This is a genomic window from Paenibacillus sp. YAF4_2 (assembly GCF_052113225.1).
In the GTDB taxonomy this organism is placed as follows: domain Bacteria; phylum Bacillota; class Bacilli; order Paenibacillales; family Paenibacillaceae; genus Pristimantibacillus.
Map to the genome: position 1 here is coordinate 57672 of NZ_JBFRCT010000009.1, position 115343 is coordinate 173014.

General features: G+C 47.1%; 112 protein-coding genes, 1 tRNA gene, 1 riboswitch and 1 other annotated feature (2 of these 115 cut by a window edge). Of the genes, 95 read left to right on the forward strand and 18 right to left on the reverse strand.

The window, feature by feature from the left end; translation table 11 throughout:
* The 4 genes from AB4Y93_RS20450 to AB4Y93_RS20465 all read left to right on the forward strand — a co-directional run.
* Positions 1 to 165, forward strand: partial view of an ABC transporter permease gene (locus AB4Y93_RS20450; protein WP_441895000.1) — the 3' portion only. It extends 132 nt beyond the left edge of the window; the window shows 165 of its 297 coding nt (coding positions 133-297); its start codon lies beyond the left edge, outside the window; the stop codon is at positions 163 to 165.
* Positions 165 to 458: a hypothetical protein gene (locus AB4Y93_RS20455; protein ID WP_441894697.1), complete on the forward strand. Its 294-nt coding sequence runs from the start codon at positions 165 to 167 to the stop codon at positions 456 to 458. Before AB4Y93_RS20450 ends, AB4Y93_RS20455 begins: the two co-directional genes overlap by 1 nt.
* A 133-nt stretch (positions 459 to 591) precedes the next feature.
* Positions 592 to 924 (forward strand): PadR family transcriptional regulator, encoded by a 333-nt coding sequence (locus AB4Y93_RS20460; RefSeq protein ID WP_441894698.1) that lies wholly within the window; start codon positions 592 to 594, stop codon positions 922 to 924.
* Entirely contained in the window at positions 921 to 2246 is a 1326-nt protein-coding gene (locus AB4Y93_RS20465) for an FtsW/RodA/SpoVE family cell cycle protein (RefSeq protein ID WP_441894699.1), read from the forward strand. Before AB4Y93_RS20460 ends, AB4Y93_RS20465 begins: the two co-directional genes overlap by 4 nt.
* 54 nt (positions 2247 to 2300) lie before the next feature.
* Here the strand turns inward: AB4Y93_RS20465 and AB4Y93_RS20470 are convergent, their stop codons facing one another.
* Positions 2301 to 3791, reverse strand: a complete 1491-nt coding sequence (locus AB4Y93_RS20470; protein WP_441894700.1) for a glycoside hydrolase family 43 protein — start codon at positions 3789 to 3791, stop codon at positions 2301 to 2303.
* Between the two features lie 176 nt (positions 3792 to 3967).
* Between AB4Y93_RS20470 and AB4Y93_RS20475 the strand changes: the two genes are divergently transcribed.
* Complete coding sequence (locus AB4Y93_RS20475) at positions 3968 to 4870, forward strand: ArsR/SmtB family transcription factor (RefSeq protein ID WP_441894701.1); 903 nt, start codon at positions 3968 to 3970, stop codon at positions 4868 to 4870.
* 94 nt (positions 4871 to 4964) lie between these two features.
* Complete coding sequence (locus AB4Y93_RS20480; RefSeq protein WP_441894702.1) at positions 4965 to 5255, forward strand: DUF3817 domain-containing protein; 291 nt, start codon at positions 4965 to 4967, stop codon at positions 5253 to 5255.
* A gap of 76 nt (positions 5256 to 5331) precedes the next feature.
* On the opposite strand, the gene AB4Y93_RS20485 is transcribed toward AB4Y93_RS20480, so the two are convergent.
* Genes AB4Y93_RS20485 through AB4Y93_RS20495 form a run of 3 tightly spaced genes read right to left on the reverse strand, consistent with a single transcriptional unit; the run spans position 5332 to position 7962 of the window.
* Positions 5332 to 6180 carry an ABC transporter permease gene (locus AB4Y93_RS20485; protein WP_441894703.1) on the reverse strand — a complete coding sequence of 283 codons (849 nt, stop codon included), beginning with the start codon at positions 6178 to 6180 and terminating at the stop codon, positions 5332 to 5334.
* Complete coding sequence (locus AB4Y93_RS20490; RefSeq protein ID WP_441894704.1) at positions 6164 to 6967, reverse strand: ABC transporter permease; 804 nt, start codon at positions 6965 to 6967, stop codon at positions 6164 to 6166. The genes AB4Y93_RS20485 and AB4Y93_RS20490 overlap by 17 nt, the downstream gene beginning before the upstream one ends.
* Positions 6964 to 7962 (reverse strand): ABC transporter ATP-binding protein, encoded by a 999-nt coding sequence (locus AB4Y93_RS20495; protein WP_441894705.1) that lies wholly within the window; start codon positions 7960 to 7962, stop codon positions 6964 to 6966. The genes AB4Y93_RS20490 and AB4Y93_RS20495 overlap by 4 nt, the downstream gene beginning before the upstream one ends.
* Before the next feature lie 324 nt (positions 7963 to 8286).
* On the opposite strand from AB4Y93_RS20495, the gene AB4Y93_RS20500 reads away from it, so the two are divergent.
* Complete coding sequence (locus AB4Y93_RS20500; protein WP_441894706.1) at positions 8287 to 9210, forward strand: EamA family transporter; 924 nt, start codon at positions 8287 to 8289, stop codon at positions 9208 to 9210.
* 49 nt (positions 9211 to 9259) lie between these two features.
* Here the strand turns inward: AB4Y93_RS20500 and AB4Y93_RS20505 are convergent, their stop codons facing one another.
* On the reverse strand, positions 9260 to 9775 hold the full coding sequence (locus AB4Y93_RS20505) for a hypothetical protein (RefSeq protein ID WP_441894707.1): 516 nt from the start codon (positions 9773 to 9775) through the stop codon (positions 9260 to 9262).
* 173 nt (positions 9776 to 9948) lie between these two features.
* Here AB4Y93_RS20505 and AB4Y93_RS20510 point away from each other — a divergent pair, with 173 nt between their 5' ends.
* Genes AB4Y93_RS20510 through AB4Y93_RS20520 form a run of 3 tightly spaced genes read left to right on the forward strand, consistent with a single transcriptional unit; the run spans position 9949 to position 13854 of the window.
* Entirely contained in the window at positions 9949 to 10278 is a 330-nt protein-coding gene (locus AB4Y93_RS20510) for a hypothetical protein (protein WP_441894708.1), read from the forward strand.
* Positions 10275 to 12029, forward strand: a complete 1755-nt coding sequence (locus tag AB4Y93_RS20515; RefSeq protein ID WP_441894709.1) for an ABC transporter ATP-binding protein — start codon at positions 10275 to 10277, stop codon at positions 12027 to 12029. The genes AB4Y93_RS20510 and AB4Y93_RS20515 overlap by 4 nt, the downstream gene beginning before the upstream one ends.
* Positions 12013 to 13854 (forward strand): ABC transporter ATP-binding protein, encoded by a 1842-nt coding sequence (locus AB4Y93_RS20520; protein WP_441894710.1) that lies wholly within the window; start codon positions 12013 to 12015, stop codon positions 13852 to 13854. Before AB4Y93_RS20515 ends, AB4Y93_RS20520 begins: the two co-directional genes overlap by 17 nt.
* Before the next feature lie 289 nt (positions 13855 to 14143).
* On the opposite strand, the gene AB4Y93_RS20525 is transcribed toward AB4Y93_RS20520, so the two are convergent.
* Positions 14144 to 15274: a glycoside hydrolase family 88/105 protein gene (locus AB4Y93_RS20525; RefSeq protein ID WP_441894711.1), complete on the reverse strand. Its 1131-nt coding sequence runs from the start codon at positions 15272 to 15274 to the stop codon at positions 14144 to 14146.
* 153 nt (positions 15275 to 15427) lie between these two features.
* Here AB4Y93_RS20525 and AB4Y93_RS20530 point away from each other — a divergent pair, with 153 nt between their 5' ends.
* The 6 genes from AB4Y93_RS20530 to AB4Y93_RS20555 all read left to right on the forward strand — a co-directional run bounded on the left by AB4Y93_RS20530 (position 15428) and on the right by AB4Y93_RS20555 (position 21476).
* On the forward strand, positions 15428 to 16264 hold the full coding sequence (locus AB4Y93_RS20530; protein ID WP_441894712.1) for a helix-turn-helix domain-containing protein: 837 nt from the start codon (positions 15428 to 15430) through the stop codon (positions 16262 to 16264).
* A gap of 96 nt (positions 16265 to 16360) precedes the next feature.
* Positions 16361 to 16858 (forward strand): hypothetical protein, encoded by a 498-nt coding sequence (locus AB4Y93_RS20535; RefSeq protein WP_441894713.1) that lies wholly within the window; start codon positions 16361 to 16363, stop codon positions 16856 to 16858.
* Positions 16859 to 17004: 146 nt separating this feature from the next.
* Positions 17005 to 17955 carry a hypothetical protein gene (locus tag AB4Y93_RS20540; protein WP_441894714.1) on the forward strand — a complete coding sequence of 317 codons (951 nt, stop codon included), beginning with the start codon at positions 17005 to 17007 and terminating at the stop codon, positions 17953 to 17955.
* A 249-nt stretch (positions 17956 to 18204) separates the two neighbouring features.
* Positions 18205 to 19641 (forward strand): ABC transporter substrate-binding protein, encoded by a 1437-nt coding sequence (locus AB4Y93_RS20545; RefSeq protein WP_441894715.1) that lies wholly within the window; start codon positions 18205 to 18207, stop codon positions 19639 to 19641.
* A gap of 89 nt (positions 19642 to 19730) precedes the next feature.
* Positions 19731 to 20621 (forward strand): carbohydrate ABC transporter permease, encoded by an 891-nt coding sequence (locus tag AB4Y93_RS20550; RefSeq protein WP_441894716.1) that lies wholly within the window; start codon positions 19731 to 19733, stop codon positions 20619 to 20621.
* Positions 20622 to 20642: 21 nt separating this feature from the next.
* Positions 20643 to 21476 carry a carbohydrate ABC transporter permease gene (locus tag AB4Y93_RS20555; RefSeq protein ID WP_441894717.1) on the forward strand — a complete coding sequence of 278 codons (834 nt, stop codon included), beginning with the start codon at positions 20643 to 20645 and terminating at the stop codon, positions 21474 to 21476.
* 105 nt (positions 21477 to 21581) lie between these two features.
* On the opposite strand, the gene AB4Y93_RS20560 is transcribed toward AB4Y93_RS20555, so the two are convergent.
* The 3 genes from AB4Y93_RS20560 to AB4Y93_RS20570 form a co-directional block, all read right to left on the reverse strand.
* On the reverse strand, positions 21582 to 22229 hold the full coding sequence (locus AB4Y93_RS20560) for an SIMPL domain-containing protein (RefSeq protein WP_441894718.1): 648 nt from the start codon (positions 22227 to 22229) through the stop codon (positions 21582 to 21584).
* Positions 22230 to 22523: 294 nt separating this feature from the next.
* On the reverse strand, positions 22524 to 23819 hold the full coding sequence (locus AB4Y93_RS20565) for a UDP-glucose dehydrogenase family protein (protein WP_441894719.1): 1296 nt from the start codon (positions 23817 to 23819) through the stop codon (positions 22524 to 22526).
* Positions 23816 to 24808 (reverse strand): sugar phosphate nucleotidyltransferase, encoded by a 993-nt coding sequence (locus AB4Y93_RS20570; RefSeq protein ID WP_441894720.1) that lies wholly within the window; start codon positions 24806 to 24808, stop codon positions 23816 to 23818. Before AB4Y93_RS20570 ends, AB4Y93_RS20565 begins: the two co-directional genes overlap by 4 nt.
* A 191-nt stretch (positions 24809 to 24999) precedes the next feature.
* Here AB4Y93_RS20570 and AB4Y93_RS20575 point away from each other — a divergent pair, with 191 nt between their 5' ends.
* The 11 genes from AB4Y93_RS20575 to AB4Y93_RS20625 all read left to right on the forward strand — a co-directional run bounded on the left by AB4Y93_RS20575 (position 25000) and on the right by AB4Y93_RS20625 (position 35879).
* Positions 25000 to 26025 carry a glycosyltransferase family 4 protein gene (locus AB4Y93_RS20575; protein ID WP_441894721.1) on the forward strand — a complete coding sequence of 342 codons (1026 nt, stop codon included), beginning with the start codon at positions 25000 to 25002 and terminating at the stop codon, positions 26023 to 26025.
* A gap of 1 nt (position 26026) precedes the next feature.
* A complete protein-coding gene (locus AB4Y93_RS20580; RefSeq protein ID WP_441894722.1) occupies positions 26027 to 26716 on the forward strand; it encodes a glycosyltransferase family 2 protein in 690 nt (229 codons plus the stop codon).
* A gap of 296 nt (positions 26717 to 27012) precedes the next feature.
* Positions 27013 to 27852 (forward strand): DegV family protein, encoded by an 840-nt coding sequence (locus AB4Y93_RS20585; protein ID WP_441894723.1) that lies wholly within the window; start codon positions 27013 to 27015, stop codon positions 27850 to 27852.
* A 138-nt stretch (positions 27853 to 27990) separates the two neighbouring features.
* Positions 27991 to 28332, forward strand: coding sequence for a hypothetical protein (locus AB4Y93_RS20590; RefSeq protein WP_441894724.1), 342 nt, complete (start codon positions 27991 to 27993; stop codon positions 28330 to 28332).
* 120 nt (positions 28333 to 28452) lie between these two features.
* Positions 28453 to 29709 carry an FAD-binding protein gene (locus tag AB4Y93_RS20595; RefSeq protein ID WP_441894725.1) on the forward strand — a complete coding sequence of 419 codons (1257 nt, stop codon included), beginning with the start codon at positions 28453 to 28455 and terminating at the stop codon, positions 29707 to 29709.
* A 127-nt stretch (positions 29710 to 29836) separates the two neighbouring features.
* Complete coding sequence (locus AB4Y93_RS20600) at positions 29837 to 30316, forward strand: hypothetical protein (protein ID WP_441894726.1); 480 nt, start codon at positions 29837 to 29839, stop codon at positions 30314 to 30316.
* 352 nt (positions 30317 to 30668) lie between these two features.
* Positions 30669 to 31376 carry a class I SAM-dependent methyltransferase gene (locus tag AB4Y93_RS20605; RefSeq protein ID WP_441894727.1) on the forward strand — a complete coding sequence of 236 codons (708 nt, stop codon included), beginning with the start codon at positions 30669 to 30671 and terminating at the stop codon, positions 31374 to 31376.
* Between the two features lie 57 nt (positions 31377 to 31433).
* The gene (locus tag AB4Y93_RS20610) at positions 31434 to 31859 is read left to right on the forward strand and encodes an HIT family protein (RefSeq protein WP_441894728.1); all 426 of its coding nucleotides are present in this window, start codon (positions 31434 to 31436) and stop codon (positions 31857 to 31859) included.
* Positions 31856 to 32614, forward strand: a complete 759-nt coding sequence (locus AB4Y93_RS20615; RefSeq protein ID WP_441894729.1) for a hypothetical protein — start codon at positions 31856 to 31858, stop codon at positions 32612 to 32614. The genes AB4Y93_RS20610 and AB4Y93_RS20615 overlap by 4 nt, the downstream gene beginning before the upstream one ends.
* Positions 32615 to 33027: 413 nt before the next feature.
* Positions 33028 to 34488 (forward strand): CoA-acylating methylmalonate-semialdehyde dehydrogenase, encoded by a 1461-nt coding sequence (locus tag AB4Y93_RS20620; RefSeq protein WP_441894730.1) that lies wholly within the window; start codon positions 33028 to 33030, stop codon positions 34486 to 34488.
* A 32-nt stretch (positions 34489 to 34520) separates the two neighbouring features.
* The gene (locus AB4Y93_RS20625; protein WP_441894731.1) at positions 34521 to 35879 is read left to right on the forward strand and encodes an aspartate aminotransferase family protein; all 1359 of its coding nucleotides are present in this window, start codon (positions 34521 to 34523) and stop codon (positions 35877 to 35879) included.
* Between the two features lie 104 nt (positions 35880 to 35983).
* On the opposite strand, the gene AB4Y93_RS20630 is transcribed toward AB4Y93_RS20625, so the two are convergent.
* Positions 35984 to 36059, reverse strand: a tRNA-Thr gene (locus AB4Y93_RS20630).
* 79 nt (positions 36060 to 36138) lie between these two features.
* Entirely contained in the window at positions 36139 to 36351 is a 213-nt protein-coding gene (locus AB4Y93_RS20635; RefSeq protein ID WP_441894732.1) for a YrzA family protein, read from the reverse strand.
* A gap of 167 nt (positions 36352 to 36518) precedes the next feature.
* A riboswitch (cyclic di-GMP riboswitch) is annotated at positions 36519 to 36605 on the forward strand.
* An 88-nt stretch (positions 36606 to 36693) separates the two neighbouring features.
* On the opposite strand from AB4Y93_RS20635, the gene AB4Y93_RS20640 reads away from it, so the two are divergent.
* Positions 36694 to 38472, forward strand: coding sequence for a methyl-accepting chemotaxis protein (locus AB4Y93_RS20640; protein ID WP_441894733.1), 1779 nt, complete (start codon positions 36694 to 36696; stop codon positions 38470 to 38472).
* Between the two features lie 91 nt (positions 38473 to 38563).
* Here AB4Y93_RS20640 and AB4Y93_RS20645 read toward each other — a convergent pair whose 3' ends face one another.
* Positions 38564 to 39079, reverse strand: a complete 516-nt coding sequence (locus tag AB4Y93_RS20645; protein WP_441894734.1) for a DUF6886 family protein — start codon at positions 39077 to 39079, stop codon at positions 38564 to 38566.
* A 136-nt stretch (positions 39080 to 39215) separates the two neighbouring features.
* Here AB4Y93_RS20645 and AB4Y93_RS20650 point away from each other — a divergent pair, with 136 nt between their 5' ends.
* The 11 genes from AB4Y93_RS20650 to thiI all read left to right on the forward strand — a co-directional run bounded on the left by AB4Y93_RS20650 (position 39216) and on the right by thiI (position 48811).
* Entirely contained in the window at positions 39216 to 40169 is a 954-nt protein-coding gene (locus tag AB4Y93_RS20650; RefSeq protein WP_441894735.1) for an ABC transporter ATP-binding protein, read from the forward strand.
* Positions 40162 to 40920 (forward strand): ABC transporter permease, encoded by a 759-nt coding sequence (locus AB4Y93_RS20655; protein ID WP_441894736.1) that lies wholly within the window; start codon positions 40162 to 40164, stop codon positions 40918 to 40920. The genes AB4Y93_RS20650 and AB4Y93_RS20655 overlap by 8 nt, the downstream gene beginning before the upstream one ends.
* Positions 40921 to 40965: 45 nt before the next feature.
* Complete coding sequence (locus AB4Y93_RS20660) at positions 40966 to 41361, forward strand: GntR family transcriptional regulator (protein WP_441894737.1); 396 nt, start codon at positions 40966 to 40968, stop codon at positions 41359 to 41361.
* A gap of 4 nt (positions 41362 to 41365) precedes the next feature.
* Positions 41366 to 42064 (forward strand): ABC transporter ATP-binding protein, encoded by a 699-nt coding sequence (locus tag AB4Y93_RS20665; protein ID WP_441894738.1) that lies wholly within the window; start codon positions 41366 to 41368, stop codon positions 42062 to 42064.
* Positions 42061 to 42816 carry a hypothetical protein gene (locus AB4Y93_RS20670; RefSeq protein ID WP_441894739.1) on the forward strand — a complete coding sequence of 252 codons (756 nt, stop codon included), beginning with the start codon at positions 42061 to 42063 and terminating at the stop codon, positions 42814 to 42816. The genes AB4Y93_RS20665 and AB4Y93_RS20670 overlap by 4 nt, the downstream gene beginning before the upstream one ends.
* Before the next feature lie 189 nt (positions 42817 to 43005).
* Positions 43006 to 43914 (forward strand): prenyltransferase, encoded by a 909-nt coding sequence (locus AB4Y93_RS20675; protein WP_441895002.1) that lies wholly within the window; start codon positions 43006 to 43008, stop codon positions 43912 to 43914.
* Positions 43915 to 43954: 40 nt separating this feature from the next.
* The gene (locus tag AB4Y93_RS20680; protein WP_441894740.1) at positions 43955 to 44686 is read left to right on the forward strand and encodes a DUF6081 family protein; all 732 of its coding nucleotides are present in this window, start codon (positions 43955 to 43957) and stop codon (positions 44684 to 44686) included.
* Between the two features lie 215 nt (positions 44687 to 44901).
* Positions 44902 to 45501: a nitroreductase family protein gene (locus AB4Y93_RS20685; RefSeq protein ID WP_441895004.1), complete on the forward strand. Its 600-nt coding sequence runs from the start codon at positions 44902 to 44904 to the stop codon at positions 45499 to 45501.
* Positions 45502 to 45639: 138 nt separating this feature from the next.
* The gene (locus tag AB4Y93_RS20690) at positions 45640 to 46329 is read left to right on the forward strand and encodes a lytic transglycosylase domain-containing protein (RefSeq protein WP_441894741.1); all 690 of its coding nucleotides are present in this window, start codon (positions 45640 to 45642) and stop codon (positions 46327 to 46329) included.
* A gap of 99 nt (positions 46330 to 46428) precedes the next feature.
* A complete protein-coding gene (locus tag AB4Y93_RS20695) occupies positions 46429 to 47589 on the forward strand; it encodes a cysteine desulfurase family protein (protein ID WP_441894742.1) in 1161 nt (386 codons plus the stop codon).
* 1 nt (position 47590) lies between these two features.
* On the forward strand, positions 47591 to 48811 hold the full coding sequence (gene thiI / locus AB4Y93_RS20700) for a tRNA uracil 4-sulfurtransferase ThiI (protein WP_441894743.1): 1221 nt from the start codon (positions 47591 to 47593) through the stop codon (positions 48809 to 48811).
* A 25-nt stretch (positions 48812 to 48836) separates the two neighbouring features.
* On the opposite strand, the gene AB4Y93_RS20705 is transcribed toward thiI, so the two are convergent.
* Positions 48837 to 49547, reverse strand: a complete 711-nt coding sequence (locus tag AB4Y93_RS20705) for a TerC family protein (protein WP_441894744.1) — start codon at positions 49545 to 49547, stop codon at positions 48837 to 48839.
* Positions 49548 to 49703: 156 nt separating this feature from the next.
* On the opposite strand from AB4Y93_RS20705, the gene AB4Y93_RS20710 reads away from it, so the two are divergent.
* From AB4Y93_RS20710 to AB4Y93_RS20740, 7 genes are all read left to right on the forward strand, one after another.
* The gene (locus AB4Y93_RS20710; protein ID WP_441894745.1) at positions 49704 to 50369 is read left to right on the forward strand and encodes a TerC family protein; all 666 of its coding nucleotides are present in this window, start codon (positions 49704 to 49706) and stop codon (positions 50367 to 50369) included.
* Between the two features lie 158 nt (positions 50370 to 50527).
* Positions 50528 to 51016 (forward strand): hypothetical protein, encoded by a 489-nt coding sequence (locus tag AB4Y93_RS20715; RefSeq protein ID WP_441894746.1) that lies wholly within the window; start codon positions 50528 to 50530, stop codon positions 51014 to 51016.
* Positions 51017 to 51063: 47 nt separating this feature from the next.
* A complete protein-coding gene (gene typA, locus AB4Y93_RS20720) occupies positions 51064 to 52908 on the forward strand; it encodes a translational GTPase TypA (protein ID WP_441894747.1) in 1845 nt (614 codons plus the stop codon).
* A gap of 28 nt (positions 52909 to 52936) precedes the next feature.
* Positions 52937 to 53251, forward strand: coding sequence for a YlaH-like family protein (locus AB4Y93_RS20725; RefSeq protein WP_441894748.1), 315 nt, complete (start codon positions 52937 to 52939; stop codon positions 53249 to 53251).
* Positions 53248 to 53520 (forward strand): hypothetical protein, encoded by a 273-nt coding sequence (locus AB4Y93_RS20730; protein ID WP_441894749.1) that lies wholly within the window; start codon positions 53248 to 53250, stop codon positions 53518 to 53520. Before AB4Y93_RS20725 ends, AB4Y93_RS20730 begins: the two co-directional genes overlap by 4 nt.
* A gap of 20 nt (positions 53521 to 53540) precedes the next feature.
* A complete protein-coding gene (locus AB4Y93_RS20735; protein WP_441894750.1) occupies positions 53541 to 54587 on the forward strand; it encodes an LCP family protein in 1047 nt (348 codons plus the stop codon).
* 72 nt (positions 54588 to 54659) lie between these two features.
* The gene (locus tag AB4Y93_RS20740) at positions 54660 to 54842 is read left to right on the forward strand and encodes a hypothetical protein (protein ID WP_441894751.1); all 183 of its coding nucleotides are present in this window, start codon (positions 54660 to 54662) and stop codon (positions 54840 to 54842) included.
* 46 nt (positions 54843 to 54888) lie between these two features.
* On the opposite strand, the gene AB4Y93_RS20745 is transcribed toward AB4Y93_RS20740, so the two are convergent.
* Positions 54889 to 55431: a YhcN/YlaJ family sporulation lipoprotein gene (locus tag AB4Y93_RS20745; protein ID WP_441894752.1), complete on the reverse strand. Its 543-nt coding sequence runs from the start codon at positions 55429 to 55431 to the stop codon at positions 54889 to 54891.
* Positions 55432 to 55548: 117 nt separating this feature from the next.
* Here AB4Y93_RS20745 and AB4Y93_RS20750 point away from each other — a divergent pair, with 117 nt between their 5' ends.
* The gene (locus tag AB4Y93_RS20750) at positions 55549 to 56880 is read left to right on the forward strand and encodes a PhoH family protein (RefSeq protein ID WP_441894753.1); all 1332 of its coding nucleotides are present in this window, start codon (positions 55549 to 55551) and stop codon (positions 56878 to 56880) included.
* A 381-nt stretch (positions 56881 to 57261) separates the two neighbouring features.
* Positions 57262 to 58542, forward strand: coding sequence for an extracellular solute-binding protein (locus AB4Y93_RS20755; protein WP_441894754.1), 1281 nt, complete (start codon positions 57262 to 57264; stop codon positions 58540 to 58542).
* Here the strand turns inward: AB4Y93_RS20755 and AB4Y93_RS20760 are convergent.
* A complete protein-coding gene (locus AB4Y93_RS20760) occupies positions 58514 to 59614 on the reverse strand; it encodes a coiled-coil domain-containing protein (RefSeq protein ID WP_441894755.1) in 1101 nt (366 codons plus the stop codon). The genes AB4Y93_RS20755 and AB4Y93_RS20760 overlap by 29 nt on opposite strands.
* A gap of 93 nt (positions 59615 to 59707) precedes the next feature.
* Here AB4Y93_RS20760 and AB4Y93_RS20765 point away from each other — a divergent pair, with 93 nt between their 5' ends.
* Complete coding sequence (locus AB4Y93_RS20765; RefSeq protein ID WP_441894756.1) at positions 59708 to 60862, forward strand: class I SAM-dependent methyltransferase; 1155 nt, start codon at positions 59708 to 59710, stop codon at positions 60860 to 60862.
* Between the two features lie 68 nt (positions 60863 to 60930).
* On the opposite strand, the gene AB4Y93_RS20770 is transcribed toward AB4Y93_RS20765, so the two are convergent.
* Complete coding sequence (locus AB4Y93_RS20770) at positions 60931 to 61167, reverse strand: DUF2626 domain-containing protein (RefSeq protein ID WP_441894757.1); 237 nt, start codon at positions 61165 to 61167, stop codon at positions 60931 to 60933.
* A gap of 266 nt (positions 61168 to 61433) precedes the next feature.
* Between AB4Y93_RS20770 and AB4Y93_RS20775 the strand changes: the two genes are divergently transcribed.
* From AB4Y93_RS20775 to ftsZ, 23 genes are all read left to right on the forward strand, one after another.
* Positions 61434 to 62084: an RsfA family transcriptional regulator gene (locus tag AB4Y93_RS20775; protein WP_441894758.1), complete on the forward strand. Its 651-nt coding sequence runs from the start codon at positions 61434 to 61436 to the stop codon at positions 62082 to 62084.
* Positions 62085 to 62415: 331 nt separating this feature from the next.
* Positions 62416 to 63351, forward strand: a complete 936-nt coding sequence (locus AB4Y93_RS20780; protein WP_441894759.1) for a ketopantoate reductase family protein — start codon at positions 62416 to 62418, stop codon at positions 63349 to 63351.
* 30 nt (positions 63352 to 63381) lie between these two features.
* The gene (locus AB4Y93_RS20785) at positions 63382 to 63777 is read left to right on the forward strand and encodes a DUF3397 domain-containing protein (RefSeq protein ID WP_441894760.1); all 396 of its coding nucleotides are present in this window, start codon (positions 63382 to 63384) and stop codon (positions 63775 to 63777) included.
* A 209-nt stretch (positions 63778 to 63986) separates the two neighbouring features.
* Positions 63987 to 65624: a bacillithiol biosynthesis cysteine-adding enzyme BshC gene (gene bshC, locus AB4Y93_RS20790; RefSeq protein ID WP_441894761.1), complete on the forward strand. Its 1638-nt coding sequence runs from the start codon at positions 63987 to 63989 to the stop codon at positions 65622 to 65624.
* 37 nt (positions 65625 to 65661) lie between these two features.
* On the forward strand, positions 65662 to 66924 hold the full coding sequence (locus AB4Y93_RS20795) for an adenosylhomocysteinase (protein WP_441894762.1): 1263 nt from the start codon (positions 65662 to 65664) through the stop codon (positions 66922 to 66924).
* 252 nt (positions 66925 to 67176) lie between these two features.
* Positions 67177 to 68370, forward strand: a complete 1194-nt coding sequence (locus AB4Y93_RS20800; RefSeq protein ID WP_441894763.1) for an ornithine--oxo-acid transaminase — start codon at positions 67177 to 67179, stop codon at positions 68368 to 68370.
* Entirely contained in the window at positions 68367 to 69269 is a 903-nt protein-coding gene (gene rocF, locus AB4Y93_RS20805) for an arginase (RefSeq protein WP_441894764.1), read from the forward strand. Before AB4Y93_RS20800 ends, rocF begins: the two co-directional genes overlap by 4 nt.
* A gap of 78 nt (positions 69270 to 69347) precedes the next feature.
* Positions 69348 to 70397: a DUF4349 domain-containing protein gene (locus AB4Y93_RS20810; RefSeq protein ID WP_441894765.1), complete on the forward strand. Its 1050-nt coding sequence runs from the start codon at positions 69348 to 69350 to the stop codon at positions 70395 to 70397.
* A gap of 131 nt (positions 70398 to 70528) precedes the next feature.
* Complete coding sequence (gene mraZ / locus AB4Y93_RS20815; protein ID WP_167277708.1) at positions 70529 to 70966, forward strand: division/cell wall cluster transcriptional repressor MraZ; 438 nt, start codon at positions 70529 to 70531, stop codon at positions 70964 to 70966.
* Positions 70967 to 70996: 30 nt separating this feature from the next.
* The gene (gene rsmH / locus AB4Y93_RS20820; RefSeq protein WP_441894766.1) at positions 70997 to 71947 is read left to right on the forward strand and encodes a 16S rRNA (cytosine(1402)-N(4))-methyltransferase RsmH; all 951 of its coding nucleotides are present in this window, start codon (positions 70997 to 70999) and stop codon (positions 71945 to 71947) included.
* Between the two features lie 19 nt (positions 71948 to 71966).
* Entirely contained in the window at positions 71967 to 72353 is a 387-nt protein-coding gene (gene ftsL, locus AB4Y93_RS20825) for a cell division protein FtsL (RefSeq protein ID WP_441894767.1), read from the forward strand.
* 9 nt (positions 72354 to 72362) lie between these two features.
* Positions 72363 to 74570, forward strand: a complete 2208-nt coding sequence (locus tag AB4Y93_RS20830; protein WP_441894768.1) for a penicillin-binding protein — start codon at positions 72363 to 72365, stop codon at positions 74568 to 74570.
* A 101-nt stretch (positions 74571 to 74671) separates the two neighbouring features.
* Positions 74672 to 76609: a stage V sporulation protein D gene (locus AB4Y93_RS20835; protein ID WP_441894769.1), complete on the forward strand. Its 1938-nt coding sequence runs from the start codon at positions 74672 to 74674 to the stop codon at positions 76607 to 76609.
* A 126-nt stretch (positions 76610 to 76735) separates the two neighbouring features.
* The gene (locus tag AB4Y93_RS20840) at positions 76736 to 78223 is read left to right on the forward strand and encodes a UDP-N-acetylmuramoyl-L-alanyl-D-glutamate--2,6-diaminopimelate ligase (protein WP_441894770.1); all 1488 of its coding nucleotides are present in this window, start codon (positions 76736 to 76738) and stop codon (positions 78221 to 78223) included.
* Positions 78220 to 79632, forward strand: coding sequence for a UDP-N-acetylmuramoyl-tripeptide--D-alanyl-D-alanine ligase (locus AB4Y93_RS20845; protein WP_441894771.1), 1413 nt, complete (start codon positions 78220 to 78222; stop codon positions 79630 to 79632). The genes AB4Y93_RS20840 and AB4Y93_RS20845 overlap by 4 nt, the downstream gene beginning before the upstream one ends.
* A 4-nt stretch (positions 79633 to 79636) precedes the next feature.
* Positions 79637 to 80593, forward strand: a complete 957-nt coding sequence (mraY, locus tag AB4Y93_RS20850; protein ID WP_167277725.1) for a phospho-N-acetylmuramoyl-pentapeptide-transferase — start codon at positions 79637 to 79639, stop codon at positions 80591 to 80593.
* A gap of 128 nt (positions 80594 to 80721) precedes the next feature.
* Complete coding sequence (gene murD / locus AB4Y93_RS20855) at positions 80722 to 82143, forward strand: UDP-N-acetylmuramoyl-L-alanine--D-glutamate ligase (protein WP_441894772.1); 1422 nt, start codon at positions 80722 to 80724, stop codon at positions 82141 to 82143.
* Between the two features lie 47 nt (positions 82144 to 82190).
* Positions 82191 to 83288 carry a stage V sporulation protein E gene (gene spoVE / locus AB4Y93_RS20860; RefSeq protein ID WP_441894773.1) on the forward strand — a complete coding sequence of 366 codons (1098 nt, stop codon included), beginning with the start codon at positions 82191 to 82193 and terminating at the stop codon, positions 83286 to 83288.
* A 256-nt stretch (positions 83289 to 83544) separates the two neighbouring features.
* Positions 83545 to 84450, forward strand: a complete 906-nt coding sequence (murB, locus tag AB4Y93_RS20865; RefSeq protein WP_441894774.1) for a UDP-N-acetylmuramate dehydrogenase — start codon at positions 83545 to 83547, stop codon at positions 84448 to 84450.
* Positions 84451 to 84465: 15 nt separating this feature from the next.
* Positions 84466 to 85734, forward strand: coding sequence for a UDP-N-acetylglucosamine 1-carboxyvinyltransferase (gene murA / locus AB4Y93_RS20870; protein WP_167277735.1), 1269 nt, complete (start codon positions 84466 to 84468; stop codon positions 85732 to 85734).
* A gap of 90 nt (positions 85735 to 85824) precedes the next feature.
* Positions 85825 to 86592, forward strand: a complete 768-nt coding sequence (locus AB4Y93_RS20875) for a cell division protein FtsQ/DivIB (RefSeq protein ID WP_441894775.1) — start codon at positions 85825 to 85827, stop codon at positions 86590 to 86592.
* Between the two features lie 214 nt (positions 86593 to 86806).
* A complete protein-coding gene (gene ftsA / locus AB4Y93_RS20880) occupies positions 86807 to 88054 on the forward strand; it encodes a cell division protein FtsA (RefSeq protein ID WP_441894776.1) in 1248 nt (415 codons plus the stop codon).
* A gap of 17 nt (positions 88055 to 88071) precedes the next feature.
* The gene (ftsZ, locus tag AB4Y93_RS20885; RefSeq protein ID WP_441894777.1) at positions 88072 to 89205 is read left to right on the forward strand and encodes a cell division protein FtsZ; all 1134 of its coding nucleotides are present in this window, start codon (positions 88072 to 88074) and stop codon (positions 89203 to 89205) included.
* 99 nt (positions 89206 to 89304) lie between these two features.
* On the opposite strand, the gene AB4Y93_RS20890 is transcribed toward ftsZ, so the two are convergent.
* The gene (locus AB4Y93_RS20890; protein ID WP_441894778.1) at positions 89305 to 89688 is read right to left on the reverse strand and encodes a hypothetical protein; all 384 of its coding nucleotides are present in this window, start codon (positions 89686 to 89688) and stop codon (positions 89305 to 89307) included.
* Positions 89689 to 90102: 414 nt separating this feature from the next.
* Here AB4Y93_RS20890 and spoIIGA point away from each other — a divergent pair, with 414 nt between their 5' ends.
* The 12 genes from spoIIGA (at position 90103) to AB4Y93_RS20950 (ending at position 100998) form a co-directional block, all read left to right on the forward strand.
* On the forward strand, positions 90103 to 91026 hold the full coding sequence (gene spoIIGA, locus AB4Y93_RS20895) for a sigma-E processing peptidase SpoIIGA (protein ID WP_441894779.1): 924 nt from the start codon (positions 90103 to 90105) through the stop codon (positions 91024 to 91026).
* A gap of 50 nt (positions 91027 to 91076) precedes the next feature.
* Complete coding sequence (gene sigE / locus AB4Y93_RS20900) at positions 91077 to 91799, forward strand: RNA polymerase sporulation sigma factor SigE (RefSeq protein ID WP_167277749.1); 723 nt, start codon at positions 91077 to 91079, stop codon at positions 91797 to 91799.
* 105 nt (positions 91800 to 91904) lie between these two features.
* Positions 91905 to 92687, forward strand: a complete 783-nt coding sequence (gene sigG / locus AB4Y93_RS20905) for an RNA polymerase sporulation sigma factor SigG (protein ID WP_167277752.1) — start codon at positions 91905 to 91907, stop codon at positions 92685 to 92687.
* Between the two features lie 152 nt (positions 92688 to 92839).
* Positions 92840 to 93118 carry a PRC-barrel domain-containing protein gene (locus tag AB4Y93_RS20910; RefSeq protein WP_441894780.1) on the forward strand — a complete coding sequence of 93 codons (279 nt, stop codon included), beginning with the start codon at positions 92840 to 92842 and terminating at the stop codon, positions 93116 to 93118.
* 33 nt (positions 93119 to 93151) lie between these two features.
* Positions 93152 to 94006 carry a peptidoglycan editing factor PgeF gene (gene pgeF, locus AB4Y93_RS20915; RefSeq protein WP_441894781.1) on the forward strand — a complete coding sequence of 285 codons (855 nt, stop codon included), beginning with the start codon at positions 93152 to 93154 and terminating at the stop codon, positions 94004 to 94006.
* A 4-nt stretch (positions 94007 to 94010) separates the two neighbouring features.
* A complete protein-coding gene (locus AB4Y93_RS20920; protein WP_441894782.1) occupies positions 94011 to 94739 on the forward strand; it encodes a YggS family pyridoxal phosphate-dependent enzyme in 729 nt (242 codons plus the stop codon).
* A 3-nt stretch (positions 94740 to 94742) separates the two neighbouring features.
* Positions 94743 to 95204, forward strand: a complete 462-nt coding sequence (locus tag AB4Y93_RS20925) for a cell division protein SepF (protein WP_441894783.1) — start codon at positions 94743 to 94745, stop codon at positions 95202 to 95204.
* Positions 95205 to 95232: 28 nt separating this feature from the next.
* The gene (locus AB4Y93_RS20930; protein WP_091183423.1) at positions 95233 to 95484 is read left to right on the forward strand and encodes a YggT family protein; all 252 of its coding nucleotides are present in this window, start codon (positions 95233 to 95235) and stop codon (positions 95482 to 95484) included.
* Between the two features lie 13 nt (positions 95485 to 95497).
* On the forward strand, positions 95498 to 96277 hold the full coding sequence (locus AB4Y93_RS20935; protein ID WP_441894784.1) for an RNA-binding protein: 780 nt from the start codon (positions 95498 to 95500) through the stop codon (positions 96275 to 96277).
* Positions 96278 to 96378: 101 nt separating this feature from the next.
* Entirely contained in the window at positions 96379 to 96909 is a 531-nt protein-coding gene (locus tag AB4Y93_RS20940; protein WP_441894785.1) for a DivIVA domain-containing protein, read from the forward strand.
* Positions 96910 to 96975: 66 nt separating this feature from the next.
* Positions 96976 to 97252: a binding site (T-box leader), on the forward strand.
* Between the two features lie 147 nt (positions 97253 to 97399).
* Complete coding sequence (gene ileS / locus AB4Y93_RS20945) at positions 97400 to 100489, forward strand: isoleucine--tRNA ligase (RefSeq protein WP_441894786.1); 3090 nt, start codon at positions 97400 to 97402, stop codon at positions 100487 to 100489.
* 239 nt (positions 100490 to 100728) lie between these two features.
* Positions 100729 to 100998 carry a DUF5665 domain-containing protein gene (locus AB4Y93_RS20950; protein ID WP_441895005.1) on the forward strand — a complete coding sequence of 90 codons (270 nt, stop codon included), beginning with the start codon at positions 100729 to 100731 and terminating at the stop codon, positions 100996 to 100998.
* Between the two features lie 41 nt (positions 100999 to 101039).
* On the opposite strand, the gene AB4Y93_RS20955 is transcribed toward AB4Y93_RS20950, so the two are convergent.
* Positions 101040 to 101750: a TraR/DksA C4-type zinc finger protein gene (locus AB4Y93_RS20955; protein WP_441894787.1), complete on the reverse strand. Its 711-nt coding sequence runs from the start codon at positions 101748 to 101750 to the stop codon at positions 101040 to 101042.
* A 167-nt stretch (positions 101751 to 101917) separates the two neighbouring features.
* On the opposite strand from AB4Y93_RS20955, the gene lspA reads away from it, so the two are divergent.
* The 11 genes from lspA to AB4Y93_RS21010 form a co-directional block, all read left to right on the forward strand.
* Positions 101918 to 102439, forward strand: coding sequence for a signal peptidase II (gene lspA, locus AB4Y93_RS20960; protein WP_441894789.1), 522 nt, complete (start codon positions 101918 to 101920; stop codon positions 102437 to 102439).
* Positions 102420 to 103364 carry an RluA family pseudouridine synthase gene (locus tag AB4Y93_RS20965; protein ID WP_441894790.1) on the forward strand — a complete coding sequence of 315 codons (945 nt, stop codon included), beginning with the start codon at positions 102420 to 102422 and terminating at the stop codon, positions 103362 to 103364. The genes lspA and AB4Y93_RS20965 overlap by 20 nt, the downstream gene beginning before the upstream one ends.
* 131 nt (positions 103365 to 103495) lie before the next feature.
* On the forward strand, positions 103496 to 104731 hold the full coding sequence (locus tag AB4Y93_RS20970) for an LL-diaminopimelate aminotransferase (RefSeq protein ID WP_441894792.1): 1236 nt from the start codon (positions 103496 to 103498) through the stop codon (positions 104729 to 104731).
* Positions 104732 to 105247: 516 nt separating this feature from the next.
* The gene (gene pyrR, locus AB4Y93_RS20975; RefSeq protein ID WP_441895006.1) at positions 105248 to 105793 is read left to right on the forward strand and encodes a bifunctional pyr operon transcriptional regulator/uracil phosphoribosyltransferase PyrR; all 546 of its coding nucleotides are present in this window, start codon (positions 105248 to 105250) and stop codon (positions 105791 to 105793) included.
* Positions 105790 to 106695, forward strand: a complete 906-nt coding sequence (locus AB4Y93_RS20980) for an aspartate carbamoyltransferase catalytic subunit (protein WP_441895007.1) — start codon at positions 105790 to 105792, stop codon at positions 106693 to 106695. The genes pyrR and AB4Y93_RS20980 overlap by 4 nt, the downstream gene beginning before the upstream one ends.
* A 31-nt stretch (positions 106696 to 106726) precedes the next feature.
* Positions 106727 to 108019, forward strand: a complete 1293-nt coding sequence (locus tag AB4Y93_RS20985; protein ID WP_441894793.1) for a dihydroorotase — start codon at positions 106727 to 106729, stop codon at positions 108017 to 108019.
* Positions 108020 to 108050: 31 nt separating this feature from the next.
* Entirely contained in the window at positions 108051 to 109196 is a 1146-nt protein-coding gene (locus AB4Y93_RS20990) for a carbamoyl phosphate synthase small subunit (RefSeq protein ID WP_441894794.1), read from the forward strand.
* Complete coding sequence (carB, locus tag AB4Y93_RS20995; protein ID WP_441894795.1) at positions 109183 to 112401, forward strand: carbamoyl-phosphate synthase large subunit; 3219 nt, start codon at positions 109183 to 109185, stop codon at positions 112399 to 112401. The genes AB4Y93_RS20990 and carB overlap by 14 nt, the downstream gene beginning before the upstream one ends.
* A gap of 126 nt (positions 112402 to 112527) precedes the next feature.
* Positions 112528 to 113253 carry an orotidine-5'-phosphate decarboxylase gene (gene pyrF / locus AB4Y93_RS21000; RefSeq protein WP_441894796.1) on the forward strand — a complete coding sequence of 242 codons (726 nt, stop codon included), beginning with the start codon at positions 112528 to 112530 and terminating at the stop codon, positions 113251 to 113253.
* Positions 113254 to 113256: 3 nt separating this feature from the next.
* Positions 113257 to 113904: an orotate phosphoribosyltransferase gene (gene pyrE, locus AB4Y93_RS21005; RefSeq protein ID WP_441894797.1), complete on the forward strand. Its 648-nt coding sequence runs from the start codon at positions 113257 to 113259 to the stop codon at positions 113902 to 113904.
* Between the two features lie 149 nt (positions 113905 to 114053).
* A protein-coding gene (locus tag AB4Y93_RS21010; RefSeq protein ID WP_441894798.1) for a methyl-accepting chemotaxis protein crosses the window boundary here: on the forward strand, positions 114054 to 115343 show its 5' portion. The gene runs 435 nt beyond the window's last position; the window shows 1290 of its 1725 coding nt (coding positions 1-1290); it begins with the start codon at positions 114054 to 114056; the stop codon falls past the right edge of the window.

Consider the following 115343-nt stretch of genomic DNA (forward strand, 5'->3'; position numbering starts at 1 on the left):
TTGCTGCTTATTTTGTTTGTCATATCGTTCTTGATTAATGGAATTTTATTTGGATTTAATGATATGGATTTGCCTTTGCTCCATTTTACTGGAGGGCAGGTCGTTGAACAAAATATGGTCCTTCATTTGTGGAAGACCTATTTGCTGAATGGGATATCTACGTGATGTATGTTACGATTGCCTTTATGATCTCGTCTGCTTTCCGCAGCAGTGCGATGGCGATCGGATTCTCCATCGGCATTGTGTTTGCAGGCAATATTCTTCTGAATGCGCTGCAGCGCTACGAGTGGAGCAAATATCTGTTTTTCGCTAATACGGATCTAACTCAGTATATGGAAGGGAGACCTTTCCACGACGGAATGACGTTGTCCTTCTCCATTGGAGTGCTAGCGGTATATTTCTTATTGTTTAATCTGGTTTCCTGGCTAATGTTCACACGGAGAGATGTGGCAGGGTAATAATAATGGCGCTGGAACTGGGGATTACCCCGGTTCCAGCGCCTTTTTTGTTTTCCGATGGTTGAATATGGCATTTTATTCCGTTATACTAATACCTAGATATACGATGCATCGAATAACTAGGGAGGACGATATGGCGATTAACAAGGAGCTAATGAAAGGAAGTACAGTGATTCTAATCTTGAATATTCTCGATAAGAAAACGATGTATGGTTACGAGATCACGAAGGAGCTCGAGCAAAGCTCGGGCGGACTTTTTCAATTAAAGGAAGGTACCCTTTACCCTATACTCCATGCGTTAGAACAGGACAAGCTTGTTGAGGCTTACTGGGATGAACAGACCGGACGCAAGCGGAAGTATTACCGGATTACGGACAAAGGCCGACTTCAAATGCAGGAGAAAAAACGGGAATGGGTTCTATTCCGTTCGACAGTGGATCTCGTGCTGGGGGAGGGCCATGCATGATTGCTTCCTATCGTTTGAAAGTAGCGGAATATTTGGACCAGGTATGTTTGCCGGTCAAAGCAAAAGAGATGCATCCAGAGATTAAGCTGGAAATCGAGGCTCATCTGGAGGCGATTATCGAGGAATTATTGGCTGAGGGGCTGTCAGAAGAAGCTGCGCTGGATCAGGCGATCGCCCAGATGGGTGACCCGAATAAGCTAGGGGTTCAATTCCATAAAGTACATAAGCCGCAAACAGACTGGAACCTGCTTGTATTGGTAGGGTTGCTTCTCGGAACCGGAATGGTTGCGATGTTTGCGATGAGGAAGGCAGTAACGACAATTGTTGTTCATTTTGTAGGGAATACTTTATTTTATGGAGTATTAGGTTTACTTGTAATGGCAGCCATCTATTTCTGGGACTATCGCAAGTTGAACCGTTGGTCGCTTGTTCTTTATATAGCAACGGCATCAGGTCTATTACTGACCAAGAGATTTGGCTTGCAGGTAGATGGAGATGAAGCATGGATCAGAGTAGCAACGATGACTATTAATGTGTCGATGGTTTCCATTTATGCCTTTATACTCGCCATAGCAGGCATGATGAAACCAGCTCTTGATAATCAGGTTTCCTTACTGAAGAGAAGTATGGTCTATATTATTGAATTATTACTGTATGTTCTTGTACCTGCATGGATTTATTTAACGATCAGTCATATTTCAATGTTTGTATTGTACATGATCGGCTTATCAGTACTGCTCTTGATCTCTAGAAGATGGAAAACCTGGTTGTCGTATATCACAGTAATGACGGCTTGTGGATCTGTCTTGGTACTGCTGGATAATAAGTTTAGCTATACGGTAGAACATATCTTGCATCAAATCAATTCTATTGATTCCAACTATATCGCAGCTCGCTCAATGGAAGCCATTCGATCAGCTGGATTAATGGGAAATGGATTTGGCATCAGCATGGATCAAATTCCATTTTTCTATAGCAACATGATGTTTACTTATTTGATTTATAGTCTTGGTTGGATAACAGGGGTGTTAGTAGCTTCGCTTATTGCTGCGCTGATGGTTAGAGTGTGGATTGTAACGAGAATCGTAGCCGACCCTTATGGTAGAAATGTTATCGCTGGCTCGTTTGGGATAATCGCTGCCCAATATGTACTGAATATGCTAATGACTGCAGGTCTGCTGCCTGTTATGGATATAACTATGCCAATGATCAGTTATGGCGGATTTAACCTTGTCTTGAACTTAGTCGTAATCGGGTTTATTCTCAGCGTATACCGGCGGAAAAATATGATCCCATCCGTTGCCTTGCATCAGCGAGTATAAATGAACCAAATTATTCAAGGGGGTAGAACATTATTGTTCTACCCTCTCATTTTACTAGTTATATTTGCATTCAAACTTCGTAAACTCCGCCAAAGAGCCTTCCCCGCAAGCATATAAACCAATCAATACGCCAGTAAAGCCCCCAGCAATCTCCGAAGATAAATATTTTGTTTGAGCTGTACCAAGTAGGATGTCTTTGCCGTCAACATGAAGGTAGAAGCTGTAGCGTTCAGGGGCTGCACGTACAACCAGAGTGGCATGATTGCTGCTTCCTAGATCTACTTCATGCTCGATGGATTTGATATCTCCGATATTCAGGCGTTCAATCACCTTATATCCGTTCTCTGTTTGGCGAATAGCAAGATCATAATGATGATTTTCATCCATATAAAGCGTGATACCGGCTTCACCACTATTAAGAGTTATATCGCAAGAGATTACAGCATTAAAGTCTCTTTGGCGTATGCCAATGAAGGTTGGGGATGCTGGCATATCAAGCGTCACTTTAGTGCCTTTTAGCTGAAGCTTATCGTGTTCTAACAAATAATTCTCTTTCGCTGGATGACGAAGAAAGCACCAGTCCAGATTCCAATCTGTATTCTCAAAAGAATAGAGCTTTTTCTCCTGCTGGATGACTGTGTCTGAGATTCGATCGGTGTCGAAGCTCATGAGCGTGGTGCCTTGATGTCCGGCTGTAAACCAACCATCCTCGCCAAAGGTAATAGGCGTTAGGAAGACTTCACGACCTAGATGATGATAAGTAAGCCACTGCCCGATTTGACGGAAGCCGAGGTGGAAGAGCCACCAATTACCTTCGTTGTCCTGTATCAGGTCACCATGGCCAACCCCCTGCAGCTCGTAGCCACCTAAATTACGGTTGGTCAATACGGGATTCATTGGATAGGCTTCGAATGGGCCGGAAGGGGAGTTGCCCCGCGCATACGTTTCCATATGGCCATATTCGGTTCCTCCTTCTGCTGCGAGCAGATAGTAACGTCCATTGATTTTATACAGATGAGGGCTTTCCAAATAACGTCCACCTGTTCCTTGCCATATAGAACGGCTTGGCGATAGCTTATTCCCCGATTCGATATCAATTTCACACTGAACAATGCCGCCGATCCCTTCATCGTCCGTCCCATTGCTCATAAAGAAGGTTTTCCCATCCTCAAAATACAAATCCGGATCGATTCCTCCTTGGTCGACATAGACCGGGTCGGACCATTCGCCATAAATATCGTCGGTCCATACATAGAAGTTCTGACGTGTAGTGTCGTTCGTTGTGGTCATATAGAACCGCCCGTTATTGTGGCGAATAGTAGGAGCAAATACACCGCCTGAGCTGCTTACGGTTTCCAGCTGAACCTGGCTTTTGCGAGTTAAGCAATGACCGATTTGTTCCCAATTAAGAAGGTCTTTACTTTGGAAAATCGGAACGCCAGGAAAATATTGAAAGGAACTGCAAACTAGATAATAGGTGTCTTCCACTTTGCATATGCTTGGATCCGGGTAGAAGCCTTTTATGACGGGATTATTGTATCTCATTGCTGCACCTCTTTTTTTTCTGAATTCATGTATATAAGAATTGATTGCTGACAAGTTCATATAGGAATTAAACAATACTGCTCAATTTGTTGCAATAGTATGGGGTTGAAGGATGCGATAAAATCCATTAAATTAATATTTATATGAATTTAACTGGTGTCAGGAGATATGTGGTTATGATTAAGGCAAACGGAGATTCGAGATTCTTGCCGTTATACGAGGCGCTTGCCAGCGAAGTCAGATGGAGAATGATGGACCTCATTGCTGATAAGGAAATGAATGTGAAGGATATTGCGGCTGCATTAGAGCTAAGCCCTTCAATTGTCACCATGCACTTACGTAAACTCGAGAAAGCTGAACTTATCGGAAGTCGTAGGGTGCGTCTAAACGGAGGAACACATAAATTATGTTTTCTCAAACAAAAAAGCATCGAGATCGAGCTTCCATCCGCAACCCGGAATGCAAGGATTAGAGAGCAGATGATTTCTGTCGGGCATTATACGGCTTTTGATGTTCATCCTACCTGCGGGCTTGGGACGCATGAGAAAGAAATCGGTGTTTGGGACGATCCGCGTTACTTTCTTGATCCTGAGCGGGTTCACGCGGCTATTCTTTGGTTTGGAAGAGGTTATGTAGAATACAAAACACCGAACTATCTGCTTTCCGGTCAAAAGGCTGAAGCTATCGAAATTTCGATGGAAATCGCTTCAGAAGCGCCGGGCTTGAACGATTATTGGCCATCGGATATCCAGTTCACATTTAACGCTATCTCACTTGGGACTTGGACAAGTCCTGCAGACTTTGGTAGAGCTGCACGCGGCAAATATACGCCAGAATGGTGGCACCGTAATGTGAACCAGTATGGGTTATTAAAGACGATTCGTATTGATGCCTTCGGTACGTTTATGGATGGAGAGCGGATGTCGGATGTGACTGTCGCGGATATCAAGCTGGAGGAGCCGTTCTGGACGCTTCGTTTCACGGTGGATGAGGAGGCTGTGAACGTAGGGGGATTAACGATCTATGGTGCTGGATTCGGCAATCATGATCAGGATATTGTCATTCGTGTACACCTTTAGATGAAACCTACTTACACTTGTACACGTAAAGAAGGCTGGTGCTATACAAATCGTTGCGAATTCATATCATGAAACGTTAGGACGTGTCTGCAAAATGAGAAAATCAGCTAAAACATGGTTTCGATGGATCAGCTATTTGGAAGGGGCCTCCTTCCTTATTTTATTATGTATCGCGATGCCTCTTAAATATATGTATGATCGTCCGGAGGCCGTAGCGGTAACAGGCGGTATTCATGGTTTCTTATTTTCACTCTACTTAATAGCAACTGTGGTGATGGCTGTGCTATTCAGATGGAAAATTGTGCGTATAGCTGGAGCTGTTGTGGCTGCCTTCCTGCCGTTTGGTCCATTTGTTCTGGAACGCAGAATAAAAGCGGAGGGTTAAACTTTTGCGAGTTCTCCATTGTGAAACTTAAAAAAAGCCATCATCCTGGGAAACCCCAGTTTGATGGCCTTTTCTGTTAGCGCCTGAGTCCTATCATATTGCCTGAAGTGTATCTTCTTAAGCCTTTATAGAAGATAAGGATGCCTCCTGCGCATAAAGCGGACGCCATTCCAACAGCTCCGAAGAGGAAGTTCAGGTCGATCTCACGGATCAGCGACACTGGCATACTGCTTATAAAACCAGCGGGAATGACCGTAAATAATACAAGCCGGCCAAAGCCCTTGAAGATACCTGTAGGGTAGGTGGCAAAGGTGAGCAGCGCATTATACAATTGAAAACTTAGTCCTTCCGTGTTACCAAGCCAGAAGGAGAGGCAGCCCGTAATGACACAAAAGAAGATAAAGATCAGTGCGGAGAGCAGCAGAGCTGCCGTAAATTTGATAGTCCCTAGCAGAGTAACGTTCCCAAACGCTAGGAAGATAAATATGGCAAACAGGAGATCACCTATTGCGCTCACTGACATGCGGCTGATCAGCACATTCAGCAATACCGGCTTCGGCTGGGCGAGATAAACATCTAATTGCCCGGTTACGATCAGACTGGCAAGGCGTGTAGCATTGCCGAAGAAAATCGACATGATTCCAAAGCCTCCAGCCGCTGCTGCCCACATCATCATCACATCCTGCATCGTCCAACCGTTAAGCACGGAGAAGCGCTGGAAATACATATCCCAGAAAATAATCCAGACAATGTTGTTCACAATCATGGTTCCGACAGTCAGCAGGAAGCTGAGTCGGAACTCCATCGCTCCTGCCAGATTCAGCCTCCAGCTTGCCGTTGTAAATCGGAATAGGCGGCGAAGCCTGCCTGGCTGATCATGCTCGGATATTCCCACCGTATATCTATTGTTATCCGCCATTGACATTCAGCTTCCGCACCCCCTTTCGATAAACAAGCCATACAACGAGTCCGATAAGGGCTGCCCACAGCCACTGCACGGCAAGCATGCCAGCGATCTCGCCGTGATGCATGCCAACAGCTGTTCGAGCCGGGAAATAGACGATGGCTTGAAAAGGCAGCCAGTGTCCAATCTGCTGGAGCTTATCTGGGAACAGCTCCAGCGGCATCAGCATACCGCCAACTGTAAATAAAATTTTGTTATAGACGAACTCAAGCCCTCTTGTCTCCTCGACCCAAAAGGCACTTAATGCAACAAGCATACCGAGCATAAAATTAACGGTAAACCCGCCAAATGCCATGAGAGGCAGCCATGCGAGACCTGCACCAACAGGCAGAGAGCCGACCATCAAGAAGGCAATCGTAGAACCAAGCAGCAAATTGATTACAAATCGGATGGCAACCTCGCTCATATACTCGACATAGTGAAACGCGAGAAAGCTGACCGGTCTGATGAGCTTGAAGGCGACGTCACCACTTTTAACTTCTTCTTCGATTCGTGTACAAAGGCTTGGTGTAGCAAGCACCATCGATTCGGTGAAGACAAGATACCACATCATCTGCTTGAAGGAGTATCCGTTAATAGCGGTTGTACCTTCACCCGCAAATGTCGTTTGCCACAGCTGCATGAATATATAAAGGATGAGGAGCAAGAACAAGGAACGTATGACAAAATCGACGACATAAGCGAGCTGGCTGCGCAGCGTGATTTTGCCGATGAAAATATATTTGGCCGGTTTCGAGAAGCTGATCACATGACCACCTCTTTCGTACGAAACGTCCCGTACATTCGGGAGATAATATCCTCCATCGGCGGGTCCTGCACTGTCATATCGACAATGCGATGGCTCGCCATCAAGGCTGACATGACTGATTCAATCGTTGTATGCCCAGTATCAACGCTGAGCGTGAGCCGTGAGCCGCTGCGGGTCAAGACAGCTACACCATCAAGCGAGAGCTTACCAGGGTCATTTTCCAGCACAAGCTGTACGGTTTTATGAGTCAGAAATTGCTGTTTCATGAATTCAACCTGTCCGTCAAACACGATCCCACCATGATTAATGACAATAGCACGGTCACACAGCTTTTCCACGTCGCCGGCATCATGGGAGGTCAAGAAAATCGTAGTACCTTCCTCGCGGTTCATCTCCACGATCAGCTCCCGAATACGCTGCTTGACGACTGCATCAAGACCAATAGTTGGCTCATCAAGGAACAAGGCCTGTGGGCGATGGAGCAGGGAGGCGGCGATTTCACATCGCATCCGTTCACCAAGCGACAGCTTCCGCACGGGTGTATGCAAGTATGGACCAAGCTCGAAGCGCTCGATCAGGCTGTCACGCCGCTGCATATAATCATTCCGACGCAGCTCGTAGATCCGACTCATTAATTCGAACGTATCCAGCGGCGGGAGATGGTACCACAGCTGCGACTTCTGCCCGAACACGGAACCGATGCGGTAAGCAAGCTTTGACCGTTCCGTCCATGGACAACAGCCCAGAACTTCAGCTGTGCCAGAGGACGGGTGGAGGATGCCGGTCAGCATCTTGATCGTGGTTGACTTACCGGCGCCGTTTGGTCCAAGGAAAGCAACCGTTTCTCCTTGTTCAACAGAGAAAGTAATGCCTTCTACTGCGGCCTTGTTTGCAAATTGTGGCTTAAATAATGCCTTAAGGCTGCCCGTCAGACCAGCTTGCTTTCTCTTTACTTGGAATACCTTTTCCAATTGCTCTACCTGAATGGACCGCACCCTACACACCCCTTTTTGTTTTAACCCGCTAAAGGGGAAAAGACCTCCGGTCTGTTTCGCCCTATGAACAGGCGGAACTTTCCGAAGGTCTTTTATTCCTCACGGTGTAGCTTGGCGCCTCGCGCACAAGCCGGCTTCGCTTGGTTCGCCATCCTGATGGAGTCGGATCCCTAGAAGCCCTTCCGAAAAACTATTTTCCATATATTAACACGGTGTGTCAGGTGTGGCAACAGCTATTTTTTAAACGATTATTTATAACTGTGCATTGCAACAATTCCTTATCCTGACTAAGATTAGAAGAATGGAAAGGGGATTACTAGAGTAATGTGGATTTTATTTGCGATATTAGCGGCGTTATGTTTTGGATTAAGAGGAATCTTATATCATTATACTAGCCAGCTGCCGTTAAGCCGGACGGTGCTGCTATGTGGCGCATTTACAATGGGTGCACTGATCTGCGGTATAACCGCTGTTATATCCGGCCAGCCTTGGACGACATCGGCCCTTGTTGGTATCCAGATGGGGGTATTCTCCTTCGTCGCGAATGCGAGCATGTTTAAGGGATTTGCTGTCGGAAAAGCCTCACTTGTTGCAATCATTACGGCACTACCAGCTGTATTGGTTGTCATGGGGGCGTACGTGTTATGGGGAGAAGCGCTTAGTACGATTCAATTGGCTGCTTTCGCTGTGATTGTGGCTGGCATCTTGCTTGTCCGCTATTCCAATGACTTATCGCTAAAAAATCTGCAGGGAGCACAATGGGGGCTGTTGTCCCTCCTCATGTTCGCCTGCAATGATCTGTCTGGCTCTTGGTCCACCAAGCTGGACGCGCCGCTCTTCCCAACCTTGTTCTTTATGTTTGCTTCCGGCTCCACCTGTTATGGTGTATGGTGGCTTAAGGATCGGCTTACCATGAAGCGGGTCAGCCTAGCTATGGCTGCATCTACAGCTGACGTAACTGTCGCCGCCGCAGTGGAGAGCCAAGTTGCAGTTAAAGCTTGGAGCGAGCGTCGGACCTTTTTTACAGGAATGTTGGTGGGAACGACGAATGCGGTGGGCATGATGATGATCGTAACAGCTTTTGACTTCGGCAAAGCTGGACTCGTATCCGCCGTAACGGCATTAAATGTGCTGATCGTCCTGCTCTACACTCGGTTTGTGGTAAAGGAGCAGTTTTCGCGTATCGAAGTGACAGGGATGGCTTGTGCTTTTGGAGGAATTCTCTTTTTGCGTTTATTTGGAAGTTAAGAGAAATAGTTAAGAGAAATAAAAAAATCGCCGGCTAGGGGCGATTTTTTTATTTCTCAGGGATTGGTTCCATAGAATTGGCGACTTTAACGATTATTTTTTTCATTTTTGAAAATCGTATTGTTCGCGAATGCATATGAAGATCGTACAAGACATTGCCATCGAAAAAGCAAAGGGATACATAACCAATATACTCGCTGTCGAACGGTCCATCTGAGCGCTCTCCATTGAAATAAGCGAGTTTACCGTTATCTAAAAGAATGTTTAACGTATATTTATCCATTAGTGGATGGTCTTTTCTAGCGTCTAACTTAATCATTCCATCATGTCTTTGTTTAATCATGTAGGTAATGGAGAGATCCTTTGCAGTATATTCGAGATTTTTAGCCGTGTACTTCGGAGGAATCCAAGTGGGAAGTAAAACCCGCTGTCCGACATCTTGTTCGTAACTTTTGATTAATGCAGTCATTTCTGAATGAATGGCTGCATCAGGATTGGCATGAACATGACTAGAACCAAGGAGAGTTAAAGTCATTATGAAAATGATGAGTACATTCTTCAGCATGGCGTTCACCTCATCCAGATCGGTTAAATTAGGTTTCCACTAAATGAGAATTTTATAATGATTGGAAAAACTACCAAACTAAATATTGACAGCGTCGTTTGTGAAGTATACATTTGTATACATAAAGTGAAGTGTATACGAATGTATACAAAGACTGAAGGAGGCATATACCTATGCGTAACGGCCAAGGACACAGAGGGAAGCATTTTAAGGAGGAGTGCAGAAATCGAGATGGTGGAAAGGCACAAACTTTTCGTCGGGGCAGAGCTCTTGCTTTTCTAGAAAAGCTTATGGTTACTCGTTCCACATTGCAACGACAGTTGAATGATCCGGATTTTGAGGCAATTAAACTGGTAGTCAGCGGCGAGCTGAAAGCTACCGAAGCCATTATGGAAGAATTTATTAATGTATTTCAGCTTCACGAGCTGCCACCAGAAGAGAATTCTTCGGAAGTGGAAAAAGAGATCAATTCTGAATCCAACAATGGAAGTGATGAGTCTTGAAATCTGAAGGAGTTTTAAAGCCGTATTTCAAGCAGACCTGGCATATTTACCTCGGATCTTTTACTCTTCATGCGGCTGCGAGTATTGTATTTGCTTATTTTCCGAAGGTACTTGGGGACTTTACGGATAAGCTGAAAGGCGGAGCACTTGGCTCCCATGATGTCGCTCATTACAGCTTACTGTTAGTTTTGATTGGAGCGGGATATGCACTGCTGGGAGGATACGGCCAATATCTGGTCATGTACGTCGGACGGTTGTTCGAGTACATGACCCGTCGTCGTCTGTTCACCCATTTCTCAGGTCTTAGCGAGCATTACTATTCGAAGAATGGCGTCGGCAAAATGCTCAACTACTTCATGAACGACGTGACCGGCGTACGGGAAGCGATATCGATGGGCATTAACCAGACGGCCATGGCTTCCATGCTGTTGATTTCCTGTGTAGGGGCGATGATTCTAAGCGATATACCGCTCTATCTCATCGCTGCTTCCATAGGGCCGATCATTTTTATTCCTTGGATTGTCATTAAGATTGGTCCGGTTATTCGCCAGCGTTCCCGCAAAGTGCAGGAGGCGCTTGGCACGATGACGGAATCGGCAGAGGAGCAGTTTGGCGGTATTCGCGTGACGAAGAAGTTTGCCGTGGAGCCTATTATGATTAATCGGTTTGGTGCCAAGGTGGATCAGATCAAGACCAATCAGCTATCGCTGGTACGGATCAGCTCGCTGTTCCAGGCAACGGTGCCGTTCCTGGGTAACCTGTCGATCATTGTGTCTTTGGCCTATGGCGGATATTTGACCATCAACGGGGACATTACCCTTGGTAATTTCGTTGCGTTAACCCTATATGTGCGGATGCTGATGAACCCGCTGCAGCAAATTGGTAACGTTATCAATACGGTACAGCGTTCGCGGGCATCCTTGCAGCGGCTTAATGAATTGATAGCGGTTCAGCCCGACATTGTGGAGACTGAGCATGCCACAGCTGTCAATCTGTCTGAAAATCCAATTCGCATTTCGGATTTGACGTTTACTTATCCAGGCGCTTCACAGCCTTCGCTGCATCATATCGATCTTGTTATTCGGCCGGGAATGACGCTTGGCATTGTAGGGCGTACGGGCAGCGGAAAAACAACGCTAGTGAAGCAGCTGCTTCGGGTGTATGATCCGCCGGCTAATGCTGTCCGGATCGGCTCTGAAGATATACGGCAGCTCTCCTTCGAAAGCCTTCGCACTCAGATCGCCTACGTGCCGCAGGACGGATTCCTGTTCAGCACAACGATTGGCGAGAATATTGCTTTTGCCAGGCGGCAGGCCGGGCAGAGCGAGATTCATGGGGCTGCCAAGCAGGCGCGGATTTATGATAATATTACCGAATTCCCGGAAGGCTTCGAGACGAAGCTGGGAGAGAGGGGCGTAACCTTATCCGGCGGACAGCGTCAGCGAACAAGTCTGGCGCGCGGCTTTATTATGCAGGCTCCTCTTATGATTCTGGATGACAGCGTCAGCGCCGTTGACGCGGTGACCGAATCCGAGATTATACACACGCTTCAGCAGGAACGTCAAGGAAAAACAACGATTATTATCGCGCATCGGCTCAGCGCTTTAAAGCATGCGGATCTCATCATCGTATTGGATGAAGGGAAAATCGTTCAGAGGGGCAAGCACGAGGAGTTGCTTGCGGAACCGGGACCTTATGCCGAGCTCCATGCGATTCAAGAGGAGGGAAGCCAATATGCCGACGGCCGTTAACAACTGGCAGATGGATCAGAAGGCGGGTAATGGAAAGCAGCCCAAACCGCAATACAAGTCAGCTTTTCGTATTCTGAAGTCATATATAACCCCTCACCGGAAGACGTTTACTCTGGTTGCCATCTGTACGATTATTGCCATTGCCTCTGAACTGTTCCAACCGTACCTTGTGAAGATTGCGATTGACGATAACCTGATGGTGGGTAAGAACGATTACAGCAGTTTGATTGTGATTTGCGCGATCTATCTTGGCTTATCCCTCTCAAGCATGTTGTTTACTTATTTGCAAAATAACCTGCTGCAGGAAGCCGGCCAAAGCATCGTAGCCCGCATCCGAAAACAGCTGTTTGAACATATTACAAAGCTGTCGATGTCCTATTTCGATAAAACGTCCAGCGGCAGCCTGATCACGCATGTATCAAGCGATACCGAGGCCGTTAACCAGTTCTTTAACCAGGTGCTGCTGACTCTGCTAAGGGATGGTCTTACGCTGGTCTCCATTCTGGTGATGATGTTCTATCTGGATACAACGTTAGGGCTTTACTGTCTTCTTCTTCTGCCAATTATTGCGCTTATCGCCATTGGTTTCCGATCCTTCATGCGTACGACATACCAGATGGCCCGGACGCGCTTGTCCCGTCTTGTCGCGTTTGTTGCGGAGAATCTTGCAGGCATGAGCCTGATACAAGTCTTCCATCAGCAAAAAGCGCAAGGAGAACTGTACAAGGAGCGGAACGAGGATTATTTCAAGGCAAATGTTCGTGAGATCCGCACAGCGGTAACGTTTAACCGGACCTTTGATTTACTTGGTAACCTGACCATTGCTTTTGTCGTCTGGACCGGAGGCAAGGCGGTACTTGGCCATACGATGGAGTTTGGGGTCTTGTATGCTTTTATAACGTACATCCGTCAGTTCTTCCAGCCGATTAATGCGATTACCCAGCAATGGAATACTCTCCAGTCCGCAACGGTAGCAGTCAACCGGATCTGGGGCGTTCTCGATGTCGAGCCTGAAGTTGAAGATGCGGCCAAGCCGGTTAAAATTAACCATGATGCTGTACAAGGACGCGTGGACTATAACAAAATCTCGTTCAGCTACGGGAACGGGACTCCAATCTTCCGCGGACTTGATCTGCATATCCGTCCGGGCGAGATGGTCGGAATCGTAGGTACAACCGGTGCGGGCAAAAGCTCGCTGATGAGCTTGCTTTGCCGGTTCTACGATGTGCAGGAGGGCAGCGTGCAAATTGACGGAAATGATGTCCGTCATATCCCGCAGGCAGAGCTTCACCGAATAGTGGGCTTAGTTCAGCAGGAGCCGTATCTGTATGCGGGAAGTATTATCGATAACGTTCGAATGTTTGACGACTCGATCTCGCGTGAAGACGTTATTCACGCCTGTGAATTCGTAGGGGCGGATCAGTTGATTAATCGTATGGCTGACGGCTACGAGACGAAGCTTTCCGAACGAGGCAGCGGTTTATCAGCTGGCGAACGGCAGTTGATCTCTTTTGCCCGGATTATCGTGTTCCGACCGAAAATTCTGATTCTAGATGAAGCGACAGCCAACTTGGACTCTCAGACTGAACAGCTGATCCAACGAGCGTTGCAGGTCGTGTCTGAGGGCAGGACGACAATTGTGATCGCCCACCGCTTGTCCACCATTATGCATGCGGACCGGATTCTTGTTCTGAGCCATGGCACTATTGTCGAGTCTGGAACGCATACGGAGCTTATTGAGCTGCAAGGGGTGTACGAGGAATTGTACCGCCACTCGCAAGGCGAGGTTGCTGCAGCGGCACCAGAGGTGCAGACGGTTCGATAGAAGTGAAATGGTGAAAAAGTGAAAAAGCTGAAGCCGCTATTACTTAGGGCTTCAGCTTTTTTTGATCATGAGCTGTCTATATTGGAAAACATCCAGTGAAAGATCCGATTCCGAAATGTCTGGAGGGGCAGGTTGGATTTAGTACAATGTTTTAGCTATTTTTGCCGAGAATGCTACTTAGGAGCTGAATTCTGTTGGATGGAATCCAACGTAGGAGCAGCCAGCTATCATAATGGATTCTTATGTTGTACGAAATCCAACCTAGCTCAAGAAGGATAGTCGAGTTAGCTTAGCCAGCTTTAGCTGCCTGACTCATCTCTACACACATCAGAATAAAGGCGCCTGCACCATGCAGATCGTTCTCGCTTGTTGGGCGGGCGATATAGTGGGCATAGTCGCCAATCCCCGTGCCTATGCATATCTGTCCGATGACTACGTTGCCATTGTCATCAAACTTCAAGGTATCGATGACACCTTGATAACCTTTCCAAGCATACTCCAGATACTTCGCATCCAGATAGCCAAACCGGACGGCTTTAGCGATAGCATGTACATATAGAGAAGTACAGGAATTTTCAAGCCAATTATCCGGCTGCGCTCCTTTATCGACAACCTGGTACCATAAGCCAGTTGCAGGATCCTGATAATTGATCAAGGCTATCAGCAGATCTTGCAGAATCTCAACGAGTGCTGCTTTATCCTTGTGATCCTCCGGGAGGTGTTCGAACATTTCGAGCAAAGCGACTGGATACCAGCCGATTGCACGGCCCCAAAATTCTGGTGCTAGACCGGTTTCAGGATCAGCCCACGAAGATTCCTTTGTCTCATCCCAGCCGTGATATAAGAGTCCAGTAACATGGTCCTTCGTATGTTTGGCCATCAATATCGCCTGGTAAGTCATCATGTCAAAATATTCGTTTGCATCAAACGCTTTACCGAACTGAACGGCGATTGGCCCCGCCATATATAGTCCGTCCAGCCACATTTGATTCGGATAATGCTCTTTATGCCAGAAACCTCCGGAAGCGTTCGTTTTCCATGATTTAAGCAGCGGCACAAGGTAGTGCAAAGCAGCCTTGTATCGTTCGTCGCCTGTCTGCTCGTACAAATTATATAACAGCACACCTGGCTGAATATCATCCAGTTCATCGGGTTTATGCTTCTTTATGCTGCCATCTTCAAGTACTTGACTGTCTACCCAGCGTTTCAGGTAATCGTAATAGTCCGAGTTTTGTGTTTCCTTCCAGCATTTCTCCATACCAGATAGGAAAACACCTTGATGATAATGGAACCTGTCTGGTGGAAGCAGCTCCGGCTCAAACTTAGTCATTAATGCCTCACAAGCTTTCTCTGCCCACTCAATAGGGGAATATGCAGGTTTCTTGTTATTCTGGATATTTACTGCCTCAGAAGAATTCATTGATCATTCAGCCTCCCTCATCGTCTTAAGGCTATACTAGCACGAGGAAATGTACATTTTTTGCAGAAAAGAATGAATTCTTCTTATATCTTGCTGTAAATGAGCGAATGCGTATAATGAAAGATAACCAATTTGGAAGGTGTGAGGCGAGGGATGGGGGATTTCCAATACGATAACGGTGAGGGAACCTACTCGGTATCCTATCGCAAAGCCCGCAGTCATAACATGCCTGTGAGCCATTTTCATAGTACATACGAAATTTTCTGCTTAATGTCCGGGAAACGGGAATTTTTTATAAAGGATCGGACGATGGTCATTCATGAAGGAGACATTGTGATCATTGCACCCAATATCCTGCACAGGACGACCAATACGGAGACCCCGGAGCATGAACGGCTTATTGTAAATATTCATGAAAAGCTTATGGCAGCTGGGAACAGCACTTTTATGGATGTTCTGCATCCATTGTTTGAGAAGGAGTACATTATAGTAAATTGCTCGTTACAGGATCGGTTAGTTATTGAAAGTTTGGCGCAAAATATCATATTGGAGATGCAGGAAAAGAAGCCTGGGTTTGAAATGTATACACAGACTTTAACTTTGCAAGTGTTAATGATCTGCTGCCGCCATGTAAAGCAGAACAGCGTAGAGCCGCTCGAGTCTCCAAGCCCGATGCATGAGCGAATATCAGAAGTTGTCCGCTACATAAACAGCCACTATATGCAGGAGCTGTCGCTTCATTTGCTGTCGGAGAAGTTCTACGTCAGCCCTTATTATTTGAGTCGTTTTTTTAAGGAAGCTACCGGATTTACGTTCGTCGAATATTTGAATAGTGTTAGAATCAAGGAAGCGAAGAAGCTGCTTGAGCAATCATCCATGAAGGTTAATCTAATCGCGAAGCGGGTTGGCTTCGGCAGTGTGACTCATTTTGGCAGAGTGTTCAAGTCGGTCACAGGATATGTCCCTTTGCATTATCGGAAGGGAAATTAGCTTGTATTTCCATTAACTTTCATCCTCAAATGTTCACAAATTTGTCGCTTATGAAGAGGGGGTTCCAATCTCTATAATGACAAGAGAACAGAGAGGATGATAAATTTGCCGACGAATAAGAGAGAAGATTTTTATTTTGGTTTGATGATGGTGACGGGGATGGCCCTTGTCATGATTACGTATAATTTCATACGTAATGACTTGTTTGGAACGTTGTCGTTAGGAGAAATTGTGCTGCAGTATGTGTTAGGCTTTATTGTTGCTTTTGTCATTGAGATGTTTGTGGTAGGGCCAATTGCAAAGAAAGCTGCCTTTTCGCTGCCTTATGATAAATCGAAGAAAGTATATGTGATCTTGTCCCTTGCCTTCTGCATGGTTACGGGTATGGTTCTATGCATGTCGTTGTATGGTCTGATCAGCTCCTCTTTGGCAGACAGCTTGGGAGAGGGATCGTTAGTCAAACATTATTTCTCGATCGTCTTCCATAACTATATTCTGGCATTCCCGCTTCAATTGATCGTAATGGGGCCGCTGGTACGGTTCTTGTTCATTAAGTTTGTGGCAAACAAAAATGCTCCAAAATTGGCTGCTTAATTGCAATATCTATTACTGTCGTGGGCATCTATGATGATGCTTCACGGCATTTTTTGATTTTGTATATTTATGGTAGATTAGATAGAGAGGTGGGGATATCAGTATTCTATTAAGTTAAACGAATAATAGAAGAGGGTGGTATAAATATGTCAAAAACACTAAAAGAATGGAATGAAGAGCTAGAGTCGTTAAGAGAGAGGGCATCTGAACGCGAGTATTTGGAGCGCAGGTCAGATCAGCTTGATCGTATGCTGAGGAATGCTAGGACTCAAATCTCTAAGCTAACGGCTGAACATGACCGGGAGCAGGAGGATGTCACTAGACTAGAGAGGAAATCCTGGGCGAACTTATTCCACAGCATAATGGGAAATAAAAAAGAGCGATTGGAGATTGAGCGGAAGGAAGCACTTGCTGTGGCGCTAAAGCTTCAGGAAGCTCAACCGGCAATCATTAAGCTGGAGCAGGAAATTCTGGAGATCTCTACGAAATTAGCTGCTGTCCATGAGGCTATGAACGCCTATAAACAAGTTCTTCTGCAAAAGGAACAGTTTCTGCGCAGCGGCGATTCGACAGCCTCCGGTCATTTATCTGAGCTGGATGAAAGCCTGTTCCGTGAGCAGACGGATATGAAGGAGCTTCGTGAAGCCGCATCAGCCTGCAGAAAATTGGTTGAAGCATTAAGCAACGCAAGCGTAAAGCTGGACTCTGCTAAAGATTGGGGAACGTACGATATGCTGGGCGGTGGAGCGCTCAGCACGTCTATCAAACACTCCCGTATGGATGAAGCACAGGATTATATTCACGAGGCGCAGCATCACCTCCGCCAACTGCAAATTGAATTAAATGATCTCAAACATACGGCTGACCTATCGGTTGAACTTGGGACGATGGACAAGTTCGCTGATTATTTCTTTGATCATTTAATTACAGATTGGATTGTACAGAATCAAATCAAGTCATCTATTAGCGATGTTAACTCACAGTTATCGGAAGCGACAGGACTTCTGGTTAAATTAGATAATGAAGTGAGGGCGTCCGAACGACGTCAAGAGGCTATTAGACAGCAGCGGGCGGCATTCATTGAACTTTTTGACTAACTTATTCGTTTTCGAAAAATAGAACTACATACGATAGAGCTCCGGACGTCACATACTGGGGTTCTTTTTTATTCACTCCTTTATTTGAAGTGATTTTTGAGAGTCATATAAGTAGAGTGTTATGTCGTAATCTTATAGTCGAAACTTCTGATATTCATTGAATAAAGGTGGAGGTAGAGAAATATCAATGAACTATAACCGCATGGAAGCGCTTAACCAAGGGTGGTTGACTAATAGGGAGGGATTCTGATGGCACGCGGTAAAAGACTCTGGTCTATTTCTACTTCGCTCGTATTGTGTACAACCCTGCTTTTTGCCTGTTCGAACAATTCCAACAATACGAACAGTACCAGTACTCCAAGTGATAATGCTGGCACCACTGCAAAACCAACGAATGATGGGGGAACAAAAGAAAATACGGAGAAAAAGGTCATTACCATCACCTATCGCGATGACGGAATCGGCGAGGAAGGTGTGATGTACAAATGGATTCAAGAGCTTGCAGCGAATTATCCGGACAAAAACGTAGAGATTAAGGCAACTCCGATTCAGGCGTCAGAAGGCGACTATTTTGCCAAGATTGCATTGGCACTGAAGTCCAAGGATACCGCACCGGATATCGTGACGGAAGATACGTTTATCCTCAACTCAGACGCAAGTGCCGGCTACTTGACATCATTAGATGATAAAGTGAGCGCTTGGGAGGATTGGACGAACGGCTCCTTCATAGAAGCGCTCAAAAAAGGGGTAACCGCCAGTGACGGCAAGGTTTACGGGGTCCCTTACAATACAGATTCCAGGGGATTATGGTACAACAAGACACTCTTCAAGCAAGCCGGACTGCCTGAAGAATGGACACCTAAGAACTGGGATGAAGTCCTGGACGCAGCTAGAACGATCAAGAGCAAACTGCCTGACGTCGTGCCAATCTGGATGAATATGGGCAAGGCAACCGGTGAGGCAACTTCCATGCAGACTTATGAGATGCTGCTCTATGGCACAGGCGAAAGACTTTACGATAACGACACAGGCAAATGGATTACGAAAAGCCAAGGCATCGTTGATGCGCTGACGTTTATCCAGACGATTAACAAAGAGAAGCTTGGACCACCGCTGTCCAAGGTGCTGAACGGTCAAGCGGGCAATACAGCCACTCGTGAATATTTGCCGCAAGGCAAGCTGGCGATTTCGCTCGACGGTTCGTGGATTACAGGCAACTATCTGGAAGGCGGCGCAGCACCATGGCCGGAATATAAAGACGTTCTTGGCTTCGCTCCAATGCCTACAAGCAAAGGTCAGGCTCCAGGCTCTATCACCCTTGCAGGCGGCTGGGCATTATCCATTCCGGCGAACGCGCAGCACAAAGATGAGGCGTGGGAAGTTATTAAATTTGCACTTAACAAAGAAAACTCGAAAAAGCTTGTCATTGCGTCCGGTAATATCACCGTTCGTGCGGATGTAGGGTCTGATCCAGAATATACCCAAATGCCGTTTAATCAAATCGCAACAGACTATTTGAAGAATGCCGAGTTCCGTCCTGCGCAGGATAAATATCCGGAAGTCTCGACACAAATTCAGACGATGGTCGAATCCGTTGCATCAGGAACATCAGCGCAGGATGCAGCGAATAAATACGCCCAAGATGTCACTCGAACGGTAGGCGCGGATAAAATTTTAGAAAAATAATAGAAAACGGCTTGCTCAAGCCCATCCCATAGACGCGGCTGCTTGAGCAAGTCTTCTTTTCATCTTGCAAGCGGAGGAGGAAGACAAGAATGAGCAGTTTGGCCGTTCAAGGCATGGAGAAGCGGCGAAAAACATGGACTTGGGTTTATTTTTTACTGCCCTCCGTAGCGATCATGCTGGTGTTTTTTATTTATCCGATTCTACTGACGGTATTCTATTCCTTTACTAACCTTGCTCTAACGGGAGAAGCTGCCAAGGATTTGCACTTTGTTGGGATCGATAACTATACGCGTATGTTCGAGGACCCCACGGTACGGACCAGCATTTGGAATACACTCGTATTTCTTATTGGTTCAGCTGTCGTTGGTCAGCAGGTATTAGGCTTCTTAATCGCACTCTTCATGAAACACAGAAATAAATGGTTTCGCAGAGTCATCGGTACCATTGTATTAGCGGGCTGGGTTACGCCGGAGATTGTGTGCGCATTATGCTTGTACAGCTTTTTTGGCGATGAAGGGACCTTAAATGCGATCCTGCAATCCTTTGGCATGAGCGAGGTTACTTGGCTGTACACCGTTCCGATGATTACGATCATCCTCGCGAATATTTGGCATGGGACAGCCTTCTCCATGCTGGTGTTCCAGGCGGCTTTAGATGATGTGCCTAGCGAGATTGAGGAAGCTGCTATTGTGGATGGAGCTTCAAAATGGCAGGTATTGATGCGGATAACGATCCCATACATAAAAGAAACCATCACGACCAACATGATGCTCGTTACGCTTCAGACACTAGGCGTGTTTGGTCTGATCTACGCAATGACAGGCGGGGGGCCAGGTACGTCAACCACAACGCTGCCAATCTTTATGTACAATCAAGCGTTCGTAAATTATCAGCTTGGTTACGGTACGGCCATTTCATTGTTGCTGCTGTTCATCGGTATCATCCTGAGCTTGTTCTATATCCGCTCGATGAAAGAGTAAACGGACAAGGAGAACAATTGTATGAGTGCAAAACAACGAAAATGGATTTTTCAAATATTGCCTTACTCCATATTGGCTTTAATCGGAGTCTGCTTCCTGCTGCCCCTATTATGGGTGCTAGTAGCCTCCGTTGATACAAATGCCATGCAGTCTTTGAAGACGCCAACTCATCTGACAGGCAATAACTATGTGGACGTACTGACGAACAAAGACAATCAGCGTGCCTTTCTGATCGGCCTCTTTATGTCTGGTGGCCAAGCTGTTCTGGTCGTTATACTCGGCTTGCTTGCGGCTTATCCGTTGTCACGTTATCAACTTAAATATAAGAAGCCATTTATGCTGACCATCCTGTTCATGACCTCATTGCCAATAACAGCGGTTATGGTGCCAGTATATCAATTGTTCCTTAGCCTTAAGCTGTATAACAATATCTTTGGCGTTATTCTCTTCTTCGTAGCTTCTGCTATGCCGTATGGTATATGGATGTTGAAAAACTTTATGGACTCTGTGCCTTCCGAGCTGGAAGAAGCGGCATGGATTGATGGGGCTTCCGTATTTGTAGGGATTCGGAAGGTCGTTGCACCACTTATGGTTCCAGGTATTTGTACCGTTGCGATCTTTACATTCTCCGGCAGCTGGGGGAACTTCTTTGTACCGTACATCCTGCTTCAGTCCCCGGAGAATTTCCCGGCTTCACTTAAGATCTACCAATTCTTCGGACAATATGGCATGGCCGACTACGGTAAGTTAGCCGCTTTCTCCGTCATGTACGCCATCCCATCGGTTATGCTGTATATTTTGTCCCAACGCTTTATGTCCAAAGGGTTTGGCATGCAGGGCGGGATGAAGGGATAGGGGAGAGGTGAGAGCATAGTGGATAATCAGAAAAACCTTGATTGGCTTTGCGCCTTTCAAGGTTTTTTGGCGATATCTATATTGGTCAGTTATATACGTTAATTCTTACCCATACACATACCAAGCGCGGACAGAGGCTTTAAAGGTTAGCGTCCCAGGTTCAATTGACGTCCCGGCGTCCCCGGCTGGTATGGAAGCCGCCTTGAACATGACTGGCTCGAAGCCGTTCCGGGATGTTTCCATTACCTTGCAAGGAACGGCAGACAGGGAGACGCCAAGGGTTGCGGCAATGGCAAGTGCCTTCGCACCGGCGTCGCGTACGGCCAATGTTAAGGCCTCTCGCTGAGCTTCATCTGCGTGTGAGGAACGGAATGTCACATCGGATACCATGTTTGCTCCCGCGGCAACAGCGGCATCGATAATTTTGCCAGTATCCTTCGCTCCGTCAATCGTGACGCGTAATAGGTGCACGGCTCTGTATCCTCGGAAGACTTGCTTCCCGTCTATAAAATCGTATTGCGGCTCGATTGTAAATTGCGCGGTTGAGATATTCTCCCGTGGTACTCCTTGAGACAACAGTGCATTTATGATAGCTCCAATCTTCTCAGCATTACTCGCCTGAAGTTCTCCTAGGCTCTCGCCTTCCTGAGCAACGCCTAGAGTGACGACAGTCTCGTCTGGCACAGCCACTGCCATTCCTTCACCGATCACCTCAATCGTAAACTCACAAGAAGGCTGATACTGCTCCTTCAATACAATCGACCTCCGTTTCAGTTGTACCGTCTCTTTCTATATATAGACGTGATGTGGACTAGAGATGTTTCTGGAGTAAGGAATATCCGGCAGGCACAGTCATGTTGTATGTCAGGGAAGAAAGACTGCTGGTGTGGCAGTCGCATAAATATGCTTAAAAGAGAATTATAAAAAATAAAAAAGCCGCGGTTTACTCGGCTTCAGTAGTATACATATTCTTGTTGTCCGACAAATTCTCTTGCACCCAACAGGGCCAATGAACCTTCTCTTGTAACTATAAAAAGCGAATTATTCTCAATGATCGCTGCCGATACCTTGATAATAATATCCGATTCCACGCATCCGCCTAGCATCCATCATATTGCGCCCGTCAAAGAAGTTGGGTTGCCCGAGTAGCCTCTTCGCTTTCTTCCAATTCAGCTGTCCGAACTCGGGCCATTCCGTGCATAGTATAATCGCTTCCGCGCCCCGTAATGCTTCTTCGGCTGAGGAACAGACCTTCACCGCCGCGTAGGAAGGGTGCACCGGTAAAGCCGCAATGGGATCATAGAGCTTAACATTGGCCTGTTCGAGTAACAATTGATCGATTATCCGTATTGCCGGTGCTTCCCGAATATCGTCTGTATCCGGCTTGAACGCAAGCCCCAGTATCGTAATGTTCTTGCCTGCAAAGCCCCCCAGCCGCGACCTAGCCTTGTCGAGCAAATAGGCGTACTGCGTGCGGTTGACTTCTATGACTCCCTCCAAGATACGAAGATTTACATGATGCTTTCTTGAAGTCATAACCAATTCCGAGACGTCTTTAGGAAAACAGGAACCTCCGTACCCCAGGCCGGCTTGTAGAAAGCTTGACCCGATCCGAGGATCAAGACCCATTCCATCGGCAATCTCTTTTACGTTGACCTCCAGCTCGTCGCAGAGCCTTGCCAGCTCGTTCATGTACGATATTTTAGTTGCGAGAAACGAGTTGGATGCATACTTGATAAGCTCGGCGGTCCTCGGCTTGGTTACGATCCAAGGGCATGCAAAAGAGTAATACAGCTTTTGAAGCTGCTCGGTTGCCCGCTGGCTATCGGTGCCGATTACGATACGGTCGGGCCGCAAAGCGTCCTCGACGGCCTTGCCTTCCCTCAGAAATTCGGGATTGGAAGCGACATCGAATGGATAGGTCTCTTGTTGCGCGGCTTCTATCCACTTTTTGATCTGTTCCTGCGTTCCGACGGGGACGGTGCTTTTGGTGACGACAAGTTTATAGCCTTTCATCATGCGCCCGATGTCCTCGGCGGCTTGCCCAATGTAGCGCAGGTCCGCGCTTCCATCCGGCAGCGATGGCGTTCCGACGCAAAGGAAAATAACGTCATGTTCTTTAATGGCGGTTTCTTTATCCGTCGTAAACCGCAAGCGGCCGCTTTGCACATGCTTGGCAATCAGGTCCTCGAGGCCAGGCTCATGAAAATGCAGGCGTCCCTGCCTCAGCCGTTCGATTTTGCCCGCATCGATATCAAGTCCGGTTACCTGCCAGCCGATCTCGGCAAAAACCATTGCGGTCGTAGCCCCTACATAGCCCGTACCGATAATCAAAATTTTCAAGGCTTCTTCACCTCTTCATTCATGAGTACCCCAGCGACAATGGAATGCTCACCGATAATAACATTTTTAATAGGGAATGTGAGATCTTTCATATGAACCCCATTCAAAATGATGCTGTTCTCGATTTGACAGTTTTCAATCATCGAACCCGCTCCAATCGAAACGTAAGGGCCGATCTGGCAATCCTTCAGCACGCAGTCTTCCTCGATCGATACCGGCTCCACGATTGTGCAGCGCTCCAGCCAGGCAGATTCGTGAACCCGTTTCTTCAATGCCTTCGCGTCCAGCAATTTTTGATTGGCCAGCAGCCATCGATCCATCGTGCCGACGTCGATGTTCAATTGGTCGGTAACATGGTAAGCGACGACATGCTGCCTGTCGATTAACCACTGAATCGCATCCGTTATTTCGTACTCGCCCCGCTTAGAGGGCGTGATTTCGTCAATCGCGTCGAAGATCTCCTTCGTAAACGCGTAGCCCCCTAATACCGCTAAATTAGACTTCGGATGCGGCGGTTTCTCCTCCAGACCTACGATACGCGAATCTTGGATCTCCGCGATGCCGTAATCCTGTGGGACCGCAACTTCCGCGAGCAGCAAGGATACTTGTACACCGCCAAACTCGACGTCGTTCTTCAAATCGGATAACGGCGCGGAAATCAAATTATCCCCCAGCAGAAGTAGGAACGCATCGCCTGATATATAGTCTTTCGCTTGGTTTAGCGCATTCGCGATTCCCTTGGCCTCATGCTGATAGATGTACGTAATCGAGATGCCAAGTGCTTCTCCCTCGCCGAATTGCCCGCGAATGTCGGCTTCTTGGGATGGATGAATGACGATGCCGATACGATCTATTCCGAGCTCCATTAATTTCACGATTGATAATTGCAACAGGGGCGTATTTGCGACGGGTATAAGCGTCTTCGGCCGATTATTGGTAAACGGATATAAGCGGCTTCCTTTCCCTGCACAGAGAATTAATCCTTTCAATAGCTTCTCACCTCTTTCTATCAACTTCTACTATTCTATTAAAATGGTTTTCACTTTGTATGGGCGATATACTATACGCCGTATAAATTAGGTTTGAAATCGGTGAAAGAGCCGTGCCCTGCACAGATGTCCATTCATATCCTACAAGGAATGCCTATGGGAAGTTATTGACCTAAGGAGTTGAGAGACATTTGAGAATTGCTCAAATATCGACGAATACGATTCCTGTACCTCCGAAGGATTACGGGGGGACGCAGCGTGATGTGCATTATTTAACGGAAGAATTGGTCAACCGGGGGCATGAAGTGATTCTATTTGCTAAGAAAGGATCTACCTCGAATGCGACTCAAACGTTCGAATATGAGTCGGATGATCCGAAAGAGCAGCTGGATTTCATTATTAAAAACCTCCCGCCAGACGTGGATATCATACACGATCACTACGGCATTGTCGCGAAAGCGAATCCGCCTATTCCGACTATCTGCAATTCCCATTCCAAAGGAATTAAGTCAGATGTGCAGCTTCKGGTATATGTCAGCAAATTCATCCTCCGTAAATATGGAAAACGAAATGGCTATGCTGTCCATAATGGTATCCGCTTGGAGGATTACACCTACACGAAGGACAAACAAAATTACCTGCTCTACATGGGAAGATTGATCAAGGAAAAAGGCGTCCATCTCGCCATTAAGGTTGCAAAAAAAACAGGCATGCGGCTCATCATTGCCGGCACACTGAACGACAAATCCTATTTCAATACCAAAATCAAACCGCATCTGGGCAGTAAAATCAGCTATATCGGCCCCGTCGGCGGAGACCGCAAACGCGAGCTGCTTGCCAACGCAAGCTGCGTCCTGTTCACGTCGACTTGGGATGAACCCTTCGGACTAGTCCTCATCGAAGCGCTGGCCAGCGGCACGCCTGTTCTAGGCTTTAAGAAAGGCGGCGTTGCCGAGGTGCTTAAAGGAATGCCTCAGCTCCTATGCACAACGACATCCGACATGGCGATGAAGGTCAAATACCGCAAGCGGCTGCCCGCAGCCCGTGAATGCAGACGATATGTAAGAACCCGTTATTCCGACCGCATCATGACGGATCGATTCCTAACCTTGTACCAAAAAATCATTGATAAAAAATTGTACAAAATCAAAAAAAATACATTATGGAACCAACGCAAAGCAAAGCTTCTAGCTGCGCCGAAGGGAGATGACAAGTAAGATGATCACCGTAATCGCATGTACGATGAGACCCTCATTCATCGATAATGTATTCGAGAATTACGACCGGCAGCTATGGAAGAACAAACAAATGATTATCGTCTTGAATAACGACAAAATGGATATCGGACCTTATCAGGAACGGGCAAGCCAATATCCGGAGAACGAAGTCAGAGTGATCCAGCTTCCCCAAGAATACAAGCTCGGCAAATGCCTGAACCACGCTATCAAGATGGCCGAGGACGGCATCATCGCCAAGTTTGATGATGACGATTACTATGGGCCTAAATTTTTGCGTGAAGCCGCCCGTACAATCAAAAGCGGCAAAGCGTCCATCGTGGGCAAACATACTTCCTACATTTACTTCGAGGCTTCTCGTTCGCTGATGGTTTTCCGCAAGGGGGGCGAAATGAAATACTCGCGCAGTATCAAGGGCGGCACACTGGTCTTCCGGAGGTCGGTCTGGAAGCGTGTCCCGTTTCCCGAGTTCAAAGAGGTCGGCACGGATTCCGGCTGGGTTGGGCGGTGCGTCCGCAGAGGCTTTCTCGTGTATTCCATATCCAAGCGGCACTATGTTTGTATTAGAAGAAAAGATTTCAAAAGCCATACGCAAAAGAAAAGCACGAGCCTCTACATGTCGCACTGCAAGCTTGTTCGCAAGACGAAGGATTACACACGTTACGTAAATTAGGCACGAACGGTAATGCATACTAGGCCAATTATGCTGGATATATTCGAAAACTATAACCGTCAGGAATGGCGAACTAAGGTAAGATGTTGACTTTAAATGAACAAAGCATCCCTGCTAATCGGCAGGGATGCTTTGTGTGTTTGAAGCTCAGATTCCATATTTTCACTTATTCCTTCGGTTAAAACCATGCGATAATAGACTGATGTGAGTGGGAGAAAGTTCCACTAATTATATTGAAACCAATTGATCACTTTCACGTATTGTTCGTAGTTTAGCTATTTTAAAGGAGGCTCTTTATGCCTGACATCAGGATTGTTACGGATTCCACAACAGATTTGCCGAAGGAGCTGCTCGACCAGCACGAAGTGGAAGTCATTCCTTTGTCGGTATTTGTAGATGGAGAAACATACGAGGATAATGTGACGATTTCTCCACTTGAATTTATTCAGAAAATGAAGATTGCCCCTGAATTGCCAAAGACATCACAGCCTGCGGTTGGTGTATTTCTCGAAATGTACGATCGGCTTGGGCAAAATGGAGATACGATTATTTCCATTCATATGACAAGCGGCATGAGTGGTACTTATTCCACTGCATGTGCTGCAGCCGCGATGTCCTCTAGCAATGTCGTTGTCATAGATTCACAGATGATCTCTCAGGCTCTTGGTTTCCAAGTGATAGAAGCGGCGAAAATGGCTCGTCAGGGATTAACGGTCCAACAAATTAAGGCCAGATTGATGAAGATTCTTGATAACACAACTTTATTGGTTGTCGTGGATACGTTGGAAAATCTCGTGAAGGGCGGCAGAATTGGCAAAGCCAAAGGATGGATCAGCTCTATTCTTAGCATTAAGCCGATTGCTATGCTTGAACAGGGCATCTATACACCTGTCACCAAGGTTCGGACGTCCTCACAGATTATTAAGAGTCTGCTTGAACGATTTAACAGTGACACGGCCGGCAAGGAGATTACCGAAATTGGGATCTCACATGCTGATAATCTCACCTTAGCCGAACGGCTTCGGGAAGAACTAAGCCGGATTACAGCAATTCCAGTCCGTATACGTCCAGCAACACCGGTTATTACGACGCATACAGGACCTGGAGCAATTGGTTTTATGTATTGTGCGGAATAACAGCAGGGCTGTCTCTTATTATAAGAGGCAGCTCTTTTTTATCTATTTTTTATGAACCCTGAGAACATTGGCGAATTTTGTTGATTTTTCGCGAAGATTTGGTATTATATTGACGAGTTCATGGGGGGAGTCGATTGGGTGATCCGTATTACTTCGTTAATAGATAAGGGCTTTGAATATCATGTGCTGCCCCAGGGTTTGCAAATGCTCGACAATGTTCTGGCTGTAAAGTTGGAAGGCATAGAAGAGGAAGTTAGCATAAGATTAAGCTTCAGCTTTCAGAGCCGTGTATGGACGATAGATAAAGTGATTGACCCGAGTGTTCATATCGAGCAGATCTTTGAATACAAACCTGAGTTATTAGCAGAAGGTTTGCAGCTCATTACGCGGATTGATGAGATGAACGGTATGGATGAGGAAGAATTTGAAGCAGCATGCGAACGCGGCGAATTTAAAGATATTTCTGGTATAACAAATTAACTGGCCTTTAATTAGGCTGGTTTTTTATTTTTGCCTGTAGCAGGAAATGAAGCCTTATACGCATAATGACTATATGTGAGCTTTATCAACTTGAATAACTTCTTAAGGAGTGTACGGATTGTGGCAAATGATCGTAACTGGGCAGGTAATTATAAGTATAGTGCATCAGAATATCTCTTTCCCGAAACAGTAGAAGAAGTGCAGGATATTGTAGTTCGCAGCAACAAGCTGAGAGTGCTTGGATCAAGGCATTCTTTTAATGGAATAGCGGATACGAACGCAAGCCTGGTATGCCTTCAGAAGATGAATCGTGTTCTGGCACTGGACAAGACCAATAACCGAGTAAAAGTTGAAGGTGGTATCCGTTACGGAGAGCTTGGTGAATACCTTTACCAAGAAGGCTATGCGCTGCACAATCTGGCATCGCTGCCGCATATTACAATAGCTGGTGCTATTGCAACAGCAACCCATGGCTCTGGCGACCGGAACGGCAATCTTTCAACGGCGGTATTTGCGCTTGAAATTGTTAAAGCTGACGGTACGGTGGCGGTATTTACTCGAGATGATGAAGATGGGCTGTTTAATGGAGCTGTTGTAGGTCTGGGTGCCCTAGGTGTAGTAACAGCAATTACGCTGGACATTCTTCCGGTATTTGAGATTAGCCAATATCTCTATGAAAATCTTCCATTGGGGCAGCTCGAGAGTAACTTTGATGCGATATATTCAAGCGCTTACAGTGTTAGTCTGTTCACAGATTGGAAGGAATCTACGTTTAATCAAGTATGGCAGAAAAGATTGGCAGGAGAAGATCACCCAATAGAGGGAGCGTCTTTCTTCGAGGCTATTCCGGCAATGGCAAAGCTTCATCCTGTACCAGGGCAGACGGCGGAAAATTGCAGTGAGCAGTTAGGTGTTCCGGGGCCATGGCATGAGCGGCTTTCGCATTTCCGGATGGACTTTACCCCTAGTGCTGGTGAAGAGCTGCAGAGCGAATATTTTGTTGCACGCCACCATGCTTATGAAGCACTATGTGCAATCAATGAGCTTAGTGAGCAGATCTCACCTCTCTTATTTATTTCTGAGGTTCGTACCATTGCGGCGGACGAGCTGTGGCTCAGCCCGAACTATAAGCAGGATTCCGTTGCGTTCCATTTCACCTGGAAGCCGGAGTGGGAGGCAGTCAAGCAAGTGCTTCCATTGATAGAAGCTAAGCTGGAGCGATTCGATGCACGTCCTCACTGGGCTAAGCTGTATACTATGTCAGCCGAGCGTGTGCAATCGCTGTATAAGAAGCTCCCGGAATTCCGTGAACTGCTGTTACGATGTGACCCAGACGGGAAGTTCCGTAATGCGTATGTGGATGAGTATATTTTCTAGAATTAACAAGGAAACCGAGTCCCGGTAAGGGGTCTCGGTTTTTATTTTTTGATTAGGATATATTTTATTAAACGTTGGATGCAACAAAGAACATAATAATGCGTTTACATATTTAGGAAAGGGAGTGATGGAGATTCGATTTGTTGCTTTACTGATATTATGTTGTTTAATAAGTGGATGTAGTGTTGAGAAGCAGCCCGAAGATAGCATTCATTCGATCCTTTATGATTTTCCAGAACCAACAAGTTTCCCGTTTGAAGTTAATGACATCCGCACGGAGATTGCAATTGATAGTGTGGATACACTTCATCAATTTGTATTTCACTATAAAAATAAGCAGACTGCTCAAGAGATAAGGTATATTTTAAGCAAAGTTATTGATGAGTCAGAAACCGCATCTTATGTAAAAGGGATGAAACCACTGGAAGCCATAAATGGAAAACAAACCTACTACGAGGAAGATGAAACTAGTCAGTCTATTTGGTGGGAAAGTGATAAAGGTTTTGTAGCTCGTTACGTCTATTATATTAATGGCAATCAGGAGCCTTTAGGCGAGAATACATTAACAGAATCCGAGTTAATAGAATTAGTTAAACAGGTGCAATAAATCATAAGCAAAGGGACTTATATCTATGCAACCAGCGAAAGCTAGAGAAAGTGCTGGGAGAGTTAGGGCGTCTGGCATGCACGCAAGTCTTCTTCGTACCTGGCAACTATGAACGAGAGCAAACCATTCGTTTCAAGAAGCATCCGCTTACGTCGGAACAATACAACTCGATCCTGCGACAAGTGCAAAACAGAAATATAAGGGTCTTGGATAATAAGCATTCCGTTGTACATATTCATGGCTCTCGCATTCTTGTATATGGCTTTGATAATTCGATTTATGGCAATGAACATTACCGGAAATAGCTGTCGTCCATATTAATCCTAAATAAAAGAGGCGGGGCGAATTCGTCATGGAATCGAAGTTTCTTGAGGCACGTACGGAAGAAATCAAGTACCACGAGAAGTTTTATGCCGAGCATGATTTGTTTGCACCGGGGACGTGGCTGGCTAAACCTGTGAAGGCAATAATGGACTCGTTGGAATTATTGGATCCAAATGATCTTCGTGTGTTGGATTTGGGTAGTGGTGTCGGACGGAATGCTGTACCGATCGCCCAAGCGATCAAAATGTATAACGGTAGGGTAACTGCTGTCGACCTTATCCCATCTGCTATAACGATCCTTCGGGAGAATGCGATTAAGTACAACGTTTACGACAATTTGGTGCCCATCATCAAGGATGTAGAGGATTATCAGATTGAACCTCAGTTCTATGACTATATTATCGCTTGCTCCTCTCTTGAGCATGTAGCTACGGAAGATGTCCTTCGATCTGTCTTTACTAGAATGATAGAGGGGACAAAGCCTGACGGGATCAATGCCATTCTGATGAATACGGAGGTTGAAGAGGTTGATTGCGAGACAGGTGAAGTATCTGAGGGCTTAATCGAATTGAATTTGAAAACCGATGAAGCTTTAGAACTCATGAAAGATTGCTATACAGGCTGGGAGATTGTAGTTGAGAGATTCATGCCTCAGTCAATCAATGAAATCAAATACGGTAAATCTATCGAATTCCGTGGCAATTGGCTTACCTTTATTGTTCGTCGTTCAAGCTAATCCATTGTATGGAGGAAACCACAATTTGAAATAAACATAACAGGAGGATATAGCCACATGGACTGTTTAGGCTGCCGCATTGCGAATGGAATTGAACCGGACTTAAACCTTATTTATGAGAATGAATTTGTGACTTGTGTGCTTGATATCGCACCGTTTAATGAAGGTCATGCCTTAATTCTCCCCAAGCAGCATTATCTCGATATAGAGGAGCTTGACTCGAGCACCGCGTATGCCATCATGGATGCATCCAAGAAGGTGTCAGTCGCCTTGAAGGAAGTATTCAATCCGGATGGCATCACCATCTGCCAGAATGGCGGCATTTTTAATGATTTGACGCATTACCATATGCATCTAATTCCGAGATATAAGGGTGATGGTTTCTCATGGAGCGAGCCTCTTCAGCCTCATGGAGCTGAGAAACATTTGCAAGAGACCAGAGATCGTATTCTCCAAGTCTTATCTAAGGAGACCCGTGTATGAATGCTCCTGAAGAGATTTTAAAGGTATGGAGAAAATTTGATCATTTCCCGATGGAGACATTAACGAAAGCTTGGTACTATCAGCAAAATACAACAAGAAAACAAAGAGATCCTTCTATGATGAAGGAACATCGCGAGCAATATGGGATAACCGGCAATTGCTTTGACCTCTCTTTATGGCTGCTGCATGAGTTTGACCAAGAGGGAATTGAAGCTTTTCCAGTGGGTCATGACTTAGGGACACCAGATGCACATGTGGCAGTTATTGCAAAGAGTGAACACGGCCACCGTTATTATTGTGATCTGGGGGATCAATGGCTAAATCCGGTTCTAATCGATACGGATTGTGAGGATTATCATGCGGATAAATTACATGGATTCTTCCCGGCTGCCGAAATTCAGGTAAAGGCTGAAGGAAACTTGCTTACGATACAATACCATCGATCAAACGGAAAAATGAGCCAGCAGGATTTTGATACAACGCCGGTTGCAATCACAGACTTATGGAAAGCGGCAGAGATCTCCCAGAATACGATTAAACAACGACCTCTATTAGAATGCAGAGTTCCTTTCAACGATGAAATCGCTCATTGGGAATTTTATAACTGGAGCAGCGTGTTAAGCACAACTCAAGGATTATTTGAAGAGCCTGCAACTGAGGATATTGAGCAATGGTGCACTAGAATCCATCAAAAGACTGGCTACGATAAAACAATGCTTTCAGAAGCACTACATTTTTATAAAAGTATGCAATGAGACTCTCTCATAAAAAGGAAGATATTACGTAAATTAAAAAGTTTCAGAAATGGTGATATAGTTGCCTAAAACTATATGACCGTTTTTTTGATTGTTATTTAGATTTGAAATAAATTACTTTTTTGAGGACGGAGTTATTCGAATGATTCTGGAGAAGCGTTAGTTTATGCTTACGAAGTAGCTTTCTTTCAGAAAGCTTGAAGCGTTCGCTTTTGCTCGGGTATTCCAACCTTACCCTGTTGATTCAAAGGAATCCCCGAGCAATGGCGATCGGAAGAACATTCGAATACGTAGTTTGTGACGATCAGGTTGAAAAAGCCTCTTCAGTTCGTGACATTATGTCTAATGAAAACGGTAATATCGGGCTCTATACTAGACATAGATAATAAGTGGAAGAAAGGCAGGTGGTCTATTTGCATCAGTCTCAGTCAGCGGTCGTTAAGGTTCGGAACTATATCCACGGAGAATGGTTAGAGCCAGCAAGCGGTCGTTATGAAGATGTTCAGAATCCTGCCACAGGAGAGGTCATTGCACGAGTTCCGTACTCTGGGCAGGAGGATGTTGACCGTGCAGTCCAAGCTGCTCAGCTCGCGTTCGAGGAGTGGCGGGAGGTTGCAGTGCCTAGGAGAGCGCGGATTCTCTTCAAATACCAGCAGCTGCTTATTGAGAAATGGGACGAACTAGCCCGAATCATCACTACGGAAAACGGCAAAAGCTACGTGGAAGCACATGGTGAAGTGCAGCGGGGTATCGAATGCGTTGAATTTGCAGCGGGAGCGCCGACTTTAATGATGGGAACCCAGCTGCCCGATATTGCTACAGGTATAGAATCAGGCATGTATCGGTATCCGCTTGGTGTCGTAGGCGGAATAACACCTTTTAACTTCCCGATGATGGTGCCGTGCTGGATGTTCCCTCTTGCGATTGCATGCGGAAACACGTTCATCTTGAAACCATCCGAGCGCACGCCAATCCTGGCGAACCGTCTGGCGGAATTATTCAAGGAAGCAGGTTTGCCGGATGGTGTACTGAACATCGTGCATGGTGCACGTGATGTGGTGAACGGGCTGCTCCAAAATAAACAAGTAAAAGCAATCTCTTTCGTTGGCTCACAGCCGGTCGCGGAGTATGTGTACAAGACTGCTGCCTCGCATGGCAAACGCGTGCAAGCACTTGCTGGTGCGAAGAACCATTCCATCGTGTTGCCTGACGCTGATATGGAGCTTGCAGTGACGAATATTATTGCTGCAGCTTTTGGTTCAGCCGGTGAGCGTTGTATGGCCTGCTCCGTTGTGGTTGCCGTTGGTGATGCGGCAGATAGGCTGCAGCAGCAGCTCGTGGAAGCAGCTGACCATATCAAGATCGGCAACGGATTAGAGGAGGACGTATTCCTTGGCCCTGTGATTAGACAGGAGAATAAGGATAGGACGATTGGCTATATTGAGCTGGGGGTAAAAGAAGGAGCACAGCTTATACGTGATGGGCGTCTGGATACAGTTGACGAAGAGGGTTATTTTATCGGACCAACCATCTTTGATCATGTGAACCCGAGCATGACGATCTGGAAGGAAGAGCTGTTCGCACCAATACTTGCGATTGTGCGGGCGGCGTCTTTGCAAGAGGCGATTGAGATCAGCAATCAGTCGGATTTCGCTAATGGCGCCTGCCTGTATACGGACAGCGCGAAGGCGATTCGCCAATTCCGTGAGCAGATCGATGCTGGGATGCTGGGGATCAATCTTGGCGTGCCTGCGCCGATGGCCTTTTTCCCATTCTCGGGTTACAAGAACTCCTTCTATGGGGATCTTCATGCTAATGGCCGGGATGGCGTAGAGTTTTATACACGTAAGAAAATGGTTACCGCCCGTTATTAATGATAAATGGCTGAAGGAAGGAGAGTGGAGTCATGTCGATTAATCAAGAAGAGGCAGATCTGATCGCCAAGGATCGCCAGTATGTATGGCACGCTATGTCACCTTATAATGAACAGGCACCTCCCATGGTTGTTACGGAAGGGAAAGGCTCATGGATTACCGATAACGGGGGAAACCGCTATTTGGACGGGATGTCGGGACTATGGTGCGTGAATGTTGGCTACGGCAGAGAAGAGCTCGCTCGCGCAGCCTACGAGCAGCTTAAAACTTTGTCCTATTATCCGCTGACACAAAGCCATGTTCCTGCAATCCGACTCGCTGAGAAGCTTAATGAATGGCTGGAGGATGATTATATCATCTTCTACTCCAACAGCGGCTCCGATGCAAATGAAGTGGCGTTTAAGATCGCAAGGCAATATTTTGAGCAATCCGGTGCTCCAAGCCGTTACAAATTCATCTCCCGCTACCGGGCGTATCATGGCAATTCGATGGGGGCCCTTGCCGCAACCGGGCAAGCTCAGCGCAAGTATATGTATGAACCACTTGCCGGAGGCTTCCTCCATGTTCGTCCACCTGACAGCTACCGCCGCCCCGAGGGAATGACGATTGAACAGTTTAATCTGCAATGTGCGCTCGATATCGAACAGACCATTAATTGGGAAGGTCAGGAGACCATAGCGGCAGTCATTATGGAACCAGCGATCACAGGTGGTGGAGTAATCGTTCCGGAACCGATTTATCTAGAGAAAGTGCGAGAAATCTGCACAAAGTATGGTGTGCTCCTCATCATAGATGAGGTGATCTGCGGATTTGGACGTTCCGGCCGGAAGTTCGGTCATATGAATTACGGTATTAAGCCGGATATTGTAACGATGGCGAAAGGCTTAACCAGCGGCTATCTTCCTTTGTCGGCCACAGCGGTGCGTAAAGACATTTATGAAGCATTCAAAGGGAAAGAGATGTACAGTCATTTCCGCCATTTGAATACTTTCGGCGGATCACCGGCATCCTGTGCACTAGCTCTAGCGAATCTGGAGATTTTGGAACGGGAGCAGCTGGTCGAACGGTCTGCAGCGTTGGGTGAACGGTTATCGGAGGAACTTTCGGTGCTGCTGGAGCATCCGATTGTTGGGGATATCCGAAGCTTTGGATTCTTAATGGGGATTGAGCTCGTAAGTGATAAGCAAACGAAGGAGCCATATCCGCTTGCCGGCGTCGTTCGAATCATTGGAGAGTGTAAGGCAAAGGGGTTAATAATCGGCAAAAACGGCGATACCGTCGCAGGCTACAATAATGTGCTTACGATCAGTCCGCCGTTGTCATCTACCGATGAGGATGTCACCTTTATTATCGAAACGTTAAAGGAAGTCTTTGGGAATCTTAAAGTTTAGGAAAACAAAAAAAGCCTGATCGCTATCAAGCTTCCTGAATGTTAGCTCTATGGTCGGGACACCAGGTGCTCTACCAAGCTGAGCTACGTCCTGGAAAAAAAAGATGGTGCCGGCGATAGGAGTCGAACCCACGACCTACTGATTACAAGTCAGTTGCTCTACCAACTGAGCTACACCGGCATATTGTTTTGTATCGGGCACAAAACGTATTATGCCACAGCTTGTACCGATTATGCAACCCCTTTTTTGAAAAAAGTTTTTAACGTTTTTTTGCCTTGAAATGAACGACTGCACTGTACTGCATTTTCCCTGTATTCGGATTAAAAACAGCATGATGCTGGACTTGATGAACTTGCAGCAGCAGTGCTTTATTATTCTCAATTTGCTGGTCAATCCTTAGCTCCAGCGTACGCAAATCGCCTGCTTCAAAAAACTCAACCTTATCTTCAATCAGATCTAACCGAAATTCCATTCTGCACGTCTCCTGTCAATGTAAGGTGAATCTATTATACCGTTATTACTAATGGTTTCAAAGAGTTGAGCCGATAGTAATAGAGGGATGGCAATAGAACCATTTTTTGTTTACAAAAAGGTAGATTTATCCTAAACTAGTGCCTGTGTCGAAAATAGTCGTAATTACACTGAAAAAGGCAAACTTGTCGAAAGGCAAGGACGCAAAGTTATGGGCCTAATGCTGGATATAGCGATGGTTGCCAGACCGCCGGATGCAGGACATAGTGCCTTAACCAGCTATCCGCCCGTCTTTGGCCGGATAGCTTATTTGTTTATTCAGTGACAGCGAGGAGAGACGAGGATGAAGGAACGGGTTAAAAGTGCATTACAATGGCTGGGATCAAGCAAACGGGTTTTGGGTGGCAGACGTAAGATAGGAGTCAGATTGCTCCTGTTAGCCAGTATTATTACTTTCTTTAACGTAGTGGCTGGTGTATTTATTTACACGCAGAACCTATCGGTATCACATGCTGTAAAAGAAACAAATACGTTAACTAGTGCGCAGCGCGAGTATGAGGGGATATCCAATACGCTGCTTCAGACGCTGCTCTTGATGATTAACTCGATTGAGAACAACAATGACAGCACTGCAGCTGCGGTGGTGGATCCAAAAGAACGTCTGGCGGACATGCCTGGTCAACTGGAGCATTTGAAGAAAACGTTCGAGAAGCTGGACAAAATGTTTCCGGCAGAAGAAGAACAGCAGAATTATGTTGGACAAGGTAACATCTATGAGATCGCGTATAACGATTTGAAGAGCTCTAATGTAACGGAGTTCGAAAATTTGACTGCCGAAATGAAATCAGCACTTGTGCTTAGACTCGTAAATATCTACTTAAACGAGCTGGAATTTGCGAATCAGAATGTGAATGCGCGCATTACAGTTGATGCGGCGCATACGGATAAGAAACTGTCCGACAGTGTTAATACAGCCAATATCATCATTTTAATTAACGTGCTGCTCCTAGCAGTAATTCCATTCCTGTTTACTTTTGGACTAGTAAAAAGTATTAAAGCCGGTCTTCAAGGGATCATGGGTCGTATTAACGCCTATCAGCATAATGATTTTACTTATGATAAATCGCTGGACCGAAAAGATGAATTTGGCGATATAGATCGCTCGCTTGCAGCCATGGGTGATAATTTGAAAGCTACGGTAAAAGCAACCCTTAGTGTCAGCCAGACCGTTCTTCAAATGTCGAACCAGATGGGTGAGATGATTGGCCGCAACCGTACGGCGTCCGAGCAAGTGAAAGGGCAAATCGATCTGGGTACAGCCGTATTGCTCTCCCAATATGATGATGCTACCTCAATCTCGGCAGTTACCGAGCAAATCTCGGCAAGCTCGCAGGAAATTGCGGCTTCGAGCGACTACATCAATAAAGACATGCAGCAAATGAAAGATGATTCCCATACAGGCTCGGTTGATATGGAAGGTGTCGTTCAGATGGTTAATCAGACGGTAGAGCAATTTAACCAGGTGACAGAAGCCTTCAACCGAATTACAGAACGTTATAGCAATGTCTCGAAATTTCTCAATAATATCCAAGATGTGAATACGCAGACCAATCTGTTATCACTGAATGCGTCGATTGAGTCAGCACGCGCCGGGGAACATGGCAGAGGCTTTGCAGTAGTTGCTGAAGAGATTCGCAAGCTGTCGGGTCAAACCGATTTGATCTCGAAAAATATTTCGAAGGAAATGCTGCTCATTCAAGAGGACGTGGCATCAAGCAGCAAGAGTATGGGAGCTTTTGCAGAAGTGATCTTCTCTACAAAGCAGGCTTCCATCTCGGCAAGTGATGTGTTCAAAGGACTAGAGAAGCAAAGCCATACGTTATCTGAGCAGGTAAGTGAAATCTCGACTGCCATTAATGAGATCACAACAGGCATCACTCACATCGTAACCGCAGTGGACAAGCTGCTGCATACCTCCTCCGAGGTGAATGGGAAGATGGAGCAAATGGGTCACTTGTCTATTGAGCAGAATGATATCTCTGACAACCTGCAAGGGATGGCGCAGAACCTGCAGCAATCTTCTCGTGAGCTGAAAGAGAAGGCAGCAATCTTTAAAGTGTAATATTTTTCAATTTCTTTTCATTTCTTTTCAAAGCTCAATCAAAAGGCTGTTTTCCCAGTTAATCTAATGGGAGAACAGCCTTTTTGACGTTTTATTGAGTGCTTGCTTGATCAAATTGGTGTATGCCAAAATCGGTAAGGGATGATTGCAAAATAGCTTCTCGCAGTGGATGTAGATTAGAGGTGAATCGAACCTCGACGCCTATTGCCATCAATAGGTCCAGCGGATTAGTAAGCGGCTCCACCGCTAGTGGAGTAATCGTCTCCGTGGAGATGTAATAGCCGGCAGTTTCATCAAATAATTGAAAAGAATCGGCAGGCAGCTCATAACGGTATAAGGTTGCTTGCTTAATTCGGTCATACCATCCCGTCTCTACCGTAATGATGATCTTGCAGGAAGTGAGACCAAAGAACAAATGGTTATCTGCTTCCGTTAAGCCATCTGATCTTTTATATACAATTCTGGGGCATTTCCTTGGGAAAAAGAAAGTGAATTCATGCTCCTCATCAATAGCCCATACGACAGGAGGCATATTGGTGCGGTTCGCTTTTACCCTGGGAACAAAACGTTTAATCGAGCTTTCCTCGCTAAAATGAAACAATCTCATCGTAAAACCTCCGATTCGAATGGAGATGCTTTTCTATTTTAGAGGAAATGGATAATTTTTTCAAAAAAGCCTCTTTACAATACTAATGACCTAGTGTACTATTCAACTATAACACTAATACAAAAGGAGCTGCGGGATGAAAACAGCTAAAATATCTAATCCATCGATTGTGCTTCAGTTGGACGGCTTAACGAAAAAGATAGGCGGCAAAGCGATTGTTGATGGTTTGTCCTTCGATATTGCGAAGGGCGAAGTGGTAGGCTTGCTTGGTCCAAACGGTGCAGGTAAGACAACTACAATGCGAATGATTGTAGGCTTGATTGGAATGACAAGCGGGGATGTACGTATTTGCGGACAAAGCGTGCGTACAAACTTCGAGCAGGCTATCAGTCATGTCGGGGGGATTATAGAGAACCCGGAGTTTTATCCGTATATGACCGGTTACGATAATTTGATGCAGTATAAACGGATGACCGCAGGTGTGACAGAAGCCCGGATCGCGGAAGTGACAAGACTTGTTGGGATGCAGGATGCGCTGGGTAAACGTGTGAAGGCTTATTCCCTTGGCATGCGTCAACGGCTTGGTATCGCACAAGCACTGCTGCATGAGCCTAAGCTGCTGATTTTGGATGAGCCAACAAACGGTCTGGATCCAGCCGGGATTAGAGAGATGCGTGAGTATTTGAAACAAATCGCCGAAGCAGAGGGCATAGCGATATTGGTCTCCAGTCATTTGCTGAGCGAAATTGAACTGATGTGCAGCCGGATTGTTGTCATTCAGGAAGGCAAGCTGGTTACGATTCGTTCACTTGGTGAATCTGAGATTCCTACACAAAAGCTTCTGTCTATTTCGCTTCAAGTAGGAAATGCAGAGCGTGCACAGGAGTTAATCAATCTGATGGAGGATATAACGATTACGCGAGCTGATGCATTAACGAATCGGATTACCCTGCAGCTCAGACAGGATCAAATCCCGGGCCTTGTTGGCAAACTGTCAACGGCAGGCGTGGAGATTTACCGAATTGAAGAAGTTCGTGAAACACTCGAAGAAGAATTTATGAAGCTGACGGGAGGGAACCGCATTGCGTAATTTTACAGGATTGTTGGTAAATGAATGGCTGAAGCTGTCTAAGAAAAGATCATTTTTCGTCGCGTATGCGATCCTGGCTGTTGTATTTGGGATATTAGCTTACGCCTTCTATGAATTATCGCCAGATGGCCTTAACTCAACAGTGGATTTCGCTACAGGGACGATCATGCTGCAGGCTGCGGGGCAGCTTGTACCGGTTCTTGCAGTCCTTGCAGCGGCGGGCAGCGTTACGCAAGAGCATCGTTACGGCACGATTAAATTTCTCCTAATCCGAGCGCAAAGCCGCCATAAAATTTTAGCATCCAAATATATCATATCGGTTGTATATACGCTTACTTTGGTCCTTACTGCAGCTGTGCTTTCCGTTGTTGCCGGCTATATCGTTTACGGCGGTGGAGCTGGTGAGTCTACATGGTCGGATTTCTTAACCAATATCGCGAGTCTTGCAGTTTATTCGATTGTGTTCGTCACCATGACCTTTATGATCGGAATTTTGACGAAATCGAATGGTGCGTCAATTGGTGTCGGGATTTTCTCCATGATGGTAGGAAGCCTGCTTGTTATGCTGCTCTCCCGCTATACCATTACGAAGTATTTATTGTTCAGTAATACAGATCTGTCGGTCTATAACGGAGACGGACCGCCGATTGAAGGGATGACGATGGCTTTTTCCATTGTTATACTGCTTGTATATATGGCGCTGTTCCTATCCGTCAGCTTTGCTGTATTTAAGAAGCGCGATATCGCATAAGCGAGGCGTTTCCCGGGCCGACGAAGGAAAGGAGAATCAACATCCGTGACAATCGTATTTGACAACAATATGCCGATTTATATCCAAATTATGAATTATGTGAAGAAGCAGATCATTACCGGCAAATTAAGCCCAGGCGATAAAATTGAATCCGTACGGGACCTTGCCCTTGAGCTACAGATTAATCCGAATACGATTCAACGTACGTTCCAGGAGCTGGAGCGGGAAGGGATTGTAGAAACAAGACGAGGACTTGGCCGATTTGTGACCAGCGAGGAGTCGACGATTATGTTGATTAAGAAAGAGATGGCGGGCGAGCTGCTCGAACGGTTTGTACAGGGCATGAAGGAGCTTGGCTTTAACAAGAACGATATCATCGCAATCGTAACAGATGCCGTGAAGGACGGCGGAACAGACAAACATCCTGACAGGAGTGAATAGAAACGTGGAATCGATCTTGGAATTATCAGGTGTGACGAAATCTTACGGATCTAAGCATGCCCTCAGGGATGTATCTTTTCAAGTTCAGCCTGGTAAAATTATAGGTTTGCTTGGCAGCAATGGCAGCGGCAAAAGTACTCTGATGAAAATAGCGGCCGGTCTGATGCAGCCATCCTCCGGCCAACTGCTTGTATGCGGTGAACCAAGTGGTCAGCGGACAAAAGCATGGACATCTTTTATGCCGGATAAGCCGCTGACGGAATCCTGGATGCGCGTGAAAGACGCGATCGGCTTCTATCAGGACTTCTACTCGGACTTTGACGAGGCGAAGGCAAATGAAATGCTGCAGTTCATGAATCTGAAGCCGTCGGATAAGATCAGTACGCTGTCTAAAGGGATGAATGACCGGATGCAGCTAACACTTGCTTTATCCCGTAATGCCAAGCTTTATTTGCTGGATGAGCCAATTGGCGGTGTTGACCCTGTCGCCCGGGAGAAAATTCTAGACGCAATCGTCAAATACTATAACGAGGACAGCTGTCTTGTTATTTCAACCCATTTGGTACGGGATATTGAACGGATCTTTGATGAGGTTATCTTTATTAAGAACGGGAATGTAGTGCTTCAAGAGGAAGTGGAGACAATACGCTTTACCAGGGGTAAGAGTGTGGATGAGCTGTTTAAAGAGGTGTTTGCTGAATGATAGATTTGCTGAAGCTCGTAAAATATGATTGGAAAAGAAACTCTAGTTATTTGCTAGTCGTAGGTTGTCTGTTTATTGTTGCTCAAGCAGCATTAACCGTGACGGGACAAATCAATCATTGGGCGAATGAACTGTTGTATGTGTTGGCGTTTCTCTTGTATCTTGCGGTCTCTGTCGCTGTATGCGTCACAATCTGCAGGACCTATGAACGCAATCTGCGTTATTTCAATCGCCGTTTGCTTCCGCTTCCAGCTTTGTATACGGTCTTGTCGCCTTTATTGCTTGGTCTGGCAAGCTTGATTGTCATCGTTGTGCTAGGCGTTATTCATCTCCTCACCCTTTGCCTTACTCTGGATACAGGCTCGCTGCTTGTGTCGGACATTTTGGCGGAGAAAGGCTTCTGGTCGATGATGGTATCAGGTGCTCTGCTTATCGTTATGATCTTTCTTAGTATTACGTTTGCGAAAGTATTTGCGGGAAAAGCAGGCGTATGGATTGGTGTTGCTGCATTTTTTGCTATCCAGCTTATTTGCAATTGGTTAGAGGACTTCTTGTTCCCGCAAATGTCTGTTTCAACCGATGAGTTTTTCCAATCGGTCAGTGAGCAGATTAGCAATACACCAGCTGGGGTTAAAGTGGAAACGTTAGTTCCGAATTTCTGGGGACCATTGGTGTTCGAGACGGTTGTAATTCTTGTCTTGATCTATGTGATGACCTATTTAATTAATCGGAAAGTCCAAATGAATGGATAACTATTCTAGTCATATTTTAAGAGCTTCTTTCGGGACTCAGTACCCGAAGAGGCTCTTTTTTTGTCATAAATTGATGCTTTCGCCCTATTCTTTCAGTTGACGTTCGCTTGGCGAAAGTGGTTCAATTAGGGTTGATTAGGATTGGACGGATGATAGAGAAGGGAGAGGGAAAGCAGCTTGAACAACATCATGAAACAATTTATGAAGGCATCACGACTTCGTGTCCTTCCGGTTATGCTCATTCCAGTTGCGCTTGGCGCACTTGGTGCGTTTGTATGGGATGGCAATTTTAATTTTTGGCTGTTTCTAATTACATTAGTAGGCTCGGGAGCGGCTCATTTGTTCTCGAATATGATTAATGATTTGTGGGACTACTACAACGGAACAGATGAGGCTGCCAAGCAGGCAGAAGGGGCTATCTCTACAAATTCCGGATATTTGACGAACGGAACATGGAGTATACGAATGTTTGCAACGGTAACGTGGTCGTTATTCGGTATTGCAGCAATCAGCGGCATTATTTTATCTATTATTAGCGGCTGGCCGGTTATTGTATTTGGAGGGCTTGGCGGCTTGATTGCTTATTTCTATGTTGCGCCTCCGATTCGTTTTGGCTACCGGGGAAAAGGGTATAGCGAAGTGGCGATTTTGCTGTCGTTTGGTATTTTGCCCGTTGCTGGTGCTTACTATGTGCAATCATCGCAGCTTGATTAYCGGGCGCTTTTGCTGTCTCTTCCGATTGGACTATTGACGACTCTTATTTTATTTAATCATCATTTTCTACACTGGCAAGGGGACAAGCAGGCAGGCAAAAAGACGCTTGTCGTGGTATGGGGAGAGCAGCGGGCGCTGGTCTTTTCAAGATGGCTGCTCGTTCTGGCGTATGTTTCGCTCGTAATTTGTGTTCTGGCAGGTGCTTTGCCTTGGTACGCGCTTCTTGCACTGCTGACAGCCATTCCGCTCTATGCCGTTTACGGCAGGTTGAAGGAGCAAAATCCATCGCATGCGTATTTGCCGCTTATGGGCGGATCCGTTAAGGCGACGAATCGCTGCGGGCTAATACTTATTATTGCGCTAGTGATTCAAGGTCTAATCTAAGGTTTGATCATATACAGCATAGAAAGTCGAGGGAATAGACATGAGTAAACAATGGGTTCTTGGAGATTTCGATACCATTCTGGATGAAGGTAAAGTATGGACGATTGGCGGCTTCCCGCTGCCGGACGGATCGTTCTGGCAATACCGAGAGCCGGATGCAGTAGTTATTGTACGCAACGGCATCCTCTACGTACGCGCGCCGCTAAGCCGCAAGCATGATAAGATTCAAATTCTCGATAATGCCAAGCATATGTATTATTCAGCGAAGCCTGTTGAAGTGCCGGAGAAAGGTGAGATCAGCTTCGAGCTGCAAATTCGCGCACGTTCCCAGAATACAGCCCCTGGCGACTTGTACGACGGATACGCATCCTTGAATCTGCTCGATTTTACAACAGGTGGTGCGCTTGACTTCTTCGCGGGCAATGACAAATACGCAAGTGTGTATGCTGTATTACCTTTCCCTGGAGTTCCAGTGCCGGAATCGGATAAAACGAGGTATTTCTGTGTGTTTAAGGAATCAACTGAATTCCAGCCACGGGAGTTTAATACGTATAAAATCACCTACAATCGGGAGAAAGACGAGATTGTCTTCTACGTTAACGGGGTGGAAATCCGCAGAGAGCATAATGTTCCGGTAAAATTTAATCAGTTCACAGTTGCTCTTGGCATTATGACCGAGAAGGATCTAACGCCGGAAGGCAGTGTATCCGTTCATGGTCAGACGGTAATCGGGGAATATTCTCCTATTACGATTACAGTTACTGAAGATTAGAACGTTAAAGCCAATGCCGTTCCTTATGGAGCGGCTTTTTTTGCGTTCAAGCTCAGCTCTTCGGCAATGATTAACACTAATATTGAACAGTACTTGAGACATCATAACAAGCGAAGTGCTTGACATAGCCTTCGGTATATTGTAATGTTACTAACATAAATAAAGTTACTTATGAAATCACCTAGGAGGCGGAGAAAATGTCAAATACTTCTACTATCTCAAAAGGCTTACTGGAAGCGGTAAAAGCAAGACGCACTTATTATGGAATCAGCAAGCAGTCAACCATTTCGGATGACCAAATCATCAATCTTGTGCAAGAAGCGGTGTTATATTCGCCATCATCGTTTAACTCCCAAAGCGCACGCGCTGTTGTATTACTGGGAGAGAATCACGATAAGCTGTGGAATATCGTGAAGGAAACACTGCGCAAAATGGTCGCGGCCGATCAATTTGCTTCTACGGAGCAGCGTATTGACAGCTTCAAAGCTGGCTACGGTTCAGTGCTATTCTTTGAAGATACAGCTGTTATCGAAGGACTGCAAAAGCAATTCGCTAGCTATGCAGATAACTTCCCGAAATGGTCGCAGCAATCTTCAGGAATTGTACAATATGTCGTTTGGACATTGCTTGAAGAGCAGGGGCTAGGAGCTTCTCTGCAGCACTACAACCCGCTGATTGATGAAGAAGTGAAGCAAGCTTGGGATATACCAAGCAGCTGGCAGCTAATCGCGCAAATGCCGTTTGGCACGCCAACCGCTGAGCCGGGTGAGAAGCAGTTCCAGCCGATTGATGAGCGTGTGAAAATTTTTAAATAATAAAGAGGAAAGCAGCTCCGGTAAGATACGGGGCTGCTTTTGCCTATATTCAGGGTGTAGTACTAGCCGCCATAGTTAAAAACATGTACAATAAAAACCGATACATCATTTATACCCTTTATTCGACAGGAGGACCCTATGAGTATCGATTCCCGCACGCTGAAGCAGCTGCTTCAGTTGCAGCTATCCCCAACCTTGGACTTTCAAAGCGCGGTTAATCCGCTTGATTTGAATACTGGCGACAGTAACACATCCATCTTTGATACTTTGCTGTCTCAGCTTATGAACGGCGATTTATCCGGCCTTAGCAGCATGGATGAGACAAGTTCTTTGCTTTCATCCGATTCTTTGGCGAAATTGTCGAGTATTCCAAGCCTTTATAATACGGTTCTTAATACAGAAACAGGCGCAAGCAGCACAGCACCAACGGAATATGAAGCATTAATTTCAGAAGCTGCCGCCAAATATGGTATTGATCCGGAATTGATTAGAGGCGTAATCCGTACGGAGTCAGGATTCCAGTCCGATGCCATATCTCCGGCAGGAGCGAAGGGACTTATGCAGCTTATGGATGCTACAGCCCGCGGCTTGGGCGTGACGAATTCCTTGGATCCTCAGCAAAATATTGATGGCGGATCGAAGTATTTGTCCTACCTGCTCCGTAAATATAATGGCAATGAACAAGTGGCGCTTGCCGCTTATAATGCCGGCCCTGGACGAGTTGATAAGCTAGGCGTTACAACAGACAATGAGCTTCAGGCGAATCTTGGCAAGCTGCCGGTAGAAACGCAGCGGTACATAGATAAGGTGCTTGAGGCCCGCTATTAATCCGTAAGCTTTGGAGATAAAACCTACCTCTAAACGAGGTCACTCAACTTTGAGAGGCCTCGATAGAGGTTTTCTCATTTTTAGGAAGGTGTTGACAAAATGCTGTATTTCGATCATTGCGCATCAACCCCGCCCTATGATGAAGTGGTGGAGACATTCGCGGAAGTAATGAAAGCCCATTACGCTAATCCTTCCTCTATTCATCGCGCGGGAACGGAAGCCGATAAGCTGATCGCCCGTTCCCGGGCGCTGCTTGCTGAGCAGTTTGGAGTGAAGCCGGAGGAGTGGCTGTTTACTTCTGGCGGGACCGAGAGCAATAATCTCGCCATAAAAGGGGCAGCTAGACAATTCAAGAGCCGTGGCAATCATCTGATTACTACCCGAATTGAGCATGCTTCTGTAAACGATGCATTTGGGCAGCTTGAGCAAGAGGGCTTCCGAGTCACTTATTTGCCGGTTAACTCGGCTGGCCATATCGATTTGGAACAACTAAGCTCCTCTATTACGGATGAGACCATATTGGTCAGCATCATGCATGTCAATAATGAAGTAGGATCTATTCAGCCTATTGCAGAGATCGGCAAGCTTTTGTCGGCGTATCCTCGGGTCTTATTCCATGTGGATGCGGTACAAAGTATAGGTAAGCTCCCTGTTAAGCCAAGAGAATGGGGGATTGATCTGCTCAGCGGTTCTGCTCATAAGCTTCGTGGCCCCAAAGGCATCGGCTATCTATATGTTCGTGAAGGGCTGCAGCTGCAGCCGCTGCAGTCTGGCGGATCACAGGAGCGCGGCATGCGTGCAGGCACTCAGAACGTGCCAGGTATTGTCGCTTCTGCTAAAGCGCTGCGGATGGCGATGCAGGCAGAAGAACAAACTCGCAGCAGAATGTATGCGTTGCGTGAGAAGCTTATCCAGCTTGCTGCTCAGTATATCCCGGAGTTAAAGCTTAATGGGAGTGAAGATGCTGCGCTAATGGCACCACATATTGTACATTTCTCCTATCCCGGCATGAAGCCGGAAGTAATCGTTCATATGCTGGAGCAGCATGGCGCCATTGTGTCTACCAAATCGGCCTGCTCCTCAAAGGACAATAAGCCTAGCCGGGTATTGCTGGCGATGGGAGCTAGCTCTGAACACGCAGCTGGTGGAGTCCGAATCAGCTTTGGTGATGAACATTCGGAGCAGGATATAGATAAGCTTGCTGAAATGCTGCGCCGGACAGTAGCGCAGCTGAAACCGCTCGAAAGGAGCAGATTTTAACGTGATTTACGATAAGATTATTGTTCGATATGGCGATCTCGTCATGAAGGGGCGTAACCGCAACCAGTTTGAGAAGCGTGTGCTTCAGCAGATTAGACTGGCTCTTCAGGAGTTTCCCGCACTTTCCTACGCCAAAACCTTTGGCCGACTTACCATCAGCTTAAACGGAGAGCCGTTTGAGGCCATCTCAGAGCGTTTAAAAGATGTATTTGGGATCTATTCTTTCAGTCCTGTTATCGGCGTCCCTAACGAGCTTGAACAAATCCAGGCTGCTGCCCTTAAGGTCATGCAGGAGCTGGATCATCCTCCAGCAACTTTTAAAGTCAGTGCTAAGCGGGCATGGAAGCCTTTCCCTCATAATTCGCAGGAAATGAATCATTTGGTTGGTTCCCATGTGCTGAGGGCGATAGCGGAGCTGAAAGTGGACGTCCGCAAGCCCGAAGTTGATTTGCGAGTCGATATTCAAGAAGAAGCAACTTATATCTTTAACACGGTCATTTTGGGCGCTGGAGGCTTCCCATTTGGATCAAATGGCAAAGCGTTGCTGCTGCTGTCAGGCGGAATAGACAGCCCTGTAGCAGGCTGGATGGCGATGCGCAAAGGTCTGGAGCTGGAGGCTGTTCATTTCCACAGTTATCCGTTTACCAGTGATAAAGCACAAGAGAAGGTCATTGAGCTGGCCAGAAGGCTGTCTTACTATGCTGGGGCACCGCTGAAGCTCCATATGGTACCTTTTACGGAAATCCAGACCAGACTTGTACAGGCGAAGCAGGATAATCTGATGATCACGCTCATGCGTCGTGCAATGCTTCGAATTACGGAGCAGCTTGCAGAGAAAAACGGGGCAGGCGGCATTGTGACGGGCGAGAGTCTGGGACAGGTAGCTAGCCAAACACTGCCAAGCATGAATGTCATTGGCCGAGCGACAGTTCTTCCGCTGCTTAAGCCTTTGCTTATGATGGATAAGCAGGAGATTATTAACGAGGCAGAGCGAATTGGAACATTTACTACTTCGATCCTTCCCTATGAGGACTGCTGTACGCTGTTCCTGCCGAAATCGCCAAGCACGAATCCGAATCTGAATGTGGTGGAGCGGGCGGAATCCTATATTCCGGAGCTGGAGCAGCTGCTGCGTGAGGCTGTAGAACGTACCGAGGTGATCGAGCTGACTCCAGATGCACAAGCATCAGGTGAGACAGCCGGTGAGGATCGCTGGTTCTAAATAAAAAAGAAAAAGCAGAGAGCCCTTAATGGGTTTCTCTGCTTTGCTCTTGTATGGGTTGTCTTTTGCTGCGAATACGGTTGTTCGTATAAAGACCTGCAGCGATAATAAGGACGATAATGAGGAGAAGGAATGACCAGTAGAAAGCGGGGCTTTCTTCGAAAAATTCCTTAAATATCTTCTCATGTGTGATCATCTTAGCGGCAGTGTAAGCAAGGACACCAGAACCGATATAAATGATCCAAGTAAATTTGTTGATCAGCTTAATGAAGAGCGTAGAGCCCCACACGATGACTGGTACGCTGATGAGCAGTCCCAGTATAACAAGCAGCATACTTCCATGAGATGCACCTGCTACCGCGATAACATTGTCGATCCCCATTGCTGCGTCAGCGATAATGATCGTTTGAATCGATTGCCAAAGCGTATTGCCAGCTTTAATATCGCCATGCTTATCATCTTCTTGAATAAGCAGTTTGTATGCGATCCAGAGCAATAAGATTCCGCCTGCCAGGTGAAGCCAAGGCAAATCTAGAAGCTGCACAACTACGATTGTAGCAATGATCCGAATGCCAATCGCCCCTGCCGTACCCCATAGAACCGCTTTCTTTTGCTGATGTGAAGGCAAATTACGGGCGGCCATACCGATGACAATGGCATTGTCACCTGCAAGAATGAGATCGATAAAGACGATATTGAGCAATGCCAGCCAGAATTCTAATGTAAATACATCCATTTTTCTTGACCATCCCTTCTTACAATTCCTTTTCTGTTCTTGAAGTCTTCATTTTCTACGCAGGAAGGACGGGGATGGATTCATTTTTTTTTAGGACATCCTTTCATAAAACTTGTCCGCCTCACATACAGGTGAAATAGAGGGGGCGAACATAAAGTGGATAGTGTGCTTATTTTTCTTCAAATTGTATTAATTAACTTGCTGCTCAGTGGAGATAACGCCGTCGTAATCGCAATGGCCAGCCAGCAGCTTCCACCTAAGGAACGTAAACGTGCCGTTTGGTGGGGTGCTCTCGCTGCAGTAGGACTTCGATGTCTGCTCACTCTTGCCGCTATTTCGTTGCTTCAAATTCCTTATTTGCAGGCGATCGGGTCTGTGCTGCTTCTTTATATTGCAGCTAAGCTGCTTACCGATGCCGGGCAGGAAGGCGATGGCGATCTGCATATGCCAAGCAAAAAATCGAAATCCCTTTCACAAGCCATTCGTACCATTGTGGCAGCGGATTTTATTATGAGTCTGGATAATGTGCTTGCAATTGCTGCAGTTGCGGATGGCGATACTGTACTTATTTTACTCGGGATTGCGATAAGCATACCAATGATCATTTGGGGCAGCCAGATTTTGGGAACACTACTACATAAATTCCCTCCACTTGTATATATTGGAGCTGGATTACTTGGTTATGCTGCGGGTGGAATGCTTGTTCATGATCCCGGAATGGATGCTTTATTATTCAACGGATCGAGGACAGCCGCGGAGGCGATACCGCTTTTATGTATACCGTTTGTCGTCATAATTGGCATATTAAAACGAAGAACTTAATCTGTTTTCACAAGCCGTTCACAGGTGAACGGTATTTTTTTGCAATGTTCCTTCTGTTCCCGCTGGTATTTTCATCGCAGTTCCTTTAAACTATGATAGATAAAAACTGGCGTCTTTCGTCATGTATGGGGGTAGACGTTGTAAGGAGCGGAACGCAAATGCCTAATAACAAATATTCCGCTGGAATTATTGTGTTACTAGTCGGGGTCGTTATTTTACTGGGCAAACTTGGTGTATTCAGCTTTTTGGGGGCTATTTTCTGGCCGCTGCTCGTCCTCATTCCGGGAATTTTGCTGCATGTCTTTTATTTTGGCAGACTTCTTCCCGCGGCAGTCCTTGTTCCCGGTGGAATACTAACCGTGTCTGCACTGCTGTTTATGGTTTGTAACATCTTTGGATGGGATGTACTGAAATATTTGTGGCCGCTGTTCCTGCTTGGCGTTGCTGTCGGCTTATACGAATATTATTTGTTCGGCTCGTCCCGCCCGCGTGTTGCGCTCACGGCGTCTATAGCGCTAGCCGTTGCTTCAGCTGTTTTTCTGCTGCTCGTCTTGTTATGGAGCTGGGGGATCTATATTGTTGCGCTTGTGTTAATGGTTGCCGGAGGCTGGATGGTAATCACGAACCGATCGCGTCGTCGCTGGTAAGTGCTGCAAGGAAAGTAAATTAGAGAAAATGGAGTGGATTATTAGTTATGCAAGCAAGAGAAAACATCCGGAATATTGCGATTATCGCCCACGTTGACCACGGTAAAACAACTTTGGTTGATAAGCTGTTGCAGCAATCAGGTACATTTAGAGAGCATGAAGCTGTACAGGAGCGTGCAATGGATTCCAATGATTTGGAACGGGAACGCGGTATTACGATCCTGGCGAAAAATACGGCAATTACGTATAAAGACTACCTAATCAATATTGTCGATACACCAGGACACGCGGACTTTGGCGGTGAAGTAGAACGGATTATGAAGATGGTTGACGGTGTATTGCTCGTAGTTGATGCGTTCGAAGGCTGCATGCCGCAAACAAAATTTGTATTGCGTAAAGCTCTTGAAAGCAACCTTACGCCAATTGTTGTCGTTAATAAAATTGACCGTCCTAATGCCCGCCCGACAGAAGTTATCGACGAAGTGCTTGATCTGTTCATCGAGCTTGGCGCGAACGATGATCAACTGGAATTCCCGGTTGTTTATGCATCCGCTCTGATGGGTACTTCGAGCCTTGAGTCCGAACCTGAGAAACAAGAAGACAACATGCAAGCTTTGTATGAAACAATTGTAAGCCACATCCCGCATCCTACGGAAACGGTTGATGAGCCGCTGCAATTCCTGGTTACTTTGCTTGATTACAATGAATACCTCGGTCGTATCGCGGTTGGCCGCGTAAACCGTGGTATCGTTCGTCAAGGTCAATCGGTAGCAGTAATTACCCGTGAGGGCGCTGTTAAGCAAGCCCGTATCGAGAAATTGTTTGGTTTCCAAGGTCTGAAGCGTATTGAGATCGAAGAAGCAGGCGCTGGTGATATCGTTGCTATCGCAGGTATCAAAGACATCAACATCGGTGAGACAATTGCTGATCCAGCAAAACCAGAAGCATTGCCAGTTCTGAAGATCGACGAGCCAACTTTGCAAATGACGTTCCTGGTTAACAACAGTCCATTTGCAGGCCGCGAAGGTAAATGGGTAACATCCCGTAAAATTCGTGAGCGTTTGTTCAAAGAGCTTGAAACAGACGTAGCGCTTCGTGTAGACGAAACAGACAGCCCGGACGCATTCATCGTATCCGGACGTGGCGAGCTTCACCTTGGTATTCTGATTGAGAACATGCGTCGTGAAGGATTCGAAATTCAAGTTTCGAAACCAGAAGTTATCATCAAGGAAGTTGATGGCGTGAAATCCGAGCCATACGAACGCCTTCTGATTGACGTACCAGAAGACAGCATGGGCTCTGTTATGGAGAGCCTTGGAACACGTAAAGCAGAAATGGTCAACATGATCAACAACGGTAACGGCCAAGTTCGTCTGGAGTTCATTATCCCGGCACGTGGTTTGATCGGCTACCGTACTTCGTTCCTCACTTTGACACGCGGCTACGGCATCATGAACCATGCATTCGACAGCTATGGTCCACTTGCATCTGGAGTTGGCGGACGTCACCAAGGTGTACTCGTATCGAGCGAAACAGGAACTTCGACGTTCTATGGCATGCTGGGTGTAGAGGACCGCGGTATTCAATTCGTTGAGCCGGGTACTGAAATTTATGAAGGCATGATCGTTGGCGAGCACACGCGCGATAACGATATCATCGTCAACATCTGTAAAGAGAAGGCGCTGACTAACGTTCGTTCTGCTGGTAAAGATGATACAGTTAAACTCAAAACTCCACGTCTGTTCTCCCTTGAGCAAGCGCTTGAGTATTTGAACGATGACGAGTTCTGCGAAATTACACCGAAGTCGATTCGTCTTCGTAAAAAAATCTTGAACAAGAGCGAGCGCGAGCGTGCAGAGAAACATCGCAAAACAGCGCAAGCAGGCGTATAAACACCGGGCAGGCTAAGGGGGTTACGGCATGCAGCAATGGTTGAGCGACCATCACGCCGTTTCGTATTTGCTTATACTTGGATTTACGATCTATATCTTCAATAAAGTGTTCAGGGCGAACAATCAGAAGCTTCCGATCTTGAAGGAAGTGCTTGTCTACATCCTGATGGCTTTTGGTTCGCTAGTCCTTATGGTTCTGCAAGTCGACAAACTTCCCATTATTCAATGTATGGGGATCGCCGTTCTAATGATGCTTATGCTTCGCGGACGGCAGCTGTACGACAAATGGAAAAATAACAGGGCCGGCAGCGGCGCCATAAAGGAAGCTGATTCGGGCAAATGACGTTTGATGACGCCTTGTTCAACTGGCTGCAGATTCATATCGTAGCCGAAGATCGGCCGGATGATCGTGCAGCTATGGATACCTGTGAGTTTTTCGCGCAAATTTTGTCGGAAGACCACGGTGTATCCGGCCAGCATATTGCAGCAACAGATGCGACTATGGTTCATGTGAAATATGAACGTAATGGAAGCACTAAGCTGCAATTATATCCTCGGGAAGCTGCTGAGCAGCTTCTCGTTGATATCAGGTCCAATCCGAAATACAACTGACATGAAGGTGTGATGATCTTATGACGCAAGGCTCGGCTGCACTGCCACCTCGTGGAGTAAATGCCAAGACCGCTCCAAGATCGCCTAAGCCACCTAAGAAAAGACGCGTGCTGAAAGTAGTTTTGCTGCTATTATTGGCTGTTATTTTGTTAATCGCAGCATACGTCGGATTTCTGGCTACCAAGGCGAACAAAGCGATTAACCACATTGGTACTGTATCCAATAACGATGTTCAGATTCCAGTTGCGGAATCAGTGAAGAAGAAAGCTGTGGGAATGGTACTGCTTGGCCTTGATACCAGGGCTAAGGGCGGTGGCATGAACACTGACGTCATGATGGTTGCTGTCTTTAACCCGAACTCCAAATCAGCGACTGTTATCTCGATTCCTCGGGATACTTTGCTGGAGCTGGAAGGTTATGGTGAACGGAAAGCTAACGCTAACTACGCTACTTTCTTTAGTCAAGCCCGCTCGGACAAGGGGATGGACAAGGAAGCGGCAGAGGCAGATGCTAAACGTGCCATTCGAGATATGCTGGGTAAATACTTCGGTGTGGACCTCAAGTATACGGCTGTTGTGAACTTCAAAGGCTTCGAGGATGTTGTAGACGCCCTTGGCGGCATTGAAGTGAACGTCGATATGGATATGAAATATGTCGACACTTACGACGGTACGAACATTAACTTGAAAAAAGGTCTGCAAACTCTTGATGGTGATAAGACGCTTGACTTTGTTCGCTACCGGAAATCGAATGACGGCAAAAATATGTCCAGTGACTTCGACCGGAACCAACGCGAAAGTGAAGTAGTAGCCAAGATCGTTGACAAGATGAAATCACTTGGCGGTATTGCGAAGATGGGCGATGTCATCGATGCAGTTGGAGACAACATGTCGATTGATATGCCGCCGAAGGAAATCCAGAATCTGATGAAGACCTATTTCGGCATCAGCAGCACGGATATTCAGTTCATTCCGCTTGAAGGAACATGGAAAAGTCCTTATGTCTATTTGGATGAAACCAAGCTCAGTGAGGCTCGTGCAGCTTTGCAGGCGAAAATGGCTGAATAACCATAGACTAGGGATTCGTTTACCGCTATAATAGGTGTACGGATATGATTCCTTTCGATGGAGGTCATGCGGATGCCCAAAGCCGTAACCGCGTCATTTAAGCCTAATAGAAGCGGTGATGACAGCTTGAGACTATTCTCAGGTCTTACGGTTGACGACTGCATCTGTGTGCCGATCTCGGTATGTATCCGGATGGAACCGAATAGAATAATGACAGGCTTGTTTGAAGGACTTGCTGTCATGAAGAAAGCCTAGTGAGTAAATCACTAGGCTTTTTGTGTCTTTAGCTGCGGTATACAAGCTAGTGAAGATTCTGTAAATTTTTTGCCCGCTGCTGCACTTCCGGGTCTTGAGGTAATACCTCTCGAGGGAGCTGCGGTACAATCCGGCCGATGATGTCAGCCATCTCTTCCGCGAAGCCGCTAACCGGTCTGCCGCGGCGTATATCAGCTCCAATTTCGTTCAGCCGCTGTGACAAATCCATATCGGCTGTTACGATAGCATCAATGCCGTAAGGATCTTTATGGAAAGCCTCAGCGACGGAATATTTAATCGTCCCTACTCTGGAGCGATCAAGCTTGCTGTCGACATCGATCCCAACCACGGCGGTGTTACCGAGTACGACACAGTGCGCATTCGTAACACCTTTGATGCCCATGGCCAGCTGTTCTAAGTGCTTCGAGACCTTCTCAGGATCTGAAATTTGTCTTTTCTGAGGGCTTGTCTGCTGAGCGCGAACAGTGCCATTATTTTGATGAGAGGGTGATGTTTCGTTTCGGGCGACGGTGCCGCAGCCAGCCGTAATTGCCGCAATTGCAATCGCCGCAATAAGTTTCTGGTACATGTTCGTTCCACCTCATTTTGTCTTGTTGCACATCGTCTATTCAAACTTTAGTGTACCCGCAGCCAAGTATGGCTATGTATGCCTATCTATTGAATGACCGACGCCGGGAGGGTTTTCATGAAAAAAATATTCGTGCTCGACACTAATGTGCTGCTTCATGATCCGCAATCGCTATTTGCCTTCGAGGATAACGAAGTCATCATTCCCGCGGTGGTGTTGGAAGAAATCGACTCCAAGAAGAGGCTGGCAGACGAACTAGGGCGCAACGCGCGTTCCATATCCCGGTTGCTCGATGGTATGAGAGTGGATGGGCGTCTTCACGAGGGTATAACGCTGCCAAACGGCGGGCTGTTAAAGGTGGAGCTTAACCACAGAAGTTTCATGCGTGTGCAAGAGATGTTCGGTGAAATGTCTAATGATAACCGAATACTTGCAGTCGCGCTCAACTATCACTTGGAACAGCTGGAGACGCAGCAAGTAAGCAGTGTCGTGCTCGTGAGCAAGGATGTTCTTGTCCGGATTAAAGCGGATGTGCTTGGATTAATGGCCCAAGATTACTTATCTGACCGGACAGTATCCACGACAGACTTCTACGCTGGTTATGAAACGATATTTGTCCATCCGTCAGTCATTGATGAATTTTATACGTATCGATTCCTCACACACAAGAGCTTTCAGGCTGGCATCAGGCTGAAGCCTAATGAATTCGTCATATTGCGAGATGAGATGGGCTCCTCCAAATCGGCACTGCTTAAGGTCAGCAATGACGGTGCACGCCTAGAGCCGTTGTTCTTAAGTAATGATCCGATCTGGGGAATAACGGCTAGGAATGCTCAGCAGCGTATGGCCCTAGAGCTGCTGCTTAACGATGAAATCCCGCTCGTCACTTTAACTGGAAAAGCCGGCACAGGTAAAACGCTTCTGGCACTTGCTGCTGGTCTATTGAAGGTTGAGGATGAGCATAAATACAAAAAGCTTCTGATTGCCCGTCCGGTTGTACCGATGGGTAAAGATATCGGTTACTTGCCGGGTGAGAAGGAAGAGAAGCTGCGGCCTTGGATGCAGCCGATCTATGATAATCTGGAATATCTGTTTGATACGAAAAAATCCGGCGATATTGATAAAATATTAATGGGTCTTGGCAGTATCCAGGTCGAAGCACTCACTTATATTCGAGGACGTTCGATTCCGGGGCAATTCATCATTATCGATGAAGCGCAAAACTTAACGAAGCATGAAGTGAAAACAATTGTTTCCCGTGTTGGGGAGGGCAGTAAAATCGTGCTCATGGGTGATCCGGAGCAGATTGACCATCCTTATCTTGACGCTGTGAGCAACGGGCTCACACATATCGTCGAGCATTTCAAAAGCGAAGGAATCAGCGGTCACATCACGCTGGAAAAAGGCGAGCGCTCCAAGCTCGCCCAGCTCGCAGCAGATCTTCTGTAATCTTTAAAAATGTAGCGGTGCCGGGAAAATCCCAGCACCGCTATTTTGCTGTTTTAAGGCAGAGGTTAATAGGGCGAATGGAGTAATTCAAATGATTTTGGAGAAGCAAGGCTGATGCTTCCGGAGTAGCTTTCTTGCTGAAAGCTTTTAAACGTTCGCTTTTGTGAGTGGCTTCCTACACGGCTTACAACTAAATTGATGGAATCCACGAGCAATGGCGATCGAAAGAATATTTGAATTACGGAGCGAGTCACATAAACCTACAGGGCAGGTGGGATCAAAGTCCTAGACTTGTTTGGACAACTCTGCATTTTATTGCTATGATAGGTTTTAATAGAGATACTGCGGGGGCGTAATGATATATCGGAGAGGGAGACGTGTGTGGCTACAAGGAGATATATGATGATCCTTGCAGGAGCAGTGCTGTTGTCCGTTATTTTGCTTATTCCTAATCTGGACTCAAATAAGCCGGCTGCTACCGGCAGCAGCTCCCATGATGCAAATACAGGACCTGTGACTCACGAGCAGGATGATGAGCCTATGGAATCTGTTGTTGTAACCGTTTCCATGACATCTGCGGAATTCGCGAACCTGGAAGAAGCGAGTCAACGCTTTATGCTGAAATACCCGAACATCAAGGTGCTTTTGTCCAATATTGAATCAAAGGAAGAGGCTTATGCCGCATGGAAACAGGAGCTGGAGCTGGGCTCATCCTCTGATATTATGCTGATGGACAGCGGATGGGTGCGGGAGTTTGCCGTTATGGGCCTGCTTGAGCCTGTTGACAGTGTGAACACGGCAAGTACAATTTCCGATCAGCCTGTGAAGCTGCTGGCTCCATTGAAGTGGAACAGCTACTTATGGGGTCTTCCTTATGATGCGGATCCAGCAGTGATTGTGTGGAATAAGGCGATGTTGTCGGAGCAAAAGTTAGCTGTACCGCCGAAGGACTGGGACAGCTTTATGAATTTGACTGATCATTTGTCAGCCCCTCAGGAGGCGTCAAAACCGCTGGTTTATTTGCCAAGCGATTTTAGCCTGACGGCAGCTTGGCTGGATGGATGGAGCAGTTCAAAACAGCGGGGCACAGGGGCTTTGTTGTTAAGTGAAGAGTCAGCAAGCCGACTGGAGACGTTGGCTGGTTTGACGATACCTTCTTTTAGTCTTAATAATCGTATGTTAGGGACAGAGTTGGAGCAGCGACAGATGCTGGCTTCTGTTCTTCCATGGTCAGAGTATAAAGCCCTTCCCAAATCAGAGCAGGACAAGCTGGTTCTTGATAAGGATAAGCTACGCAATATATGGCTCGGAAGCCGCAGCTTTGTCGTGTCTGCTGCTTCGGAGAAGACGGAAGCCTCTTTTAGCTGGATAAAGGAAATGACTAGTGTAACAGAGCAAGAGCGCAGCTACGAGCGTTTTGGGAAGCTGCCTGCCAAAAACTCGATATACGAAATAAGCGGATATTCGGGCACAACAGCCCAATATCCGCCTTCATGGATGTTACCTTTGTTAAATGAGGAACCAATGGATGAGCCGCCAGCGCCAAACTGGCACGGTGAGTGGAAGCGCTGGCAAGCTTTGTGGACGCTGTATACGTCGGGTGCGACGAATATTACTTCCTTTATCCAATCGATTACAGCTTCACCTTCAAATGAACAATAAGCTCGCCATCTTGCATTTCGACTGATTTCGCTTGGATCAATTTAATAATGTCACCCGGATAAAAACCTAGATCAAACTTTTGCTCGAGTGTTTTCCTTGTTGTATCTGGTAATGCAAACCCGTTAAATAACAGCTCATCGACATGGAATACGATGCCGTTCTTTGGCTTTTCTTCTACCGTATAATGGCCGGATACTGCGATATCCATATTGTCGTGTTTGCCGGAGGCTGTCACTTTGCCATCTTCAAATCGGAATGAGAAATCATTAAATCTTTGATCCTGTTCCCTTAGGAAAGTGTTAAGCGCATCTTCCGGAATATGGAGGGTATAATTAAAGCCGTCAATATCGAGATACTGCTTGTTATCCTCGATCCAGTTCGGCAATTTGTTCATGGCTTTGGACAAAGCGCCAAAGTAAAGCTCAACTTCTTGTAAACCAGCGGTTTCCCAATAATTCGTCAGCTCTTGCATAAGCAGGCGAAGTCGATCTGCGTCGGACCGTCCGGCAAGGTCGCCATCGATTTGCTGCTCCAGCTGTGCGACGCGATCCCGTTGCGTCTTTAACCGGGTTTCGATTTCTTCAAGTTCTGTTTTTCTTCCATCCAGCTTACTGTACTCTTCTTTCAAACTCTTATATTCGTCCGTGTAGGAGTTAAGCGTATCCCGATCCTTCGTGAAAATAATATCGACATAGTCCAGCATAGCAAACAAATCATGCAAGGAATCAAAGGATAATACGGCTCGAAGCAGTATGTCACGTTCACCCATATAATAAGCGCGCAGCACCTTGCCGGCTTCTTCGCGCTTTTCCTTGATCAACTGTTCCCTCTCCAGGATACTCTTGTCTGTAATCGACATATCATCTGTGACCTTCTGCTTCTCCGTCTGAATCCGAGCTATTTCTTTGTCAATTTCAACAATAGACAAGCTTTTCTCAAGAATTTGATTGACCTGTTCGTCCTCCGTAAGTTGAGGCTCCGCCATGACAGGAAGCTTGCATAAAGCAAGTATTAGGATAATAAGAAGGATAAAGACGAATCTGCCTCGAACATAAACGCGATGGAATGCCACCAGCCGCCTCCTCTCTCACGTTGCTAGGCCTGTACAGCAATCATTGTATGCGACAGTTCCATTTATTATATCTTATTGGTGGGAGATGAACAGTTGAAAGTAGGCAAAAAAACGTTGATTCACCGCATTGCAGATCAAATTTCCAGGCAGCCTGCAGTAGGCTGGCAGCGTGGCAGTGGTGCTTCTGCAGCTCGACTTCGCTGTATTTCGTTTAAACAATATATGAGCATGTGCTTGTATGATGAGAAGGATGGCTATTACCGTTCAGGCCTGACTCGCATTGGCAAGCAGGGGGATTTCTACACTAGCTCAGCAGTAGGTATGGTGCTCGCGCATTGTCTGACGTCATCCTTGTTCCAATATGCAGAACGGCATATCAGAGGTGATATTCAACTGGTTGAGTGGGGGGCAGGCACAGGCAGACTGTCTGGGCAGATTCAGGAGGCGTGGAAAGCCCGGGCATTGGAAATTCCTATAGCTTGCCATGCTGTGGTAGTGGAGGATCATCCTGGCCATCGTGAAGAGGCTAAGCTGGCTTTGGCACACTATGAATCGCCAATGGTCCTTTCTTCGGAGGAAGCTTTGAATGTAATTAGCGGGCTTTGGCAGGTGAGGCCTACGGTCGTACTGGCGAACGAGCTGCTGGATGCCTTCCCGGTCCATCGCGTTACGATGGAGAAGGGGAAGCTGGTGGAGCTAGGGGTAGCGGGCAGTGCGAAAACTGGCTTTTTCGAAGTGTATATGCCCTTGTCCGATGAGCAGATTGCTGCATCGCTTCAAAGTGATGGCATTGGGTTAGCAGAGGGACAACAGACTGAGGTCAATCTGGAGGCTGGACAGTGGCTCTGTCAGCTCAGTGAACGAATGTCCTCAGGCCGAGTCATAATTATTGATTACGGTCATGAAGCAAAAGAATATACAGCAAAGCATCGCATGAAGGGTACGCTTTTATGTTACTCCGAGCATTTGGCAGCGGATGAGCCATATCTTCGAGTAGGGGAGCAGGATATAACGGCGCATGTGCCGTTCACATCGGTCCGTAAGGCCGCGGAAGAAGCAGGGTGGAAGGTTACCTACTACGAAACCCAGAAGCAATTCCTGGTCGATAATGGGGCGCTGGAGCTCCTTCAGAATCATACGGAGACAGATCCGTTCGGAGAGACGGCAAGGAAGAACCGGGCTATTCGCCAGCTGCTGCTAAGCGATGGGATGAGTGAGGCTTTTAAAGTTCTCATTTTGGATAAATAATGGATACAAATTTAAAAAGGTGCAGCTCCGTGTTGGGAGCCGCACCTTTTTGCTGTTTGCATACAAATTTAGAATGGGTTGCCCATCTTGAAAACGGTCCAATAAGTAAATCCTGCAAACGAAATGACCATATATCCCCAGAACATGAGTATGTATGTACGTTCGCTAAATTTTAGATAACCCAGGAAAACGAAAGCAACCGCTTGTGCAAAAAACAGAAGTGCGAATTCAGTCATGTGACCTGCTGTAGCCATCAAGCCGATCACAAGCGTCCAAAAACCGAGTACCCGATACATGCGTGCCATGAAACCATCCCCCCTTCGTTATGACCCGAATTTCTATTGTACATTATAACGGTTGATTTTGGCAGTGTAAACAAGCAGGCACGAACAAATTCAACTATTTTGTGTAAAAATGAGCGGTTATGACAACAGTTTGCGCATTAATCGGATGAATTATGTATGAGCACTTTAAAATTTGGTTATACAATTTAGTATCCAATAGATTCTATGAACTCTACCAAGGGCATAGAGATAAAGTAAGCGCCTTTACGTAAGGAGGTTTTGGTCGCATGACAGCAGTCAGACAAGATGCGTGGAGTCCGGACGATGATCTCATTCTCGCCGAAGTTACACTACGCCATATTCGAGAAGGTAGTACCCAGCTTGCGGCGTTCGAAGAGGTAGGAGAACGTATTGGACGGACGTCTGCAGCTTGCGGATTCCGCTGGAACAGCTGTGTCCGCAAACGTTATGAAGAAGCGATTCAAATCGCCAAGCAACAACGCCAGAAGCGCAATTATTTGAAAAAACAGGCGATTGTCGCAACTCCTCATGTCTCTTCTATTGCTGTATTTGATGCAGAAGAAAGAGCCTTTAGTGCTAATGCGGTAACGACGGAAGAAGGTTTATCCGTTGATTCCATTATTCGTTTTCTTAGACAATTCAAGACCACTTATCAGGATGTAAGTCGTCAAATGAAGTCTTTCGAGAAAGAACTGAGGGAAAAAGAGGACGAGATTGAACGATTACGCGATGAAAATGAGAGATTGTCTAAAGAAGTAAACAATGTTCAAACCGATTACCGGGCCGTCAATGATGATTATAAAACATTGATTCAAATTATGGACCGGGCACGCCGGCTGGCGGTGTTAACGCATGAAGAGGAAGCAAAGCCTCGGTTTAAAATGGATGCGAACGGCAATTTGGAACGAATTGAGTAAGTAGATGCCCCGCCGGGAAGATAACGGCGGGGTGTTCGCTTTTTCAGCCCCTTTGCGGGATATACAAGATTAGGTATGCTATATATACGAGCATACTTTTTTTATGCCAAGGCTTACGATGTTAAGAATTACCACACAAGGCCTTACTATGGCCTTATTAGTGTTAATTCTTTTTAGTTGATGCTTACGATGTTAAGAATTACCACGCAAAGGCCCTGATATGGCCTATTTTGTGGCAATTCTTTTTAGTTGATGCTTACGATGTTAAGAATTACCACACAAGGCCTTACTATGGCCTTATTAGTGTTAATTCTTTTTAGGAGGACCACAATTGAAAATACATATAGTTGGAGGCGGAGCCATCGGTCTCTTGCATGCTGGGAAACTCGCACAGTCAGGGCAGGAAGTTATTGTATGGACCCGAACAGAAACGCAAGCGGCGTTATTGCAGAAGGAAGGCATCGAGCTAGAGGCTCTGGATGGTTCCGTGAGGAGTACTGCAATAAATAGTCATAGTCTCTCTAATCTTGAGGCCGAGCTGGCAGAGAATCCAGTGGAGCCTGCCTGGATCATACTCACGGTGAAGCAAAGTCATATTGATGAGCTGCTTGTTGGTCAATTGAAGAGATTGTGCGGGCCGCATACGGCAATGCTCTGCCTGCAGAATGGGATTGGTCACTTGGACAAGCTGGCACTTGCTTTGCCAGACCTCGCACTCTATGCAGGGGTCACTTCTGAAGGTGCAAGACGGATGGAAGAGAATGGTGTACGGCATACGGGAAAAGGACAGCTATGGTTTGGACCTGCAAATTGGGACAAAAAGGACGAAAATCTCCAAAATTTGTTGCTGAATGTCCTACAATCGGCAGGATTCAGCGTAGGGCTGTCGAATCAAATGAGAGATCGAATTTACCAAAAGCTGCTTATTAATGCGGTGATTAACCCGCTTACCGCTATTTTTGATATAACGAACGGAGAGCTTCCTCGGCATCCATCACGGATTAAGCTTATGCAATCACTGTATCAGGAGACGTCAACCATCTTAACGGCTGATGGGATGATGCTTGCTGGAGAAGGCTGGCAGTTAGTACTGGATGTATGTGAGGCAACTTCAGCGAACGTATCATCCATGCTGAGTGACGTTCGGTCAAGGCGTAAGACAGAGATTGATTGGATTAATGGCGGAGTATCAGCGGTTGCAAAGCGCCACGGTATTCCTTCTCCGTTAAATGATGCCGTAACCGCACTAGTGAAACAATTTCAGTAAGTAAGGAAACATGAGGAAGGTGGGGATGACATGGGATGGTTATGGGATAGTATTAAATACGTCTATGCCTACTTGGCTGTAATACCTGTCATTCCTTTTGCGCTCGTTTATTTCGGGCATGGGTTGTTCTCAGAAGACCGGAAGAAAGCGTTGCAACTAGCGATGGATGTGACGACCGCACTGCTTATTGGATGTGTAGCGGTATTATTTGACTCCTTGTTCAACAGCCACTTTGGGCTGTACGCGATTATTCTCTTCATGCTTCTTGGAGGCGGTATGCTGGGTAATATGCAGTTCCGAAAGCGTGGCAGTGTAAATGTCCGGCGAATCGTCCGCGCGGTGTGGAGGCTTGGATTCTTTACAATGAGTATGGCTTACCTGCTCCTCATGTTTATTGCGATTGGGCAAAAAATCTTCTCCGCATAACTTATAACAGTAGTGAAAGAATAGAGCGAAAGAACAGCCTTCCAAGCTGAATGATGGCCTGTAGCGCATATGCAAGGGGTTATTATTCTTGCAAAAAGGCTGTTTTTCTTTTTGACGCGCGGCTTATCCTTTGTGTACAATCAAATTGTTGCATGATTGATTACAGTTATTCAAAATATAAGATTGATTTAGGAGGAACTGGCTGCGCTATGAATACGGAACATTATGACTTGCCAAGCGCCCAGCCTTTAACAGAGGCGTATATACATCGGACGGACGCAAATGTAGATTTGCTGTATGGCTATCATCCTGAGCGGGAACAGGATTGGACAACTCGTTTGGAGCGGCTGGAGAAATTGGCTGGAAGTAGAGCAAATGCGGCTGAAGTTGCCGAAGTGCTGAGACAATACAACAGTCGTTATACAACACCAGAGGTAGATGCTTCTATTCGTGCTATTGCTGAAGGAGCACCGGTTATTATTGGCGGACAACAGGCGGGACTGTGGTCAGGAGCACTGCTTGTGATACATAAAGCAGTTTCCATTGTTAGTGGCGCCAAATGGGCTTCTCAAAAGCTTGGCCGTACGGTTGTACCCGTTTTCTGGATTGCGGGCGAGGATCATGATTGGGATGAAGCGAATCATACCTTCCTGCTGAATGCAGAACAGGAGCTGCGCAAGCTTACCTTACAGCGCCCGGAAGGGCCAAGAACATCCGTTAGCCGTACCACTGTTGATGAAGACAGCTGGAACAAGCTGTTGGAAGAGCTGGAGCAAACGCTGCCCCACTCGGACTTTAAACCAGGCCTACTCGAGGAACTGAAGCAAATCACAGGACAGTCCCGCTCATTATCGGACATGTTTGCGGGCATTTTGGCTTTCTTGTTCGGGAAGGAAGGGCTTGTACTGCTTGATGCGGATGATCCAAAGCTGCGCAAGGTAGAAGCACCAATGTTCCGCAGAATGATCGAGCAAAACGATGAGCTGGAGCAGGCTTATAAAGCAGCTGCTGAGAAAGTGAAGTCGTTTGGTTATCAACTGCAGGCTGATGTTGTGGACGGCAGTGCGAACCTCTTCTTGTTCAATTCGGAGAGCGGAGATGAACGGACACTTCTGCATAAGCGTGACGGGCAGTTCCAGGATCGGAAGGGAACAGCCTTCTGGTCCAAGGAGCAGCTGCTGCAGCTTGCGGAGGATCAACCTTCACAATTCAGCAATAACGTGCTGACGAGACCCATTATGCAGGATTATCTGTTTCCTGTTCTTGGCACGGTGCTAGGACCTGGTGAAGTTGCTTATTGGGCATTAACCGGAGAAGCTTTCCGTAAGCTAGAAATGGAAATGCCGATAATTGTGCCGCGAAGTTCCTTCACCTTGGTAGAAGGTACGATTGCGAAGCATATGATGAAGTATGAGCTGTCCTTCGAGGATGTGGCGAAGCGATTTGATGCCCGCAAGCAGCAGTGGCTGACGGAGCAGGATCAATTGTCCATCGAAGAGCGATTCCAAGAAGTAAAGCAATCCTTTATTTCGATGTATGGGCCGCTTTTGGAGCTTGCTGGCTCGGTTCAGCCGGGACTTCTCAAGCTGGGCGAGACGAATCGTCAGAAGATCGTGGAGCAGATTGAATATTTGGAATCGAAGACGAAGGATGCATTCAACAAGCAATATGATGCATCCATTCGCCAGCTAGACCGTATTGCGCTTTCATTATGGCCGAGCGGCAAACCGCAGGAACGCGTAATCAATATGACCGGTTATTGGAATCGTTATGGTTCCGTTTGGCTGGAGAAGCTCCTCGAGCTTCCATTTGAGCCAAGCGGCGGTCATCAGCTCGTCTATTTATGAGTTATCCCGAAGAATGTTGTAGGAGGCTACTGAAAGAATGAGTACACAAGAAAATAGCATTATCCGCGATATCGCCCTTGCCCCGGAAGGACATTTGAAGATCGACTGGGCAAGTGCACACATGCCGGTATTAAACCGGATTCGCGAGCAATTTGAGCAAGAGCTGCCTTTTAAAGGGCTGAAAGTAACAATCTCGCTTCACCTTGAGGCAAAAACCGCTTATCTGGCTAAAGTAGTGAAGGCAGGCGGAGCAGATGTAACGATTACAGGCAGTAACCCATTGTCTACGCAGGATGATGTTTGTGCGGCACTTGTAGAAGACGGGATTACTGTCTTCGCCAAGTACAATCCGGATCCACAAGAGTATAAGGAACTGCTCGTTAAATCTCTCGAATCCAAGCCTGACCTCATTATTGATGACGGCGGCGATCTTGTGACGATTCTCCATACAGAACGTCCGGATCTTCGTGTGAATATTCGTGGGGGCGCGGAAGAGACTACGACTGGCATTATCCGCCTGAAAGCAATGGAAAAGGAAGGCACGCTCAGCTTCCCGATGGTTGCCGTTAACGACGCTTACTGCAAATATTTGTTCGATAACCGTTATGGTACCGGCCAATCTGTGTTTGACGGAATTAACCGGACTACTAACCTTGTAGTAGCGGGCAAGACTGTTGTTGTTGTCGGCTACGGCTGGTGCGGCAAAGGTGTTGCGATGCGTGCGAAAGGCATGGGAGCAAACGTTGTTGTAACAGAAGTGGACGCGATTAAAGCTGTAGAGGCTTATATGGATGGCTTTACTGTACTTCCGATGAGCGAAGCGGCTAAAGTCGGCGAATTGTTCATCACTGTAACTGGCAACAAGGATTGCATCCGTGCCGAGCATTACGAAGTGATGAAAAATGGTGCGATTTTGTCCAATGCAGGACACTTTGATGTGGAGTTCAACAAGCCGGAGCTTGCAGCAATGTCTACGGATATTCGTACCGTTCGCCGCAACATTGAGGAGTATAAGCTGAAGGACGGCCGCAGCATTTATGTGCTGGCGGAAGGTCGCTTAGTTAACTTGGCTGCTGGTGACGGTCATCCGGCTGAGATTATGGATACAACCTTTGCCCTTCAAGCCCTTGGCCTGAGATATGTGAACGATGAGTATGCTGCAATCGGCAAACAAGTCGTAAACGTACCTTATGCGCTTGATGAGCAGGTTGCACGTTTCAAGCTGGATTCACTGAACATCAGCATCGATAAGCTGACAACTGAACAAGTTACTTATCTTGACAGCTGGAAAGAAGACTAATACCTATTTTACACTTGAATATGACAAAAAAGGACGTGCCAAATGGCGCGTTCTTTTTTTTGCGGTCATTGGACTTGCGGCAATCGCCGTACAATGAAACAAGGGGTATGCTTACGAAATAAGAATTACCGCAAATGGCCCAATTAGGCCATCTTTGCAGAAATTCTTAGGAGAATGCTTACGACGTAAGAATTACCGCAAATGGCCCAATTAGGCCATCTTTGCAGAAATTCTTTTTAGGAGGGATAGGCTATGAGAAGTTCCGTTGACACAATACGTCTTATGGATCGCTTCGGTGCCCGTAACTATAGTCCGCTTCCTGTCGTTATTACGCATGCTGAAGGGGTGTGGGTGGAGGATCCGGAAGGCCGCAGGTACATGGATATGCTCAGCGCATATTCGGCGTTGAATCATGGACACCGGCATCCAGCCATCATCCGTGCACTCAAGGAGCAAGCGGATAAAGTAACCCTTACTTCTAGAGCTTTCCACAGCGAGGAGTTAGGTCAGTTGTACAAGAAGCTGGCAGAGTTTACGGGCAAGTCCAAAATTCTAGCGATGAATACAGGAGCAGAAGCAGTGGAAACGGCCTTGAAGGCGGCGCGCCGCTGGGCTTACCGGGTGAAGGGCGTACCACACGGTCAGGCGGAAATTATCGTCTGTGAAGGGAACTTCCACGGCCGGACCATAACCATCACTTCTTTCTCCTCGGAAGCGCAATACCGTGCAGGATTTGGTCCTTTTACACCTGGATTCAAAATTATTCCGTACGGTGACGCTGAAGCACTTGAGAATGCGATCACGCCGCATACTGCAGCTTTTCTTGTAGAGCCGATCCAAGGAGAAGCTGGCGTTATCGTTCCGCCTGACGGCTATTTGAAGCAGGCCTTTGAGCTGTGCAGACAGCAAAACGTTTTGTTTATTGCTGATGAGATCCAGACCGGCTTTGGCAGAACGGGCAAACGCTTTGCCTGCGATTGGGAGGATGTTATTCCCGATATGTACATTCTTGGCAAAGCACTTGGCGGCGGAGTCCTGCCTATATCGGCCGTTGCGGCTGGTGATGATGTGCTTGGGCTATTCGAGCCCGGCTCTCATGGTTCAACCTTTGGTGGTAATCCACTCGCTTGTGCAGTTGCGCTTGCCGCGCTGAAGGTCATGGAGGATGAGAAGCTGGCTGAGCGCTCCGAACAGCTCGGACAATATTTTAAGCAATGCCTGGAAGCGATAAGCCATGAAGATATTATCGAAGTGAGGGGAAAAGGGTTATTTATTGGCATGCAGCTGTCAGTGCAGGCGAGGGCTTATTGTGAAGCGCTGTTCCAGATCGGGCTGTTATGCAAGGAGACTCATGAGACGGCGATCCGCTTCGCCCCGCCGTTAATTATTTCGAAGGAGGAGCTCGACTGGGCGCTGGAGCGAATTAAGGAAGTGTTTCAAATATGAAGACACCTCCGCGGATCGCGTTGTTGTCGGTTCCTTTTGGCCTTGGTGCCGGAAACCCCGGAAGTGAACTTGCTCCCCGCCATCTCCTTCATCTTGGTCTTTTACAGAGTTTGCAGCAGTTGGGATGCCATATTGACGAGCAGAAGGATATTGGAGAAGCCGGTATTCAAATACCATCCATTCAGCTGCCTATGAAGCATTCGGCAGAAGTCATTGCAACAGGGACAGCGCTCGCTGGAGAAGTATATACGGTTGTTTCAGCCGGTCAATTTCCTTTTGTACTTGGTGGAGACCACAGCCTTGCAATGGGTACATTAGCAGGATTATCTGCATATTACCCGAGGCTTGGCGTCATATGGATCGATGCGCATGCTGATATGAACACAGAATCAACTAGCCCTTCCGGCAATATGCACGGCATTCCGCTTGCTGTCGCTCAAGGAAGGGCACAGCTGTCTTTATCGCATTTGTGGCCTGGAGCGGGCATTGTTTCCCCAGCCAATATTGTTCTGGTTGGAGCTCGTGATCTGGATCCAGCGGAAGAGGTACTCATTCATTCTGCAGGTATTGCTTGTTTCGGCATAGCGGATATCCGCAAACTTGGCATCGATGCGGTTATTGCTAAAGCGATTAGACTAGCTGGGGCAAATACAGACGGTATTCATCTCAGCTTTGATATCGATAGTGTTGATCCGACTGAAGCACCAGGGACCGGAACTCCGGTACAAGGTGGATTATCTTCGGAGGAAGCGAGGATAGCCCTTCGCCAGCTTGGTCTGTCTGCAAGACTAACATCTGCTGAATTCGTAGAGGTGAATCCGCTGCTGGACCGCGCAGATCAGACAGCGAAGCTAGCGGTGGAGCTAATTGAAGTATTATTGAGCAACTTAAGGAATTAACCGCTATTTACTCCCTTTTGCAACATTACCAAATATTGAGCGTCTAGAACGGTGGACGACAAAAAAGGGGGAGTAAAGATGCGTAAAATAACAAAATGGTATACGTTCTTGCTCATGATTATGGTTGTTGCACTTATTCTAGGAGGATGTTCAAGTTCGAATGGCAGCAGTAATAGTGACAGCGCTACTTCAAGTTCGAATGGCGCTGCCGCAGCAGCAGACAGTATTGTAAGCCAATCGGTAGCCACGGAAAACAGCGTAAGCAGCTCCTCGGCAGAGGCGCCGGCTGTTGCTGTAGCAGGAGAAGCTGGCAGCGGTTCAATCGGGGAGATCGCAGCGGAAGGCACCGGAACCGCCATGAATCAGAAGCTGATTTATAAAGCGAATCTGACAATAGAAGCCGTCGATTATGATAAGGCGGCAACGGCGCTCCGGAATGCGATACATCAATCTGAGGGCTACATTTTAAAGTTCCAAGACGGGCAGTACAATGGGGAGAAGAGCTCTACTTATACCATTAAAGTTCCCGCTGCCGGGTTTATGGCGTTCATAGACCGGCTGGATGGCATCGAGCATAAAAAGTTTGAGCGACAGATCAGCGGAACGGATGTGACGGAAGAGTATGTGGATCTTCAATCACGACTGACAGCTCAGCAGGTGGTGGAGGAACGGCTTCTTGCCTTTATGGATAAAGCAACTAAGGCAGATGATCTGGTTAAGTTTTCTGAGCAGTTATCCACGGTACAGGAAAATATTGAACGGCTGAAGGGCCGGATCCGCTATTTGGATAGCAACGTTTCTTATTCAACAATCGAGCTGAGATTGTATCAACCGGATGCGAAGGCAGAGACGAAAGATAAGGAAGATGGCATCGGGGATAAAATGTCCGAAGCAATCAATGACAGTGTCGACGCTATGATCAGCGTTCTGCAGGGTCTGCTTATCTTCATTGCAGGCGCATTGCCAATTCTGTTGCTGCTGTTTATTATCGGCGTTCCTATTTATTGGCTGCGTGGAAGAAGCCGGGCAAGAAACAAATCCATGCCTTCTATCCCGCCGCAAACTCTTGTAACTCCTCCAGTTAAAGAAGAAACCGAGGAGGATGACCCGAATCATCCAAATGGTTAATCATATGAATTAATTTTATTAAAAATCCTGCTCATTGAGCAGGATTTTTATTTTAGGTGGCGAACTACTGTATCTTAGTGGGAGAATGTGGTGCAAAGTGGGGGAATCGGGGGAAGGGGTGGGTCAATCTCATGTTTATGGGTGAATATCAACATACCATTGATGAGAAGGGCCGTATTATAATTCCTTCTAAGTTTCGTGACTCGCTTGGTACCAGCTTTATCGCAACCCGCGGATTGGATAATTGCTTGTTTGTTTACCCGATGAGTGAGTGGGCTGTGCTTGAGCAGAAGCTTAAGTCGCTGCCACTGATGAAATCGGATGCCCGTGCGTTTACCCGGTTTTTCTTTTCCGGAGCTACGGAATGTGAGCTGGATAAACAGGGAAGGGTAAACATACCAGCCCACCTTCGCGAATATGCGAAGCTGGACAAGGATTGCATGGTGCTTGGTGTTTCCAGCCGAGTTGAGATTTGGAGCAAATCGACATGGGAAGGCTACTATGAGCAGTCCGAGCAGGCGTTCAATGAGATCGCGGAGAAATTGGTCGATTTCGACTTCAACTTCTAGAGTAAGCAACAAGAATGGGAGGATGTTAGCGTGTTTCAGCATATTACAGTGCTTTTGGAAGAGGCGGTTGACGGACTGGCAATCAAGCCAGGCGGCATATACGTCGACTGTACGCTTGGCGGCGCAGGCCATAGTGAACGGATTGTGTCCCAGCTGAGCGATGGAGGGCGTTTAATCGCATTTGACCAGGATGATGCAGCGCTGGAGAACGCACGCGTAAGGCTTGCTCCCTATATGGATAGAGTAACGCTAGTCAAAAGCAATTTTCGCTATTTGGAAGAAATGCTGCTCACGTGTGATGTTCCTACGGTAGACGGTGTTCCTCAGGTAGACGGTATTCTGTTTGACCTTGGTGTTTCCAGTCCACAGCTTGATGAAGCGGAACGTGGCTTTAGCTACAATCATGATGCACCGCTTGATATGAGGATGGATCAGGGAGGCGCATTAACGGCTTACGATATCGTCAACAGCTGGGAAGAACGGGAGATTTCTCGGATCCTGCATATTTATGGGGAAGAGAAGTTCGCAAGATCGATCGCGCGTAAAATTATTCAAGCTCGAGAGAATGCGCCGGTGGAGTCTACAGGCGAGCTTGCGGAACTGATCAAGTCCGGTATACCAGCAGCAGCAAGAAGAACAGGCGGCCATCCTGCCAAACGTTCGTTCCAAGCGCTTCGTATTGCAGTGAATGATGAGCTTCGTGCAGAAGAAGTTGCGTTAGAGCAGGCAGTCAAATGTGTTCGTCCTGGTGGCAGAGTATCTGTCATTACGTTCCATTCGTTAGAGGATCGCATCTGCAAGCAATTATTTGCGAGTTATCTTGAAAAATGCACTTGTCCGCCGGATTTTCCAAAATGTGTATGCGGTGGCACAGGACAGCTTCGGTTAGTGAACCGCAAGCCGATTGTTCCGAGCGAGCAGGAGTTAGAAGTTAATCCGCGCTCTCGTTCGGCCAAGCTGCGTGTCGCAGAAAAATTGTAGGTTAGAGGGGGTTCTTTCATTGGCTTATATTAATGGCAATTTGGCGATGCAGCCAAAGCGCAAGCCGGATCAACGGCCAGTCATCCGTGAGACGAAACGGATCGTTGTAAAGCGCAAGTCGATTCCACTACAGGAAAAGCTGCTTTACATGTTCACCGTTGTTTTTTGTGTAATCGTGCTTGGTGTAATTGTGAACCAATATGCCAAAAATTACGATATGCGCGTGCAAATCAAGCAAATGAACAATCAATACGCAGCTATGAATATTGATATGAAAGAATTACAGAAGCAAGTAGAGATGCTGGGCGATCCGGAGCGCATTCGCATGATGGCCGAAACGCAAGGTATGGCCAGCACTGAGCAGCCTGACATCATGGTAAAAACGCAGCAAGATAAGACCGAATAGGTGACGACCATGATAAAACGAATTAAGCTTCGTACGTTGTTGTTTGGAGGGATAATGACCCTCCTTTTTGTTGTTTTAATCGGCAGAATCTATTGGGTACAAGTAGTCAAAGGTGACTTTTGGTATGAGAAGGCCAAGACGAGGTGGGCAGCGGAAGAGAAACTCATAGCTAAGAGGGGCTCAATTACTGATAGAGACGGCAACATGTTCGCTATGGATTCCATTGCTTATGATGTATCGGTTAATCCGGCTATGATTCATTCCTTGAATATTGCAGATGAAGTAGCGGAAGGATTGCATAAGATACTCGGAAAGTCAGAAGCTGATCTGCTTAAGCTGGTGACCGCGCAAAAGGATAACGGCGATTACTATCAACAGCGGGAGATTCACGAGGAAGGCTGGAAGATTGATAAGGCGCTGGCTGATAAAATCGTTGAGTTCGAAGACGAGTTGAAGAAAAAATACAATAAAAAAGACATTGGCATCATCATAACCAATGATCAGAAGCGTTATTATCCTCGTAATGCAAAGGCTTCCCAGTTACTTGGTTATGTGACAAAGGAAGGCGAAGCCAAAACCGGTATTGAAGCCTTCTTCGATGATAAATTGAGAGGCATTGACGGGGAGCTTAAGTATGAGAAGGACGGCAAGCGTGTTCAGCTCGCGAAAGGCGATGTAGAATACCAGCCGGCTAAGGATGGACAAGACATTGCATTGACGATCGACATGGATATTCAGGATTATGTCGAGAAAGCACTTCAAGACATTGATGATAAATACCATCCGAAGAGCATTACAGCAATTGCGGCCGATCCAAATACGATGGAAATCCTGGCAATGGCCAATTATCCGACATTTGATCCGAATACTTATTGGGACAGCAATTATGAGAATGCTTATAATCATGCGATCAAATCTCTGTATGAGCCGGGATCTACCTTCAAGATTGTGACGCTTGCTGCTGCGGTGCAGGAGGGTATCTTTAATCCAAATGCGACGTATCATTCTGGTTCAATTGCCGTTCCGGGGACGCCGGTACGGGATATCAACAAGGTTGGCTGGGGTACGATTACTTATCTGGAAGGCCTGAAGCGTTCCAGTAACGTTGCCTTCGTAAAGCTGGGCTGGGAACAGCTGGGCGGCGAGAAGCTGCTCGATTATATTAATCGGTTTGGATTTGGTAAAAAGACGGGGATCGAGCTTGGCGGAGAATCTGCAGGTGCAATTAATGTTAATTTATCCATTCCGTCTGATATTGCCCGGGCATCTTTTGGTCAAGGTAAAGTACAGGTTACGGCGCTTCAGCAGGTTGCGGCTGTAGCTGCAGTGGCAAATGGCGGTAAACTAATGGAGCCGCATATTGTCAAGCAGATCTATGATCCGAATACGCAAACCACGGTGAAGACCGAGCCAAAGATTATTAATAACAATGTTATTTCCAAGGATACCTCGAAGAAGGTTGGCGAATACCTCGAGCAGGTTGTATCGGACCAAGAAATTGGTACGGGTCGCAACGCTTACATCGAAGGTTACCGGGTAGCAGGTAAGACAGGTACAGCGCAAAAGGTAATCAACGGCAAATATTCTTCAGATAAGTTCGTTGTATCTTTTATCGGATACGCGCCTGTTGAAAATCCGAAGATTGTCCTTTATATCGTAGTTGACGAACCAAACGATTCTACAGTTGGTGGTGGTGCAGTAGCAGCTCCAGCCTTCAAGGATATTGTATATAAAAGCTTGAAGCATATGGGTATCGCACCTGAGATTCAAGGTGCCGACGACGAGAAGAAAGAAGTAACCGTTACTGTACCGGCACTCGCCAAACTGACCGTATCTGCAGCGAAGTCCCAGTTGAAGTCACGCAGTCTTAATGTTGAGGTTGTTGGCAGCGGCAAAACGGTCATCCAGCAAGTACCTGCATCAGGAGCTTCTGTTCATCCTGCCCAGAAGGTTTATTTGATAACCGAGCAGCGGGACAAGCTCAAGATACCGGATATGACGGGCATCTCCTTGCGGGATGCGCTGGAAATCGCTTCTGTGCTTGACATTCGTGTAACGGCGGAAGGCGAAGGATATGTCGTAAGCCAAAAGCAGGTTACGAAAAATGGCGAACGGCTTCTTCAGCTTACTTTGTCTCCTGAATTACAGCAGGCATCAGGACAAGATTCTGCTGCTAATGCAGATGAATCCAAGGTAGATACAACAAATACGCAGTAATCAAGCAACAGCTTGTTCTATCCACCCCTTGTCCCTCATAAGTTGGGAATGAGCGTCAGCGTACGCTCTGCCGAAGGATGAGGCGGAGGGGGACAAAGGATATGAAGGTATCAAATGTAACATTGCGTCGCCGGCTGTTTATTGTGTTAATGATCTGTGTAATTGCTTTTGCAGGTTTAATTTTTCGGCTTGCCTATGTTCAGTTATGGCAGGGGGAGAAGCTGTCTGCCAAGGCAGAAGATTCCTGGCGGCGCGAAATTACTTATAAGGCGAAGAGGGGCGAGATTTGGGACCGCAACGGGGTAAAGCTCGCCTTTGACGTGAGCACGCCATCCGTACTTGCTATCCCTGTCCAAATTCCGGACAAGGCAGCGACCGCGGCCAAGCTGGCCCCTTATTTGGACATGACAGAGGAATCGCTTGTTAAGCTGTTATCGAAGAAGGCACGGATTGTGGAGCTGAAGCCGGGCGGCCGGAAAATGTCACTGAATGAAGCACAGGAAGTAAGGGACCTGCATCTGAACGGCATTGTTATTGCTGAGGATAACAGCAGGTACTACCCTTACGGCAGCCTTGCTGCTCATTTGCTAGGTTTTACGGGTATTGATGGAGGCCTTACAGGTGTAGAATCCAAATATAACGATAAGCTTACGGGAATCAACGGCAATGTATCGTATTTGTCTGACGCATCCGGTGGATTAATGCCGAACTCTTCGGATACCTATAAGGCGCCTCAGCAAGGCTTGACTATGGAATTAACAATCGACAAGCAGATTCAAGCCGTTATGGAGCGTGAACTCGATCAGGCTATGACTGCTCTACAAGCTGATGATATAATCGCGATTGCGATGAATCCGAACAACGGCGAGATATTGGGCATGGCCAGCAGGCCAACCTATGAGCCGGCCAATTATAGAGAGTTTCCGACCGAGGTATACAACCGTAACCTTCCGATTTGGATGACTTACGAGCCGGGTTCTACCTTTAAGATCATAACGCTTGCTGCGGCTATTGAAGAGAAAAAGGTTGATTTGAAGAATGAGTACTTCTTCGATCCGGGAGCCGTAGAGATTGGCGGAGCAAGGCTTCGCTGCTGGAAAAAGGGGGGCCATGGCAGCCAAACGTTCCTGGAAGTTGTTCAAAACTCCTGCAACCCGGGATTTGTAAACCTTGGCAATCGGCTTGGCAAAGAGAAACTTTTCGATTATATTAAAAACTTCGGATTCGGTTCGAAGACAGGTATTGATATTCCGGGCGAAGCGAACGGGATTTTGTTCAAGCTGGATAAGGTAGGCCCTGTCGAGCTGGCTACAACTGCCTTTGGGCAAGGGGTATCGGTGACGCCGATTCAACAGATAGCTGCCGTTTCTGCCGCTGTTAATGGCGGTACCTTATATAAGCCGCATGTGACCAAAGCGTGGATTAATCCATTAACCGGAGAAACCGTGCAGCAAGTGGAGCCGGAAGAGGTGCGCAGGGTTATATCGGAAGATACGTCGAGGCAAGTGCGTGAAGCGCTTGAAAGTGTCGTAGCTCAAGGGACGGGGAAAAATGCTTTCATTGACGGCTACCGAGTTGGAGGAAAAACAGGTACAGCACAAAAAGTAATTAACGGTCGTTACTCTCCTAATGAACATATCGTATCTTTTATCGGATTCGCACCAGCAGATAAACCTGAGATCGTCATCTATGTAGCGGTTGATAATCCACAGGGCATTCAATTCGGTGGCGTTGTCGCAGCACCAATCGTTCATAATATTATGGAAGATGCGCTTACCATTTTGCAGGTGCCGCCGCGTGAAAAGCAGATTGACAGAACTTATAAGTATGGTGAAACTCCTATTGTGACGGTGCCCAATATGATCGGCCAGTCGGTGTCAGACATCTATGAAGATATGAACATGAACTTTAATCTTTCTTCAGCAGGCTCAGGCAATACCGTCATTCGTCAGGCACCAGCCGCTGGTACAAGAGTAGATAAAGGTTCAACAATCCGAATATATTTGGGCGATGAGAATGATATATCCGATACCCATTGACCTACAATAGTCAAGGGGGATGATATAACTCATTCTCCTTGACTTACAATAGTCAATGAGGATGATATAATGCATCCTCCTTGACTATAATGAGAGATAACGACCTACATATGGGAGGAAAACAACATGCGATTAAGCGATTTGGCCAAACGGCTTATTACAGCGAAGCTGCTAGGCTCCGGCGATATAGAGGTGACTGGCATTGAGACGGATTCCCGCAAGGTAGAACCCGGCCAGCTATTCATTTGTTTGCCGGGACATACCGTTGACGGGCATGCGTACGCGCCTCAGGCAGCAGCCAAAGGCGCAGTCGCCTTCGTCGTCGAACGTGAGCTGGAGCTAAATGCTCCACAGCTCCTCGTAAAAGATTGCAGGCTGGCAATGGCTGTGCTTGCTGATCATTACTATGGGCATCCTAGCGAAGCTTTGAATTTGATCGGAGTTACGGGAACAAACGGCAAGACGACAACAACATATTTAATCGAGCAAATTTTGAATGACAATGGCTGCAGCTCTGGTGTGATCGGGACGGTCGAGATGCGTTATGCGGGCAAATCGTTTCCGATGTCCGGGACAACGCCTGAGGCGCTTCAGCTTCAGCAATACTTGGCCGCTATGCGTGAGGAAGGTACGGCTTATTGTGCGATGGAAGTATCTTCGCATGCACTTGAGCAAGGCCGTGTGAAGGGCTGCCGTTTCCGTACGGCCATCTTTACAAATCTGACGCAGGATCACCTGGATTATCACGGCACGATGGAGAAATACGCAGCGGCGAAGGGCTTATTCTTCTCCCGCCTTGGCAATGAGTTCCCGGCACAACAAGGAGACTGCTCCTACGCGGTATTGAACGTCGATGATGAAGTGTCGGATCAGTTCGCCAAGCTGACGGCAGCTGAAGTCATTACTTATGGGATTGACCGGGAAGCAGATGTACGTGCGACCAATATCCGAATTTCCGCACAAGGGACGACGTTCCATTTAACTACATTCCGCGGGGAAACAGATATTGCGCTACAAATGGTCGGCAAGTTTAATGTCTACAATGCTTTGGCAGCCATTACGGCAGCTCTGATTGAAGATATAACGCTCGAACAGATTAAAGCGAGTCTCGAAGCCGTTCCAGGCGTGCCTGGCCGAGTCGAATCGGTGCAGGCAGGTCAGGATTTTGCTGTTGTTGTTGACTATGCGCATACACCGGACGGACTTGAGAACGTCCTGCGAGCTGTGAAAGAACTTGCACCGCCGCGTATTATTTGTGTGTTTGGCTGCGGCGGAGATCGTGACCGGACGAAACGTCCAATCATGGGCTCCATTGCGGCACGTTATGCAGATTATGTATTTGTCACATCGGATAATCCAAGAACGGAAGACCCTGATCTGATCCTGAAGGATATTGAAGCAGGACTAGTGGCCGATGGCGTTTCGCCGGAACACTACGAACTGCTGGTCGATCGCCGCGCTGCGATTGAAAAAGCGGTTGAAATGGCAAGCTCCGGCGATGTAGTATTGATTGCGGGGAAAGGTCATGAAACGTATCAAATTATCGGAGGCGTAACGCATCCATTTGATGACCGATTAGTGGCGAAAGAAGCGATAAGGGGATTGTTACAGTGATAAATCGTACATTGGAGCAGGTCGCCGACATGTGCGGCGCTAGAGCCTATAAAGGTGAGCCGATCCGTATTGCAGGTGTCAGCACTGATACGCGTAGTATTAAGGAAGGCCAGCTGTTCGTTCCGCTCGTTGGGGGGAACTTTGATGGTCACCATTATGTGCTGCAGGCACTGCAGCAAGGTGCTGCCGCTGCGTTATGGGAGATGAAGCGGGAGGTGCCGCAGGAGCTGGCGGATGCACCACTGCTGTTCGTAAGAGATACGTTAAAGGCATTGCAGCAGCTTGCTACTTCCTACCGTGAAGAGCTGTATGTTCGTGTCATCGGTATTACGGGAAGCAACGGCAAGACAACAACAAAGGATATGGTTGCTGCTGTACTTGGCACCTCCTATAAAGTTCACAAAACAGCAGGCAACTTAAATAATCATATCGGTCTGCCGCTTACGGTTCTTGGGCTTGATGAAGAAACGGATGCGGCTGTACTCGAAATGGGGATGAGCGGCTTTGGTGAGATTGAGCTGCTGACGAATATTGCCCGTCCGGATGTAGCGGTCATTACGAATATTGGTGATGCACATTTGCTGCAATTAGGTTCAAGGGAAGGTATTGCCAAGGCGAAGCTCGAAATTGCACAGGGTCTCCATTCTGGAGGCATTCTGCTGTATAACGGTGACGAGCCGTTGCTTGAAGCTGAGCTTAAGACGATGAGCCTGCCGGAAGGCACGCAGCTCCAGACGTTTGGTTTAGGGGAGCAAAACGACTGGTCGGCAGCAGAGATTGGGATTGGCGCTGTTTCATCTACCTTTTCGGTTAAACGCAAGGGGCAGGAGAATCCTTCAGCGCCCTATACCATTCCTGTGCCTGGCCAGCATAATGTAAGCAATGCTCTTGCTGCCATAGCAATCGGACGCCGTTTCGGCATTTCGGAAGAAAATATCCGCAATGGATTAGTTGGGCTTGAGCTGACAGGGATGCGTATCCAGCCAGTTAAAGCAAGTAATGGAGCCATGATTCTAAATGATGCTTATAACGCTAATCCAACAGCCGTTCGGGCTGCCATCGATTTGGTTTCGCAGTTATCCGGTTTCCGCAGGAAGTGGATTGTGCTTGGCGATATGCTGGAGCTTGGTCCGGATGAAGAGTCACTTCATTTCGAGACAGGCGCTTACATTACACCGGACAAGGCTGATGCCGTTGTAACGTTCGGCAGCTTATCTCTGCATACGTCGGAAGGGGCCATGTCCCAATTCCCGGCAGAAGCAAAGAATACCAGAATTGTACATTTTGACGATAAAGAAAAGCTTGGAGAATGGTTGAAAGAGCAAGTGGAGCCAAATGATATCGTACTGGTCAAAGGCTCCCGCGGTATGCGAATGGAACAGATTGTCCAAACTTTGGAAGCGAGGTGAGATAATGGACACGATGGTCATCTTATTTTCTTTAGGCGCATCATTCTTAATAGCAGTTCTGCTTGGACCATTGTTCATTCCGCTTCTCCGGCGCATGAAGTTTGGACAGCAAATTCGGACTGACGGTCCGCAAAGCCACTTAAAGAAGAGCGGCACTCCTACAATGGGCGGCATCATTATTATGCTTGCACTGCTTATTTCTTTCTTGAAATTTTCCGATAAGACAGCTGATTTCTGGGTGCTGCTAACCGCATCTGTAGGGTTTGGCCTTGTTGGATTTTTGGATGATTATATCAAAATCGTATTTAAACGTTCGCTAGGCCTGACAGCGCGTCAGAAGTTGTTCGGTCAGCTGTTGTTCTCCATCATCGTATGCGCGGAGCTGTATAATATGAATCACAGCACGTTGATTACAATACCGGGAACATCATGGGACTTTGATCTTGGGTGGTTCTACTATCCATTTGTTGTCATCATCTTATTTGGTTCCAGTAATGCAGTAAACTTCACAGACGGCCTTGACGGTCTTTTGTCGGGTACGAGTGCTATCGCTTTTGGCGCATTTACGATTCTAGCGCTGCAAGTATCTGAGCATGAATCGGCTATTTTCTCTGCCGCGATGGTAGGGGCGGTATTAGGATTCCTGATCTTTAATGCTCATCCGGCCAAGGTGTTTATGGGTGACACCGGATCCCTTGGAATTGGCGGGGGGATTGCTGCAGTCGCCATCTTGACGAAGATGGAAATTTTGCTTGTTATTGTTGGCGGTGTGTTCGTTCTGGAGATGCTCTCAGTTATCTTGCAGGTAGGATCATTTAAACTGCGAGGCAAACGGATCTTTAAAATGAGCCCGATTCACCATCATTTTGAATTAAGCGGCTGGTCCGAATGGCGTGTCGTTACAACGTTCTGGTCGGTTGGTCTTGTGTTAGCAGTTATTGGACTTCTTCTTGGTCTTTAAGGTTTCATTATTACTTTTGGTCCCTTACAGCTGGTCTCCTTTGTGAGACTGGCAAGGGCTTCCAAGGTTACATATAACGAACGAGAATTAGCGGCTTACACCGCTTTTCATACAAAGGAGTTGTACTTATGAACCATCCGGCGACATATCGGGATCGCCGCGTCGTTGTATTAGGTCTTGCGAGAAGCGGCGTGAGCGTAGCAAAAGTGTTCCATGCTCTGGGAGCGGAAGTTATCGTAAATGATAAAAAAGAACGTGAACTATGCCCCGAAGCGGATGAATTGACTGCTTTGGGCATTTCTGTGCTATGCGGTTATCATCCGGACGATCTCGTCACTAGCGAGACAGCATTGCTGGTCAAAAATCCAGGTATCCCTTATACGGCAAGTCCTGTGCAGCAAGCAGAAGCGCATGGCGTGGAGATTGTAACCGAAGTTGAGGTTGCTTATTGGTTGTCAGCGGCGCCAATTATTGGAATTACAGGTTCGAATGGCAAAACTACGACGACAACCTGGATCGGCGAGCTGCTTGGTGAAGCGGGCTTGAAGCCAATCGTGGCTGGCAATATTGGGACGCCATTATGTGAAGCGGCGACTGAAGCGAAGGAAGACAACTGGATTGTTGCTGAGCTCAGCAGCTTCCAATTAAAAGGGACATCTTCGTTCCGTCCGCGTATTGCTTTGCTTCTTAATATTGCGGAGACGCATCTGGACTATCATGGCGGCATGGAGGACTATGTCGCTTCTAAAGTGAAGCTGTTTGCTAATCAAACAGTCGACGATATTGCAGTCCTGAACTGGGATGATGCAACCTGCAGAGCATTAGTGGATCAGGTGACGGCAAAGGTGCTGCCTTTCTCCCTTTATACACGTTTGGACAACGGGGTTTGCATAGAACCGCCGTTTGAGGCTGGGAATGACGCAGAAGTGGCTCGAGTAATCGTATGGCGCAAGGAAGACGGATCGGAAAAGATCATTCTGCCAGTTGCTGAACTTGGAATTCCAGGCCGCCACAACGCGGGTAATGCGCTTGCGGCCATAGCAGCCTGCATAGCTGCTGGAGTTGAACCTGACGTGATCGTGCCCGCACTGAAGCAGTTCAATGGTGTTGAACATCGACTTGAGTATGCGGGTGAAGTGAAAGGCGTTAAATACTACAACGACTCTAAGGCGACTAATCCTACAGCTACAATAATGTCTGTCGGCTCCATGAGCGCGCCAATTATACTCCTTGCGGGTGGTCTTGACCGTGGTTCCGATTATATGGAGCTTCTTCCGGTATTCCGCGACCGTATCAAAGGACTGGTGGTTCTTGGCGAGTCGAGAGGCAAGCTGGCGAAGGTGGCCGAGCTTGCAGGTTTAACGAATCTGCGATTGGTCGAACCTGAGGAGGACGCCGAATCTACTTTGCGGAAGGCCGTACAAGAAGCTGCTAGCCTTGCAGAGCCTGGAGATGTTGTTTTATTGTCGCCGGCTTGTGCTAGCTGGGATATGTTTAAATCCTTTGAGCAGCGCGGACGCATTTTTAAAGAATCGGCGCATACCTTGTAAGTAGGGGGCTTGTCCCTACTTTACGCAAATCAAGAGGTGTGTTTGCTATGGCCAAAGCCAGGTCCGCCCCGGATGTATGGATGATCGTCTCTATTGCGCTTATCCTGACAATTGGATTAGTAATGGTATACAGCGCGAGCGCTGTGCTCGCTTTCCATGAATTTGGCGATAAATTCTATTATGTGAAGCGCCAATTTATATTTGCCGTTCTTGGCGTTGGTGCGTTACTATTTACGATGAACGCGAACTATCTGATATGGAAAAACTGGGCGAAGGTTGCACTTCTGATCTGCTTCGTCCTGCTTATTATCGTACTTATTCCCGGCATTGGCGTTGTTCGCGGCGGAGCTCGAAGCTGGCTTGGCATCAGTTCATTTGGTATTCAGCCTTCTGAATTTATGAAGCTGGCTATGATTCTGTTTCTTTCCAAATGGCTTTCAGAGAAACAGCAGACAATTACGCTCTTTACGAAGGGTCTGCTTCCTCCACTAGGGCTCGTTGGACTAGCCTTTGGACTTATCATGCTCCAGCCGGATCTAGGATCCGGTGCGGTTATGGTCGGGGCTTCTCTTATCCTTATATTTGCTGCCGGTGCGAGAATCAGCCATTTGTCCTTACTCGCTTCCAGCGGGTTAGTGGGACTCATAGGACTGGTTATAGCCGAACCATATAGAATGAAGCGTATCACAGGCTTCCTGGATCCATGGGCGGATCCGCTCGGTACAGGCTATCAGATTATACAGTCCCTTTATGCGATTGGGCCAGGTGGTCTTGTTGGGCTTGGATTAGGGATGAGTCGTCAGAAATTCAGCTATCTGCCTGAACCGCAGACCGACTTCATCTTCTCCATTGTCTCGGAGGAGCTCGGCTTTATCGGAGGGGCAGCACTTATTCTCTTATTTATGATATTAGTCTGGCGGGGGATTCGGACTGCGATTTCTGCTCCGGATACATTCGGCAGCCTGCTCGCAGTAGGGATTACCGGCATTATAGGTGTGCAGGTTCTGATTAATATTGGAGTGGTTATTGGCGCGATGCCGGTAACGGGTATAACATTGCCGCTCATCAGTTATGGAGGATCCTCGCTCACCTTATTGCTTACGGCACTTGGCATTTTGCTCAATATATCCCGATATTCGAGATAAAGGGATGAAATATTGGTGTAAATGGCCGGCATGGCGCCGCCTTTCGAGGCGGCGTATGACGTCCATTTTTGTGTTTTGAGGGTAGAATAGGCGATTGTCACATTCGGAATGCAGAGGGCATAAGATACTCTATAAATCGTGACCGTCGCCCGGTTCGGGCCGTAAGTTACAAACGCCGCGAGCAGTTAATTTAGCGCTGAACTCGCAGCGGATCTGCCTGACTCTCTCAACAAGAAGCTAAAGGAGGCTTGACAACATGGAAAATTATATAGCGGAATTGGAACAAGCAGGTCTAGGCCAGATATTATTTAATGAGCCGCTTGCAAAACATACAACTTGGAAAATCGGCGGACCCGCAGATGTTCTGTTTATCCCACACGGCAAAGATCAGCTCGTGTCGGCCATCCGTCTTCTTCATAAGCATGGTGTACCGTGGACGAATTTAGGCCGCGGCTCCAATATGCTGGTGAGTGATAAAGGAATCCGCGGTGTTGTGATTAAGACCCGTGACGGACTGGATTATGTGCGTTTTGAAGGAACGCTCGTGCATGCTGGCGCATCATTCTCGTTTGTGAAATTATCGAGAATGTCGGGCAGGGAAGGTCTGACTGGACTGGAATTCGCGGGGGGAATTCCAGGGAATGTCGGCGGAGCTGTCTACATGAACGCAGGCGCACATGGATCCGATGTGTCACGTATTTTTAGATCAGCTGAGATTGTGCTGGAGACAGGTGAATTGGTTCGATTCGATCGAGAGGCAATGCAATTCTCTTACCGCCACTCTATCCTTCATGAAGTAAGAGGCGTTGTCATTGAAGCAACGTTCGAACTTGCGGAAGGCGACCGTAATGAAATTCTGGCAACACAGGCGTCTTATCAGGAACGGCGGTTACGCACGCAGCCGTTGCAGCTTGCATGCGCAGGAAGCGTGTTCCGCAATCCGTCGAATGATTTTGCTGCTAGGCTCATTCAAGAGGCCGGATTAAAGGGAGTTCGATTCGGGGGAGCGGAAGTTTCCGAGCTCCATGCCAATTTCATAGTAAACACTGGGCAAGCGACAGCTGAAGATGTTCTCACCCTCATGACTCACATTCAAGGTACAATAGCAGACCGTTACGGAGTTAAGCTGGTACCAGAAGTATTGGTGGTGGGTGAGCGGTAATTCGGAGGTGATACATTGGACAAATTGGTGATTGAAGGCGGGAAACCTCTCTCAGGATCCATTGTTATCCAAGGAGCGAAAAATGCCGCTTTGCCGATATTGGCAGCCTGTATGTTGGCGGAAGGCACTTCTACAATAAAACATGTGCCTAGACTGCTGGATATCGATGTGATGCTTAACATTTTGCGCGAATTAGGATGCCGCGCTGAGCACGTGGGAGATACGGTTGTTCTGAACACAGAAACCGCACATACTTCTCATGTACCGGAATCGTTAATGGGACAGATGCGCTCGTCTATCTTTTTGATGGGGCCATTATTAGCTAGATTTGGAGAGACGCAGGTTTATCAGCCTGGCGGCTGCGCAATCGGCGAGAGAAAGATCGATCTTCATTTGGAAGGACTTCAAGCACTTGGCGCAGAGATTGAGGAAATTGGCAACCGGATTATTTGCCGGGCAGAAAAACTGCATGGCGCAGATATCCATTTGGCTTTTCCAAGCGTGGGTGCTACGGAGAACATTATGATGGCAGCCGTGCTTGCCGAAGGGCGCACGACAATAAGTAATGCGGCGCGGGAGCCGGAAATTCAAGATTTACAAAGGTTTCTGAACGAGATGGGCGCTAAGATCATGGGTGCCGGAACGGATACGATCACAATTGAAGGGGTACAGTCGCTTACACCTTGCACATACACAGTAATTCCAGATCGCATCGTTACCGGTACTATCATGGTTGCTGCTGCCGCAACACGCGGGCAGGTTACTTTATTGAATACGAATCCCGCACATTTATCTTCGCTCATTCACGTGCTCCGCAGAGCAGGTGTTCAAATTGTAGTTGACGGTGATATAATCAAAGTGGGCTGTCCTGGGCGGCCAAGAGCGGTAGAAAGAGTCGTTACGGCTCCGTATCCTGCCTTCCCAACCGATCTTCAGTCGCAGGTGATGGTGCTGCTTGCGCTGGCAGATGGAGTGAGCATTTTGAAGGAAACGATCTTCGAAGGTCGCCTTAAGCATGTGGATGAATTGTCACGCATGGGTGCTGATATCAGGGTTGACATGAACTCGGCATTTATTAGAGGTGTGCCGCGTCTATACGGTGCAACGGTAGAAGCAACCGACCTTCGGGCGGGAGCAGCGCTTGTTATCGCCGGATTGGCAGCACAAGGCAAAACGATCGTCGAACAAATCCATCATATTGACCGCGGCTATGATTGCATTGAAACGATGTTAAGCAGAATCGGCGCGCGCATTTCGCGTTACTCTCCTGTTCCGAAGAGTTAATCGACGGATGACCGAATCGCAGCTGGATAGAAACGACCGGCCCTGCCAAGAAGGAGGACCGGATGTTTTTTTAGAAGGAAGGGACAAGTTATGAGCGAGCTCATGCCTGTATTGAAAGAGCCGGAGAAGAAGAGAAGGGGCAGCCGCAAACTGCTGGCCGTTCTATTCCTACTGTTTGCGATTCTCTTATCTGTATTATTTTTCAATTCATCAATCAGCAAGATTACGACGATAACAATAGAGGGCGCACAATACACCTCGAAGACGGACATACAATCAGCAGCTGGCATTAACGCTGGTGACGCCTATTTCGGCGTATCAGAGAACAAAGTCGTGAGTCGTATCAAGAAATTGAAGCCGATTCAGGAAGCAAGTGTTACGAAGTCTTTCCCCGGTGATGTGAAGATTACGGTCAAAGAATTCCCAATTGTGGCATTTGAACTGTCTACGAGCGGCGAAATGTCTGCTATTATGTCGAATGGAACCAATGTTTCGGCATTAAGCGACGAATTTCTGATGGACAAGCCCGTGCTTTCTGGTTGGAAGGCTGACGATCCCAATCGAGGAGAGCTGACCAAGCAGCTTGGCCAAATCTCGGAGAAGCAGCTTTCTGATTTGTCAGAGATTATTCCGGACCCGTCCAAGGCGTATCCAGACCGGATCAAGATTTACACTCGAACCAAATTTGAAGTTATCACTGCTGTTTCTTTGCTGGCAGATAAGATCGATGCATTGAATGCGGTTATCGAGACGCAAGAGCCTGGGAAAATTACGATGCTGCTCGCGGACACTTATGTTCCGTTTAATAGTAGTGACTCAGAAAATATGGAATCTGATCAAAAAGAGACTACTCAATAGATAGAAAGAATGGTAGAATTTTATACACAGATTTAATGTATTTTCAAGCGAGAATCCAGCATTCATAACATAAGGCTCAATACGTAACATGAGGGAAATGAAAATTTTGTTGAAAAAAGAGGGAATATATCAAAGGCGTTGAATAAGTAGAAGGACGAATGTTTATAACCCTATTCTTGTCTTTATTATTCGTTGAAACGGGAGGTGCCGCGGGTTGAGCAGTAACGACATCATCGTCAGTTTGGACATCGGTACATCCAAAGTTCGTGCTATTATTGGGGAAGTGAGTAACGGAACCATTAATATTATTGGAGTTGGATCTGCCGACTCGGAGGGTATTCGCAAGGGAGCTATTGTAGATATTGACCAGACCGTACAGTCGATTCGCAGCGCAGTGGAGCATGCGGAAAGAATGGTTGGCATTCAAATATCAGACGTCTATGTTGGGATTCAAGGGAATCACATTGCACTACAGACGAATCGTGGCGTTGTTGCAGTATCCAATGAGGATCGTGAAATAGGTGAGGAAGATATCGAACGTGTTATTCAAGCGGCCAAAGTGGTCGCGCTTCCTCCAGAACGTGAAATTATTAATCTTGTACCAAAGCAATTTTTAGTTGATGGCTTGGAAGGCATCTCTGACCCACGAGGGATGATTGGCGTACGGCTCGAAGTAGAGGCGACAATTGTAACGGGGACAAAGACGGCTATACATAATTTAATGCGCTGCGTAGAGAAAGCCGGTCTTCGGATATCAGGCGTTATTCTGATGTCTCTTGCTTCAGGCGTTATGTCGCTAACAAAAGATGAGAAAACGATGGGAACCGTTCTTACCGATATCGGAGCTGGCTCTACGACGATAACCGTCTACGAGCAAGGCAGCCTTGCTGCCATTTCAACTTTGCCTATCGGCGGTGAATATGTAACTAATGATATTGCTTACGGTCTCCGGACACAGTCGGAACAAGCTGAGAAGATTAAATTAAAGTACGGTTGTGCTTTTGTTAATGATGCAGCTGATGATGTGAAGTTTAAAGTAACTCGCATGGGAAGCAATGTAGAGAAGGAATTCTCTCAGGTCGATCTGGCCAGCATTATTGAGCCGCGTATGCAGGAGATTTTCCAGCTTGTTCGTCAAGAAGTACGCAGACTTGGTTACGGCGACAAAGTGAATGGATACGTATTAACCGGAGGTTCTGTTACAATGCCGGGTACACTCGCTCTTGCACAAGTGGAGCTGGAATCATCCGTTCGTGTCGCATCGCCGGATTATATCGGTGTGAGAGATCCTGCGTACAGCAGCGGAGTAGGAATGATCCAATACGTGTCGAAATATATGGGAGTACGTGGAGCATCAGCAAGTACAGGGAAGAAAACGGCAAGCCGCAAGTCGGGTACCACCGCTTCATCCAAACCCGGTATGTTCGAACGGTTGAAAAATATGTTTAGCGAATTTATTTGATCGGGGGAAAATGAAAGATGTTGGAATTCGATTTGGATCTAGAGCAACTCGCTCAAATAAAAGTAATTGGTGTAGGCGGCGGCGGCAGCAACGCAGTTAATCGAATGATTGAGAACGGCGTTAAAGGCGTCGACTTCATTACCGTAAATACAGATGCGCAAGCTTTGCATTTGGCAAAGTCCGAGCATAAGCTGCAAATCGGCGATAAGCTGACACGTGGTCTTGGCGCAGGTGCGAATCCAGAAGTAGGCAAGAAAGCGGCTGAAGAGTCGAGAGAGCTTGTCATGAACCAATTGAAAGGCTCGGACATGGTGTTCGTTACAGCCGGCATGGGCGGCGGTACGGGTACCGGTGCAGCTCCGGTTATTGCTGAGATTGCCCGCGAATGCGGCGCGCTGACAGTCGGCGTAGTAACACGCCCGTTCACCTTCGAAGGCCGTAAACGTGCCGCGCAAGCGGAGCTTGGCATCGAAGCGCTGAAGGAAAAGGTAGATACGCTGATCGTTATTCCGAATGACCGTTTGCTTGAGATTGTGGACAAGAAGACCCCAATGCTGGAAGCGTTCCGCGAGGCGGACAACGTGCTTCGTCAAGCGGTGCAAGGTATCTCCGACTTGATCCAGGTACCTGGTCTGATCAACCTTGACTTTGCCGACGTGAAGACCATTATGACAGAACGCGGATCCGCGCTTATGGGTATTGGTATCGCGACTGGCGAGAACCGTGCTGCTGAAGCAGCAAAGAAAGCCATCATGAGCCCGTTGCTTGAGACGTCGATTGACGGCGCACGTGGCGTAATCATGAACATTACAGGCGGCAGCAATCTGTCGCTGTATGAAGTAAACGAAGCGGCTGAGATCGTTATCTCTGCTTCCGATCCGGAAGTAAACATGATCTTTGGTGCAATCATCGACGAAGATCTGAAGGATGAGATCAAAGTTACAGTTATTGCAACAGGATTTGAGCATAAGCCATCTGTAGCAGCACGCCGTGCACCTCAGCCTCAAGCTGAGCCAGAAGCGCGCACGACTTCGACATCAACTTCGTCGGCATCGTCGCAAGCTTCGGCTGTTAAGCCATTTGGCGCATCACCTTCGAGCGACCAGCTCGAAATCCCAGCGTTCCTGCGTAATCGTCGTACAGACCGCTAATCTCTTAATCTTCCGCCTGACCGGCTCGCCGGTCAGGTTTTTTTGTTTGTTTCAATCGTGGCAAACCAAGTGACGAAAACAACCTCTCAGAGGTCGAACTCAAGTTAGCAGTGCCTGAGAGGTAGGAAACGACGTGTCATAGAAGCAACCTGCCCCATCTTGGTAAGCCCTCACCAGTCGGCGTCCACGAAACGTCGCAGCCATGCACATGCGAGGCTTATCCTTGACATAATCGTAGGAGAAACACAGAACATTCCATTCGTCTATCACTAGATGATTTTGCCTCACCAGATGATCAGAGAATTGCCATCTGCTTATGCCAGCAGCGTGAGAGTTATATCCATCGATCTCGATAGCAAGCCGGAGAGGGGAGCGAATATAAGCAAAATCCAAGTATCGCTTTCCATCACGAAAGTCTACAATCTCATATTCAGGATGAAGGCAGTCGAATTGTGAGAAGGCAGGGAACCATACTTTTTGCATGAAAAGTTGTCCTTCGTGACTATGTCCTTCCAGTAGTCTTCTTTTATTTTCTCCGACTTGCCTCTTAAGATGATCATGAAACCAGCCTTCATAAACCTCTTCATACGACAAATCCAGTCACGCTCCTCGCATCTAGATATAAAAAAGCCACGCTTCAAGGAACAGAATAGTTCCTAAAAACGTGGCGTGTGCCTCACGACTAAGCGGATTATATGGATAAAGATTACCATATTGCAGAATAATCAACAACCCTCGAGCCCTATAAACTCCCATTTTACCCTCGACAAAAAAAGCTATGTCATGCCGTCATGTTTAGACAGACTTTGAAATAGGATTTTTATATACTAGGTTCAATCGTTCTCTCCAGAGGGAGGGTAAACGATCTGTCGTTCGAACCCGCTGGAAGGTGAAGCTGTGGCTGTTTATGTCGATGTCATGTTTATGCGGGAGATGCTTGTTGACGGCAGTATATTGCTTACGACTGCTTGGGTCCGCCATATACGTGCACGTCCTTGGCGGGTGTTGACAGCAGCGAGCATTGGCGCTGGTTATGTCATTCTTATGCTTTTCCCACCACTATCTATTTTATTTACATTAGCCGTCAAAATACCGATTTCTCTCCTGATGCTATGGGTTGCGTTTGGTTTTTCTTCCATTCAGAACTTTTTCCGAAACATCGCCGCCTTTTACACGGTTAACTTTGTTGCCGCCGGAGCGATCATAGGGATTCATTACTTGCTTATGCAGGGCTCAGGCGAAGTATGGCGTACGATCACCTTTATAAATGGCGGTATGCAGGTTGAGCTGAAGATGGGATTTATTTATGTGCTCGCTGCATTTAGTATCGGCATTTACATATACCGCTCTGTTTATGTTCAGCGGCGCGAGAGGGAGCTGGTGAGAACACATTTGGCCGAGGTGAAAATTCAAATCGGCGACCGGCAGCATACCTGCACCGGACTGATCGACACAGGCAACCAACTATATGATCCGTTAACCCGGACACCAGTTATGGTTGTGGAAGCGAACATATGGCAAGACGACTTACCAGAGTCATGGTTGAAGAGCATACGCGATGCGCAGGTAGATAGACTGGTTGCAGGACTTGGCGAAGAAAACTTCGTCTGGCAGGATCGGCTGCGACTTGTACCCTACAGAGGGATCAATCGTGGTTCACAATTTATGTTGGCACTCAAGCCGGATTTTGTTCAGATTGAGCGGGAAGGGCAAGTGTACGTTTCACGGAAGGTGCTGATCGGCATCGACGGCGGCAAACTTTCGTCAGACAGCGCTTACCAAGCGATAATCCATCCGTCACTCGTTCAGAACAGCCAATGATTGGATAAAGAAGATGAACGGATACATCAATTTGGGGAGGGATGGGCCAGATGCTCGTCAAGTGGAAATTAACCCTGCAGTTATATTATTATCGTGTTTTGTTTTTATTCGGATTAAAAAGCGAAGAAATCTATTATATTGGCGGCAGCGAAGCACTTCCTCCGCCCTTGACCCGTGAAGAAGAGGAATATTTGCTCGATAAGCTTCCATCCGGCGATACGGCGATTCGTGCCATGCTGATCGAACGCAACCTGCGTCTGGTCGTTTATATTGCGCGAAAATTCGAGAATACAGGCATCCATATTGAAGATCTGGTATCTATCGGTGCAATTGGACTTATTAAAGCAGTTAACACCTTTGATCCGGAGAAAAAGATTAAGCTTGCGACTTATGCATCTCGTTGTATTGAGAATGAAATTCTTATGTATCTGCGGCGGAATAGCAAGACGCGGACGGAAGTATCCTTTGATGAACCACTCAACATTGATTGGGACGGCAATGAGCTGCTGTTGTCTGACGTGCTTGGTACGGAAAATGATACCATTTACCGGAATATTGAAGAGCAAGTAGACCGGAAGCTTCTCCATAAAGCACTCGATAAGCTGTCGGAGCGGGAGCGAATTATTATGGAACTGCGCTTCGGGCTCGCCGATGGTGAAGAAAAAACACAGAAGGATGTTGCGGATCTTTTGGGCATTTCCCAGTCTTATATTTCACGTCTGGAGAAACGCATCATTAAGCGGCTGCGTAAGGAATTTAACAAAATGGTGTAATGTTATACCCAATTATGGGGCAACAGATACCCCTGTTTTGGAAGAATAAAATAGGGGTCCAGGGAGATAATGTACATTAATGTTTCTCCTTGGGAGGTAATCACGTTGACCCGAAATAAAGTCGAGATCTGTGGAGTGGATACTTCGAAACTGCCTGTCCTTACAAACGCCGAGATGCGGGAGCTGTTCACCGCATTACAAACAAAGAGCGAATGGGCAGCCAGAGAGAAATTAGTTAACGGCAATTTAAGGCTGGTTCTTAGTGTTATTCAGCGGTTTAATAACAGGGGAGAGTTTGTAGACGACTTATTCCAGGTCGGCTGCATTGGACTTATGAAGGCGATCGATAATTTCGACCTTAGCCAGAACGTCAAATTTTCCACCTATGCCGTGCCGATGATTATCGGTGAAATTCGCCGTTACTTACGTGACAATAATCCGATCCGTGTATCACGGAGCTTAAGGGATATTGCCTACAAAGCGCTTCAGGTGCGAGACAGCCTGACGAATCAAAACTCGCGTGAACCAACGATTTTTGAAATCTCAGAAGCGCTGAATGTACCAAAGGAAGATGTTGTGTTCGCGCTGGACGCGATTCAAGATCCGGTCTCCTTGTTCGAGCCGATCTATCATGACGGCGGTGACCCGATTTATGTGATGGATCAAATAAGTGATGACAAGAACAAAGACGTATCCTGGATCGAAGAAATTGCACTTCGTGAAGCGATGCATAAATTAAACGATCGTGAAAAAATGATTTTGTCGATGCGCTTCTTTGAAGGAAAGACGCAAATGGAAGTCGCTGACGAAATCGGCATTTCACAAGCACAGGTATCCAGGCTGGAGAAATCGGCGATCCAACAAATGCAAAAGCATGTTAAAACATGAACGGTGCCGCTAGGCACCGTTTTTTCATGTTCCAGTGCTTGTTCAGGCGAACAAGCTAACTTGTTTTTTTATTCGAACAGGACATTTTGGGCGTTTTGTACATATAGATAAGAGAGGATGTTCATCCCGTTCAAGTGAAAGGTGATGTGCAAATGAAGATATCGGATTTTCAAACGAAGGATGTTATAAATATTGTGGACGGTAAAAAACTGGGGCAAGTCAGTGACCTGGAGTTGGATCTGCGCCAAGGTCGTATCGATGCGATCGTTATTCCCCAGTACACAAGATTTCTAGGTGTGTTTGGGAGCGGAGGGACCGAGGTCGTTATTCCGTGGCGTAATATTGTTAAAATTGGAGCAGACGTCGTGCTTGTCCGAATGGATGAATCGAATAAGAAACTTGAGGACGAAGATTTGCACGCCCGCTCATAACAGGGTAAACTGCTTACAGAGGTGAGTGCCCGTATGGAATCGTTTAAATCTGTACTTTCGGCGAAGGGACCTTCGCTTTTTTTATTGTCTGAATGGAATGAACAAAATGAATATTTGACTGCTGGTTTTACAAGCAGAAACGGCGGAGTAAGCGAAGAACCCTGGGCTTCTCTTAATGTAGGTCTGCATGTTGGTGATCAGGATGCAGACGTTGTGCGTAACCGTCAGCTAATTGCCGAAGCGATAAATTGGCCATTTGAGGCATGGACCTGTGGGGAACAGGTGCATGGCAGTAATGTATTCGCCGTTACGGAAGCGGAGCGGGGGATGGGACGGCTGTCACGATCTTCAGCCATTGCAGATACGGACGCACTTATTACGAATGTGCCAGGTGTGCTTCTTGCATCATTTTACGCTGACTGTGTTCCACTGTATTTCTATGACCCGGTGCATCAAGCCGTAGCGCTTGCTCATGCAGGGTGGAAGGGTACGGTGCAGCAAATTGCGGTGCGAACGATTGAAGCGATGGAGAAGCAATATGGGACAAAGCTCGAACAACTTCGCTGTGCTATAGGGCCGTCGATTGACGACTGCTGTTATGAGGTTGACGGTTTTGTCATTGATAAGCTGCAGTCGCTCGTACAAGAACTCGCAAACGCAGCAAATTCTGCCCCTGAATCTATGCTTACATTGGTGGAAAACGGTAAAGCTATGGTAAACTTAAAACAAATTAACCGACATATTATGCTTAAAGCAGGAATTTTGCCGATTCATATCGAATTATCCGAGTGGTGCACAGGATGCAGCACAGATCAATTTTTCTCCCACCGGAAGGAAGGCGGCAAAACTGGCCGTATGGCCAGCTGGATCGGTATCCGGGAAAGGTGATCGAATGACGAATACGATTAAAACAGCATTATCTGGAAGAATAGAAGAGGTAGAGCGCCGGATCGCAGAAGCTTGCGAGAGAAGCGGCCGAAGCCGTGAAGATGTAAACATTATCGCGGTAACAAAGTATGTGTCGCTGGAAACAGCGGAGGCTGCCCATCAGTTAGGACTTCAGCATCTCGGTGAGAATCGTTGGCAGGACGCTAAGGACAAGTGGGAAGCCATTAGCGGCAAGGATACAGGCGAAAGTAGTGGACAAGCCGTATGGCATTTTATCGGGTCGCTGCAGACGAACAAAGTGAAGGACGTCATTGGGAAATTTACATACATACATTCGATCGATCGCTTATCTTTGGCACAGGCGATTGATAAAAGGGCTTCCCAGCTAGGTATTACTGTTCCATGTTTCGTTCAGGTTAATGTGTCGGGTGAAGATTCCAAGCATGGCCTTGAACCTGAGCAACTGCCGATCCTTTTAACAGAGGTTAAGGAATTATCATCACTGCGCATTATCGGCCTTATGACGATGGCTCCTTATGAGACGGAAGCGGAGGAGACAAGACCTGTATTTCGTGCTTTGCGAGAGCTTCGGGATGAGATGAACAAGCGTGAACTACTCTCTGAACCGATGACGGAGTTGTCCATGGGTATGTCGGGAGATTTCGAGGTTGCGATAGAAGAAGGTGCAACCTTTATCCGTTTGGGAACGATATTAGTAGGAAAAGAGGGATAATCGATGAGTGTTATGAACCGGTTTATGAACTTTTTAGGCCTTCAAGAGGAAGAAGAAGTTGTAGAGCGTGAGAAGGTAACTCCACAATCAGAAGAACAAGAGGTTGAAACTTCTGCGTTCGAATCACGTAGAAACACCAAAGGCGGTAATAACAACAATATTGTGAGTATTCATTCGCAAAAGAGTGTCAGAGTCGTATTAAGCGAGCCGCGCTCATACGATGAAGCACAGGACATTGCTGACCATTTGCGTTCGCGCCGGGCGGTTATTGTCAATCTGCAGCGTGTGCGTACAGATTTGGCTGTACGGATCGTTGATTTCTTAAGCGGTACCGTATATGCGCTTAACGGCCACATTTCCAAACTTGGGCCAAACATCTTCCTATGTACACCGGATTCCGTGGAAATTCAAGGCGCCATTACAGAAATGCTGGCAGAGGATATTGATTACAATAAGATGAGGTGACCTTGATTTGGACGTCTATGGTTTGATAATGAACATCCAGAATATTTACAGCTTTATGATTATTGGTTACGTATTGTTGTCCTGGCTGCCAAATGCTCGTGAGAGCTTTATTGGTGTATGGCTGGGCAAACTGGTGGAGCCGTATCTTGGCATATTCCGCAGATTCATTCCACCAATTGGCGGCATGCTTGATATTTCTCCGATTATAGCAATCTTTGCTTTGCGCTTTATTGCTTACGGTCTCTATGCTGTTGTCGATTTCATTCTGAACATGTTCTAAGGAAGGACATTCTATGAAGCCAACACTATACGAGCATTTCCATCCGGATGAGAAGCCTTATGTCGATCGGGCTATGGAGTGGGTTGAACGGTCCGCGCAGCTGCATGAGCTGAAGCGGACCGATTTTTTAGATCCGAGACAAGCAGAGATTGTGCAGATGCTTGCAAATCGGAATCCAGACGTACAGCTTCGCCTGGCAGGCGGTTATCCGGAGGCTGAGCGATGCAGAGCCATTATTGGACCGGAATACCGTTATTTGGATGATGAGCCGATTGGTTTATCCGTCTTGGCCGTAGATGGCGGAGGTACTCATCTGGAACTTGATCACGGCGATTACCTGGGCGCATTGCTCGGTCTCGGCGTCAAACGTGATCGAATTGGAGATATTCATGTACATGAGGACTACTCGCATATAATTGTTTTGGACGAAATTGCCGATTACTTAAATGTACACTTAAGACAAGTGCATCGTGCGAGCGTACTTACGGAAATAATTCCCATCACTGAGCTTAAGCCCGTTGTACCTGCCCTTCAAGAAATGTCCTTCACAGTCGCCTCCATGCGGCTTGATGGAATCGCTAGTGACGTTTACCGGATCAGCCGGACTAAGATTGTGGATCCCATCCGTGCAGGCAGATGTAGAGTGAACTGGAAGACATCCGAGAATCCATCAGAACAGCTCAAAATGGGAGATGTTGTCTCCTTTAAGGGGCTTGGAAGATTTAAGGTGTTGGAAATTGATGGCATGACGAAAAAGGGAAGAATTCGCGTCAAGGTTGGTAAATTTATTTGATTCGTTGCAGGATTTTGGAAACAACTGTCGAAATCCATTCCAACAACGAATAATTCCGAGTACATCCGCGAATGCGGCAAATACGTTGAGGAGGTGCGCCAATGCCGTTGACGCCATTGGACATACATAACAAGGAATTTGGACGAAGATTACGCGGGTATGACGAGGATGAAGTGAATGAATTCCTCGATCAGGTGATCAAGGATTACGAATCGATTATTCGCGAGAACAAGGAACTCCAGAACCAGATTCTGGGTCTTCAGGAGAGATTGAATCACTTCTCAAATATCGAAGAAACGCTCAGTAAGACAATTATCGTCGCTCAAGAGGCTGCTGACGAAGTGCGTAGTAATGCTAAGAAAGAAGCGCAGCTTATTATAAAAGAGTCAGAGAAGAACGCCGATCGTATCATTAACGAGTCGCTTTCCAAATCACGCAAAGTATCGCTAGAGGTGGAAGAGCTCAAGAAGCAAGCCTCAATCTATCGTGCTCGTTTCCGTACGCTGGTAGAAGCTCAGCTTGAGCTGCTTGGTCAAGAAGGCTGGGATTCGTTAAATGCCGAGAATCAGCAGATTTCTCACTCATCGTCTACGGTAACCCATCTGACGGCTGAACATTTACAGCGCGGATAGGCATTTGACATTTGACATCGCAGCGGCGATAAGCTATAAATAATAGTAATTGAATGGTAGTTGATTCAAACTTCATTGACGAGAACGAGTACGATTCCAAGTTCGTCCACCAGAGAGCCGTTGATTGCTGAGAAGCGGCGTTCGAACCGATTCGGAAAATCATCTCTGAGAAGCAGCGCTGAACATGTGATCCTTTGTGGTTGCGTCATTAAGAGCTGACGGTTTGTCCCCCGTTAGAGGGACCGCGAATTGTTCATTCGCGCCAAGGTGCCGCAGTCGGTTGATTTATTCAACATCGACTACGGAACAAGGGTGGTAACGCGAGCTAAGCCTCGTCCCTTTTACAGGGACGGGGCTTTTTTGTTTTCACAAACAGCCTGAATTGGCTGTTAAGGTTCTAATTCTTAGGTATTGCTTACGAAGCAAGAATCATCACAAACAGCCTGAATTGGCTGTTAAGGTTCTAATTCTTTTTAGGAGGACATCAATAATGCAACGTGTAGACGTCAAAGAAAAAGCAAGAGCCCGGGAATTGCGTATTTTGCAGCAATGGGCAGAGAATGATACGTTCAAGAAATCGATCGAGAACCGTACAGGTAAACCGAACTATGTCTTCTATGAAGGCCCGCCAACAGCCAATGGTGCACCGCATATCGGTCACGTGCTTGGCCGCGTTATTAAGGACTTTATCGGCCGCTACAAAACGATGTCGGGCTACCGTGTCGTCCGTAAAGCCGGTTGGGATACTCACGGACTGCCGGTAGAGCTTGGCGTTGAGAAGCAGCTTGGTATTTCCGGAAAGCAAGAGATTGAGAAGTATGGCGTTGAGGAATTCATCAAGAAGTGTAAAGATAGTGTGTTCGTCTATGAGAAGCAGTGGCGTGAACTGACTGAAGCAATTGCTTATTGGACAGATCTCGATAACCCATATATCACTTTGAAGAATGAGTATATCGAAAGCGTATGGCATATCCTCTCGACTATTCACAGCAAAGGTCTGCTGTATCGCGGACATCGCGTTAGCCCTTATTGTCCTTGCTGCCAAACGACACTGAGTTCGCATGAGGTAGCACAAGGCTATGAGGATGTAAAAGATCTAAGCGCAACGGTTAAGTTTAAGCTCAGCAATGGCGAATCGATTCTTGCTTGGACGACTACGCCTTGGACATTGCCAGCAAACGTTGCTCTGGCAGTAAATCCGGAGCTGGATTATATCCGCGCATCCAAAGACGGCGAAGTATACATCGTCGCTCAAAACCTGGCAGAGAGCGTGCTTAAGGAAGGTTATGAGACACTCTCGACGCTGAAAGGTTCGGAGCTTGTTGGTCTTTCTTATGAGCCTCCATTCCGCTATGTACCAATTGAAAAAGGTCACATTGTTATCCCTGGTGACTTTGTCAGCGACACAAGTGGTACTGGTATCGTTCATATCGCACCTGCACATGGTGAGGATGACTATAAGGTAGCCCGTCAGAACGGCATCAGCATGCTGAGTGTCGTGAACAACGCCGGACGTTATGTAGATGAAGTGACGGATTTGGCTGGTAAATTCGTAAAAGACTGCGACGTCGACATTGTTAAAATGCTCAGCGAACGTGGGCTGCTCTATTCCAAAGAGCGTTATGAGCACAGCTATCCATTCTGCTGGCGCTGTAAATCTCCGCTTCTGTATTATGCGACAGAAAGCTGGTTTATCGAAACAACAAAAGTGAAAGATCAATTGATCGCTAACAACAGCACAGTAGACTGGTACCCAGGTCATATTCGCGAAGGACGCTTCGGCAAGTTCCTGGAGGACTTGGTGGATTGGAATATCAGCCGGAACCGTTATTGGGGAACGCCTCTTAATGTTTGGGTATGTGAAGCAACGGGTAAAGAATATGCACCGAGCAGTATTGCTGACCTGCGTGAACGCGCCGTAGACTTTGTGCCGGAAGATATTGAGCTTCATAAGCCTTATGTGGATGAGATCAAGCTGAAGTCACCATTCCAGGAAGGCGCTGTGATGACTCGTACTTCTGAAGTTATCGATGTATGGTTTGACAGCGGCTCGATGCCATTTGCGCAGCAGCATCATCCATTCGAGAATGCCGAAGAGTTTGCCGAGCAATATCCGGCAGATATGATCTGTGAAGGTATCGACCAAACGCGCGGCTGGTTCTTCAGCCTGCTGGCTGTTTCAACGCTGTACAACGGCAAAGCGCCATACAAAGCGGTTATCTCGACTGGCCATATCCTCGATGAGAACGGTCAAAAGATGTCCAAGTCGAAGGGCAATGTTATCGATCCTTGGGAAATCATCAACGAATTTGGTACGGATGCCTTCCGTTGGGCACTTCTTGCAGACAGTGCACCATGGAACAGTAAACGCTTCTCGCGCGGCATTGTGGGCGAAGCGAAATCGAAGGTTATCGATACGATCGTAAACACACATGCGTTCTACGCGTTATACGCTTCGATTGACGGATTTAACCCGGCTGATCATCCAGAGCGTCCATCCACAAGTAAGCTGGACCGCTGGATTGTATCCCGTCTGAACAGCCTGATCAAGAACGTAGTGAAAGGTCTTGAAGTTAATGACTTCCTGAACGCTGCGAAGGCAATTGAGATCTTCGTTGATGAGCTGAGCAACTGGTACATCCGTCGTTCGCGTGACCGTTTCTGGGGAAGTGGTCTTACCGAGGATAAAATCGCTGCTTATCAAACGCTGCGCCATGTGTTGCTGACGCTCTCCCGTATTATCGCACCATATGCACCACTGCTTGCAGAAGATGTGTACGGTAACCTTGGAGGAGAGTCTAGCGTTCATTTTGCCGATTATCCGACAGCGGACGAAGCGGCTATTGATGAGACACTGGAACGTGATATGGACAGTGCGAAGCAAATCGTAGAGCTTGCGCGCAACGTGAGGAACGAGACAGGTATTAAAACTCGCCAGCCTTTGTCAGAGCTGATCGTATCGCTTGACCGTGATTTTGCTGTAGCAGAGTATGAGGATATCATCAAAGACGAGATCAACGTGAAGTCGATTGTGGTTCAGAACAGCGACAGTGGTTTTGTTGACTTCTCTCTGAAGCTCAACCTGAAAGTGGCGGGTAAGAAATACGGCAAGCATGTTGGTCCTATCCAGGCTTATCTGAAAGGATTAGCAGCGGAAGCTACTCGTGAGGCTGTTACTTCTGGAAGCCTCGTATTCACTTCGGCTGAAGGCGAAGCGATCACCGTAACAACGGAAGAGCTGCTTGTCGAGAAACAAGCTAAATCCGGTTTTGCTTCTGCCTCGGCTAGCGGAGTTACAGTTGCCCTCAACACAGATATTACGCCAGAGCTCGAGCAGGAAGGTTGGGTGCGCGAAGTCATTCGTGCGGTTCAGGACACTCGTAAGAAGCTTGATCTTCCAATCGAGAAACGGATTGATCTGGCACTTGATGTTGACGCAGAACTTCAAGCAGCTCTTCAAGCGTTCAGCAATGTACTGAATGACAATGTCTTGTTAAACAGTGTTTCGTATGAATCTGCAGAGGGTATGGAACGCGTACAGCTTGGCGACAAAGAAATCGGCATTCTTGTCCGCGGGTAGGCATATAGTCGCGACAGTTCGGGATATAGTATAAGGAGCATGGCCACAAAAAAAGAGTGCCTGCACATAAGGCACCTTTTCCTTATAGCAAGCGGATGGATCCTAATCGGTTCTGACCGTTAACGCTTTGCAAAGGGGGACGCCACATGGTCCGTATTAAATTGAACGAAGAGTCGGAAAACGAAAAAAAGAAAGCTGTTGATGAAGAAACACTTGAAAGTAAATTAAGCAAATTAGATATGCGTCTGAGTAAAATCGCTACGAATATGGAGCGGACTCAAATCGCAGAATATGTAGATTTGCTCAATCATCCCATTCGGCTTTTGTGGCGCAATTTGCTGGCAGGCCTCGCGAAAGGCATAGGCCTCGCGATTGGTTTTACTTTCTTTGCGGCGACAATCTTATATTTGCTGCAAGCTTTAGGTGCTCTGAACTTGCCTATCATTGGTGATTACATTGCGGATATTGTTAGGATTGTACAAATCCAGCTGGAAGGCAAGATGTATTGAATAACAAACAGACGGCGGTGCTCAGCACCGCCGTCTGTTTGTTATTGCTCCTCGAGTTCATGATCGCCTTCATTATGATCCATGTACTGTTTGTAGTGACGATTACGAATAACGGAGACATGATTGCCGGTTATATCGGTTGCCACGAAGCTTTCGAATGACTCCACAAAGCCGTCATTCTCATCTGCTTCGATACCGATATGATCATAATCACCAACATTAGCGTTCTCAGACGTAGCTGGTGATTCAGCAGTACCCCATTGCTCAACAATTTGCCAGGCGTCTTCGCCGTCAAAGCCGTTATAATCATCATCATCCCGGCTTGATCGGCCAAACGGATGAGCTAGAAATTCTTCTTCTACCGGCCTGTGATGGGAAATTTCTTGTCGTGGTGCGTGCTCTAAGCAATACAGCGAATCAGGCAGTGCTTCAAGTCGTTCATAAGGAATTGGCTGGCCGCATGCACGGCATTGACCATAGCTTCCGTTATCTAATGCCTCCAAGGCATCGGCAATACGGGCTAAATGAAGATCCTCTTGCTCAAGTAAAGCTAGATCCTTCGAGCGTTCGAACATTTCAGTTCCCAGATCGGCGGGATGGTTATCTATTGGCGATAGCTCACCTGTATTATCACGCAGGGAAGAGGCGAGACCATTATGCTCGTTTTGGGATAATCGTTCCTCGAGCTCCCTTTTCTCAGCTTCAAGTCGGCTGCGGAGATGTGCAAGCTGGGCAGCTGTTGCATTCGGCATCGATTGCACCTTCCTTAGATGGATTAGGTATGTCGTTCAACATCTAAGCTATAGTGTTCACAAACCGTCTTTTTTTATAAAGGACTTCGTTGGAAACAGTACTACTGGCTCAATAGACGAACGTTATGCTACAATACAATAGTTTGGTACAAACTAGGAGGGATACGATGCGTTTTTATTATTACTGGATCGCGATAGTGGCATTTGTGCTGGATCTTATCACGAAAAAAATCATTGCTGCTCAACTTGAAATCGGCGAGCAGATTAGCGTGATCGGCAATTTCTTTATAATTACCTCGTATCGGAACCGCGGCGCGGCATTTAGCATTTTGCAGGAACAGAGAGTATTTTTCATCATCATTACCATCATCATTGTCAGTGCTATCGGCTGGTACATTCATATTTCCAGAAATTCCGGTAAAGCTTGGCTTCTGACCGGTCTTGGATTAGTGCTTGGCGGGGCATTTGGCAATTTTCTTGATCGTGCCGTTTATGGTGAAGTCGTTGATTTCCTGATGTTTAATTTCGGCAGCTATACGTTCCCGATCTTTAACATAGCGGATTCCGCTATTTGTGTAGGTGTGGCTTGTATTATAATTGATACCTTGCTGAATTCGAAGGAAGACTCTAAACGAATCAGCAACAGAGAGGACAAGGAATCTAACGAGCATGAGCAGCAACCTGTTTAATGAGAATGAAGAACTTATGGAGTATGAGGCGACGCCTGAGCAAGCTGGTGAACGAGTCGATAAATTTGTAACAGACAGCATAAATGATGATGCCATATCCCGTACACAGGTGCAGGATTGGATCAAGGTTGGGGCTGTGCAAGTTAATGGGAATACGGTAAAGGCCAACTATAAATTGTCGTCTGGCGATCAAGTAGCTGTAAAGGTACCTGAGCCGGAGGACGCTGCGATTCTGGCAGAAAATATTCCGCTTGATATCGTGTACGAAGACTCGGATGTTATTGTAATTAATAAACCTAGAGGAATGGTTGTTCATCCCGCACCTGGGCATTCATCTGGTACTGTCGTGAATGCACTGATGTATCATTGCAAGGATTTGTCTGGCATCAATGGTGTTCTTCGCCCTGGTATCGTTCACCGAATTGATAAAGATACGTCCGGATTATTGATGGCAGCGAAAAATGATCTTGCTCATGTATCGCTTGCTGAGCAATTGAAAGAGCATACTGTATCGCGCAAATATATTGCACTTGTTCATGGCAATCTGCCTCATGATCAAGGGACAATAGATGCACCTATCGGACGTGATCAGAATGATCGAAAGCTCTTTACGGTGACGGAGAAGAACAGTAAGCATTCTGTTACTCATTTTGTTGTGCTGGAGCGGCTGGTAGACTATACAATTGTAGAACTCCAGCTAGAAACAGGACGTACTCATCAAATTCGTGTTCATTTGAAATATATCGGTTATCCGCTCGCTGGTGATCCGGTTTATGGACGCAATAAGACAGTAGCCCTAAAAGGTCAAGCTTTGCATGCTGCATTATTAGGCTTTAACCATCCCCGGACAGGGGAGTTTCTAGAATTCGAGGTTCCTATTCCTGGAGATATGGAGCATGTCATTAATTCACTGCGGTTGCGCTAATAGGTGGCGAACTCTATTTAGAGGCTTGTGCGGAAAAGTACAAACATTTCAGCAAATTCTTCATTATTTCGACGTGAAAAGTAAGCTATCCTTAGCTTACTATCATATAGCAAAAGGAACGGTGACCATTCATGACAGCAATTAATCACAACTATACAGAGCTGCAAGGCAGCTACTTGTTCTCCGAAATCGCTAAACGCCGCACGAAATTTGTGCAAGAAAATCCAAATGCTGAAATCATCAGCCTTGGTATTGGCGACGTAACTCGCGGCCTGCCTGAAGCTGTAACAAAAGCAATGCATGCTGCAGTTGACGAACTGGCTGTGCCAGGTTCTTTCCGCGGCTACGGCCCAGAGCAAGGTTATGACTTCCTGATCAACGCGATCATCGAGAATGATTACAAAGCTCGCGGAATCAACATTCAAACGAATGAAGTATTCGTCAGTGATGGCTCGAAATGTGATGTTGGTAACATTCAAGAAATTTTCAGCGAGAACAGCATTGTAGCAGTACAAGACCCTGTTTATCCGGTATATGTGGACACCAACGTTATGGCTGGCCGTTCCGGTAAATTCAACAAAGAGACAAACCGTTACGAGAACATCGTATACCTGGACTGCAAAGCGGAGAACAACTTCACGCCTAGCCTTCCTGACCGTAAAGTAGATATCATCTACCTTTGCTACCCGAACAACCCAACAGGTATGACTCTTTCCAAAGCTGAGCTTAAAAAATGGGTTGATTATGCAAGATCGAACAACTGTATCATTTTGTACGATTCCGCATATGAAGCGTTCATCCAAGAAGAAGACGTTCCACACAGCATCTACGAAATTGAAGGCGCTGACGAAGTGGCTATCGAATTCCGCAGCTTCTCGAAGACTGCAGGCTTTACTGGCGTACGTTGTGCTTATACAGTTGTTCCTCGCAAGCTGAAAGGCCTTGATGCGAACGGAAATGAAGTGCTGATCAATGATCTGTGGAATCGCCGTCATACAACTAAATTCAACGGTGTATCTTATGTAACACAACGTGGTGCAGCAGCGATCTACTCGCCGGAAGGCAAAGAACAAATCGCAGCACTTGTTGACTACTACATGACAAACGCAGGCATTATCCGTGACGGTCTTGCTTCGATCGGTCTTGAAGTATTCGGCGGCGTTAACGCTCCATACATCTGGCTCAAAACACCAAACGGCATGGACAGCTGGGCATTCTTCGATAAGCTTCTATCTGAAGCAAACATCGTTGGTACACCAGGCGTTGGTTTCGGTCAAAGCGGTCAAGGTTACTTCCGTCTTACAGCATTCGGCTCCCGTGAGAACACGGAGAAAGCCGTAGAACGTATCCGTAACCTGTCCCTCTAATATGCATGAATGAACGGCCGTACAGAATTCAAATCTGTACGGCCGTTTTTTACCTCCCTCAGTTAAAATCAAACGAAGCACTTTGAATGATTCTTGAGGAGCGGAGCGTCCGCCTTTGTGTGTGGATTTCTTCCGATGAAAATTGTTCATTGAAATTCACACGCAACAGCGGCTGAAAGAACATTCAAATGCGTAGTTTGCTTTTTAACTATTATACTCTTGACATTTTTTGTCGAACAGGGTACAATTCTTTTGATATATGGCAGTACCTTTAAATCAGCCCAGAGAGGCTGGCAAGGTAGCGTGAATAACAGATCTGCCATACATAGAACAAGGCCTTAGCCTGAACCGCATCCTGCTGGGATAGCGGCGGCTGAGTTGACCCTCTATGTATGGCTGGTCTCAGGCTCCTTGCGTTGTTAGCAAGGAGCTTTTTTTGTCTCCTTGCTGATGTGCGCGATTGATTATCCATAACGAGGGAGGCGGCAAACGGTGGAGGAAGAGCATCTGGTCATTATGGACGAGACAGCGATTCGAAGAGCACTCACAAGAATAGCTCATGAGATCGTGGAGAAGAACAAAGGCATTGATGACTGTGTTCTAATCGGCATTCTAACTAGAGGGATTTACCTGGCAAGAAGAATTGCGGAACGTATCCAAGATATCGAAGGCAAGCCGGTTGAAGTCCGTGAGCTCGACATTACATCTTACCGCGACGACCGAAAAGCTTCTGTGGATGCAAATGTCGAAGTAGCTGCTGTTATCGGTGATCTGAATGGGGAACTATTCTCCGCGCATGATAAGAAAGTTATCTTGTGTGATGATGTGCTGTTCACCGGCCGCACGATCCGGGCAGCGATGGATGCACTTATGGACCGCGGAAGACCGCAAAGCATCCAACTGGCTGTACTGGTAGACAGAGGCCACCGTGAGCTTCCGATTCGGCCCGATTATGTCGGTAAGAATGTACCGACCTCCAAGCAAGAGCAAATTGATGTCTCGTTAGCGGAAATCGATCTGAAGGACCAAGTCATGATCATACACCAGAGGGGGCAGGTCTGATGACGACGATGACACAACTTAAACAGCGTAGTTTGCTTGGACTAAAAGATCTTAGCAAAGAGGAAATTGAAGCGATTTTGGATCGCGCAGCTTACTGGGAGCAGCATCCAAACAAAGTGCATACGACTATGCAGGGCAAATTTGCAGCGAACATGTTCTTCGAGAACAGCACAAGAACAAGATTCTCATTCGAAGTAGCAGAGAAACGTCTTGGAGCGGAAGTGCTGAACTTCTCGGCGGCTGTATCAAGTGTACAAAAGGGCGAATCGATCTATGATACGGTCCGCACACTTGAATCGATGGGAATCGATGTGGGGATCATCCGGTTGAAACCAATTGGTGTACTTGCTGAGCTAGCAACAAAAATTCAAGTACCGCTGATTAACGCTGGTGACGGTAATAACGAGCATCCTACACAGGCACTGCTTGATTTATATACAATGCGCAAACAATTCGGCAATCTGAACGGTCTGACGGTATCCATTATCGGAGACGTTCTGCACAGCCGTGTCGCACGCTCGAACCTGTGGGCGCTTCGCAAGTTCGGTGCGAAAGTTCAGTTCTGCTCGCCAGGCAACATGAAGGCTCCTGAGCTCGACGTTCCTTATGTAACGATGGAAGAGGCGCTGAAAGCTGATGTGGTTATGATGCTCCGCGTACAGCTGGAGCGCCATGAGAGCGGCATGCTGAACTCGGCAGAGGCTTACCGCGAGCAGTTTGGCCTGACGGTTGAGCGTGCAGGCAAGCTCGCTGAACACGCGATTATCATGCACCCGGCTCCAATTAACCGCGGCGTTGAGATCGACGATGAACTTGTAGAGCATTCGCAATCACGCATTTTCCCGCAAATGGCAAATGGCGTACCGATTCGGATGGCGGTTGTAGAACGGGCACTGAGCTAACACGAATAAAATCCGGAAGGTGAACAAAACAATGTCAGTATGGATTATTAACGGTAACGTATGGGATAACGCTTCTGGAAGCTTGCAAAAGAAACATATCCGCCTTGAAGGCGATCAAATTGCAGAGATCGTAGACGGCTCTGTAACACCTGATACAGGATCTGCTGAAGTGATTGATGCGGTTGGGAAGCTGGTGTCTGCGGGCTTTATCGATATGCACGTCCATCTGCGTGATCCGGGCTTTGAATATAAAGAAGATATCGCGACAGGCACAAGATCGGCTGCTAAAGGCGGATTTACAACAATCGCTTGTATGCCGAACACTCGTCCTTCAGTAGATACGCCTGAAACGGTGAAATACATTTTGGATAAGAATGCTACAGAAGGTGTAGTGAAAGTTCTTCCTTACGCGGCGATTACAAAGAACCAGCTCGGCCGCGAATTGACAGACTTTGCTGCTTTGAAAGAAGCGGGAGCAATTGGCTTCACGGATGACGGCGTTGGTGTTCAAAGCGCGCAAATGATGAAGGACGCTATGGCACTGGCTCAATCGATGAATATGCCGATTATTGCACACTGCGAAGACAACACATTGGTTGAAGGCTTGTATGTAAGCGAAGGCGCCTTCGCCCGTAAGCATGGGCTGAAAGGCATTCCAAATGAATCGGAAGCGATTCATGTCGGCCGCGATGTTCTGCTGTCTGAAGCAACAGGCGTTCACTACCATGTATGCCATGTCAGCACTGAGCAATCAGTTCGCTTGATCCGTCTTGCGAAGCAAATCGGCGTACGCGTAACAGCGGAGGTTTGTCCGCATCACCTGCTGCTGTCGGATGAAGATATTCCAGGCATGGATTCGAATTGGAAAATGAACCCGCCGCTTCGTACTCCGCGTGATGTAGAAGCAGTTATCGAGGCGCTTGAAGACGGCACGATCGACATGATCGTAACGGATCATGCACCGCATAGCGCGGAAGAGAAGGCACGCGGCATGCAGCTTGCGCCTTTTGGTATCGTAGGCTTCGAAACAGCTTTCCCTCTGCTTTACACGAAGTTTGTGCTGACAGGCAAATGGACGCTTGGCTTCCTGCTTGACCGCATGACTGGTGACCCTGCTCGCGTATTCGGACTTCCAACAGGTCGTCTGGAACAAGGGGCACCTGCTGATATTACAATCGTCGATCTGGATAACGAGCGTGCGGTAGATCCTTCTACCTTTGCATCAAAGAGCAACAACACCCCGTTTGGCGGGTGGAAGCTGCAAGGCTGGACGGTAGCAACAATCGTTGACGGCAAAGTCGTATATAACGAATCCGCTAACTAATAGACAAACGAAGACCTGAGGAGTGATACGGATGCAAGCAAGATTATTGTTGGAAGACGGAACGTTGTTTACAGGGCAATCTTTCGGCGCGGATACGCAAACGTTGGGAGAAGTTGTTTTTAATACAGGTATTACTGGTTACCAAGAAGTATTGTCCGATCCGTCCTACTGTGGACAAATCGTTACGATGACTTACCCGCTGATCGGCAACTACGGAATTTCCCGTGATGACTTCGAATCGATCAGCCCAAGCATTCACGGTTTTGTAGTACGCCGTTATGAGCCGGTACCAAGCAACTGGCGTGCACAATATTCCCTTGGCGATCTGTTGAAGGAATATAACATTCCAGGTATTACTGGTATCGATACTCGTATGCTGACTCGTATTCTTCGTCAGCATGGTACGATGAAAGGCCTTCTGACTACAGGTAACGAGCGCATTGAAGAGCTTCAAGAGCGCATTGGTGCCTCGAGCCTGATGATCGATCAAGTAGCACGCACATCTACAAAATCCGTATTCTCAAGCCCAGGCTTTGGCGAGCGTATCGTGCTTGTTGACTTCGGTGCGAAGAGCGGTATTCTGCGCGAGCTGACGAAACGTGGCTGCGACGTAGTGGTTGTTCCACATAACACTACGGCTGACGAGATCCGCCGCTTGGCACCAGACGGTATTCAGCTGTCCAATGGCCCTGGGGATCCAAAAGACGTTCCTTACGCGGTAAAAATGATCTCTGAGCTGCTCGGCGAGTTCCCGATTTTCGGCATCTGCCTTGGTCACCAACTGTTCGCATTAGCTTGCGGCGCAGATACAACAAAACTGAAATTCGGTCACCGTGGCGGCAACCATCCGGTTAAAGAGCTCGCTACTAACCGCTGCTACATCACTTCGCAGAACCATGGCTACACCGTTCTTGAAGATTCGATTAACAGCACAGAGCTGTCGGTTACACATATCAACAACAATGATAAGACTATCGAAGGCCTGAAACATAACAAATACCCTGCATTCTCGGTACAATACCATCCGGAAGCAGCACCAGGTCCATTTGATTCCAGCTATCTGTTCGATGAATTCCTGGATATGATCCGCGAACACAAACAGAACAACCCGCAAAAACCACGTCAAGCTGTGCTGGCGGCAACATTGAAAGGAGAACTTCAATATGCCCAAAAATAATGAACTCAAAAAAATTCTCGTTATCGGATCAGGCCCGATTGTCATCGGACAAGCGGCAGAGTTCGACTATGCTGGTACGCAAGCTTGCCAAGCGTTGAAAGAAGAAGGCTATGAAGTCGTTCTGATCAACAGCAACCCTGCAACAATCATGACGGATACTAACATGGCTGATAAAGTCTACATCGAGCCAATTACACTTGATTTCGTATCGCAAATCATTCGCCAAGAGCGTCCGGATGGCCTCTTGCCAACGCTTGGCGGCCAGACTGGTCTTAACATGGCCGTTGAACTGGCACGCGCAGGTGTTCTGGAAACAGAAAACGTTAAGCTGCTTGGTACGCAGCTGACTGCTATCGAGAAAGCAGAAGACCGCGACTTGTTCCGCGACCTGATGCGTGAACTGGAGCAGCCTGTACCAGAGAGCGTTATCGTAACAACGGTAGAAGAGGCAGTAACTTTCGCCAACGAAATCGGCTATCCAATTATCGTTCGTCCTGCCTATACACTTGGTGGTACTGGCGGCGGTATCTGTGCGAATGAAGAAGAACTTCGTGAGACAGTCGCTTCAGGTATTCGTTACAGCCCAATCAACCAGTGCTTGATCGAGAAATCGATCGCAGGCATGAAGGAAGTTGAATATGAAGTTATGCGTGATGCGAACGATAACTGTATCGTTGTCTGCAACATGGAAAACTTCGACCCGGTAGGCGTTCATACTGGCGACAGTATCGTAGTGGCTCCTTCGCAAACCTTGTCGGACCGCGAGTATCAAATGCTTCGTTCGGCATCACTGAAGATCATTCGCGCCTTGAACATCGAAGGCGGATGTAACGTTCAGTTCGCACTTGATCCGTTTAGTTTCCAATACTATGTTATCGAAGTTAACCCACGTGTAAGCCGCTCGTCGGCGCTGGCATCGAAAGCGACTGGTTACCCAATCGCGAAGATGGCTGCGAAGATCGCAATCGGCTATACGCTGGACGAACTTGTTAACCCGGTAACTGGCCAAACATACGCTATGTTTGAACCTACCCTTGACTATATCGTATCGAAAATTCCACGCTGGCCGTTCGACAAGTTCGTTAACGCGAACCGTAAGCTCGGCACGCAGATGAAAGCTACAGGCGAAGTTATGGCCATTGGCCGTACTTTCGAAGAATCGATGCATAAAGCGGTTCGTTCGCTTGAGATTGGCGCACATCGTATTCACCTGAAGGAAGCTGTACTACTAGATGACGCAGTTCTGCAAACACGTCTGGCTAAGCCGGATGACGAGCGTATGTTCCTTGTAGCGGAAGCATTCCGCCGTGGTTACAAGCTGCAGGATATCCAAGACTTGACGAAAATCGACTGGTGGTTCCTGGACAAAATCCAAGGTATCGTTGAATTCGAAGATCAAATCCGCAGAGAAGTTGCCCTGTCGCGTGAAACGCTGTATGAAGCGAAACGCAAAGGCTTCTCCGACCGTTCGATCGCTGAGATCCGTAAGGAAGGCTTCCCGAACGGCAGCCATACGAACGAGCATGACATTCGCACGTTCCGTAAAGAGCTGGGCTTCAATCCGGTATACAAAATGGTAGATACTTGCGCCGCTGAGTTTGAAGCAACGACGCCTTACTACTACTCGACATATGAGACTGAGAATGAAGTGACTGAATCGAGCAAAGAGAAAGTACTCGTACTTGGTTCCGGTCCAATCCGTATCGGTCAAGGTATCGAGTTCGACTACTCGACAGTACATGCCGTATGGGCGATTCAAAACGCTGGTTACGAAGCGGTTATTATCAACAATAACCCGGAGACTGTATCGACGGACTTCAGCACATCTGATCGTCTGTACTTCGAGCCCTTGTTCTTCGAAGACGTAATGAACGTTATTGAGCAAGAGAAACCAATCGGTGTAATTGTACAGTTCGGTGGTCAAACAGCGATCAACCTTGCTGCTCCACTAACAAAAGCTGGCGTACGCATTCTGGGCTCGAGCCTTGAGAGCATCGACGCAGCGGAAGACCGTAAGAAATTTGAAGCTTTGCTTCGCAGCTTGGATATCGCACAGCCAGAAGGCAGCACGGTAACTTCGGTTGACCAAGCGGTAGAAACGGCACAAAAACTTGGCTATCCGGTACTTGTTCGTCCTTCCTACGTCCTTGGCGGCCGTGCGATGGAGATCGTATACTCCGATGAAGAGCTTCTGAGCTACATGGAAGTAGCTGTGAAAATCAACCCAGAGCATCCGGTTCTGATTGACCGTTACATGCTGGGTAAAGAAGCTGAAGTTGACGCGATCTGCGACGGCGAGACAGTTCTGATCCCTGGTATTATGGAACATATCGAGCGCGCAGGCGTTCACTCCGGTGACTCGATCGCGGTATATCCTCCGCAATCACTGTCCGACGATATCAAGAACCAAATCGTCGAAATTACCATTAAAATCGCAAAAGCACTGAAGGTTGTTGGTCTTGTAAATATCCAATTCGTTATCTTCAACGAAAAAGTATATGTAATCGAAGTTAACCCACGTTCGTCCCGTACTGTACCGTTCCTGAGCAAAGTAACGGATCTGCCGATGGCGAACCTGGCAACAAAAGCGATCCTCGGCACAAAGCTGGCTGAACTTGGCTATGTAGACGGCCTGTGGCGCGAAGACAGCTATGTATCGGTTAAAGTACCGGTATTCTCCTTCGCGAAGCTGCGCCGCGTTGACCCTACACTGACTCCAGAGATGAAATCGACGGGTGAAGTTATGGGCCGTGACGAGAATTATGCGAAAGCTTTATACAAAGGCCTGATTGGCGCAGGAATGAAAATTCCAATGTCCGGTGCTATCGTTGCAACAGTGGCTGACAAAGATAAAGAAGAAGCGACTGAACTGCTTCGCGGCTTCTACGATCTGGGCTACAAAATTATTGCAACAGGCGGAACGGCTGATACGCTTGAAGCTACAGGAATGCGTGTAAGACGTGTGAACAAGCTGAGCGAAGGCGCTCCAAACATTCTTGATCTGATCCGTGAAGGTGAAGCACAATTCGTTGTCAATACCTTGACGAAGGGTAAAACACCTGAGCGTGACGGATTCCGTATCCGTCGTGAAGCAGTAGAGAACGGTGTTGTATGTATGACATCGCTTGATACGGTTCGCGCTTTGCTGAAGATGCTCGAGTCGATCAACTTCTCCTCGCGCCCTATGCCGGTGCTTCAGAAGTAATTGAATAAATGAATGCACGGCCAGCGCCGGTTGCTTTCGGAGGAAGAAGCTTTAGAAGCTTCAGCCTCTGAAGCCGGCGGATGGCCGTTTATTTCGACCATATATATGAAAGGGGACTTGGGAGCGATGAGTCTGACAAGAGAACAAGCAGCAGGAAAAGTAATGGTTGCTCTTGATTATGCGGACGCAGCTTCGGCTGAGCGGCTGCTTAGTGAACTAGAAGGCATTCCATGCTATATGAAGGTTGGCATGCAGCTCTTTTATGCAGCAGGACCTTCCTTCGTTGAAGGCTTGAAGAAACGTGGCTACCGTGTCTTCCTGGATGTAAAGATGCATGATATTCCGAACACGGTCAAAGGCGGCTCAAACAGTGTAACGAAGCTGGGTGTCGATATGTTTAACGTACATGCAGCTGGTGGAGCAGCGATGATGGAAGCCGCGGTAGAAGGCGCTGAAGCAGCTATAACGAATGGACAAGCAAGACCAACCATTATTGCCGTAACGCAGCTGACAAGCACAAGCGTACAGGTGCTTAATAATGAGATTGGTATTTCCGGCTCGGTTGAGGAAGCCGTTGTACGTTATGCTAAGCTGGCAAAGCAAGCAGGCCTGAATGGGGTTGTTGCTTCACCGCTTGAAGTAGAAAACATTAAAGCCTCATGCGGCAGTGGGTTTCAAACGGTAACACCGGGTATTCGTCCGACATGGGCAGCTGCGAATGATCAGTCTCGCATCATGACTCCACGTGAAGCCTTACAGCAAGGCACAGACTATATGGTAATCGGCCGTCCGATTACGGCAGCGGCAAGCCCGCGTGAAGCATTAGAATCTATTATTGAGGAGCTGATCTAAGCTATGAGTAAAGTAACATTAACGGATTTGCCGCGTGCAATCGCAACGAAACTGCTGGAGATCGAAGCGGTAGCGCTTCGTCCGAACGACCCGTTCACTTGGACATCCGGTTTGAAATCACCAATCTACTGTGATAACCGTTTGACTATGACCTATCCGGAGATCCGCGACATGATCGCAGAAGGATTCGCAACCGTTATTCGCGAGAAGTATCCGGATGCAGAAGTAATCGCGGGCACTTCAACTGCTGGTATCCCGCATGCAGCTTGGGTAGCGCAAAAGCTTAACCTGCCAATGGCTTATATCCGCGATAAAGCGAAAGGCCACGGTAAGCAAAACCAAATTGAAGGCCGCATTAACCCAGGACAAAAAGTTGTTGTTATCGAGGACTTGATTTCGACTGGCGGCAGCTCGCTGAAGGCTGGTCTTGCGGTACGTGAGGCAGGGGCGGAAGTATTGTCCGTTCTGGCGATCTTCACGTATCAATTCGAGAAAGCATCTAACGCTTTCACAGCGGAGAACATGCCGCTTGAAACGTTGTCGAACTATAGCGCGCTGATTGAAGCAGCTGTAGAAATCGGTAAAGTACAAAGCGAAGACATCGCATCGCTGCAGGCTTGGCGTGCAAATCCAGAAGAGTTCGGCAAATAGAAGCAATCCTATGAAAGAGCAAGTCCTTATGGGCTTGCTCTTTTTTATTATTCGACACAGTTTTTAAAAATTTTGGTTAGTTATTATAATCAAATCCCCCCTTTGTAACCGATATCATAATAGAGATGATGTTAAGGGGCGATTGGCAGATGAGATTCAACTTAAAATGGAAACTGGCGTTAATTGGGGTGTTACCTCTCTTCTTCTATGTCTTTACCAGTACCTATTTATTGACCGAGCTTAAAAAAACGAATGAGACGATGTCGCATGATGTATACGGTGTGTCTGCTCGCTCTGCTTCGCTTCTTCTAAATGCGGATCGTGATTTATACCAAGCCTTCTCGGCTTATCAATATTTGGTTTTAAGTGATTTAAATGAAGGCGGCAAGACGGAATGGAATAATGTGCTTAATGAAAATTTGAAGGATGCAACGGGTCGAGTGAATGAGGCTAAATCGATATTCGAAGCTAATAAGCTGCTTGAGCTCAAGGGAGAGGACGGCAGGACGATCGGGCAGCTTATCGAAGAGTTTAATACTGAATTTGGCACTTGGGCAGAGGTAGTAAACGGTGCTATCCAAACCGGTAATGCTTCGGGTCAAGATCCAGAGATTCGCGCGCAGTTCGAGAAGGCTCGAGGTGGTTTGGACGATCTGAACAGCTTCCTCGAAAGCTATGCTGATCAGCAAATAGCTGTAAGTAAGGATCAGCTGAATTCTACGAAAAATAGCATTTACATCGGCATGAGTGTGGCTACAATACTGCTGTCAGCACTTATTTATTTCTCGATTCGCAGTATCATGCGGATGGTTAGAGCTGTCATGATGAAAATGAAAATGGTAGCGGAAGGCGATTTGACAGCCGAACGCAGCCTCAAACGCAGTAAGGACGAACTTGGTGATATTTTACGCTCGGTTGATGATATGATTGATGTCTTGAAACGACTCATCACCTCTATCGTATCGAGCGCTAAGGATGTTGGGACCTCCACGACGCAATTAAACATCGTGTCACAAGAATCAGCTTCCGCCTCCCAGCATGTAGCGGCAAACATACAAGAGGTGACGAGTGGTACCGAAGTTCAAGCACGCAGCGCAGAAGAAACGGCGAAGGCGATTGAAGAGATGGCCATTGGTATTCATCGACTTGCTGAGAATACGTCGGCTTCGGCTGAGCAGTCAGTCTCAACGGCAGCTGAAGCTGGCCAAGGGCAACAATCACTTGAGCGGCTGATAGAACAAATGGGTGAGGTCAAGGATGTCATTGCTCAGCTCTCAGACACCATTGAAACATTGGAAACCCGCTCACAGCAAATTGGGGCAATAGCCGAGAATATTACTGCATTCGCCAATCAGACAAATATTCTATCTCTTAATGCTTCGATTGAAGCGGCAAGAGCAGGTGAGCATGGACGTGGTTTTGCCGTCGTTGCCGGCGAG

Coding starts and splice junctions, on each gene's coding strand:
- AB4Y93_RS20640 (WP_441894733.1), top strand. CDS start 36,694: ATGAAGGAACGGGTTAAAAGTGCATTACAATGGCTGGGATCAAGCAAA.
- AB4Y93_RS20670 (WP_441894739.1), top strand. CDS start 42,061: ATGATAGATTTGCTGAAGCTCGTAAAATATGATTGGAAAAGAAACTCT.
- rocF (WP_441894764.1), top strand. CDS start 68,367: ATGAAGACACCTCCGCGGATCGCGTTGTTGTCGGTTCCTTTTGGCCTT.
- AB4Y93_RS20550 (WP_441894716.1), top strand. CDS start 19,731: ATGAGCAGTTTGGCCGTTCAAGGCATGGAGAAGCGGCGAAAAACATGG.
- AB4Y93_RS20690 (WP_441894741.1), top strand. CDS start 45,640: ATGAGTATCGATTCCCGCACGCTGAAGCAGCTGCTTCAGTTGCAGCTA.
- AB4Y93_RS20935 (WP_441894784.1), top strand. CDS start 95,498: ATGAAGCCAACACTATACGAGCATTTCCATCCGGATGAGAAGCCTTAT.
- AB4Y93_RS20770 (WP_441894757.1), bottom strand. CDS start 61,167: ATGGCACGCATGTATCGGGTACTCGGTTTTTGGACGCTTGTGATCGGC.
- AB4Y93_RS20970 (WP_441894792.1), top strand. CDS start 103,496: ATGACAGCAATTAATCACAACTATACAGAGCTGCAAGGCAGCTACTTG.
- AB4Y93_RS20810 (WP_441894765.1), top strand. CDS start 69,348: ATGCGTAAAATAACAAAATGGTATACGTTCTTGCTCATGATTATGGTT.
- AB4Y93_RS20470 (WP_441894700.1), bottom strand. CDS start 3,791: ATGAGATACAATAATCCCGTCATAAAAGGCTTCTACCCGGATCCAAGC.
- AB4Y93_RS20985 (WP_441894793.1), top strand. CDS start 106,727: ATGTCAGTATGGATTATTAACGGTAACGTATGGGATAACGCTTCTGGA.
- AB4Y93_RS20750 (WP_441894753.1), top strand. CDS start 55,549: ATGAAAAAAATATTCGTGCTCGACACTAATGTGCTGCTTCATGATCCG.
- AB4Y93_RS20505 (WP_441894707.1), bottom strand. CDS start 9,775: ATGCTGAAGAATGTACTCATCATTTTCATAATGACTTTAACTCTCCTT.
- AB4Y93_RS20600 (WP_441894726.1), top strand. CDS start 29,837: ATGGAGATTCGATTTGTTGCTTTACTGATATTATGTTGTTTAATAAGT.
- murD (WP_441894772.1), top strand. CDS start 80,722: ATGAACCATCCGGCGACATATCGGGATCGCCGCGTCGTTGTATTAGGT.
- AB4Y93_RS20835 (WP_441894769.1), top strand. CDS start 74,672: ATGAAGGTATCAAATGTAACATTGCGTCGCCGGCTGTTTATTGTGTTA.
- AB4Y93_RS20585 (WP_441894723.1), top strand. CDS start 27,013: ATGCCTGACATCAGGATTGTTACGGATTCCACAACAGATTTGCCGAAG.
- AB4Y93_RS20605 (WP_441894727.1), top strand. CDS start 30,669: ATGGAATCGAAGTTTCTTGAGGCACGTACGGAAGAAATCAAGTACCAC.
- spoVE (WP_441894773.1), top strand. CDS start 82,191: ATGGCCAAAGCCAGGTCCGCCCCGGATGTATGGATGATCGTCTCTATT.
- AB4Y93_RS20580 (WP_441894722.1), top strand. CDS start 26,027: ATGATCACCGTAATCGCATGTACGATGAGACCCTCATTCATCGATAAT.
- AB4Y93_RS20795 (WP_441894762.1), top strand. CDS start 65,662: ATGAGTACACAAGAAAATAGCATTATCCGCGATATCGCCCTTGCCCCG.
- pyrE (WP_441894797.1), top strand. CDS start 113,257: ATGAGTAAAGTAACATTAACGGATTTGCCGCGTGCAATCGCAACGAAA.
- AB4Y93_RS20695 (WP_441894742.1), top strand. CDS start 46,429: ATGCTGTATTTCGATCATTGCGCATCAACCCCGCCCTATGATGAAGTG.
- AB4Y93_RS20680 (WP_441894740.1), top strand. CDS start 43,955: ATGAGTAAACAATGGGTTCTTGGAGATTTCGATACCATTCTGGATGAA.
- AB4Y93_RS20520 (WP_441894710.1), top strand. CDS start 12,013: ATGCCGACGGCCGTTAACAACTGGCAGATGGATCAGAAGGCGGGTAAT.
- AB4Y93_RS20555 (WP_441894717.1), top strand. CDS start 20,643: ATGAGTGCAAAACAACGAAAATGGATTTTTCAAATATTGCCTTACTCC.
- lspA (WP_441894789.1), top strand. CDS start 101,918: ATGCGTTTTTATTATTACTGGATCGCGATAGTGGCATTTGTGCTGGAT.
- AB4Y93_RS20465 (WP_441894699.1), top strand. CDS start 921: ATGATTGCTTCCTATCGTTTGAAAGTAGCGGAATATTTGGACCAGGTA.
- AB4Y93_RS20455 (WP_441894697.1), top strand. CDS start 165: ATGTATGTTACGATTGCCTTTATGATCTCGTCTGCTTTCCGCAGCAGT.
- mraZ (WP_167277708.1), top strand. CDS start 70,529: ATGTTTATGGGTGAATATCAACATACCATTGATGAGAAGGGCCGTATT.
- AB4Y93_RS20610 (WP_441894728.1), top strand. CDS start 31,434: ATGGACTGTTTAGGCTGCCGCATTGCGAATGGAATTGAACCGGACTTA.
- ileS (WP_441894786.1), top strand. CDS start 97,400: ATGCAACGTGTAGACGTCAAAGAAAAAGCAAGAGCCCGGGAATTGCGT.
- AB4Y93_RS20500 (WP_441894706.1), top strand. CDS start 8,287: ATGTGGATTTTATTTGCGATATTAGCGGCGTTATGTTTTGGATTAAGA.
- AB4Y93_RS20545 (WP_441894715.1), top strand. CDS start 18,205: ATGGCACGCGGTAAAAGACTCTGGTCTATTTCTACTTCGCTCGTATTG.
- bshC (WP_441894761.1), top strand. CDS start 63,987: ATGAATACGGAACATTATGACTTGCCAAGCGCCCAGCCTTTAACAGAG.
- AB4Y93_RS20730 (WP_441894749.1), top strand. CDS start 53,248: ATGACGTTTGATGACGCCTTGTTCAACTGGCTGCAGATTCATATCGTA.
- murB (WP_441894774.1), top strand. CDS start 83,545: ATGGAAAATTATATAGCGGAATTGGAACAAGCAGGTCTAGGCCAGATA.
- AB4Y93_RS20940 (WP_441894785.1), top strand. CDS start 96,379: ATGCCGTTGACGCCATTGGACATACATAACAAGGAATTTGGACGAAGA.
- AB4Y93_RS20785 (WP_441894760.1), top strand. CDS start 63,382: ATGGGATGGTTATGGGATAGTATTAAATACGTCTATGCCTACTTGGCT.
- AB4Y93_RS20830 (WP_441894768.1), top strand. CDS start 72,363: ATGATAAAACGAATTAAGCTTCGTACGTTGTTGTTTGGAGGGATAATG.
- pyrF (WP_441894796.1), top strand. CDS start 112,528: ATGAGTCTGACAAGAGAACAAGCAGCAGGAAAAGTAATGGTTGCTCTT.
- AB4Y93_RS20920 (WP_441894782.1), top strand. CDS start 94,011: ATGACGAATACGATTAAAACAGCATTATCTGGAAGAATAGAAGAGGTA.
- AB4Y93_RS20510 (WP_441894708.1), top strand. CDS start 9,949: ATGCGTAACGGCCAAGGACACAGAGGGAAGCATTTTAAGGAGGAGTGC.
- pgeF (WP_441894781.1), top strand. CDS start 93,152: ATGGAATCGTTTAAATCTGTACTTTCGGCGAAGGGACCTTCGCTTTTT.
- AB4Y93_RS20775 (WP_441894758.1), top strand. CDS start 61,434: ATGACAGCAGTCAGACAAGATGCGTGGAGTCCGGACGATGATCTCATT.
- AB4Y93_RS20990 (WP_441894794.1), top strand. CDS start 108,051: ATGCAAGCAAGATTATTGTTGGAAGACGGAACGTTGTTTACAGGGCAA.
- AB4Y93_RS20475 (WP_441894701.1), top strand. CDS start 3,968: ATGATTAAGGCAAACGGAGATTCGAGATTCTTGCCGTTATACGAGGCG.
- AB4Y93_RS20715 (WP_441894746.1), top strand. CDS start 50,528: ATGCCTAATAACAAATATTCCGCTGGAATTATTGTGTTACTAGTCGGG.
- AB4Y93_RS20890 (WP_441894778.1), bottom strand. CDS start 89,688: ATGCAAAAAGTATGGTTCCCTGCCTTCTCACAATTCGACTGCCTTCAT.
- AB4Y93_RS20875 (WP_441894775.1), top strand. CDS start 85,825: ATGAGCGAGCTCATGCCTGTATTGAAAGAGCCGGAGAAGAAGAGAAGG.
- AB4Y93_RS20930 (WP_091183423.1), top strand. CDS start 95,233: ATGAACATCCAGAATATTTACAGCTTTATGATTATTGGTTACGTATTG.
- mraY (WP_167277725.1), top strand. CDS start 79,637: ATGGACACGATGGTCATCTTATTTTCTTTAGGCGCATCATTCTTAATA.
- sigE (WP_167277749.1), top strand. CDS start 91,077: ATGCTCGTCAAGTGGAAATTAACCCTGCAGTTATATTATTATCGTGTT.
- AB4Y93_RS20535 (WP_441894713.1), top strand. CDS start 16,361: ATGATAAATTTGCCGACGAATAAGAGAGAAGATTTTTATTTTGGTTTG.
- AB4Y93_RS20615 (WP_441894729.1), top strand. CDS start 31,856: ATGAATGCTCCTGAAGAGATTTTAAAGGTATGGAGAAAATTTGATCAT.
- pyrR (WP_441895006.1), top strand. CDS start 105,248: ATGGACGAGACAGCGATTCGAAGAGCACTCACAAGAATAGCTCATGAG.
- AB4Y93_RS20725 (WP_441894748.1), top strand. CDS start 52,937: ATGCAGCAATGGTTGAGCGACCATCACGCCGTTTCGTATTTGCTTATA.
- AB4Y93_RS20955 (WP_441894787.1), bottom strand. CDS start 101,750: ATGCCGAATGCAACAGCTGCCCAGCTTGCACATCTCCGCAGCCGACTT.
- AB4Y93_RS20645 (WP_441894734.1), bottom strand. CDS start 39,079: ATGAGATTGTTTCATTTTAGCGAGGAAAGCTCGATTAAACGTTTTGTT.
- AB4Y93_RS20485 (WP_441894703.1), bottom strand. CDS start 6,180: ATGTCAATGGCGGATAACAATAGATATACGGTGGGAATATCCGAGCAT.
- carB (WP_441894795.1), top strand. CDS start 109,183: ATGCCCAAAAATAATGAACTCAAAAAAATTCTCGTTATCGGATCAGGC.
- AB4Y93_RS20950 (WP_441895005.1), top strand. CDS start 100,729: ATGCGTCTGAGTAAAATCGCTACGAATATGGAGCGGACTCAAATCGCA.
- AB4Y93_RS20910 (WP_441894780.1), top strand. CDS start 92,840: ATGAAGATATCGGATTTTCAAACGAAGGATGTTATAAATATTGTGGAC.
- AB4Y93_RS20480 (WP_441894702.1), top strand. CDS start 4,965: ATGAGAAAATCAGCTAAAACATGGTTTCGATGGATCAGCTATTTGGAA.
- AB4Y93_RS20635 (WP_441894732.1), bottom strand. CDS start 36,351: ATGGAATTTCGGTTAGATCTGATTGAAGATAAGGTTGAGTTTTTTGAA.
- AB4Y93_RS20705 (WP_441894744.1), bottom strand. CDS start 49,547: ATGGATGTATTTACATTAGAATTCTGGCTGGCATTGCTCAATATCGTC.
- AB4Y93_RS20650 (WP_441894735.1), top strand. CDS start 39,216: ATGAAAACAGCTAAAATATCTAATCCATCGATTGTGCTTCAGTTGGAC.
- AB4Y93_RS20625 (WP_441894731.1), top strand. CDS start 34,521: ATGTCGATTAATCAAGAAGAGGCAGATCTGATCGCCAAGGATCGCCAG.
- AB4Y93_RS20460 (WP_441894698.1), top strand. CDS start 592: ATGGCGATTAACAAGGAGCTAATGAAAGGAAGTACAGTGATTCTAATC.
- ftsZ (WP_441894777.1), top strand. CDS start 88,072: ATGTTGGAATTCGATTTGGATCTAGAGCAACTCGCTCAAATAAAAGTA.
- AB4Y93_RS20740 (WP_441894751.1), top strand. CDS start 54,660: ATGCCCAAAGCCGTAACCGCGTCATTTAAGCCTAATAGAAGCGGTGAT.
- AB4Y93_RS20540 (WP_441894714.1), top strand. CDS start 17,005: ATGTCAAAAACACTAAAAGAATGGAATGAAGAGCTAGAGTCGTTAAGA.
- AB4Y93_RS20525 (WP_441894711.1), bottom strand. CDS start 15,274: ATGAATTCTTCTGAGGCAGTAAATATCCAGAATAACAAGAAACCTGCA.
- typA (WP_441894747.1), top strand. CDS start 51,064: ATGCAAGCAAGAGAAAACATCCGGAATATTGCGATTATCGCCCACGTT.
- AB4Y93_RS20840 (WP_441894770.1), top strand. CDS start 76,736: ATGCGATTAAGCGATTTGGCCAAACGGCTTATTACAGCGAAGCTGCTA.
- AB4Y93_RS20530 (WP_441894712.1), top strand. CDS start 15,428: ATGGGGGATTTCCAATACGATAACGGTGAGGGAACCTACTCGGTATCC.
- AB4Y93_RS20745 (WP_441894752.1), bottom strand. CDS start 55,431: ATGTACCAGAAACTTATTGCGGCGATTGCAATTGCGGCAATTACGGCT.
- AB4Y93_RS20800 (WP_441894763.1), top strand. CDS start 67,177: ATGAGAAGTTCCGTTGACACAATACGTCTTATGGATCGCTTCGGTGCC.
- AB4Y93_RS20735 (WP_441894750.1), top strand. CDS start 53,541: ATGACGCAAGGCTCGGCTGCACTGCCACCTCGTGGAGTAAATGCCAAG.
- AB4Y93_RS20965 (WP_441894790.1), top strand. CDS start 102,420: ATGAGCAGCAACCTGTTTAATGAGAATGAAGAACTTATGGAGTATGAG.
- AB4Y93_RS20925 (WP_441894783.1), top strand. CDS start 94,743: ATGAGTGTTATGAACCGGTTTATGAACTTTTTAGGCCTTCAAGAGGAA.